Consider the following 109,953-nt stretch of genomic DNA (forward strand, 5'->3'; position numbering starts at 1 on the left):
CGCGGTGAGCGAACGGCCTCTTCTTTCGTTGACACACCCGGGCCGCCGCCCCGATAGCCAGCCAAATCTTTTCTCGATCTGGTCCGGGGTCCAGGACCGCCGAAGGCGGCCGGCGAAGCCGGCGCCCGAAGGGCGTCCTTGACGCCGGTCCAGATCGAGAAGACCCTCAAAGAAGGGTCGGCGGCCCACCCCAACCCCGAAGAACACCCCCACCGCAAACCCGACACCCGCTAGATTCCCCCGCGTGGCCCACTGGAAGACCATGGACGAGATCCTGGCGGCAAGAACAAGGTTCGAAAGCGCGATAGCAGGCTGGACACCACCAGCTGCCCACGGAGTAGGCCTGGTCCCATCGACCACCACCCCGGCTCCAGAACATTTTCCCCTGGTCAACGCCTACGGCCACCGCCTCCCAGCGGTCGTGATGGCGACGGTCGTCGGACACACGACCGGCACCGCGGCGTACAGACTCTCCCGGGAAGAGCTCGAGCAGGCGATCGAGCTGATCTCCCCGGCCGAGGCCTACACCGACTACGACCACCCCAACCTGTGGAGCTGGCGCGACAAGCTCCTGCCGGCGCTGACAGAGGATCCCGACGCCGAGGTGATCGCGGTCTTCATCGGTGACGAGCCGGAAACAGACCGAGATCCGGCGATCGACGCGTTCCGGGCGGCGTTTCCGGACCACGCCGTCGCGATCGCCGCCGCGACGGCGGGGGCGGCGGTGGTCAGGGACATGTACGGCACCGACCTGAGCCACTTCGACAAGTCTCCGACGGACTTCGCGACCGAGGCGGACCTCGCCTCGGAGAAGGCGATCCGGGAGACGATCGCGACGTACCGGCCCGATGATGCCTTCGAGGGCGAGGAGACCGGGAGCAGCGGGGACAGCCAGCGGCGGTGGCTGGTCGATCCGCTCTGCGGGACCCTCAACTACGCCGCCCAGACCCCGCTCGCCGCCGTGAACGTCGCGCTGGTGACACCCGACGGCGTCCAGGCGGCCGTCTCGGCGGACCCGATCAGCGAGGAGATCTTCTGGACCGACGGCACCGACGCCTGGGTCCGCAAGAGCGGTGGCGACACCGCCCTCTCTCCTACGCCGCGCACGCGACTTGTCGACATCCAGTGCGACGGAATGCTCGACCGGCCGTTCGTCGGCGGGCAGCTCGTCGCGGATCCGCGCCTGCGCGCCGAGTTCGGGCCACGGGTCATGTCTTCGACGCTCGCGGTCGCCTGGGTCGCGGCCGGCCGACGCGCGGCGTACGTCACCGACGGCTACCTCGAGGGCAGCGTCCACTTCACCGCGGGTATCGCGCTGTGTCAGGCCGCCGGCTGCATCGTGACCGACCTCGAGGGCAACAGGCTCCACACCGGCCGCGGCATGATCGCCGCGGCCGACGAGGTCACCCACCGGAAGCTGCTCGACCTCGTACGCCGGCACCTGGAGCAGACCAGCCGAAGCTGACCCGAGACGCTCAGCGCCCCATCAACGCATCCATCGCGACCGCGAGAGCAGCGGCGACCCGGAAGTCGACGCGCGGGTCGTGGACGGTGACGGTGTATTTGTCACGGAAGGCGAAGCGGCGCTCGATCGAGATCAGCGGCCGGCCCTCGGTGGACACATAGTCGAAGTGGACCGGGAGGAAGTCGGTCTCGGAGAAGCGGCGCAGGATGGCGACGAGCTGGTTGCGCTCCTGGCCGGTGCCGGCATAGCCGGGGCCCTCGACGTGGAAGGTCGAGCGCAGCAGGCTCTTGCCGAAGTCCTTGCGGAAGAACCCCAGCGCGGCACCGTTCGGGTCGGTGATGTCGTAGCCGGCGTTGAGATCCATGACCGCACGCGCCTTGAACGCGAAGACGGGCCGCGACTTCGACTCGTCGGCGTAGAACGTCACCTGTTCCTTGAACGCGAGCCGCTTCTGCTGCGCGAAGGCCAGCACCTGCCCTTCCGACCCGTCTGCGTTGGCGGCTTGGGCGACGTACTTGTTGGTGAAGGGTGTGACCTTCTGGCGGAGGAAGAAGCGGGGGACGTGATAGGGCTGCGGCGTCATGCGCGGCAACCTATCGCCCGTCAGCGCCGGCGCGCGACGAGATAGGCCTGCGGCGTCCGCTCCCAGTCCTCTGCGGAGCGCACGACGGTCGCGGTGACCTCGAACCCGGCCTCCTCGAGCAGCGCGCTGGTCGCCTCGACGGGGAGCCGGTAGCCGTCGAAGGTGACGTCGTGCCCGTAGGCGCCGATGTGACGCACGTGTTCGTCACCGACTTGGAACGCAGTCACGAAACGGCCGCCGCGCCGGGTGACCCGGGCGAGCTCGGCGATGACCGCGGGACGCCGCGACGGCGGGGTGTGGATGAGCGAGTACCAGGCCAGGACGCCGGCGAGCTCACCGTCGCGGAGCGGAAGCCGAGCCATGTCCCCCACCTCGAACCTGAGCGTCGGGTGGCGTTCCACGGCCTGCGCGATCATGCCCGTCGAGAGGTCGACCCCGAAGACATCGAGCCCGCGCTCGGCCAGGTAGGCGGTGATCCGCCCCGGGCCGCAGCCGATGTCGCCGACCAGCCCGCCGCCGTCCTTGCGTACGTAGGTGGCGAACGTGTCGAGCACCGCGGCGTCGAACGAGGTCTCCGTCACCGAGGGGTCCACGATCTCGGCATAGGCCTTCGAGACCGTGTCGTAGGCCGCCCGGGTCTCGGTGACGTCGTAGGGCTCGGTCACGGACGCCCTCTCAAACTGTGCTGATGCAGGAAGGCTCCGGTCATCGCCATCACCGACTCGGCCGCGGGGAACGTCTTCCCGTGGCGCCAGAAACCGTGGATCTGCCCCACCGCGCGGAACGCGACCACCTCGACGCCCAGGTCGGCCAGCCGGAGCGCGAAGTCCTCGTTCTCGTCGGTGAGGATGTCGCCCTCGGCGCTGACGATCAACGTCGGCGGCAGGCTGCGAAGCTCCTCGTCGGAGGCCAGGTAGGGGCCGAGATCGGGGTTGCGGAGATCGGCCTCGCTCGCGGCGTACTGCTTCCAGTACCACGCCGCCTCCTCGTTCCAGCCGTCCTCCATCGCGTAGCCCGGGGTGCTCATCGACGGGTCGAGGAACGGGTAGACGAGCACCATCGCGCCGAAGACGCCCGGGTTGCGCAGCGCCGCGACGAGCGCGAGGTTGCCGCCGGCGCTGTCGCCGTGGACGTAGGCCGGCAGCGTGCTCAGCAGCGGGTCGTTGCCCAGCCACTTGACGACCGTGTCGACGTCGTCGGGAGCCGCGGGATAGGGGTCCTCCGGAGGACGACGGTAGTCGACCGACAGCACCCGCAGCCCGGTCCGGTTGGCCAGCCGCCGGCACGCGGCGTCGTGGACCTCGACGTCGTTGAAGACGAACCCGCCGCCGTGCAGGTGGACGATCAGCCCCTCGCGTACGTCCTCGGGGGTGTAGAGCCGGCACGGCACGCCGTCGGCATCGATCCCGGCGACCTCCGCGACCTCTTCCTTGGCCTCGGCGGAGGCCACCTTGCGGGCCTCGGTGCGCTGAGCAGCGACGTCGACCTCCCAGACCGGCGGCGAGGCCTCCTCGGCAGCGATGGCACGGCGGGCGGCGGGGAAGAGTCGAACCATGTCAGAAGATTCCCACACGTATGGCTGTGGTGCATGCTGAGGCGCATGACAGCGGCTGGGGTCCTGGGAACCTCGATCTACATCATCGACCTCGCGGTCAAGATCGTCGCGCTGGGTGTCGTGCCGAAGAACCGGCGGCCGGGAACCGCGATGGCGTGGCTGCTGGCGATCTTCTTCATCCCGGGCCTCGGCCTGGTCGGCTACCTGCTGCTCGGTCAGACCCGGCTGGACCGACGGCGGCACGCCCGTCAGCGGGCTCTCAACGACGAGGTGACCGAGTACGTCCGCAGTCTGCCGAGGGTCCCGCACCCGAAGACGATCTCCCAGGTCGACGCGGCCACGATCGAGCTCAACGAGCGACTCGGTTCGCTGCCTGCCCGGGCCGGGAACCGGGTCGATCTGATCGACGACTACCACGCCTCGATCCAGGCGATGACGGCCGCCGTGGAGAAGGCCGAGACGTACGTGCACGTGCAGTTCTACATCACCGCGTGCGACCACGTCACCGAGCCGTTCTTCGACGCGCTCGACCGAGCCACCTCGCGCGGCGTACGCGTCCGGCTCCTCCTCGACCACCTCGGTTCCCGCGGTATCCCGGCCTGGCGCACGCTCGTGAAGCGGCTCGACGCGTCCGACATCGACTGGCACCCGCTGCTCCCCATCGACCTCCTGCGCGGCCAGATCCGCCGCCCCGACCTCCGCAACCACCGCAAGCTCCTCATCGTCGACGGCCGAGTCGCGTTCACGGGCTCGCAGAACCTCATCGAACCCGGCTACAACAAGCCGAAGAACCACCGCGCCGGCCGGGAGTGGGTCGAGCTGAGCGCACGGATCGAGGGGCCGCTGGTGAGGGCGCTGAACGTCGTGTTCGCCAGCGACTGGGACACCGAGACCGGCGAGCTGCTGCGCTCCGAGCTGGCCGCCCCAGCACCGCCCGCCGGCGACGTGACCGGACAGATCGTCCCCAGCGGGCCGGGTGTCGACGCCGAGAACAACCTGCGCGCCTTCACCCATCTCATGTATGCCGCCAAGAAGCGGATCTCGATCACCAGCCCCTATTTCGTGCCGGACGAGTCGCTGCTGTACGCCGTGACGACGGCCGCTCGCCGCGGTGTCGAGGTCGAGCTCTTCGTCAGCGAAGGCAAGGAGCAGTTCATGGTCTACCACGCCCAGCGCTCCTACTACGAGGCTCTCCTGGAGGCCGGGGTCCGCATCTACCTCTACCCCAAGCCCGCCGTCCTCCACTCCAAGCACTTCAGCATCGACGACGAGGTCGCCGTGCTCGGCTCGAGCAACATGGACATGCGCTCCTTCGCCCTCAACTACGAGGTCTCGTTGATGCTCTTCGACGGCGACCCGGTGGCGCAGCTGCGCAAGGTCGAGGACAGCTACCGGGCCATCTCCCGCGAGCTGCTGCTCGAGGAGTGGCTCGCTCGGCCCAAGATCGCGGCGTACGTCGACAACGTGCTGCGCCTCACCGCCGCGCTGCAATGAGGGTCTCCCCCGTCATCGGGTGAGTCTTCGGGGCGACCCGTCCACCAGGACGTACGCTCCGAACCCATGCACATGAACGCCCGAATCGTCGCTGTGCTCGCCCTCGTCTGCCTCGCTGCCACCGCGTGCGGCAGCAACGACGCCGACTCCGCGGAACAGGCCCCGAGCCCGGCCGCCTCCTCGAGCCCGTCACCGGCCGGGAGCGCCACCGAGACCGGCCAGCCCGCATCTGCCGGCTCGCCCACGGAGAAGGCCACGTGCGAGGGCCGTTACACCGACTACTCGGCTTCGGCGGTCGCCGACGCGTGCTACACCGACACCATCCTCTTCTTCCACGCGTCGTGGTGCCCGGAGTGCCGCGGGTTCGAGGAGGCCATCACGGGCGGCACGGTGCCTGGGGGCGCACAGATCCTGAAGGTCGACTACGACTCCGCGACCGACCTGCGCAAGAAGTACGAGGTGACGATCCAGTCGACCTTCGTGCGCGTCGACCCCTCGGGTGCCCGGGTCAAGCTCTGGTCGGGCTACGGGCAGGACAAGTCGGTCGACGCCATCCTCGAGAACACCCAGTGACCCTGCTGCTCGCCTCGTTCCTCGCCGGGGCGCTCTCGGTGCTCGCCCCGTGCGTGGTGGCGTTCGTGCCAGTGATCCTTTCCCGCGGGACGGGCGAGCGGCGGCCATGGGTCGCGGTGGCCGCGCTCGCTGTCTCGGTCATCGTGTTCAGCGTCGTGCTGAAGTCGACGACCCTGCTGATCGACGTGCCACCCCGGTTCTGGAGCGTCGTCTCCGGCGTGATCGTGGCACTCTTCGGCGTGGTGATGATCTGGCCCCGACTGTGGGACGCGGTGGCGTACCGACTGGGCTTCGGCTCTCGCGCGCAGGAGCGCCTGGCCCGGGCAAGCACTCGCGGCGGCATCGGCGGCGACATCCTCCTCGGTGCGAGCATGGGGCCGGTCTTCAGCGCCTGCAGCCCGACGTACGCGCTGATCGTGGCGGCGATCCTCCCGGCCGAGCCGTTGCGCGGACTCGGCTACCTGATCGCGTACGTCGCCGGCCTGACCCTCCTGCTGGCCGCGGTCATGGTGGGCGGCCGGGCGCTGCTCGCCCGCCTCCGGTGGGCGATCGACCCCGAGGGCGCCTTCCACAAGGTGCTCGGCGTCGTCCTGGTCCTCATCGGCGTCGCGATCGCGACCGGCCTCGACAAGACCCTGCTCACGCTTCTGGTCGACCAGGGCCTCTTCGACTGGCAGGTCGGCTTGGAGGGCCGACTCAGCACCGATCGATGACGGCGTCCCGGGCGGCCCGGAACGACCCGCCGCACAGGTGAGGAACCACCGAGACGCTGTCCATCTCGGAGGCGACGGCGACGTCGGCGGCGTAGCCCTTTGCTGTCAGCTCCCGGCCGCTGGCACAGGCATGGAGCGCGTCCGGGAGGTCGGCGGCGCGGAACGCGTCGCGCGCCACCGCGGCCTCGGGCGAGAGGTCGGCCGGGTCGAGGGCGTCCAGGACCGCGCCGGCGCCCCAGAGGTCCTCGACCGCCGGCCGGAGCGACCCGTCGGGCCAGCGCTCCCCCGACGCGACGACGCCGATGCTCGCACCTGCTGCGCAACGAGGCGCGAGCCACTCCGCGACCGCGGTGCGGTTGCGGAGCGAAGCACCGATCACCGAGGCCCCGCCGCCGGCGAGCATGCTGCTGATCGTCGAGCCGTTGGGCGAGGGCAGGACCAGGCGCCGGACCCCCTCGGCCTCACGCAGCGACGCAGGAGACAGCGATGGCCGCCCCGGCGCCGCGTCCTGCCTCTGGACCGCGAGCACCGCATCCTGCTCGTGGGCGTACGCCATCGCCCGGTCGTCCCGCCACCGGAAGGGGAAGACCTCGATCCCGCGCTCGACCGCGACGGTCAGCGTCGTGGTGAACGACAGCACGTCCACCACGACCGCGATGTCCACCGGCCCGATCACGTCGGCGCCCACCGGCCCCCAGTCGAACCGGACCTGATAGCGGTGCTGACGATGCTCGGGGTCGAAGGTGGCCACGTACAGAGGCTAGTCAGCGGTGGCGGTCGCGGGTCGACTATCGGTTCCGGGGTGGGCGCGGCGCTGTGGCGAGCGAGTGCTCACCGAGGTACCTCGGTGAGCACTCACTGTCTTCACGGAGTTCCACGAAGACAGTGACCGCCGACCGAGTTACCTCGGTGAGCATCCACCCACCCCGCCCGAGTTACCTCGGTAGCGCGTCCAGGATCAGCCGAGAACGGAGGCGATCTTGGGAGCGATCTCGCGCAGGGCGCGGCCGCGGTGGGAGATGGCGTCCTTCTCCTCGACCGACAGCTCGGCGGACGTACGTCCGTCCTCGGTGTCGTCGGCGACGAAGAGCACGTCGTAGCCGAAGCCGCCGGAGCCGCGGACCTCGCGGAGGACGCGGCCGTCCATCCGGCCCTCGACGACGATCTCACCGCCGGACCAGACGAACGCGATCACGCAGGCGAAGTGGGCGCCACGGCGCTCGTCGGGGACGTCGGAGAGCTGGGCGAGCAACAGCTCGTTGTTGCGGGAGTCCGACTTCGGGGGTCCGCCCCAGCGGGCCGAGAGCACGCCCGGCATCCCGTTCAGAGCGTCGACGCAGAGACCCGAGTCGTCCGCGACGGTCGGCAGGCCGGTGGCCTGGAAACCGGCCCTGGCCTTGATCAGCGCATTGCCCTCGAAGTCAGGCGCGTCCTCGACCGGCTCGTCGTAGTGGGTGACGTCGTCGAGGCCGACGACCGAGACGCCGGGCACCAGCGGCGAGAGGATCCGGAACATCTCCGCCAGCTTCTTGGCGTTGCGCGAGGCGACGTGGATGCTGGTCTCGTTCTTGGGCTCAGCCGGCAAGTGCGGCCTCCTGCAGCTTGGTCAGGTCGGCGCAGCCCTTCTCGCCCAGCGCCAGCAGGGCGTCGAGCTCGGCGCGGTCGAAGGCGACACCCTCGGCGGTGCCCTGCACCTCGACGAACTTGCCCTCGCCGGTCATCACGATGTTCATGTCGGTCTCGGCGCGGACGTCCTCCTCGTAGGGCAGGTCGAGCCGCGGCACGCCGTCGATGATCCCGACGGAGATCGCGGCGACGGAGCCGGTCAGCGCGTTCTGGACACCCAGCGAAGCGACGGCGTCGGCCAGCGCGACGTAGGCGCCGGTGATCGCCGCGGTGCGGGTGCCGCCGTCGGCCTGCAGCACGTCGCAGTCGATGTTGATCGTGTTCTCGCCGAGCGCCTTGTAGTCGATGACGGCGCGCAGCGAGCGCCCGACCAGGCGGGAGATCTCGTGCGTACGTCCACCGATCTTGCCCTTCACCGACTCGCGCGAGGAGCGCTCATGGGTGGCAGCGGGGAGCATCGCGTACTCCGCCGTCACCCAGCCCAGCCCGGAGCCCTTGCGCCAGCGCGGCACGCCCTCGGAGGCCGAGGCGGCGCACAGGACGCGGGTCTTGCCGAACTCGATGAGGACGGACCCGGCCGCGTGGTCGAGCCAGTTGCGGGTGATCTTGATGGGGCGCAGCTCGTCGTCGGCGCGCCCGTCAGCTCGTGTGGTCACGGGACCACCCTATGCAACGGTCTCCCGCTCGGGCCCACCGCTGGGTCGCGCCCACGCCCGGCGCACGACCCACGGTCCCAGATCCCGCGCCCGCCGTCCCATCCACGGCACCCCCTCGCCGGCCATCCAGGCCAGGTCCTGCCGCCAGCCGGTCGGCAGCCCGCCGGCCGGCTCCAGCGACGGCGGCTCGAAGGAGAAGCCGTACGTCACCAGCCGCTCCCCGAACGCACGGGCCATCCGCCGGTGGCCGAGCTCGGAGGGATGCAGCCGGTCGGCAGCCCAGAAGCGGCGCTCGTGCAGGTCGGGAACCGCCCCCAGGTCGAGCCGCAGGCCGCCGTAGGAGGCATGGACCTCGTCCCAGATGGCGTTCAGCTCAGCCGTACGCCGCTGGATCGACCGCTTCATCCAGCCGGGCATCGGCCACATCACCGAGTGGTCGTGGAAGCGCGCCGTCAGCAGCAGCGCGCCCTGCCCCGAGAGCGCGTCGGCGCAGGTCATCAGGTCGTTCCTCAGCCGGGTGACGTCCCAGCCGGAGCGCATCACGTCGTTGACACCGACGATCAGCGAGGCCACGTCGGGCCGGTGCGCCACCGCGTCGGCGAGCTGCTGCTCGACCACCACGGTCGACGTCGCCCCGATCACCGCGGTGTTGCAGAAGGAGATGTCGTACGTCTGTCCCAGAGCCTCGGCGAGCAGCCGGGCCCATCCTCGCCAACCCTCGACAGTGGGGTCGCCGAGGCCAACGGTGGCGCTGTCGCCCAGCGCCGCGTATCGCAGGTAGGTGCCCACGGCACACCACGCTGACGGGGGTGGGTGCCGAAGCACCCACCCCCGCGTGTCGTGTCGCGAACAGTCCGATGAACTACTTCAGCTCGGACTTGAGGACGCGCATCGTGCCGAGCACCAGCGGGAGCCCGACCCACAGCGCGATCGAGGTGAACAGCCTGGCGATGCCGAGCGCGCCGTCCTCGACGGTGAGTCCGGCCGCCTGCATCTGGTCAGGAGCGATGAACGGCATCATCGCGACCTGCATCGAGATCCACGGGAAGAGGCTCTGCGCCCAGTCGAAGACGAAGTAGAGCGCGCTGAAGATCGAGGCCTCGAGGATCAGCGTGTAGCCGTAGTAGATGACCAGGGCGGCCGGGGTGTTGAGCAGCAGCATCGCCAGACCGAAGCCCATGAGCAGGTAGAGGATCTGCGTCGCCAGGGTCCAGGCGAGCGCCTCACCGGTCACGTTCCAGGTCGGGTCCGACCCGGCGATCGCCGCGCCGAGAACGGTGCCGAGGGCACCGACGCCGACGGCCACGGCCATGGTCACGACGCCAAGGACGAAGACCGCGAGAAGCTTCGCGAAGACGACCTTGAGCCGGCTGGGCTCGAGGGTGAAGGTGACCATGTGGGTGCGCTGGCCCCACTCCTGGGTCACGATCATGATCGCCAGCACCGGCACCAGCAGGGAGACCGGGAAGGAGAGCGCGCTCATCCAGGTCGTCGCGTCCAGCGCAGCCATGTCGGAGAGCGCGGTGACGAGCAGGATGATCGCCGCGACCAGCGCGATGAGGCCACCGGTGATCATCAGCATGACGCGACCGGCACGGGTGTCGGTCATCTTGCGCCACTCGACCATCACCAGGCGCCCGAACGGCACCTTGGTGGCTGTGGGCAACGGGGTCGACGGCGCTACGGATACGGCGCTCATGCGGAGGCTCCTTCGGCGTGGATCTGGGTGGTGCTCTCGCGCTGGGTCTCGGCGGTGAGCTGCAGGAAGATGTCCTCGAGCCCGGCGCCGCCGTCACGCAGGTCGGTGAGCACGACGTTGGACTCCAGCGCCGCCTTGCCCACCTCGGCCGGCGCCGCGGAGACCCGCATGCCGGTGCCGATCGGCTCGACGCTGTAGCCCTTGGCCTTGAGCGCGACGGTGAGCGCCTCGTTGTCCAGGGAGGTGACCAGCGACTGGCCGGCGCTGCCGTGGCCGGAGAGGATGGTGTCCTTGGTGCCCTCGGCCACGATGCGGCCGTTGCCGATGAGGATCAGCTCGTCGGCGATCTGCTCGACCTCGTGCAGCAGGTGGGAGGAGAGCAGGACGGTGCCGCCACGGTCGGCGTACTCCTTCAGCAGGCCACGCATCCAGCGGATGCCCGCCGGGTCGAGACCGTTGGCCGGCTCGTCCAGGATCAGCACCTTGGGGTCACCGATCAGCGCGTGGGCGATGCCGAGGCGCTGCTTCATGCCCAGGGAGTAGTTCTTGATCCGGCGCTTCGCCTCCGACGGCGTCAGCGAGACCAGCTCGAGCATCTCGTCGACGCGCGACTTGGGCAGGCCCATCGTCATCGCGGCGAGCGTCAGCACCTCGCGGCCGGTGCGGCCGTCGTGCTGGGCGCTGGCGTCGAGCAGCACGCCGACGTGGCGGCCCGGGTTGGGGAGGTCGGCGTAGAGGCTGCCGTTGATCGTTGCCCGCCCCTTGGTGGGGTTGGTCAGTCCGACCATGATGCGCATGGTGGTCGACTTGCCGGCGCCGTTCGGGCCGAGGAAGCCGGTGACTTTGCCGGCCTCGGCGGTGAACGACACGTCGTCGACCGCGGTGAAGGGCCCGTAGACCCTCGTCAGTCCTTCGACTTTGATCATGACGTACATCCTGCCGTGCCACGGACCGGAACGGCATCGGACATACGGATGACCTTCGCCCCGACGAAAGTATGGGGCCGGTCGCGACCGCGGCATCGGGCCCGCCGGGCGCCGGTTCATTAACGTGTACGTCGTGCAGCAACGCTCCCCCGACGACTATCAGCCACGCCTGAGCGGGTGGGGGCATGTCTGGCGCTATCTCGTCGCGCTGGGGATCAGTGCTCTCGGTTTCACGAGCAGCGTCAGCGGGTGGCCCGACTGGCGTTTCGCGCTCGACATCGTCCTGGGCCTCATCAGCCTGGTCCTGGTCTTCTGGCGGCGCCGGTGGCCGGTCGCGATCGCCACGTTCACCACCGTCGCGGCGTCGGTCTCGCTCCTCTCAGCCGGCGCCTCCGCGCTCGCACTCGTCTCCTTGGCCACCCGCCGCCGCTGGCGTGAGATCATCCCGATCTCGCTGCTCAGCCTGGCTTCGGGCATGTTCTGGTTCGCGTTCATGGACACCGCGACGTCCTCGGACGACCCGACCCCGGCCGTCGCCATGTGGGGACTCAACATCGGCGTCAACGTCGCAGTCATCGCCGCTCTGGTCGCCTGGGGCATGTACATCGGCTCGCGCCGCGAGCTGATCGCCACGCTCCGAGTCCGTGCCGAGACCGCCGAGGCCGAGCAGGCTCTGCGCGTCGCCCAGGCCCGCGAGACCGAGCGCCGACGGATCGCCCGCGAGATGCACGATGTGCTCGCCCACCGGATCTCCCACATCTCGATGCAGGCCGGAGCGCTCGCCTACCGCGAGGATCTCTCCGCCGACCAGATCCGGAGCGAGGTCAGCACCATCCGCGACGGCGCCCACCGGGCGCTCGAGGACCTGCGTACGGTGCTCGGCGTGCTGCGTGGCAACGGCGAGGATCCCGAGACCGCGCCCCAGCCGACGTACGCCGATCTCGACCGTCTTGTCGAGGAGGCCCGCGTCGGCGGCATGAACATCACCTTCGAGGACGACGTCGAGGGCTCGCCGCCCGAGGCGGTCGGGAGGTCGATCTACCGGGTCGTGCAGGAGGGCATCACCAATGCCCGCAAGCATGCGCCCGGGGCGGCGCTGCGGGTGTCTCTGCAGGGCTCCGAGGAGCACGGGATCGAGGTCGTGCTGCGCAACCGGCTCGGCTTCGACTCCAACACCCCCGGCTCCGGTCTCGGGCTGATCGGGCTCACCGAGCGGGTCGATCTGGCCGGCGGACGGCTCGCGCACCGCACGGAAAAGGATGTCTTCATCCTCGAAGCGTGGCTACCGTGGGGCCAGTGAACAGCCCAGAGGCCTCCAACAGCCCGGTCAAGATCAAGGTGGGGATCGTCGACGACGACCCCCTCGTGCGCTCAGCCCTCGGGCTGATGCTCGGCGGCCAGGCCGACATCGAGGTCGTCGGCGAAGCGACCGACGGCCAGGAGGCGCTCGCGCTGGTGCGTACGTCCGGCCCTGACGTGGTGCTGATGGACATCCGGATGCCGCGGGTCAACGGCCTGGAGGCGACCCGTCGACTCCTGGCGGAGACCCGGTCGCCGCACGTGATCGTGCTGACCACCTTCGGTGCGGACGAGTACGTCGTCGACGCGCTCGCGGCCGGCGCCGACGGGTTCCTGCTCAAGGACACCCCGCCGCCCGAGATCGTCGCGGCGATCCGTGCGGTCATGGCCGGGGAGCCGATCCTCTCTCCCCGGGCCACCCGCACCCTGATCACCCGGCTCCGGGCCGAGCCGACCGGCGACCGCGCCGCTGCCGCCGCGCGCCGGCTCGAGGCCCTCACCGAGCGCGAGCACGAGGTCGCGCTCGCCGTCGGGCGCGGCCTCAGCAACGCCGAGATCGCCAAGGAGCTCTACCTCTCCATCCCGACCGTGAAGGCGCACGTCTCGCGGCTGTTCGACAAGCTCGGCGCCACCAACCGCGTCCAGATCGCGATCACCGTCCACGACGCCGGGCTGGTCTGAGCGACCGTCACGCGGAACGACTGGATCTCGACCCGCTCGATCTCTTCGCGTTGTGACCCCGCTCGTTCCTCGCGGGGCCACAGGCTCAGACGTTGTAGACAGCGCCCGTCGCCGCCAGCTCGAGCGGCCCTTCGTAGGCCGACCGCGCCTCGCGGAGCGCGTCGGCTGAGTCGTGCCAGGGCGGGACGTGGGTGACGACCAGCTTCTTCACGTGCGCCTTGGTGGCGTACTCCCCCGCATGGACGCCGGTGATGTGCACCCCGGGCGGGTTGTCGACGCCGTCGCGGAAGGCGGCCTCGCAGACGAACAGGTCGGCGTCGGTGGCGATGTCGAGCAGCGCCTCGGTCTCAGCGGTGTCGCCGCTGTAGGCGATGACCTTGCCGTTCGCCTCGATCCGGAGGCCATAGGCATCGACCGGATGCTCCACGGCCGTCGGGATGATCGTGAACGGACCGAGATGGATCGGCCCGGTGTAGGTCGAGAACGCGAACTCCTCACGCATCCCGGGGCGCTTGGGGAGGTCGTAGGCCTTGGCCAGGCGACGACCGGTGCCCTTGGGGCCGTAGACCGGGATCGGCGGCTGCGGGCCGGTCGGGTGCCACTTGCGCAGGACGTAGTAGGAGGTCATGTCGACGCAGTGGTCGGCGTGCAGGTGGGAGATCAGGACGGCGTCGATCAGCAGCGGGTCGACGTAGCGCTGCAGGACGCCGAGTGCGCCGTTGCCCATGTCGAGCACGATCCGCCAGGTCCGCCCCTCCGCATCGTCGGCCTCGACGAGGTAGCAGGAGGCAGGGCTGTCGGGGCCGGGGTAGGAGCCCGAGCACCCGATGACGGTCAGCCGCATCCCGGAGGTCATTCCCGGCCTCCGGTGGTCAGTCCGCCGGCGAACTGTTGGGCGGCCGCGAGCTCGGGGCCGAGGAACCGGGCGCCGATCGCCTTGAACTCGGCGGGGTTGCCGGTGGTGAGGAACGTGTAGGTCGGCTCGCCGGTCTCGCGCATCAGGTCGTGCTCGGCGAGGACACGGTAGACGTCCTTCGCCGACTCCTCGGCACTGCTGACCAGGGTCACGTTGTCGCCCATCACATAAGAGATCACACCAGTCAGGAGCGGATAGTGGGTGCACCCGAGGATCAGCGTGTCGACCCCGGCGCTCGTCAGCGGGTCCAGATACTCGTGCGCGGCGGCGAGGAGCTCGTCGCCGCCGGTGATGCCGGCTTCGACGAAGGGGACGAACTGCGGGCACGCCTGGGTGTGCAGCGAGACGTGGGGCGCGGCGGCGAAAGCGTCGTCGTAGGCCATCGACTCGGCCGTCGCGTGGGTGCAGATGACCCCGATCCGGCCGGTGCGGGAGGCGGCGACGGCGCGTCGGGTCGCCGGCAGGATCACCTCGACGACGGGCAGCGGCTTATAGCGCTCGCGGGCGTCACGCAGCATCGCCGCCGAGGCCGAGTTGCAGGCGATGACGAGGGCTTTCACGCCCTGGTCGACGAGATGGTCGAGGCACTCCAGGGCATACTCGCGCACCTCGGCGATCGGCTTGGGGCCATAGGGGGCGCGGGCGGTGTCGCCGACGTACAGGATCGACTCGTGGGCGAGCTGGTCGATCACCGACCGTGCCACGGTGAGACCGCCGAAGCCCGAGTCGAAGATCCCGATCGGGGCGTCGCGGTCGGGCCGGGCTGAACCCGGCGATGAGGGCGAACCCAGTGACGAGACGGACTGCACGATCGTCAAGGCTAGGCCCAAGGACCGCCTTTTCGCAGTGCTGGGGGTCACTCGAGACATACCCGAGATCCATCTCACGTTCATGAGCAGGGCGATTCGTCGGGGTTAACGTCCGGTTATGACGATTTCGCGGAGCTCGCTGGTGCTGGCCGTCCTGTTCGCCCTGCTGGGCGTCGTCTTCACCGTCGTCGAGCTGCCCGGGCGTCCGGCGGACGCGGCCACCACGAAGCGCGTCGTGGCGATCTCTGTCGACGGGCTGAGCGTGACCGCGATCGAGCGGCTCGGCCCGGGCAACCTGCCGCATCTCTACCGGTTGATGCGCGGCGGTGCCTCGACCCGCGAGGCCCGCAGCGAGTACGAGCAGAACGTCACCCTGCCCAACCACACCTCGATGGTCACCGGCCGCCCGATCACCCGGTCCGCGCACGGCCACGGAGTCACCTGGAACGACGACCGGCGCTGGATGACGGTGCAGGAGGCCGCCGGGCATCCGGTCTCGTCGGTCTTCAGCCAGGTCGAGCGGACCGGCCGGAGCAGCGCCCTGTTCGCCTCGAAGTCGAAGTTCGGCCTCTTCGACCGTTCCTGGCCTTCGATCGACCGGTTCGTGGTCGACGGCGACGCCGACCTGGTCGACCGGGCGGCCGCCGACCTGAGGAAGAACAGGCGCGCCTTCACCTTCGTCCACCTCGGCTCCCCGGACCACTACGGCCACCGCGACGGCGGGATGAGCGCGGCCTATCGCGCCTCGGTGATCCGCACCGATGCCCGCATCGGCAGGCTGCTGAAGGCGATCGACTCCTCGGCGGCGCTGCGCGGATCGACGTACGTCGTCCTGACCGCGGACCACGGCTTCCAGTCCGCCGCCACGAACCACAGCGCCCATCTCTACCCGAACTACCGGATCCCGTTCGTCGTGTGGGGTCCCGGCGTCGCTCGGGGCGCCTCGCTCTACCGGCTCAACCCCGATTACCGAGCACCGGGGACGACCCGGCCGGCGTACGCCGGTGCGCAGCCGATCCGCAACGGCGACCTCGCCAACCTGGCCCTCGACCTGCTCGGCCTGGGCCCGATCCCCGGCAGCACGCTGAACTCGACCCAGTCACTGGACATTCGCTGAGCGTTCGTCCGCAGGGTCATCGGATTCACTTAGGGTGTGCCGGTGCGTCGCCTCTTTCCCCTTGTCTCCGTCGGTGTCTTCATCGCCGTCGTGCTCGTCGTGGCCCTCACCGCGCTCCCCGGACGCAACGGCAGCGACGGAGACGACGGCGGCGACCGTGCGAAGCGTGAGCCCGCGCAGGTCGACCGGAAGGTGCTCGCGATCTCGATCGACGGGTTCAACCCGGACGCGCTGACGAGACTCGGCCCGGCGAAGACACCCCACATCCATCGACTGATCGACGAGGGTGCCTCGACGCTCAACGCCCGCACGGCGTACGAGAAGAACATCACCCTGCCCAACCACACCGGGATGGTCACCGGCGACCCGATCGCCGCCGACGACGGCGGCCACGGGGTCACCTGGAACGTCGGCGACCCGTCGAAGTCGGTCGCGCCCGACGAGGAGTCGATGTTCACCGTCGCCCACGAGGCCGGGCTCAGCACCGGGGTCTTCGTGACCAAGCAGAAGTTCGAGCTGTGGCAGCGGGCCTGGGAGGACGACATCGACCTCTACGTGCCGATCGACGACCACGATCAGCTGGTGCCGGCGGCCGCGAAGGACCTCGCCTCCGAGCAGCGGGACCTCACCTTCGTACATCTCTCGCTCCCGGACGTCGCCGGGCACAAGTCCGGCGGGATGTCGCCGGAGTATCTGGAGGCCGTCGAAGAGTCCGACCGGCAGGTCGGTGAGCTCCTCGACGTCGTCGATGGCGACGCCGGGCTCGCGAAGGACCTGGACGTCATCCTGACCGCCGACCACGGCTTCAAGCCCGGGGTCACCAACCACTCCGAGAAGGTCTACGAGAATTACCGGATCCCGTTCGTCGTGTGGGGTCCCGACGCCGGTGCCGGGAAGGACCTCTACGAGCTCAACACCGACGACTACCGCGACCCGGGCACGGGCCGTCCGAGCTACGAAGGTCCTCAGCCCGTACGCAACGCCGACCTCGGCAACCTGGCCCTGGACCTCCTCGGTCTCGGGCCCATCGAGACCAGCGACATCGGTGAGGACCAGACGCTCGACGTCAGCTGACCCGAGCTTGTCGATACGACCGCAAGGAAACACACCCCTGGGGTACCTTCGCAACGTAACCGTGCGAAGGAGCGTGAATGTCAGTCAGTCGGATCGCTCGAGCTTCCCTCCACCGGGGCCGGCGCACCCAGCGGGTCACGATCGTCGGTGCCGGGATCGGTGGCCTGGCCCTGGCCGTCGAGCTACGCCGCCTCGGCATCGAGGTCGAGGTGTACGAGGCCGCCTCCGACCCGCATCCGACCGGCGACGCCGTGCTGCTCCCGGCCAACGCGACCAGGCTGATCGAGCACCTCGGCCTCGGGCCCGCACTCGAGAAGACTTCGGCGAGGATCGACGGGCTGGTCTGGCGCGACGGCCACACCGGCGCCACGATCGGCCGACTGCTCGCCGACCAGGAAGCGGCTCGCTCGGGCGCGCCCTGCTACGGCATCCGTCACGCCGAGCTGCAGGCGCTCCTGGGCGAGGCGTTCGGCAGCGACGGTCTCCACCTCGGCCACCGCCTCGTCGGGATCACCACGACCGACGACGGCCCGGCTCTCCTCGAGTTCGCCGGCGGAGAGTCGGCCGAGGCCGATCTGGTCATCGGCGCCGACGGCGCCCGCTCGGTGCTGCGGGAGCTCGTCGTCGGCTATGACGACGCCCAGTTCTCCGGCTGCGTGGCGTGGCACGGGATCGTGCCGCGCTCACACCTCACCCTGCTCCCCGACCCGGGCCACCTCCAGTTGTGGATGGGCGCCGACGGCCATCTGATGCACCACCCCATCGGTGATGGCGACCATGCCTTCCTCCTGGTCAAGCGGCAGATCGGCCCGTGGACACCGGAGTCGTGGTCGTGGTCGTCCGACCCGGACGAGCACATCCATGCCTACGCCGGCTGGCACCCCGCCCTGGTCCAGCTGATCTCCGCGGCGCCGGCCTCGGAGCGCTCGGCGCTCTTCCACCGGCCGCCCCTGACCAGCTGGTCGCACGGCCGTGTCACCCTGCTGGGCGATGCCGCCCATCTGATGGCTCCCCACCACGCTCAGGGCGCCGCCCAGGCGATCGAGGATGCCGTCGTCCTCGCCGGCTGCCTCGCGGCCGACGACGACTGGGACCGCGCCCGGACGACCTACGAGCTTCGCCGCCGCGACCGCGTCCGCCGGATCCAGGTCGCCTCGCTGACCGCCGCGGATGTCCTCCATCTCCCCGACGGACCCCGCGCCCAGGCCCGCAACAAGCGCCTCGGGGCGCCCGGTGCGTACGAGCGTCATCTCGCCTGGATCCACGACCACGACGTGACCGCCCCCGGCCGGCCGTAACCCTGGCGACCGGTCCCGCGTTCACTGGAGGTGAAAGCGTTTCTGGGGCCGACGGTCTCCGTGGCGCTCGGGATCTGGCTGCTGTACGCATCGGCCGTCGCCGTAGCGCTGGTCCAGCTCGTCTCCGCCCCGGAGCCCAGCAGCGCGCCCTCCGACCATCCGCCCGCGTCCGGAAGCCCGGCCGCGCTCATCGAGAAGCACGACTGCTGTAGCGGTGACGCCCCGCTCGACATGGTCGGCAAGGTCCCTGCTCACGCCATCGTCGCCACCGGCGCGACGCCGCGCTACGTCGGTCCTGACCTCACCGGCAAAGCCCTCGAGCAGGTCTTCGCCGGCGAGGACCACGGTCTCGTCGTCTACGCCTTCTGCCGGTGAGCAGCCACCTAGGCGACAGCGTGCAGCTCGAACCTGAGCCCTAACGCGTTGGTCAGGCCCAGAGCTGGCCCTCGAGGCCTTCCTCGGCCTCGTCGATGGTGCCTTCGTACGCCCCGGTGGAGAGGTATTTCCAACCGCCGTCGGCGACGACGAAGGCGATGTCGGCCTTCTCGCCGGCCTTGAGGGACTTGGCGGCCTGGGCGAGGGCGGCGTGGAGGATCGCGCCGGTGGAGATGCCGGCGAAGATGCCTTCGAGCTCGAGGAGCTCACGCACCCGCCTGACCGCATCGCGCGGTCCCACCGAGAAGCGGGCGTCGATGAGGGAGGCGTCGTAGAGCTCGGGGACGAAGCCCTCGTCGAGGTTGCGCAGGCCGTAGACGAGCTCGCCGTAGCGCGGCTCGGCCGCGACGATGCGTACCTCCGGCTTGGCGGCGCGGAAGTAGCGGCCGACGCCCATGAGCGTGCCGGTGGTGCCGAGCCCGGCGACGAAGTGGGTGATCGAGGGGAGGTCGGCGAGCAGCTCGGGGCCGGTGCCCTCCTCGTGCGCGAGCGCGTTGGCGGCGTTGCCGTACTGGTAGAGCATCTCCCAGTCGGGGTGCTCGGCGGCGAGGCGCTTGGCGACCCGGACGGCCTCGTTGGAGCCGCCGGCGGCGGGCGAGGAGACGATCTCGGCGCCCCACATCCGCAGCAGCTGGCGCCGCTCCTCGGAGGTGTTCTCGGGCATCACGCACACGATCCGGTAGCCCTTGAGCTTGGCCGCCATCGCCAGCGAGATGCCGGTGTTGCCGGAGGTCGGCTCCAGGATCGTGCAGCCCGGGCGGAGCCTGCCGTCCTTCTCGGCCTCCTCGACCATGCGAAGAGCCGGGCGGTCCTTGATCGAGCCGGTCGGGTTCCGGTCCTCGAGCTTGGCCCACAGACGTACGTCGGGCGAGGGCGAGAGGCGGGGCAGGCCCACCAGTGGAGTGCCACCGACCGACGCCAGCAGGTTGTCGTAGCGCATGAGGTCAATGGTCGCATCAACCGATCGGCTGATGCCCACTCGCGCCGATCGCCCGATCCGTGAGACCGCGCCCTCGACCACGCTGAAGGTATGCATCAGGAGCGAGAACCAGCGGTCGTCGTGGACCGCCTGCGCAAGACCTACGGCGACAAGGTGGCGGTCGACGGGATCAGCCTCAGCGTCCACCAGGGCGAGATCTTCGGCATCCTCGGACCCAACGGTGCCGGCAAGAGCACGACCGTCGAGTCGATCGCCGGGCTGCGAGTCGGCGACCGGGGTTCGATCCGGGTCCACGGCATCGACCCGTGGACGGATCGGGCAGCGGTGACGGAGGTGCTCGGCGTCCAGCTCCAGGAGGCGAAGCTGCAGCCGCGGATCACCGTCCAGGAGGCGCTGGAGCTGTGGAGCGCCTTCTACCCCGACCCGGAACCGTGGGCGGCGCTCGCCGAGCGGCTCGGGCTCGGCGACCACCTGCGCCAGCAGTTCGAGAACCTCTCCGGCGGTCAGCAGCAGCGGCTCTCGATCGCGCTGGCGCTGATCGGTCGACCGCGGGTCGTCGTGCTCGACGAGCTCACCACCGGCCTGGACCCGCGGGCACGGCGGGAGGTATGGGACCTGGTGCGCGACGTACGCGACCGGGGCGTGACCGTCATCCTGGTCACGCACTCGATGGAGGAGGCGCAGACGCTTTGCGACCGGATCGCGATCGTCGACTCCGGCCGGATCCGCGCCCTGGACACCCCGGCAGGCCTCATCGACTCCGCCTCCGCCGCGACGATCACCACCTTCGAGACCTCCGTCCCGATCGACCTGGCCTCCCTGCGCGAGCTCGACGGCGTGACCGCGGCGCGCAGCGAGCACGGCACCGTCACCGTCGAGGGCGCCGACGGGGTCGCGCTCGCAGTCATCGATGCACTGCGTGCGCAAGGAGCGGCGCCGCAGCGCCTCCGGGTCGCCGCGGGGACGCTCGATGCCGCCTATCTCGACCTCACCGAAGCCGACGCCGAGACCGAGACTGACACCGATCAGGAGACCGTACGATGACCAGCCCGACAGCCGCCGTGATCCGGACCGAGACCATCCTCTTCGCCCGCGAGCGGCTCGCGCTCTTCTGGATCGTCCTGTTCCCCAGCCTGCTGCTCGTGGCGCTGGGGTTGGTGCCGAGCTTCCGCGAGCACAACCCTGACTTCGGCGGCAGGAGGCTGATCGACCTCTACGTCCCGGTCACCGTCCTGCTCTCGATGATCATGGCCGCGATCATGACGATGCCGGCGACGCTGACCAGCTATCGGGAGAGCGGCGTCCTGCGCAGACTGGGCACCACGCCCGCCAGGCCCGCGTCGATCCTGCTCGGCCAGGTCCTGGTCCACGCTGCGGCTGTCGCCGCCTCCTCGGTGATCGTGATCGTGATCGGCTGGGTGCTCTTCGATACGCCGCTGCCGGGCTCGCTGGTCGGCTACGCCGTCGCGTACGTCCTGGCTCTGGCCGTCTCGCTCGGCATCGGGACCGCGATCACGGCGGTCTCCCCGAACGCGAAGGCCGGACAGGTCGTCGGGATGGTGGTGTTCTTCCCGAGCATGTTCACGGCCGGGGTGTACTTCCCGGTCGAGGTCTTCGGCGGCACGGTGCGCGACATCATCTCCTTCACGCCCTACGGCGCCGCCTCCAATGCGCTCAACGACGCCACCAGCGGCACGTTCCCCCAGCTGATGGACCTGGCGGTGATGGGCGGATGGGCGGTCGTCCTCTACCTGATTGCCGTGCGCACCTTCCGCTGGGAATGAGAGGGTCCCCCTATGACCTCGGCCGTCGAGCACGAGCAGCGCTGGGAGCGCATCCTGCGCCTGCTGCCCTTCGCGCTGCTCGTGCTCGCCACCGTGCTCAGCGTCGCAACCATGCCGGAGATGGGGCCCGACGCGCTCGGTTGGCGGGTGGTCTTCGGAGTGCTGGTCGCGGTGACCGCCGTATGGATCTGGCGATGGATGTATGTTTACGGCCGCCCACATCCGGTCGGCTACATCGGTCGCACCCTGCTGGCCGCGGCACTCACCATCATCCATCCGCTCTTCTGCATCTTCGCCTGGATCGGATTCCTGGACGCCTTCGAGTCCTTCCGCGGCCGCGGGAGATGGGTCGCGATGGCGGCCACCTCGCTGATCATGGCCATCGGCCAGACCGGTGGACCGCCGCCCTACGACAGCCCGTGGCAGAACGTCGCCCTGCCTGTGCTCTTCGTCGTCAACTTCGGGCTCGCCACCCTGATGGCCCGCTACAGCATGCACCTCGACGCCGTCAGCCAGGAGCGGGCCGACACGATCACCCGGCTGGAGCACGCCCTTGCCGAGAACGCTCGCCTCCAGGAGCGGCTTCTCGCGCAGTCCCGGGAGACCGGCGTACGCGACGAGCGTGAGCGCCTCGCCCGCGAGATCCACGACACCATCGCGCAGTCGCTCGCCGGCGTCGTGGCCCAGCTCCAGGCTGCCGAAGGCTCGGCGGACGCCGACGACGTACGCCGCCGGGTGGCCCGTGCCACCGAGATGGCGCGCACTGCGCTCGTCGAGGCTCGGCGATCGGTCCAGGACCTCTCCCCTGCCGAGCTGACCGACGTGAGCCTCGCCGACGCCGTGGCGACGCTGGTCGCCAGCTGGCGCGAGGATCACGGCATCGAGGCCTCCTTCGTCGTCGTCGGAGACCCCACGGGACTGCACTCCGAGGTCGAGGCCACGTTGCTCCGGATCACCCAAGAGGCTCTCGCCAACGTCGCCAAGCACGCCGACGCATCGCGGGTCGGCGTCACGCTCACCTTCGACGAGGCCGAGGTCATCCTCGACGTACGCGACGACGGCTCCGGCTTCGACCCCACGGCTCCGCGCCGCTCCGGCTCGTTCGGTCTCGGCGTGATGCGCGACCGCGCCGAACGCCTGGCCGGCGTCTTCACCCTCGAGGCCTCCCCCGGCACGGGCACCGCCGTCTCCGCCCGCATCCCCGCCATCGCCCGGGGCGCCGCATGACCCGAGAAGTCGATTCTCGACGCCGAGGCGTCGAGCTCTGACAACCGAGACTCTGACAACCGAGACGAACAGAGGAGCACCGTGATCAGGATCGTGGTCGCCGACGACCATCCCGTCGTACGCGACGGGGTTGCCGCCGCGCTCCAGGCCGAGAGCGGCTTCGAGGTCGTCGGCCAGGCCGGCGACGGTTCCGAGGCCCTGGCGCTGACCGCCCAGCTGAACCCCGACGTGCTCGTCCTCGACCTCCGCATGCCCGGCACCGGTGGCGTCCAGGTGATCGAGGCATTGCGCGCTCGGGAGGCCCGGGTCGGGGTCCTCGTCCTGACCACGTTCGACACCGACACCGACGTCGTGGCCGCGATCGAGGCCGGCGCGACCGGCTATCTCCTCAAGGACGCCCCGACCGCGGAGCTCGTCGCCGCGGTCCGCGCGACCGCCGCCGGCGAGACCGTCCTCTCTCCCGCGGTCGCGACCCGGCTGGCCTCCAGACTCCGCACGCCGGGCCCCTCGGCCACTCTCAGCCAGCGCGAGCGCGAGGTGCTCACCCTGGTCGCCCGCGGCACCACCAACCGCGCGATCGCGGCGTCGCTCTTCGTCAGCGAGGCGACGGTCAAGACCCACCTGGGCCACATCTTCGACAAGCTCGGGGTCACAGACAGAGCAGCCGCGGTCGCACGAGCGTACGACCGCGGCATTCTGGGGTGAACCGCTGTCCGCAGACCGAGGCACCTCGGCGAGCAGTCACTCCCTTCACGGAACTCCGCGCGGGGAGTGAGCGCTCACCGAGTTACCTCGGTGAGCATCCGCGCCTCAGCAGCCGCCGGCGACCGCGGGAAGCACGACGACCTGGTCGCCGTCCTTGAGCTCGGCGTCGAGACCGCCGATGAAGCGTACGTCCTCGTCGTTGATGTAGACGTTGACGAAGCGGCGCAGATCGCCGTTGTCGATGAGGCGCTCCTTGATGCCGGAGTGGTTCGCCTCGAGGTCGTCGATGAGCGCGCTCAGGGTCTTGCCCTCGGCGCTGACTGCCTTCTCACCGGCGGTGTAGGTGCGGAGGATGGTCGGGATCTTGACCTCGATGGCCATGGGTTCGTTCTCCTAGATGTAGGTGGTGCGCGTCACGACAACGTCGGGACGATGCTGATTTCTTCCTCGGTGACGTTGCCGTCGACGATCCGGAACGACCGGAACTCGACCGGGCCGTCGTCATTGCCGTGCTCTCGGGTGCTGACCAGCACGTAGTGAGCGTTCGGCTCCATCGCGAGGCCGATGTCGGTGCGCGAGGGGTAGGCCTCGGTGGCCGTGTGGGAGTGGTAGACGATCACCGGCTCCTCGTCGTTCGCGTCCATCTCCTTGTAGAGCTGGAGCAGATCGGTCGAGTCGAACTCGTAGAAGGTCGGCGAGCCCGCGGCGTTGATCATCTCGATGAACCGCTCGGGCCGGTCGGAGCCCTCGGGCCCCGCGACGATCCCGCACGCCTCGTCGGGATGGTCGCGCTTCGCGTGGGCGACGATCGCGTCGTACGTCGCCTGGTCGATGGTCAGCACAGGATCAGCCTAGGCGGGCTGAGCGGCGATGACGTACGTGACCGGGTGCCGGACACGGTCACGGCACCCTGCCGCGATGGTGTAGTCAGGACGCTGCCCACAGGGCGTCGACGATGGTCTCCTGCAGGATCCCGACCCACTGGTAGATCCCGTAGACCTGGCCCGCGGGGTCATCCTCGGGCAGCGAGTCCCAGAAGTCCTCGTCACCCTCCTCGACGCCGAGCCGGGTCGCGAGCGCGAGCCGGATGTCGGTGAAGGAACGCATCCACGCCTCGGCGTCGGCGATCGAGAGCTCGACGTCGATGACCAGACCGTCCTCGTCGAGCTCGGGCGGGAGCCCGGCCTCCTCGAGCGCGTCGATGATCGTCGAGGCCGCGCGCGCCTTGCCGTCACGCAGCCCGCCCTCGGTGAACCGCCGGAACTCGCCGGCCGCCTCCTCGTCGTCGCCGTAGGCACTCGGGAAAAGCCGCTTCAGCACCGGGTCCTCGGGCTCGGTGGTCGGACCCGAGAAGTCGAGCAGCGCCTCCAGCGGATCGTCGCTCTCGGCCGGCGCGGCGACCTCGTTGCGCAGCAGCTCGACGAGCTGAGATGCCAGCGAGCGGAGCAGGTCGGCCTCGAACCCGGAGAAGGTCGCGATGATCTGCTTGCTGCGGCGGTGGTAGCTGAACCCGCCCATCAGTCCTGCTTCTCCAGGGTCGCCCAGAGCCCGTATTCGTGCATCGCCTGCACGTCACGCTCCATCTCCTCGCGCGACCCGGAGGAGACGGCCGACTTGCCGTCGTTGTGCACCTCCATCATCAGCTTCTCCGACTTCTTCTTGGAGTAGCCGAAGTACTTCTGGAAGACGAAGGTGACGTACGACATCAGGTTGACCGGGTCGTTCCAGACGATGGTCACCCATGGTGTCGACGGGGCGACGAGGTCATCGACCTCCGGCTCGTCGAGCTCCACAGGGCTAGGCGCGCTCATACAACCCATCGTGCCACGATGTGCCCGTGGACTCGACAGCGGACTCGACCGCGCTCCTGACAGATCACTACGAGCTGACCATGCTCCAGGCCGCCCTGAAGGCGGGCACCGCGGAACGCCGCGCCGTCTTCGAGCTGTTCCCCCGCCGCCTGACCGGCGGGCGGCGCTACGGCGTAGTGGCCGGGGTCGGCCGGGCGCTCGACGCCATCGAGGCGTTCCGCTTCGACTCCGAGCAGCTGGCCGTCCTGGAGGGCGTCGTCGACGGCCCCACCTTGGAATGGCTGGCCGGCTACCGGTTCACCGGCGACGTCTGGGGGTACGCCGAGGGCGAGACCTTCTTCCCGCACTCGCCGCTGCTCGTGGTCGAGGCCAGCTTCGCCGAGGCGGTCGTCCTGGAGACGGTGCTGCTCTCGATCTACAACCACGACTCGGCCATCGCCACCGCGGCCTCCCGGATGACGATGGCGGCCGGCGAGCGCCCGTGCATCGAGATGGGCTCGCGGCGCACCCACGAGTCGGCGGCGATCGCCGCCGCCCGGGCGGCCTACGTGGCCGGCTTCACCGCGACCTCCAACCTCGCCGCGCGCGCCCGCTTCGGCGTACCCACCACCGGCACGTCCGCCCACGCCTTCACCCTCCTGCACGACACCGAGGAACAGGCCTTCCGCGCGCAGGTCGCCTCGCTCGGCAAGGGCACCACGCTGCTGGTCGACACCTACGACATCGCCGAGGCGGTGGCGAAGGCGGTCGAGATCGCCGGGCCCGAGCTCGGCGCGGTGCGGATCGACTCCGGCGACCTGGGGCTCCTCGCCCATGACGTACGCCGCCAGCTCGACGACCTCGGCGCCACCGAGACGAAGATCATCGTCACCAGCGACCTGGACGAGTACGCCATCGCCGGCCTCGCGGCCGCCCCGGTCGACGGCTACGGCGTCGGCACCCAGCTGGTCACCGGCTCCGGGCACCCGACCGCCGGCTTCGTCTACAAGCTGGTCGCCCGCGAGGGCGCCACCGGTGAGCTGGAGCCGGTCGCGAAGAAGAGCGCCGCGAAGACCTCGATCGGTGGCCGGAAATACGCCCTGCGCCGCCGCAACCGCAAGGATGTCGCCGACGCCGAGGTGATCGGCATCGGCACGCCTCCTCAGGGTGACGACAACGACCGTCCCCTCCTCACCCAGCTCGTACGCAAGGGCGAGATCGTCGGTCGCGAGCCCCTCGACGCGGCCCGCGACCGCCACCGGGCCTCCGTCGCCGAGCTCCCCGTCATCGCCCACTCGCTCCTCAAGGGCGATCCCGCGATCCCCACCCAGTTCATCTGATCGCACGCCGCCCGGCCGGATGTTCGTCTAGGTATGCAGATCTACCGTCACACCCCACGTGGAACTCCGCTGGGGATGTGACGGTTCGGCTGCATACCTAGACGAACCGTCACCGTCTACGCTGGCGAGCATGACGCGTGCACTGATCGTGGTCGACGTACAGAACGACTTCTGCGAGGGCGGGTCCCTGCCGGTCGACGGCGGGGCCCGGGTGGCCTACGACATCGGTCAGCTGCTGCGCGAGCGGGCCGCGAGCAAGCAGCCGGAGCCGACGTACGGGCTGGTGGTGGCGACCAAGGACCACCACATCGACCCGGGCGACCACTTCGGCAACCCGCCGGACTACGTGGACTCGTGGCCGGCGCACTGCGTGGTCGGCACCGACGGCGAGGCGTTCCACCCCAACCTGGACCCGGTCACCTTCGACGAGATCTTCCGCAAGGGCGAGTATGCAGCGGCCTACTCCGGCTTCGAGGGCACGGCCACCGGCGGCGCCACGCTGATCGACTGGCTCCGTGCCCACGGTGTCGAGGAGGTCGACGTGTGCGGCCTGGCGACCGACTACTGCGTACGTGCCACCGCGCTCGACGCACGTGCAGCCGGTTTCCGCACCACGCTGCTCTCCGATCTGACCGCCGGAGTGGCAACGGCGAGCACCGCGGCAGCCCTCGAGGAGATGCAGGCAGCCGGAGTAACGGTCTCGTGACAGAAAAGGGAATTTTCTGCAGATAGGAATCCCCTGACGGTCTATTCTCTCTCGAATGGCTCGGATCTCGGCGACAGCCCCACTTCGCGAACCCCACTTCCGGTGGTTCTTCGCATCCCGCTCGATCAACCTGGTCGGCAACTTCATGGCGCCCGTCGCCCTCGCCTTCGCGGTCCTGGAGGTGAGCGACGCCCCGATCGCGATCGGGGCCGTCCTCGCCGCGCGCACGATCCCGATGGTCGTCTTCATGCTGATCGGCGGCGTGCTCGCCGACCGGATGGGCCGCGCCCGGATCCTCTTCGCCTCCAACCTGGTCTCCGGCCTGAGCCAGGCGGTCGTGGCCGTGCTTGTCATCGCCGGCGTCGCCGAGCTGTGGCACCTGATCGTCCTCTCTGCCCTCAACGGCATCGTCTCCGCCGCCGGACTGCCCGCTCAGCAGGGGATCATCCCGCTCGTGGTGCCTCGCACCATGCTGCAGGAGGCCAACGTGCTGATGTCGCTGACCCGGGCGGTCATCGCGGTCGCCGGGCCCGGCACTGCCGGCCTGCTCGTCCTCAGCGTCGGCGCAGGCTGGGCCCTCGCGCTCGACGCGGCCACCTGGATCATCGCGGCGGTGCTGCTCCTGCCGGTCAAGCTCACCGGCACGGTCGCCAAGGCATCGGTCATCGGCGACCTGCGCACGGGATGGGACTACTTCCGCTCGACGACCTGGCTGTGGCTCTGCGTCGCCGCCGCGACCCTGCTCAACGCACTCTACGAGGGCGGGCTGCTCACCCTCGGCCCGCAGCGGGCCGAGGGGTCGTCGCTCGGGGCCGGTGGCTGGGGCCTGATCCTGACCTTCCAGGGGATCGGGGTGCTCGTCGCGACGATCGTGCTGATGAAGATCCGGCTCGAACGGCCGCTGTTCTTCGGCATGATCGGCATGGCCCTGTTCGGCCTGCCGATCGCCGCGCTCGGATTCTCCACCGACCTGGCGGTGCTGCTGCCCGCGGCCGCCCTCTCCGGCGCCGGAGTCCAGGTCTTCAGCCTCGGCTGGCAGCTGTCCATGCAGGAGCACGTGCCCACCGACCTGCTCTCCCGGGCCTCCTCCTACGACCAGCTCGGGACCTACATCGCCATCCCCGTCGGCCAGCTGGCGATGGGGCCGCTGGCCGCTGCCTACGGGATCGAGAACATGCTCGCCATCGCCGGCATCGCCTTCGTGGTGATCTCGCTGGCGACGCTGCTGAGTCCGGCCGTACGCCGCCTGAACCGGGTGGTCGTCCCGGAGCCGGAGCCCAACGGAGCCCCGGCTCACTGAGCTAGTAGTGGCGCGTCCCGGAAGTTCCTGGGCGCTTCGCGCCGCCATGGCACGCACCTGGCCGCGTTGGCGCCGCTCGGAAGACGCCGGTATGACGTCGCGACGCCGCCTTGCCATGCACACACCCTGACGACGCCAACCGTTCAGGAACTTCCACGACGCACCACTAGCCCCAGCGGTCTGCGAGGGTGCGGATCACGTTGAGGTTGCGGTTGGTGCTGATCGCGATGTGTCGCTCCACGACGGCGTTGGTGATCTTCGTCTGGTGGAAGTTCTCGGTGAGCAGGTGCACGGCGCGGCCGATGACGTAGACGCGCTCGCCCTCCCCTGCTCGTGCCGCCAGGGCCTCCCGGGAGCCGGAGTCGCTGTGCTCCTTGCACAGGAACACGAACTGTCTGCCCTCGTGCCCCGCACCGACCGCCGCGGCGTCGTTGGCGATCACCTTCAGCTCGGCCGGCGTGACGCAGATCGTCGGCACCTCGAAGAAGCGGTCGGACGCGAAGGCCTCCTCCAGGATCGTCTCCATCTCGACCCGGTCACCGACCGGGTGGTCGAACCGTACGTTGCCCGTGTTGATGTAGGTCTCGACGTTCGTTCCGCCGGCCCTCACGACCGCGGCGATGATCGCCTGCTTCGGGAACTTCCGGGTCGCGCCGAGGTTGATGGCGCGCAGGAACGCGATCCAGGTATGCCGCTCCGATGTCATTCTCAGATAGTCTCCACCCGTCCGCCGCGCCGCAACCCCGACCATGGATTCCGATCGATGCCTTCTCAGCAGCTGCTCACCTCGGCAGCCCCGACCGCCTCGGGCTCCGCTTCGACGACCCTGGAGCTCTCCAGCGATCTCGTCGTCTACGCGGCGCGCCTCATGCGCCTGGTCCGCCGCGCGCTCGACCTCCCGGCCAGCGTCCGGGTCCTCACCATCCTCGACGCGATCGGTCCGCTCGGCATCACCGACCTGGCCCGCGCCGACGGCTGCTCGCAGCCCACGATGTCGGCCCAGATCGCCCAGCTGGTCGAGACCGGCCTGGTCACCAAGGAGCCCAACCCCGCCGATGCCCGGGCGAGCCTGGTGGCCCTCACCGACGCCGGCCGCGCCGACCTGGCCGACGTACGCGAGCGCATCTCGCACCTCATCGCCGAGCGGCTGGAGTCGCACCACCGCACCCGGGCCGACCTCGAGGCCGCCGTCTCCGTGCTGCGCGACCTGGTCGAGGGCGAGTCCCTCGCCTAAGCAGAGGTCGTCGCAGCGACCGCGGCCGCGATCACGGCCGGATCGGTCACCCAGTGACCGCCGTCGTCGGCCACGCCCAGCGCCACCCGGTCGGTCGTGACGACCCGTCGCTTGGCGGAGAGATGCACGCCCTCGACACCGAGCGCGGCGAGCGTCGCGATCGCGTCGATCGTGACCCCGCCCCCGGCCAGCACGTCTGGGCCTCCCACCGCGACCATCTCGGCGATCGTCGCGCTCCCCGCCGCCGCGGTCTGCGCACCACCCGAGGTCAGGACCCGGTCGACCACGCCTCCCAGCGCCCGGACGGCCGCGACCGGGTCGGCGCTGAGGTCGATCGCCCGGTGGAACGTCACCGTCGCCTCGTACGCAGCGGCGGCATCCGCCAGCTCCCGGACCAGGTCCACGTCGGGCTCACCGTGCGGGGTGAGAGCACCGACCACGATCCCGTCGGCGCCGGCCTCCAGGACGGTCTCGACCTCGCGCTGCAGGAGGTAGCGCTCCTCGAGCGAGTAGCCGAACCCGCCCGGCCGCGGCCGGACGAGCACGTGAACGCCCTGCCAGCCGTCGGCGGCATCGACGCCGCCGACCTCGTCGAGGACTGCATCGACCAGTCCCTGGGACGGGGTGACACCGCCGACCTCGAGCGCGGCGCAGAGCTCGACCCGGGTCGCGCCGGCTGCTCGCGCGGCGCGAACTCCGTCGACCGAGGTCACCGCGATCTCGACAGCCGTCTTCCGCCGTCCGGCCGAGATCACGCCGAACCCCGGGCCGCCCAGTCACGCAGGGTGTCGATCCGCTCGCGCAGCTGCTCGGCGTTGGCGACCGCCGCCGGCGGGCCGCCGCACTCCTTGCGGAGCCGGTTGTGGGTGACGCCGTGGGGTGTCTTGGTGCGGTGGTGCCAGGCGGCGACCAGGCCGTTGAGCTCGCGTCGGAGCACGGCGAGCTGCTCGTGGGCCGCGACCGCGGCGACCGGCTCGTCGGCAGCCACCGGGGCAGAGCCCGCGGCCGACTTCTGCTTCCTCGCCCGGTCGCTCTGCCGCTGCTGGAGCAGGGTCTTCATCTGGTCGGCGTCGAGGAGCCCTGGGATGCCGAGGAAGTCCATCTCCTCCTCGGAGCCCACATGCACCTCGCCGGAGTGACCGAACTCGCCACCGTCGAAGAGCACCCGGTCGAAGCGCGCCTCCGAGCCCATGGCCTCCCAGGCTCCGAGCTCCTCCTCCGAGGCGCCTTCCTCGGCGTTGGCCGCTGCCATCAGCGCGTCCTCGGCGGCGAAGATGTCGTCCTCGCTGGTGACCTTCTTGCCGAGCACGTGGTCACGCTGCAGCTCGAGCTCGGAGGCGAAGCCGAGCAGGTTGGGGACCGACGGCAGGAACACGGAGGCGGTCTCGCCCCGGGTGCGGGCACGTACGAAGCGGCCGACCGCCTGCGCGAAGAAGAGCGGTGTGGAGGTGGTGGTCGCGTAGACCCCGACCGCCAGCCGGGGCACGTCGACGCCCTCGGAGACCATCCGGACCGCGACCATCCAACGGTCGTCGGACTCGGAGAACTTCGCGATCTTCTTCGAGCCGGCCTTCTCGTCGGAGAGCACGACGGTGGCACTCTGCCCGGTGATGCTCTTCAAGGTCTTGGCGTAGGAGCGTGCCGAGTCCTGATCGGTGGCGATGACCAGGCCGCCCGCGTCCGGTACGTGGCGGCGCACCTCGGTCAAGCGCTTGTCGGCGGCGGCCAGCACCGACGGGATCCAGGATCCGTTCGGGTCGAGCGCGGTCCGCAGCGCCTGCGAGGTCAGGTCCTTGGTCAGCGGCTCGCCGAGGTGGGCGGCGATCTCGTCACCGGCACGGGTGCGCCACTGCATCTGTCCCGAGTAGGCCATGAAGAGCACCGGGCGGACGACGTGGTCGCGCAGAGCCTCGGCGTAGCCGTAGGTGTAGTCGGCCGCCGAGCGCGGGATGCCGTCCTCGCCGGGCGCGTAGGTCACGAACGGGATCGGGTTGGTGTCGGAGCGGAAGGGTGTACCGGTCAGCGCCAGCCGTCTCGCGGCCGGCTCGAAGGCCTCGCGGATCCCGTCTCCCCAGGACAGCGCGTCGCCGGCGTGGTGCACCTCGTCGAGGATGACCAGCGTCTTGAACCGCTCCGTGCGGATCCGCATCGCGAGCGGGTTGACCGCCACCCCCGCGTACGTCACAGCGATCCCGACGTAGTCGGCCGAGGTCTTGCCCTGGCCCGCGGAGTAGGTCGGGTCGATCGGGATGCCGGCCCGCGCCGCCGCCTCGGCCCACTGGACCTTGAGGTGCTCGGTGGGCGCGACGATGGTGACCCGATCCACCAAGCGGCGCCCGAGCAGCTCGGCAGCGACCGTCAGCGCGAAGGTCGTCTTCCCAGCACCAGGGGTCGCGACGGCGAGGAAGTCACGGGGATGGTCGGTGAGATAGGCGTTCAGCGCCTCCTGCTGCCAAGCACGAAGCTTGGGCGCAGTGCCCCAGGCAGCCTTGTTCGGCCACGCGGGTGTGAGAGCGCCGGGAAGGTCGGCGCCGCTCACTCGTCGTCGCCCTCGCCACCGCCCGGCGGCATCCCCTCGAAGATCTCTTTGCAGTCGGGGCAGACCGGGAACTTGGACCCGTCGCGGCTCGGCACCCACACCTTGCCGCACAGCGCGACCACGGGAGTGCCCATGACCATCGCCTCGGTCAGCTTGTCCTTCTCCACGTAGTGGGAGTAGCGGTCGTGGTCACCCTCCTCGGTGGGGACGTCCTGCTCGCGGATGTCCTCCCGTTCCTTGACGGCTTCTTTCGTGCCGAATCCCAGGATGCCCATGCGGACAACCTTACTAGGGTGCTTCAGTTGAGGCCGGGGTCGGGAGGGCGCGTGGCGTGGAAAGCCAGCTCACCGGGCTGACGCCGGAGCACCGCGGCCCACATCGAGCTCACGTCGTCATGGAAGGCGTCATAGGGCTCGCTGTCGACGACGAACCAGGAACCCTCTTCCACCTCACCCTGGAGCTGAGCCGCGCCCCAGCCGGCATAGCCGGCGAAGATCCGCAGCCGCGAGAGCGTGCCGTCGACCAGCTCGACGGGGGTGTCGAGATCGAGCAGCCCGAGGCGCCCGACCACCGGGCGAAAGCCCAGCGGCGGGTCGTCGGAGTCCACCAGGAGCGCGACCGCGATCGCAGAGTCCTTGCTCACCGGGCCGCCTTGGAAGAGGACATCGGGGTCGGCGACGGAGGTCGCCCACGGATGCAGCACCTCGTCGACCGGCACCGGCGAGGGCCGGTTCAGCACGACACCCAGGGCACCGTCGTCGTTGACCTCGATCAGCAGCACCACGGTGTCGACGAAGCTGGGGTCACGAAGCTCCGGGGTGGCAACCAGCAGCCGCCCGGCGCGTACGTCGTTCCGCTCGGTCATGACGCCATGATCGCATCACCCGGGTCACATCGACCGCAACATCGATTCCGGACCGGGGACGAGCCTCAGGCGGCCGGCGAACGGACCGACCGGAACCTGTCGACGAGGCCGGCGAAGGGCCCGCGTTCGGGGACCGCGACGGCCGGTTCGTACTCGGCGCGGGCACGCAGTTCGATCATCGAGCCGATCTGGACGCACTCGGCGTCGGCGAATGCTCCCTTGCCCGCCATGACGGCGAGGGTGAGGTGCTCCTTGGCCTGCGCCTTGGCCAGCGCGACAGCCATCGCCTCATCGACCGGAAGCGCCTGGTAGCGGTCGAGGACCGCCCGGATTCCGGGCAGATCGTCGGCGGCACCGTGCCAGGCCTGCACGACGGCGGCTTCGAGGTCCATGGGCTGACTGGCGAGCTCGGTCTCGATGCGGCCGGACAGGCGGGTGTGCCAGCGCAGCTGCAGGGCGGCGAGCAGGTCGAGCTCGTCGGTGAAGGTCTCGGTGACGCCGGGAAGATCCATGGGCAGCAGGCCGTCTCGACGCTCGTCGACGGCGGCGACCACGCTGCGGAGGATCTCCCCGCGCCGGTGGTGGCTGGTCCAGCTCATGTGTCGGCTCCTTGCGGATGGTGGACACTCACATACCGTGAGTACGTACCTACAGTATTGGACGTACCAACGGTATGGCCAATACCTGGGACGGTGATTCCGAACACGGCCGTTAGAGTGGGCGGGTGGCAAAGTCGTCCGTGAGCAAGCTCGTCCCCAAGGTTCCCCCGCTGCCGTCCGTGCCGGGGATGTCCCGGAGGCAGCAGTTCTCCGCCTCGACCAAGAAGTCGCTCGTCGAGGTCGCCGAGAAGCTCTTCACCGAGCACGGCTACGCGAGCACCTCCCTGGACGCCATCGTGGCCGGAGCGGAGGTCACCAAGGGCGCGCTCTACCACCACTTCAGCGGCAAGCAGGCGCTCTACGAGGTCGTCTTCGAGAAGGTCGAGGCCGCCACTGCGCAGAGCATCGACGCCGCCATGCGCGAGGCGAAGGACCCCTGGGAGCAGGCGCGCGCCGGCCTGCGTACGTTCCTGGAGGCCGTCCAGCAGCCCACCTACCGCCGGATCGTCGTGCAGGAGGGCCCTGCGGTCCTCGGCTACCAGCGCTACCGCGAGCAGGAGGAGCGCTCCACGTTCACCGTCGTCGAGGACATCGTCGCCGCGGTCCTGCGCGCCGGCGACCGCACCGTCGACGACGAGATGGTCGCCACCTTCGCCCGGCTCTTCTTCGGGGCCATGTCGGCCGCCGGCGAGTCCGTCACCGAGGCCAGCAACCCCGAGGACGCCGCCGAGCGGATCGAATTGGCCGTGACCTACCTGCTCACCGGGGTCCAGACCCTGGCGCAGCAGGGCGTCAAGGTCGAGGACATGCGCTGAGAGATGGCGCGGGCGGGGCCGCCCGCGCCATCTCTGCGCTACTTGACCGTCACGCCGCCGGGCTCGACCTGGCCGTTGCCCTGGGGGATCAGGTCCAGCCACACCTTGCCCGGCGGGACCTCGATCGCGGCACCGTTCGCGTCGGTGAACGTGACCGCGCCCTTCTCGCCCTTCTTCACCCAGGTCGCCTCGACGATCTGGCCGTCACGCAGGATCCACGCCTTGCCTCGGCCGGTGAAGTGGGAGACCGGCACGATCGCGCCGCCCGGATCCTTGTAGGGCGCGATGGTGGTCCTCGTCTGGGCGACGAGGACGGTGTCGGCGAGGAACTGGCCGCTCTTGCCCATGTAGTTGTTCTTCAGACGGTACTTGCCGCCCCGGAAGACCCAGTTGTCGGTGCGAGCCTGGGAGAACTTCACGTCGACGGCCTTGGCGGGCTTGCCACCAGCCAGCTTCGTGGTCGCGTCGCCCCACGGCATGAAGTCGGCGGGCCGCTTCGCGGCGCCTTCCTTGGCGGCCGCCCTGCCGGCCTTCACCACCTTGGCAACGACGCTGTGCAGGTAGTCGTGGGGCTTGCTGGTGTCACGTACGACGTAGGGCGTGGACATGTCGATCCACTCCACGTCGTGCTTCTTCAGCTGGGCGTAGGTGTAGGGCGCGGCACCGCTGGTCATGATCTTGGCATCGATCGGGGCGGCGATGCCGGCGTCGGTCGCCCGCATCGAGCGGACCGGCCCGGCTTCCTTCGGGAGCTGGGAGTAGTAGGCCACGGCCAACCGCGTCACGCCGCCCTCGACCAGCTCCTGGACGACCATGTCCGCCTTGGCGAGCCCGTATTGCGGGGCGCTGGCCGCGGTGTTGTCGATCTTGACGATGTAGGCGGGGTGCTTGCGCGCAGCGGTCTGGCCCTCGGGGAGCTCCGCACCGGTCAGCGGCTCGTGGTCGGGCTCAGCCGGCGCCGACGGCGACGGCTTCGTCTCCTTCGGCTTCTCCTCCGAGGAGCCACAGCCGGTCAGGACCAGTCCGGCGGCGGCGAGCGTCGCCGTCGCTCGCAGCAGGAACCCCGGGCGGGACGTGCGCATCATCGATCTCCATCTGCATCGGCCTGCATCGGCTCATCTACCTTGACGAGTGTCAGACGGTAATCGTTGCATCCAACAGCGGCTCGCCCGGGGTTCCTCCTATGACCAGATCAGGCGACCGTCGCGCCGCCGTCGACGTAGAGGGTCTGACCGGTGATGTAGGAGGCCTCGTCGCTGGCCAGGAAAGCCGCGGCCGCGGCGATGTCGGCGGGCTCGCCGACACGCTTCACCGGGTTGGCGTCGGCGGAGAGCTTGCGGAACTCGTCGACGTCGAGACCGAGGCGAGCGGCGGTCTGGTCGGTCATCTCGGTGGCGATGAACCCCGGCGCGATGGCGTTCACGTTGACGCCGAACGGGCCCAGTTCGAGCGCGAGGGTGCGGGTGAAGCCCTGCACACCGGCCTTCGCCGCGGAGTAGTTGGCCTGGCCGCGGTTGCCGGTGGCCGAGGTGGAGGAGACATTGATGATCTTGCCGTACTTCTGCTTCACGAAGACCGCCTGCGCCGCCTTCGACATCAGGAAGTGGCCCTTGAGGTGGACGTTCATGACCAAGTCCCAGTCGTCCTCGGTCATCTTGAAGAGCAGGTTGTCGCGGGTGATCCCGGCGTTGTTCATCAGGATGTGCAGGCCGCCGAGCTCCTCGACGACGCGGGCGACAGCGGCCTCGGTGTCCTCAGCCTTCGCGACGTTGGCGCCGATGCCGACCGACGTGGCACCGTCCACCAGCGGCAGCTTGGCGGCCGCCTCAGCAGCGGCGGCCTCGTCGAGGTCGATGATCGCGACCGAGGCACCCTCCTCGGCGAAACGCGTGGCGACTCCGAAACCGATCCCGCGCGCTGCACCGGTGATGACTGCGACGCGTCCGTCGAAACGACCCATGACTCAAACTCCTTTGGTTGTGACGAGGCCCACGAACACGTGCGGCCCCCGCCGACTGTAGCGAGGGCCGTACGTGATGTCGCGAGGTGTCTACTGATTGGTAGGTTCTACCGGTTCGCCACCCAGGCGTCGCGCGTGGACACACCCAGGTCGGGGTGGTCGGTGAAGAACGCGTCGACACCGGCGTCGAGGTAGGGCCCGACCTCGCAGGCCAGGTCGCCGATCGCGATCGGGTCGGTGCCGATGCGGCACTCGGCGGGCAGGTTCTTGTTCTCGGCGCGCATGGTCCAGATGACGGTCGGCAGCCCGGCACGCTCGGCACGGTCGGCGAGGTCGGTGGGCTCACCGAGGGTGCCGTCCGCGTCGCGCGGGATGAAGTAGTACTTGTAGGGCGCCACCTGGTCGGCGTACTTCCGGATGCTGCGCAGGCCCTTGTCGGTGACCAGGAAGTCGTTGGTCACCCCGGTCCCGGCGACGACCTGGTCGTACGGAGCCCCGCCGAAGTCGATCAGCTGCACCAGCTGGGTGCCGATCATCCGATTGAGGTCCTTGAGGTTGCTGACCTCGAACGACTGGATCACCGCCGCAGCGCGCTTGCCGCCGAGGCCGTGGCTCTTCAGGCTCTTCACGAGCGGCTCCTCCAGCGAGAGGCCGATGGAGTCGAAGTACGTCGGGTGCTTCGTCTCCGGGGCCACGCCGATCGTACGTCCGGTCTCGGCCTCCTTGGCATCGACCAGGTCGAGCACCTCGTCGAGGGTCGGCACCTGGTAGTGACCGTTGTAGGCGGTGTTGGCAGGGCGGTCGCCCGGGATGCGCTCCACGGCGCGCAGCGTCTTCAGCTCGGCGAGGGTGAAGTCCTCGGTGAACCAGCCGGTCAGCGCCTTGCCGTCGATCGTCTTGGTCGTCTTCCGGTCCGCGAACTCGGGGCGGGTGGCGACATCGGTGGTGCCGGAGATCTCGTTCTCGTGACGGGCGACGAGCACGCCGTCCTTGGTCGAGACCACGTCGGGCTCGATGTAGTCGGCACCCTGCTCGATGGCCAGGTCGTAGGCCGCGAGGGTGTGCTCCGGCCGGTAGCCCGAGGCGCCACGGTGACCGAAGACGATCGGCTCGGCGACCGTGTGCTTGCCCGCCTGGACGGCGGAGGTGGCGGACGTGGCGGTGGCCGCCGTGGAGGCAGGGGTCGAGACCAGGACTGTCCCGGCGGCGAGCGCCGCAGCGGCGGCCACCGTGAGACTACGCAGGCGAGTGGGGTTCGGCGTGTTCATGGCGTGATCACACTAGCCCTGGAAGTCCCTGGGCCCGGTGTGTGGTGAACGCCGCGTGACGATCTGTCGAAGCCCGTCGTCCCGCGATCACGTCCTGCAGCACGTCGGGCTTGTTGGTGATGATCCCGTCGACGCCGCGGTCCAGGACGGCACTCATCGTGGCGGCGTCGTCGACCGTCCAGGAGTGGATCTCCATCCCCAGGGCGTGTACGCGGGCGACGTAGCCGGCGTCGAACGAGCCGTGGTGGGGATTGATCTGGTCGGCCCAGGTGTAGCTGTCCAGGTCGGCGTACGCGGGGGTGCCCAGCAGGCCGACCGGCACCTCGGGCTGGACGCTCTTGTAGGTCTTCATGGACCCGAAGTCGAAGCTCTGCACGACCAGCCGGTTCGCGGCGACCGCGGAACGTACGTAGCCGGGGAAGGCGTCGAACTCGGCCGCGACCTTCTTCTCGATGCCCGGGTAGAGCCCGGGCGACTTGAGCTCCATCAGGATCCCGGACCGCGAGGGCCGCACCTGCTCGACCATCTCCCTCAGCGTGGGCACCGGCTCGCCGGCGTACTCCTCACCGAACCACGATCCGGCGTCCAGGGTCTTGATCTCGGCGAGCGTGAAGTCCTTGACCCGCCATGGCGAGCGGCCGGGGAAGCGCTGCTCGACGTCGGTCGTACGCGACAAGGTCGTGTCGTGCATCAGCACAAGCTCGCCGTCCTCGGTGGCCTGCACGTCCGACTCGATCCAGTCTGCTCCCTGCTCGATGCCCACCCTGAACGCGGCGAGCGTGTTCTCCGGGGCGTACGCGCTCGCCCCGCGGTGCGCGGTCACGGTGATGTGGTCGGCCCGATGGGCCTCGACGGCGTTGACCGCCACCGGGACGAGCATCGTGCCTGCGGCCAGCGCCACGCCGGCCAGGGTTGAGGTGAAGGTCTTGGACGCGACGGACGTCAGCGACATTGCGCACTCCCGGGATCAGTGGACAACAACTGACCCCGAGTGAATCGGCCCTCCCCGACCTCGCCCCGACGACTCGATGGCCGAAGCCGTACGCCTCGGTGAACTCGGCCCGGCTCAGCCCAGCACGGCACGCAGCCGGTCGGCGTACTCCTTCTGCTCGCCGGCGGCGTACTTGTGGCGGGGCCAGAAGAAGCCCTTGAGACCGTCGCCGCGGGTGCGCGGGACGACGTGGAGGTGGAGGTGTGGGACGGACTGGCTGACCACGTTGTTGATCGCGACGAAGCTGCCCTGGGCTCCGAGACCCTCGACGACGGCGGCGGCCAATCGTTGACCGTTCGCGACGAAGCGTCCGTGCAGGTCGGGAGGGAGATCGAGCAACGTCTCGAGGTGCTGCCGGGGCACCATCAGGATGTGCCCCTTCTGCACCGGCCGGTGGTCGAGGAAGGCCAGGAACAGGTCGTCCTCGAAGACCACCTCGGCCTCCAGGTCGCCGGCGACCACGTCGCAGAACACACACGTCACGACACACACCTCACGATTCATCACCCCAGGCCAGCGTCGCGACCACGAGGTCGACGGTCGGCAGGGCCAGGTCGGCGAGATCGGGGTGCGGGAAGGAGTAGATCAGGCGCGACTCGTAGAGCCGGTCGGGCGAGGCGATCCACCGCTCCCCCACCGTGGTCGTCTCGGCCTGCAGCGGATGCCGCACCATCCCGAACGGCGCCGGCCGGCTCAGCGCGACCGCGAGGCCGGACGGGCGCCGCCCGACCCGCTGCAGCCAGTAGGCCAGGAACGCCGCGCCCTGCTCGGCGGCCGCGTCCTTCGCGGCGACCATCCACTGAGCCCACTCGGGCTGCTCGCTCTTGGACCGCTGCACCTTCGGCAGGACCTTGTCGGTCAGGTCGGCGAGCTGATAGTCGCGTACGTCATCGTCGGACATGTCGACGACGTACCACTCCTGCCCCTTCGGCAGCCGCAGGTCGACGTGCGGTTTCGGACCGAGCGCCTTGAGCACGTCCTTGATGCCCGCCCGGAAGCGGTTCGGCCCGGCCGGGTCGAAGGTGACGTACGCGATCTCCTCGAGGTTGGCGGTGAGGAACTCACGCAGGCCGTCGCCGCTGCGCAGCTGGGCCCGGCGGCGGGTGTCGTCGGCGAGGAACGTCTCCAGTGCCTCCTGAGAGGAGAAGAGCATCGCCTCGTACGGTGGCCGGTTGCCGCGGTCCCCCGGGAACACCCGGATCCGGGCCTCGTCGAGCTGGGGAACGACAACCTGACCGCTACGCAGCGCGGCACCGACCGCGTCGGCGTCGGCGTCGGCGAGCGCCACCTCCAGCGCGCGGTTGCGGTAGCCGTCGGGATCCATTCCCCGAGGTTAAACCCCGTTTGCCGCCGCTAATGGCACGACACGGCCTCGGCACCGCACGGCATGATCTGCCGGGCAGCGACCCGGCCGCTGACCGGAGCGTCGAAGTGGTGCAGGTCGCCCGAGCCGTACGTCCACCGCATTCCGTTGTTGCGCATCGCCCGGACGACGCCGTGGCTGGTGCTGCGCCAGGCCACTCGCGGGTGGGAGCGCGAGGGCCACCACCTGTTGGGCACGTAGCCGTCGCGCGACCGGTAAGGGTTCTCCCAGGGGTTGACGTCGAGGGAGCGACCGTAGGAATGCGGCGAGCGCACACCCGGGCGGCCGACGACGTTGCGACAGTTGAAGGCCGAGGTGTTGTCGGCGTCCATGGACGCGTAGTCGTTGCCGCCGCGCAGCGTCTTGGAGTAGCCGAACCGGTCGACGCGATACATCCGTCGGATCGGGTAGCGGCCGGCGTACATCGCGGTCAGGGCGTTCTTCATGCGGCCGACCGAGTCGCGGTGGGCGATGATCTCGCCGCGTCGGCGGTAGCCGGAGTAGTCCCAGTAGTTGATGCGCAGCAGCCGTAGGTTGGCCCGCCCCACCGGGCAGCCGCTGTGCCACGAGACGCCGACCATCGAGCGCCACACCCCGTCGGGGATGGTGGTGACGACGCCGTTGGCACCGCTCCCGGTGGCGCGCGGCTGGACCGGCGGGTTGCGTCTCGGTTTCGGGGCGGCGCTGGGCAGCCGCACCGGGGCCACCGGCGGGACGTTGTCGAGCCGGTAGTAGTTGCTCCACGCCGCGTTCACCCCGACGACGGCACTCGAGTTGGCTCGCCAGATGGTGTCGTAGCGGGGACGTACGCTGACACTGGCGCGGCCCTCGGCGTTGGTCGTCACCGTCGTGTGGAGAGCGTAGCCATCGGCCCCCGCCGTCTTGGTGTAGAGCTTGACCCGGCTGCCAGGGACCGGCCGGCCACCAGGCGTGCGGAGGGTGATCGTGATCGTCGAGCTCCGCTCGTCGACCACCGTCCCGGGGCCGGAGAGCCGTAGGACACCGTCGACCGCCGCCGACGCAGGCACGCTCCACAGGAGCGTGACAACACATGCCAGAACAACCCCGACCCAGGCGAATCTACCCATCCCCATGAACCGAGTGTGGGGTGACCTAGGACACCCCGCCAGTCCAATTCGGTGTATCCGGGCCTGTTCGAGATCTCGCCACCGAGATCTCGAACAGGCCTCCAGTCATGCCGTGGCTGCTGCCCCGAGCCTCGCGGGAGTGTCATCGTCGCAGGTCGCAAAGAAGTTTCCGACCTCGTCGACCATGTGGCTGAACGATTCCGCTGCGAAGAGCACCGGCTGGTAGTGGGTGATGTCGTAGTCGATCGTCGCCATCTGGGCGAAGTCGATCGGGCGCACCTCCACCTCCCGCATCTCCTCGATCTCGCCGTAGGAGGAGAGCAGCCCCGCTCCGTACGCCTTGATCTCGCCGTCCTCGTGGAGCACCCCGAACTCGATGGTGAACCAGAAGACGTCGGCGACGACCTGGAGCGCCTCTCGGGTCTGGACCCGGCGCGCGGCCGCGCCGGCGAGACGCTTGACCTCGGCGACCTGCGGGTCGGCGAGCAGGTTCCCGTGACCGATCACCTCGTGGATGATGTCGGGCTCCGGGGTGTAGAGCGGCACCGCGTGATGACGCAGATACTGCGTCGAGTGGAACTGCCCGTCGGCCAGGCTCCCGTAGAACTCCTCCAGCGGGACGATCCCCGCGGCCGGAACGTATTCGAACCCGGTCAGCGGCTTGAGCCCCGCTGAGACCTCGTCGAGCTGTGGCACCCGATCGGTCGGGAGATTGAGGGCCTCGACCGCGGCGAGATAGTTGCGGCAGGCGTATTTCGCGTGCAGCGGCGCGATCTCGCGGCACACCGTCCGCCAGATCTCGTTCTCCGTCTCGGTGTAGTCGATCCGGGGGACGGTGTCTCCCGGCTTCCAACCCAGCGCCGCGGCAGCGATCTCGCTCCGTCGTGCCCGGTAGTCCTGGTCTGCGAACCCGGGGTGGTTGTCCCCCAGGTGCACCTCGACCTGCCCGTCCTCGCCCACGGTGACGGGCGAGTAGAGCTGTCCTTCCTCGAACATCCTTACCTCCATGTGACGTACGCCTCACCACCCTATCGCGCACGCAAGAGAAGTCATTTCGCCAGGGAGATGAACGACCGGAAGTCTTACGTCGACGGACGTGACGGGCGCCTAGGAGTCTTCGGGCAGGGTCGTCAACATGAGCGCGAACGCCGCCAGCGACTTGCCGTCGACGAGTTCGCCATCACGAATCATCTGCATGACATCGTCGCGCCCGAACCACGCAGATCGCATGTCCTGCTCTTCTGGATCTCGCTGATGAGCGGTCTGCGTAAGATCCGTAGCCAACACGACGGTGCACCGCTGAGTCATCGTGCTCGGCGTGATCTCCACCCGGCCCAGCACGCTCATGCAACCGGCCAGCAGGCCCGCCTCCTCGCGAAGTTCTCGCCCTGCCGTGTCCACGACGTCCGCGTCGACGCTCGCATCGATGTTCCCCGACGGAAACTCCCAGCGGCGCGCAGCCACTGGGTGCCGGTACTGCTCTACCAGGTAGAAGCCTTGGGCATCGACCGGAATCACCAGGACGATGTCACCGCTCTCGACGAGCGTGTAGGTGCCTATCGATCCGTCGTCGCGGCGTACGGTGTCCTCTCGCACCGCAAGCCATCGGTCGGCATAGACCTGCCTGCTTCCAAGCGCGCGCATACCGTGCAGTCTGCCCGGGCGTCGGATCCCAGTGCTTCGGAATGACGGAAGGCGCGAAGGCAACCATGCCGCAGGACGTGAACGAGCCAGCAAGCGGCCACAGAACCGGCCAGAGGTGCCCCGACACGCCGAGATGCCGGCGTGTCGGGGCACCCCTCCGGCCCATCCGTGGCCTCCCGGCGCACAGGTCAACCACGGGCGAGCCAAGGACGTGCCAGGGCGTCCCGCGAGACGAAGCGGCAACACCAGCCGCGCGGCACCAAGGGGGTGCGGGGGATCTCCCCCGCCGCGACGCGGCCGTCTCAGCCACGCGCCCACCTCATGGGGGTGCGGGTGGCGAAGCCCCCGCCTCCGCGCGAAGCGCGGACAAATGACGAGAGCGACGTGGCTCGCGCTTTCCGCGAGCACACGCCGCCCTCGATCGAGTGGAGCTGCGGGGAATCGAACCCCGGTCCTCGAGCGCCGTGCCAGGTCTTCTCCGGGTGCAGTCTGTGGGTGGCGTTCTCTCATCCCCGGGGCTCGACACAGACACGTCCCCGACAGGCTCATCCGACTAGTTGTCCCTCATGCCCCGTCGGCATGTGCATGAGGTGAGTCTCCTAGATGACGCCTGGGTCCGAGCCGGAGACGGATACTCGGTCAGACGCTTCGATCACCGCGTCAGGCGGCGAGAGCGAAGGAACTGCGCTTAGAGTCGGCAGTTATTGGTTTCCAGCGATCGTTTACGAGATGACGCTGGCTCCTCGACCCGCTTCCCCTGGGAGCAACGTCCCAAGTCGAAACCGATCAGCCCCTTTTGAGTTGTCAATGCCTGCAACCAGGCAACGGCACAACACTACAGGGCTCCACGGACATTCCCCACTCGGTTTATCTTCCTCGAGACCCAGGGTAGAATGGTAGACAACGACGATGGTAGAAAGGTGTAAGCATGAGCCTCAACATCAAGAGCGACCGCGTCCACGCGCTCGCCCGCGAGGCCGCACGCATCACCGGCAAGACTCAGACCGGAGTCATCGAGGAGGCACTGGTGACACTCCTTCAGAAGTACGGCGCCGACCCCACAGAGACCGAACGTGAGCGACGTATCGCACGCATGCTCGAGATCGGTGATCGCTGGGCACACCGACCGGACATCGGCTTCTCCGACAGCGTCGTAGAGGTCGAGGATCTCTACGACCCGGAGACCGGGCTGCCCGCATGATCGTCGACTCGTCAGCACTCATCGCCGTGCTCCGCGGCGAACCTGACCGCAAGCTCTACATCGAGAAGCTGGCGGACGGCGGGCGCATGTCCGTCACCAACTGGGTGGAGGCCTCGATCGTCGCCGAGAGCCGCGGGGCCGCCGCCGATCTCGACGCTCTCGTGTCAGAGGCGTCTATCGAACTGGTGCCGGTCTCGATCGAGCAAGCGCGTGCAGCGCGCTCGGCGTATCGGCGCTTCGGCAAGGGCCGCGGCTCCCCAGCCCAACTGAACTTCGGCGACTGCTTCGCTTACGCCCTGACGATCACCGAGGACGACGCACTCCTGTTCAAGGGCGACGACTTCACCCACACTGACGTCATCCCCGCCCTGCCAACGCCGTCGATGCCGTAAGTCCGAAGGCACGACTTCGCTCGTCAGCCCGGCCGCCTTCGGCGGCGGGACTTCCTCGCTCGGCACGAGGGCACGAGCAAGCTCGGCCCTCGGCCTCGCTCGTCAGCCCTTCATGCCCTTGAGCTTGCGGCCGACCTCGACCTCGGCCTCCCGCTTGGCCGTGCGCTCGGCGATGGTGTTGCGCTTGTCCCAGGACTTCTTGCCCTTGGCGACGCCGATCTCGACCTTGGCGCGACCGTTGAGGAAGTAGAGCGCGAGCGGGACGACGGTGAGGCCCTTCTCGGAGACCTTGCGCTCGATCTTGTCGATCTCGGCACGGTGCAGGAGCAGCTTGCGCTTGCGACGGGCGGCGTGGTTGGTCCAGGTGCCGTTGAGGTATTCGGGGATGTGGATCCCGTGGATCCAGGCCTCGCCACGGTCGATGTCGACGAAGCCGTCGACCAGCGACGCGCGCCCCTCACGCAGCGACTTCACCTCGGTGCCCTGCAGGACCATGCCGGCCTCGTAGGTGTCCTCGATGTGATAGTCGTGTCGCGCCTTCTTGTTCTGCGCGATCATCTTGCGCCCCTGCTCCTTCGCCATTCCCCCATTCTCTCAGGCACAGGGTCGTGACCGCGAAACGTTTAGGCGTCGGCCGCGGCGAGTTCAGCCGAGCAGCGGCATCGGGTCGACCGGGGTCCCGTCACGCAGGACCGTGAAGTGCAGGTGGCACCCGGTGGACCAGCCGGTGGTCCCCGCGTACGCCACGGTCTCGCCCCGCCCGACAGAACCCGAACGCTTCGCGTAGCTCGAGATGTGGTTGTAGACGGCCGTGTAGGAGGCCCCGTTGACCTTGCCGAGATACAGGTGCAGGCGGTTTCCCCACACGCTGGAGTAGGAGGTCGAGATGATCTGCCCCGAGTCGATCGCGACCAGCGGGCGCCCGCACGGCGCGTGGAAGTCGGTGCCGTTGTGCAGCGAGACGTAGCCGTAGATCGGGTGCTTGCGGATCCCGTAGGGCGAGGTGACGTAGGTGTCAGCCACCGGCATCGTGAAGAGCCCGCCGACCGATCCGACGTTGCGATCGGACCCGGAACCCGCCGAGGCGAGCGACCGGATCTTGGTACGCAGCGCAGCCTCCTCGGCCTCGAGCTGGCGCAGCTCGGCGGCATCGGCCGCCCTCGCCGCCTCGGCGGATCGTTTCGCGGTCGCCGCCTGATCCGCCAGCGTGGACATCTCGGCATGGGCCGCCGCGGCCTGGTCGCGGAGCGAGTCGACCTCGACGACCAGCTCACCGGCCTTCTTCTCCTTGGCCGCGATCGCGTCGGTGGCCTCCTGCACCTCGCCTTCGCGGACGACCAGCATCGTCTCGGTCGCCTCCATCCGCTGGAGGGTTGCGTCCTGGCCGGCGGATGCCGCGTCGACGTACGTCTGCTGGCGCATCAGGTCTTCGAGGGAGCCTCCGGAGAGCAGCGCCGCGGCCTGCGCGAGCTGCGGGTCTCCCCCGGTGAACCGGGTCAGGATCGCGTCGCGCATCTGTTCGCGCTGCGCCTTCACCTCGGCCTGCCCGTCGGCGAGCTGCCGCTTCGCCTCGGCGAGCAGCTTCTTCTGCTCGGCGAGCTCGGCCTCGAGCGCGGCGTGGGCGGCCTGCGCCTCGACGAGCCGGCCGTTGAGCTCGTCGAGCCGGGTCTGCGCCTGGTCGAGCTTCTTCTGCGCTGCGGCGTACGTCGCCGACGCCTTCCGCAGGCCGGCACTGGAATGCTCGAGCTCCTCCGCGGCGGCCTTCTGGTCCTGCTGGACCTCGCGCTGCTCCTGCTCGAGCCGGTCGCGCTCGTCCGCAGAGGAGGGAAGGGTGGGCGAGAAGAGCACGGCAGCCACCACGGCGCAGCTGAGCGCAGCGGCGAGCGAGCCGGCACGGGGGAAGACGTGCACGGCTCGACCCTAGGTGAGCGCCGTCAGACCTTGATGTATTTGCGGGTGAGCAGGAGTGTCGGGACGAGGGTGAGCAGGATGCCGAGGAGCGCCACGATCGCGAAGGAGCTGAAGAACTCCTCCCAGCCGACCCACTGGGTCACCGCGGTCGAGGAGAGTCGCTGCTCGACACCGAAGTGCATCACCGCTGCCAGCGCGATCCCGGACAGCCCGATGCCGACCAGAGCCACCACGAGCGACTCGAGCAGGAACGGCAGCGCGATGTAGAGGGTCGAGGCACCGACCAGGCGCATGATCCCGATCTCACGACGGCGAGCGAAGGCGGCCAGGCGGATGGTGTTGGCGACCAGCAGCAGCGCCGCGATGATCAGCACGATCGCGCCGACCAGGGCCGCACTCTGCAGCCCGTCGACAGCAGCCAGGATGGGCCCGGTCACCTCGTGGACGTCGCCGACGTGGTCGATCCCGTCCAGGCCGGCGACCGCCTCGATGATCTCGGCGGAGTGGTGCGGGTCGGTCATCGTGACCCAGTAGGACTCCCACATGTCCTCGGCCCTGACCACCGGGTCGGGCCCGCTGACACCTTCGACGTCGAGAGCCTGCAGCCGCTCGTAGGCCTGCTCCTGGCTCTCCTCCTCGACCTTGTCGACGTACCTGTTGTCCTCGAGGGCGTCGGTGATGACCTTCTTCTGGCTGTCGTCGACGGCGCCGGCGCACTGCGGGTTGCGGTCGTTGGCGCCGTTGCACATGTAGAAGGTGATCTGCAGCTCGTCGCCCCAGACCTCCTCGGTCAGCTGGGCCTGCTCACGCAGCAGCAGGCCGACACCGGCCAGGGTGAGCGAGACGAGCAGGGTCAGGGCCACCGCGACGTGCATGGACAGGTTGCGGCGGAGCCCCTGGCGGAGCTCGGTGAATACGTAGCGCAGCTGCATGGCGGGTAGAGGAAACTTTCTCTAGTCGTAGAGCCTGGTCGGGTGAGAGCGTCACTCAGGACTGAAGCCTCAGAATTGGGCTCCGTAGCCGCCCTGGACCTGGTCGCGTACGAGGTGGCCGTGCTCGAGCTCGATGACGCGCTTGCGCATCTGGTCGACCATCTGAACGTCGTGGGTCGCCATCACGATGGTGGTGCCGGACCGGTTGATGCGGTCGAGCAGGCGCATGATGCCGACGGTGTTGCCGGGGTCGAGGTTTCCGGTCGGCTCGTCGGCGATCAGGATCATCGGTCGGTTGATGAAGGCGCGGGCGACAGCCACCCGCTGCTGCTCACCGCCGGAGAGCTCGTCGGGCATCCGGTCGCCCTTGCCGTCGAGGCCGACCAGCTCGAGCGTCTCCGGGACGCGCTGACGGATCTCGCGGTTGGAGTGACCGGTCACCTGCATCGCGAAGGCGACGTTCTCGGCGACGGTCTTGTTGGCCAGGAGGCGGAAGTCCTGGAAGATCGTGCCGACCTGGCGGCGCAGCCGCGGGACCTTCCAGCCGGCCAGCCGGTTGATCTCCTTGCCGGCGACGTAGACCCGGCCCGTGGTCGGCCGCTGCTCACGCAGCATCAGCTTCAGCGCCGTCGACTTCCCCGAGCCGGACTGGCCCACGAGGAAGACGAACTCCCCCTTCTGGATGTCGATCGACAGGCTGTTGAGGGCGGGTCGTGCCTGCCCTGGGTAGGCCTTGCTGACCTTCTCGAAGCGGATCACCGCACCGAGGGTAGTGCAACGGTGGTGGGCTCAGCACTTCGGCTCGGAGATACCTGCCCCTGTACTGTGGCTGGGTGCGCTCTGCAGTCCGGATCCTCATCGGTGCCGTAGTCCTCACCGCGATCGCGGTCGGGGTCGGCGTGCTCACCCTGAAAGACGACGAGCCGGAGACGCCCGAGGTGAAGGGCGACCTGAGCACGGCTGACACCACCACGATGCACGTACGCCGCGGAGCGTTCTGCGAGCGCGTCCCGACCGAGGACGCGACCGAGGCCCTGGGCGGCGCCGCGACCGAGAAGAAGGCCTACAACGACGGTGACCAGACCGTGATCTCGAGCGGCGTCACCGACGTCGCCCAGGAGTACGGATGCATCTGGACCGGCCCGGAGGACTCGGCCACCTCGGCCCGCGCCTGGGTCTTCGCCCCGCCGGTCACCCTGGACTGGGCGACCCAGATGACCAAGAGCGTGCCCAAGGGCTGCAAGGCCGCGTCGAGCCCTGCCTACGGGAAGCCGTCGGTCGCTCTCACCTGTGTCGATGCGAAGAAGCAGCCGACGGTGATCCTGCGCGGCCTCTTCGGTGACGCCTGGCTCTCCTGCCAGCTCACCGGCAAGGCCGGTGAGGCCGCCGCGACGGTCCAGAAGCGCGCCTCCCGCTGGTGCCTGGTGACCGCGACCGCTGCCTCTTCCTGAGACGTACTTGCTCCACCTAAAGTCTAGTGCTTTAATCGACTTAGTCGCTCGGGACGGGTACGCCCCTCATCGAGCGGCGCGCGCCGCCGCGGGCACTGAGTCAGAGCAGAGCCGGCTGGCGATAGCGGGTGGGGTCCTTAGGGATGGGGATCCCACCCGCGACGCGGATAGCGTCGCGTCCAGCGCCCGCGACGCGAGCCAGGAGAGCACGGCGTCGGCGAACTCCTGAGGCCGGTTCCGGTGCACGAAGTGGCCGACGTCGAAGCGAACCAGCTCGGCGTCCGGGATGCGGTGAGCGACCTTCTCGAGGTCTGCCGGCGGGATGTGGCTGTTGCCGCCGCCGGCCACGATCAGCGTCGGCATGGGCAGCAGCTCGAGCTGCTCCCACATCCACGCGTCGTAGGTCGTCGCCTCGACCAGCAGGGAGGCGATGCACTCCCAGTCGTGCGGCATCGGCCTGGCCGCAGGCCCGGGGCGAGGCAGACGGCGCGCCCGCGGCGCGGGCGGCACCACGTCCTCGATGACGAGCCGGGAGACCAGGTCAGGCCGGTGCATCGCCACCAGCAGGGCGACGTTGCCGCCGGTCGAGTGCCCGACGACCACCGCGCCCGAGATCTCCAGCGCGTCCATCGCGACGATGATGTCGTCGGCGATGAGCCGGTGGGAATACTCCGAGGCCCAGTCCGAGTCCCCGTGCCCACGCAGGTCGAAGGCATGGACCCGGTGCCCGGCCGCGAACTGCGGCACGACCTCCTGCCACCTCTTCGCACTGCCTCCGAGCTCGTGCAACAGCACCATCGGCACCCCGTCCTCGGGACCGTAGGCGTCGAAGACGTACGCCGCCCCGCGGCCCGGGAGTGGAAGCCTGGTGCGCGTCCGCGCAACCATCAGGTCAGTTCTGTTCGGCCTTCTCGGCGCCACGGCGCCACCGGATGCCGGCCTCGAGGAACCCGTCGATGTCGCCGTCGAAGACCGCCTGCGGGTTGCCGACCTCGTAGGTCGTCCGCAGGTCCTTGACGATCTGGTAAGGGTTGAGGACGTAGTTGCGCATCTGGTCGCCCCAGGAGGCGGCGACGTCGCCCTTGAGCTCCTTGAGCTGTGCCTCCTCCTCGGCCTTCTTCAGCGCGAGCAGCTTGGCCTTGAGGACGATCATCGCGGCGGCCTTGTTCTGCAGCTGCGACTTCTCGTTCTGGCAGGAGACCACGGTGCCGGTGGGGATGTGGGTCAGCCGGACCGCCGAGTCGGTCGTGTTGACCGACTGACCACCGGGGCCCGAGGAGCGGTAGACGTCGACCTTGATGTCGTTCTCGTCGATCTCGATCTCGTCGGTCTGCTCGAGCACGGGCACGACCTCGACCGCGGCGAAAGAGGTCTGGCGGCGGCCCTGGTTGTCGAACGGGCTGATCCGCACCAGGCGGTGGGTGCCGGCCTCGACGGAGAGAGTGCCGTAGGCGTAGGGAGCGTGGATCGCGAAGGTGGCGGACTTGAGCCCGGCCTCCTCGGCGTAGGAGGTGTCGAAGACCTCGACCGGGTACTTGTTGCGCTCGGCCCAGCGGACGTACATCCGCATCAGCATCTCGGCGAAGTCGGCGGCATCGACGCCACCGGCGCCGGAGCGGATCGTGACCAGGGCCTCGCGGGAGTCGTACTCCCCCGAGAGCAGGGTGCGGATCTCCAGGCTCTCGACGGCCTTCTTGATCCGGCCGAGCTCGGCCTCGGACTCGGCGAGCGTGTCGGCGTCGCCCTCCTCCTGAGCCATCTCGACCATCAGGCCGAGGTCCTCGATGCGGGTGCTGAGCTCGGTGAACTTGTTGAGCTCGCCCTGCAGCAGGGAGAGGCGTCCGGTGACCCGGGTGGCGTTGTCCTGGTCGTCCCAGAGGTCGGGCGCGGCGACCTGCTCGCCGAGGTCGGCGATCTCCTTGCGCATCGCGTCCAGGTCCAGCACCTGGCCGATGGTCTGCATCGTTGCCTGGAGCTGCTTGATCTCGGTGTCGAATTCGGGGCCTGCCACGTCTTACAGGTTACTTGACCAGTGGTTCGCCGCTCGATTCGCCGACCCCACTGCCCCGCCTCATCCCCGCAGTGCTCGGGCGCCGCCTCGGAAATATGCGCTCGCCCTCCGGCATGGGGAACCGGAGGGCGAGCACCAGGGGGATACATGTGGGGGTGAGCCCGCCGAGACGGGCCCCGAGAGATTCTCAGGCAGCGCGATGGGTCGAGCCGGCGAACCAGCCGTCCCAGGCAGCCTCCTCACGAACGGCCGCGCCCGGCTTGGGCGCGTGCAGCATGATCGCCTGGCCGTTCTCCCAGCGCAGGAAGATACCCACGTGGTAGACGGGGCTTCCCCAGAACATCAGGTCGCCGCGCTGGATCTGGTCGTTCGGGACGGTCGGCAGCGCAGCCGCCTGGTCCCGCGAGACCCGGGGCAGCTCGATGCCGGCAGCACCGAAGGCGTACTGCGTCAGGCCGGAGCAGTCGAACGAGCTCGGACCGGTGGCACCCCAGACGTACGGGTCCCCGATCTGCTGCGAGGCGACGCTGATCGCCCGATCGATCTTGCCCTGCTGGCTGGCGGCGTAGGCCTTCGCCTCCGCCTCGGCCTTCTTCTTCGCTTCCGCGGCCTTCTTGGCCGCGATCGCTGCCTTGCGCTTCGCCTCGGCGGCCTTGCGAGCTGCCTCGGCCTTGCGCTGCTGCATCTCGACAGCCCTCTCGAGCTGCTGGATGTCGGTGAGCATCGTGGCCGGGGTGGCCGAGGCCTCCAGCGTCGGAGCCTCCACTACCTTGGCCGACTCGACGGTCTCCTGGGACACCGGAGCCGCGTTCGCGGCGGGCATCGCCACCAGGGCACCGGCGGCGATGCCGCTGGCCAGGGTGATCCGACCGACGAGCTTCCCGTGGCTGCTGATGGATCCTGCGATCGTCCGAGCGATCGAGACGTTCGGCGCTCGGAACGGGCGCGGACTGCCTCGATGGGCAGGACTGGATACGGACTTGGACATGCGTGAGTTCCTTCCCACGCCTGCGAGGTGAGCTGTCGGGTTCGGGCTAGAAGGTTGCCCGGCCATCGATCGATGGCTTCACCCCGAGCGACCGTCCGAGTTAGTCGCGGGAATCTTGGGTCCCCCGCTCCTGTCCCATACGTACTGCTGAGTGTGAGGGGTAAGGGGGTTCAGTAGTTGGGGCCGGCTTCCGGAGGGACAGGATTCGGCGTGAACCGGGGCCGGTCGTGCGTTCTGCACGGCTCAACCAAGGTGACATGACAACTCAAGCGGATCCAATCCGGAAAGTCCGATTCTGGAGCACAATCCGCGTGATCACGCGTGGTTTTGCCCTCGTTTGTGAGTCATCTCACCCACGAACGGCCGTATGACGGCGGGTTGAACGTGGAGTTACTCCCCGGCTTCCAGCCGACTGTGCCTACTCTCCGGCTTCCAGCCGGAACCCGACCCCGCGGACCGCGACGACCTTCTCCTGCACTCCGGCCGCCTCGAGCTTCTGGCGCAGACGTCCGACGGTCACGTCGAGAGTCTTGGTCGAGCCGTACCAGTTCTCGTCCCAGACCTCGGCCATCAGCCGGTCCCGGGAGACGACCTTGTCGCGGGAGGCGGCCAGGACGGCCAGGAGCGCGAACTCCTTGCCGGTCAGCGTCACCTCGCGCTCGCCGGCGTAGACCCGGTGGGCCGCGACGTCGATGCGCAGCGCGTCGTCGTCGGCGCCGGGCTCGACCGGACCCGAGCGACGCAGGAGCGCGCGGACCCGGGCCTGGAGGACAGCCAGCGCGAACGGCTTGGCCAGGTAGTCGTCAGCGCCGGCGTCGAGCCCGACCACCAGGTCGATCTCGGCGTCACGGGCGGTGAGGATCATGATCCCGCCCTCGTAGCCGTTGTCCCGCGCCGCCTTGCAGACCTCGAGCCCGTCCATGTCGGGAAGGCCCAGGTCGAGCAGCACCAGCTCGGCCTCGTAGGGAGGCGCCAGCAGCTCCAGCGCCTTCTTGCCGGAGTCGACCCAGGTGACGTCGTAGCCCTCTCGCTGGAGCGTGCGCACCAGGGGAGCAGCGATGTCCTCTTGGTCTTCTACGACAAGCACGGAGTTCGACATGAAGAGAACAATAGTTACAGCCCCGTAGCGCTTGTGAAGAGATCCCCCCAATCAGATAAGCGCGTGATCACATCGTTAGGTCCGAGCTGGTCGATAGCGAGCGGATCCTCGGCCCCTTCCGCTACCTCGTCCCAGGTGACCGGGGCCGCGACCTTCGGGATCTCCTTGCCTCGCAGCGAGTAGGGACAGATCGTCGTCTTCGAGCCGGAGTTCTGTGACCAGTCCAAGAAAACCTTGCCTGACCTGCGACTCTTCGTCATCGTCGCGGTCACCTTGGTCGGGTTCGCCTTCTGGAGGCTCTCGGCGATCTCCTTGGCCAGCGCTGTCGCGACCTCGGGCTCGACGGGCTCCGGCAGCGCGGCGTACAGATGCAGGCCCTTGCTGCCGCTGAGCACCGGCGTCGCGGAGAGGTCACGGGCACCCAGCGCCTCGCGCACCAGCAGAGCCACCTGGCAGCACTCCTGGAGACCGGCCGGCTCGCCGGGATCGAGGTCGATCACGATCCGGTTCGCGCCCGCGGGGGTGCCGTCCGGGTCGACCGTCCACTGATGGACGTGCAGCTCCAGCGCGGAGAGGTTGGCCGCCCAGGTGAGCGCGGCGAGGCTGTCGAGGATGGGGAAGGTCAGCGTCCCTTCCCTGTGGTCCTCCGTCCGCGATCCGGTGGTCGGGACGGTGACCGTGCGCACCCAGCTCGGTGTGCCTGCCGGTGCGTTCTTCTCGAAGAACGACATGTCACCGATGCCGTGCGGCCACCGGATCCTCGTGACCGCGCGGTCCTGGAGCTGCGGCAGGAGCGCCGGAGCGACCTGGGCGTAGTAGTTGAGCACCTCGCCCTTCGTCATGCCGGTGCGGGGATAGAGCACCTTGCTGAGGCTGGTCAGGGTCAGGACCCTGCCGTCGACCTCGACACGTACCTCTTCTCGTTCGACCATCACAGATCCTTCGGCTCGATGTCCTCGCGGATGCCGATGAAGCTCGGCTGTCGCAGCCTGCCCTTGTAGCTCGACGCCGCGACCGGGCTGCCGTGGGTCTCCACCTCGACGACGAGGAGCGGCTCGACCCAGTGGGTGCCCTTCGCGTCCACGGTCGGCACTCCCCCGTCCGGGTCGACATCCGGGCCGGCGAACGGGCTCCTACCGGTCTCGCGCAGCAGCTCCCCGAGTCGCTGCGCCCGCTTCCCGGTGATGCCGCTGCCGACGCGCCCGCGGTAGATCAGCCCGTCTGGTGTCGGCTGCCCGACGAGCAGTGCGCCCAGACGCTCGGTGCCGCCCGCGGTGCCCACCTCGGGCCGCCAGCCGCCGACGACGAGCGAGGCCCGGTAGCGGTGAGGCAGCTTCACCCACTCCTTGCTCCGCTCACCGGGCCGGTAGCGACTGGTGCGCCGCTTCGACACGATCCCCTCCAGCCCCTGGTCGCGGGTCACGTCGTGGAGCATCCGGCCGTCGTCGTACGTCGGGGGCACCTGCCAGCTCGACAGCTCACCGCTCTCGTAGAGACCCTCCAGGATCTGGCGCCGTTCGGTCCACGGCTTCTCGATGAGCACCTGCCCGTCGAGCCGGAGAAGGTCGAAGACCATGTATGTCGCAGGGATCCGCTCCGCGAACCGCGCCGCCCGGCGGACGTCGCGGTTGTGCATCCGGTCCATCAGCACCCGGAAGTCGGGCAGGCCGGCCTCGTTGAGCGCGATCACCTCACCATCGACGACGATGTCGCGCATCGGACCGGCCGCGATCTCGGGCCAGGCAGGGGTGGCGTCGTTGCCGTTGCGCGTGGCGAGCCGGGTCTGCGTACGTCCTTGCTCCGATTCTCCGACGAGCCGGATGCCGTCCCACTTGACCTCGTGGACCCACTCATCCCCCGGGGGGACGTGGGCGCCGGGCGTGGCGAGCATGGGCCGCATGCGTCCATCTTGCCTCCGCGCGGGCGGTGCGCCCGGTAGATCGGCACGATCCTCACGGCCAGTCGACGTCCACCCGGCACGCCTTCGGGGCATGCGGGAGCGTCAGCACCGCGTCGTACACCCACCCTTCGCTGGTCAGGTCCAGACGGACCAGATCGTCGCCGGACCCTCTGAGTAGAACGGCTTCCATCCGGCTCGGCATGTAGGCATCGCCCTCGACGAATCCCTCCGACTCGACGCGCCACCCCAACGCCTCGATGCGATCCACCAGAAAGGCGAACTCCGAACGCGCGACCTTTCCAGGCCCGTGCTTCGCGGCTACGGGGTCATAGGGGCCATCCCAGTAGATGCCTGCATTCGGTTGATCGACCGTCTCGGACGAATCGTCAAAGAGGCAACCGCCAACCCCGGCTTCCGGGCTGAGCGTGGTACCCGGCGGGCCCTCGATCGCCATCACCTCGTCCGCCCAGGGCTCCAGGTCCTGCATCACCTGCTGCTCTACGGCGGTGTCGACCGTGAACACCCGCGGTGCGATCGCCCAGGAGATCGGGACCGCGATCCCGACCGCCAGGGCGACGAAGACGAGGACCGACCCGATGCTGATGAGCACGATGGTCCGGGCACGGAACTCCACGGGCGGCCTCTTTCTTCGAACCGACACAGGACGCGAGAGGTGACTTTCGCACACGTGTGCCGAAATGACGGCAGTTCTGGGGAAACGACAGGTCAGATTCACCCATGTGTGCGGTTCTTACTCACGCGCGTGGTGGCTCTGTCGTGGGCGAATGGGGTACCGGTATCGGAGGATCCGACAGATACTGGGGTCGTTGTTGCCGTTGCGGAGGGAGTTCAGCATGCGTGCGATCTGGAAGGGCGCGGTGTCGTTCGGGCTGGTCAGCGTGCCCGTGAAGCTCTACTCGGCGACGGAGTCCCACGACGTCTCCTTCCGCCAGGTGCACCAGGCCGACGGTGGCCGGATCCGCTACCAGCGGATCTGCTCGATCGACGGCGAAGAGGTGCCCTACTCCGAGATCGCGAAGGGCTACGAGACCGAGGACGGCGAGATGGTCGTGCTCACCGACGACGACTTCGCCAACCTGCCGACGACCTCCTCGCGCGAGATCGCGGTGGAGAAGTTCGTGCCCTCCGAGCAGATCGACCCGATGCTCTTCGAGAAGAGCTACTACTTGGAGCCCGAGAACACCGGGGTCAAGCCCTACGCTCTCCTGCGTCAGGCTCTGCGCGAGGCGGACCGGGTCGCGCTGGTGACCGTCGCCCTGCGGCAGCGGACCACGGTCGCCGCGCTGCGAGTGCGGGAGACCGACAACGGCGATGTCATCGTGCTGCAGACGATGATGTGGCCCGACGAGATCCGGGTGCCCGACTTCAAGGTCGAGGCCGGTGAGATCAAGGACTCCGAGATCAAGATGGCCAACATGCTGGTCGAGACGCTCGCGGGCGACTTCAACCCCGAGGAGTTCTCCGACGACTACGCCGACGCCGTCGAGGAGATGGTGAAGGCCAAGATCGAGGGCGGCGAGGTCGAGCGGACCCCCACCTCCACCAAGACCTCCGGCGAGGTCGTCGACCTGCTCGCCGCCCTGCAGCGCTCGGTCGCTGCCGCGAAGAAGTCGCGCGGCGAGGCCAGCGACGATGAAGCGAGTCCCGAGGAGGCCGAGAAGGCCGAGGAGAAGAAGCCGAAGAAGTCGAAGGCGTCGTAGGCGACCGGAGCGAGGAAGGCGACACGGGCCGAAATCTCTGGTGTGGGCGTGTCGAAAGCGGCAGGCTCTCCTCGACGCGTAGGCGACGACGCGCAACGGACGCGTCGCCGACCCGCAAGGAGAAGCAGATGCGCTACATGATGTTCGTGAAGATGGACCCCAACGCCGGGCGGCCGCCGGGGGCGTTGATCGAGGCCGTGGAGGCGGAGATCAAGCAGCAGTACGCCGACGGCATCCTGCTCGATGCCGATGGGCTCGGTCCCGGGCTGGAGATCCGGCTGACCGCCGGGGAAGTGACCCACATCGACGGACCCTTCGCCGAGGCGAAGGAGGTCGCGGGCGGGTTCTCCTTGTTCGAGGTCCGCTCCCACGACGAGGCCGCCGAGCTCGGTCGCCGGATGATCCAGCTCCACGAGGAGCTCTGGCCCGGCCAGGACGTGGCCGTGGAGATGCGGCCGTTGGTCGGTCCGCCGACCGAATGAGCCCGTCCCCCGAAGACGCGATCGTCGCGGTCTGGCGCAACGAGTCCGTACGCCTCCTCGCCGGCCTGGCGCGGATGACCCACGATCTCGACCTGGCCGAGGACCTCGCCCAGGATGCCCTCGTCGCGGCGCTGGAGCAGTGGCCGCGCGAGGGCATCCCTCGCAACCCCGGGGCGTGGTTGATGTCGATCGCGAAGCGGCGCGCGATCGACGGGTTCCGCCGTGACGAGGTGCTGCGCCGCAAGGTCGCCCTGCTGGGCCACGAACTGGAGGAGGGTGAGATGCCGGACCTGGCTGCCGCTGTCGACCACATCGACGACGATGTGCTGCGGCTGATGTTCCTCTCGTGCCATCCGGCGCTGGCACCGGACTCCCGTACGGTGCTGACGCTGCGGCTGGTCGGCGGGCTGACGACCGCCGAGATCGCGCGGGCCTACTTCGCCAAGGAGTCAGCCGTCGGCCAGCGGATCTCGCGCGCGAAGCGCACCTTGGCCGAGGTCGGGGCGTCGTTCGAGCTCCCGGTCGGCGAGGAGCGGGCGGCGCGGCTGCGCGAGGTGATGCAGACGATCTACCTGGTCTTCAACGAGGGTTATGCGGCGACGGCGGGACCGACGTGGACCCGGCCCGAGCTGTGCCTGGAGGGGATGCGGCTGGCCCGGATGCTGGCCGCGCTCGCCCCGGCCGACCCCGAGGCGCAGGCGTTGCAGGGGCTGCTGGAGATCCAGGGGTCGCGGCTCGCCGCGCGGGCCGACGCCGAGGGTCACCCGGTGCTCCTCGAGGACCAGGACCGGAGTCGCTGGGACCAGCTGCTGCTGCGCCGTGGCCTCGCCGCGGTCGACCGGGCGACGACGCTGGCCTCCTCCGGCACCCCCGGCGGGAGCTATCTGGTGCAGGCGATGATCGCCGCCTGCCACGGCCGCGCCCGCCGGGCCGAGGACACCGACTGGGCCGAGATCGCCCGCCTCTACGACGTACTCGCCTCGGCTGCACCCGGCGCCGTGATCGAGGTCAACCGTGCCGTGGCGCACGGGCGCGCCTTCGGGCCCGATGCCGGCCTGGCGATCCTGGCGGCCCTCCCCGAGGGGGCGCTGCCGGGATCACATCTGCCTGCCGGCGTACGTGGTGATCTGCTGCAGCGTGCAGGGCGGCTCGTCGAGGCCGCAGATGCCTTCGACGAGGCAGCCTCGCTGACCTCCAACGCCGGGGAGCAGGAGCTTCTCGAGAAACGTGCGGCCGCGTGTCGAAGCGACGGGATCTCGTCCGACGCGTAAGTATCGACGGGCCTCGACAGGCTCGACCACCGCTGGATCAGGAATGAGCACACGCATGACGACAACCACCACCTCCGCCGACGGTTCGACGATCGCCTACGACGTCACCGGGACCGGCCCGGCGCTCGTCCTGGTCGACGGGGCGATGTGCTACCGCGGCTTCGGGCCGTCGCAGGACCTGGCCGACGCGCTCTCGGACCGGTTCACGGTCTACCGCTACGACCGCCGCGGGCGGGGCGACAGCACCATCGCCAAGCCCGCCGCCGCCGGGACGATGGAGGCGGTCGAGCAGGAGGTCGCCGACCTGGGCGCGGTGATCGAGGCGGCCGGTGGTCACGCCCATCTGCTGGGCCTGAGCTCCGGGGCCTTCCTCGCCCTCGAGGGCGCGCGGGCCGGGCTCCCGATCGACAAGATCGTCTCCTACGAGGCACCGCTCATCCTCGACGACACCCACCGCCCCAACGACGCCGACCTGGCGCAGCAGGTCGAGGAGCTGATCGAGAAGGGCAAACGGGCCGCCGCGATCGAGCGGTTCATGCGCGTGGTCGGGATGCCGTGGATCGCGATCAAGATCATGCGCCTGACCCCGGCCTTCAAGAAGCTCACTCCGGTCGCCCACACGCTGACCTACGACCTCGGCATGTGCGTGCCGTTCCAGCAGGGTCGGGCGCTGCCGAACGGCTACTACGAGAACGTCGCCGTTCCGGTGCTGTCGATGGCGGGCAGCAAGAGCCCGACCTACATGACCAACGCTCAGCAGGCGATCGCCGCGGCCGTCCCACAAGGGCGCTACGTCGTGCTCGACGGGCAGGACCACATGGTGAAGGCGGAGGCTCTGGCGCCGGTCGCCACCGAGTTCCTGACCGCCTGATCGCTGCTGCGAGGCGCCGCCTATCCTGGCGCCATGGCGCAGCTCTGGGACATCTCCCCACCGGTCCACGCTTCCTCGCCGGTCTTCCCCGGTGACCACGCGACCGAGGTCGGCTGGACGTTCCGGATCGGCCCCGACTGCCCGGTCAACGTCGCCGAGATCTCGGTGTCGGCGCACGTCGGCGCGCACGCGGACGCGCCGCTGCACTTCACCGACGACGGCACCCCGGCCGGCGAGATGGCGCTGGAGCCGTTCCTCGGCCGGTGCCGGGTCATCGACGTGACCGCAGTGCGCCCCCTGGTCACCGCCGACGACATCGATGCCACCGACCTGCCGCCGCGCGTGCTGTTCCGGACGTACGCCACCCAGCCGACGACCTGGGACGACTCGTTCTGCGCGCTGGACCCCGCCCTGATCGACCTCCTGGCCGCGAACGGGGTGCGGCTGGTCGGCACCGACGCGGCGAGCCTGGACCCGTCCACCTCCAAGGACCTCCCGGCCCACTTCGCGACCCACCGTCACGACGTACGCATCTTGGAGAACCTGCTGCTCGACGAGGTTCCCGCAGGCGACTACGAGCTGATCGCCCTCCCCCTCAAGCTCACCACCGCCGACGCCGCGCCCGTGCGGGCCGTGCTCAGGGCGCTCCCCACCCAGGAAGGTGCCGAATGAACCGCGACGACGCCGTCGCTCTCGACCAGGCCGACCCGCTGTCCCCGCTACGGGACCTGTTCGACCTGCCCGAAGGGACGATCTATCTCGACGGCAACTCGCTGGGGGCGCTCCCCCGTGCCACCGCCGGCCGGGTTGCCGAGGTGGTCACCCAGGAGTGGGGACAGGGGCTGATCGAGTCCTGGAACACCGCCTCCTGGATCACCCTGCCCCAGCGCGTCGGCGACAAGATCGCCCGGATCGTCGGCGCCGGCGAGGGTGAGGTGGTCGTCGCCGACTCGACCTCGCTCAACGTCTACAAGGTGCTCGCCTCGGCGCTCTCGATCGCTGCTCAGGACTCCCCCGAGCGCCGGGTCGTGGTCAGCGAGCGCAGCAACTTCCCGACCGACCTCTACATCGCCTCCTCGCTGTGCCGCGACCGCGGCTACGAGCTGGTGCTGGTCGACTCCCCCTCCGAGATCGAGGGGTTGCTGGACCGGACCGCGGTGCTGATGCTGACCGAGGTCAACTACCGCACCGGCTACCTGCACTCGATGGCATCGGTGACGGCGCTCGCGCACGAGCACGGCGTGCTCACCGTCTGGGACCTGTGCCACTCGGCCGGGGCCGTGCCGGTCGACCTCCGCGGTGCCGACGCCGACTTCGCGATCGGCTGCGGCTACAAGTTCCTCAACGGCGGCCCTGGTGCGCCGGCGTTCCTGTGGGTCAACCCGCGACACGTCGACCGCTTCTCGCAGCCGCTGTCGGGCTGGATGGGCCACGCGGCGCCGTTCGAGATGTCGCCGGGCTACCGGCCGGCGGAGGGCGTCTCGCGCTACCTGTCCGGCACCCCGGCCGTCATCGGCATCTCTGCCCTGGAGTGCGGCGTCGACACGCTGCTCGCGGCCGAGCCTCACGGCGGGCTGCCGGCTCTCCGGGAGAAGTCGCTCGCGCTGACCCGCCTCTTCGCCGACCTGGTCGCGTCCCGGCTCCCCGGTTTCACGATCGAGTCGCCGCTGGAAGACGCACAGCGGGGCAGCCAGCTGTCGCTGAGCATCGGTGACGACGGGGCGTACGCGATCGTGCAGGCGCTCATCGAGCGCGGAGTGGTCGGCGACTTCCGGGCAGGCTCGCCGGACATCCTGCGCTTCGGCGTGACCCCGCTCTACACCCGCTACGTCGACGTCTGGGACGCCGTCGACCACCTGGTCTCGGTGATGGACAACGACGAATGGCGCGCGGAGCGCTTCTGGACCCGAGGAGCAGTGACATGAGCAGCACGCAGGACCTTCCGATGGACTACTCCGACTACCTCCACCTGCCGGAGGTGCTCGGCGCCCAGCACCCGCTCTCGGGCGACCACAACGAGATGCTGTTCATCGTGCAGCACCAGGCGATGGAGCTGTGGATGCGGCTGGCGCTGCACGAGCTCACCGAGGCGCAGCGACTGCTCGCCGAGGACGCGGTGCGCCCGGCGTTCAAGGGGCTGGCGCGGGTCTCGCGGATCATGGAGCAGCTGGTGCACGCCTGGGACGTGCTCTCGACGCTGACCCCGACCGAATACGACAAGTTCCGCCCGTTCCTCGCCACCGGCTCGGGCTTCCAGTCGTGGCAGTACCGGTGCATCGAGTTCGCCCTCGGAAACAAGGCGGCCTACACGCTGCGGGTCCACGAGGGACGGCCGCACGAGCAGGACGTGCTGGCCGCATACGGACGGCCTTCCCTCTACGACGAGTCGCTGCGGCTGCTGGCCCGACGTGGCTTCGACATCCCCGCCGACCATCTCGAGCGGGACTGGAAGCAGGAGTACGCCGCCTCCGACGCCGTCGAGGCCGCCTGGCGCGAGGTCTACCGCGACCCGGAGAAGCACTGGGATCTCTACGAGCTCGGTGAGGAGCTCACCGACCTCGAGACCGCCTTCCGGGTCTGGCGGTTCCGGCACGTGACCACCGTCGAGCGGATCATCGGCTTCAAGCCCGGCACCGGCGGGACCTCCGGGGTCTCCTACTTGCGCAAGCAGCTCGACATCATCCTGTTCCCCGAGCTGTGGGCGATGCGCACGGGTCTGTGACGGGCGGATGTTCACCGAGGTAACTCGGCGAGCGCGCACCTCCTTCGTGGAACTCCATGAAGGCAGTGACTGCTGGCCGAGGTAACTCGGTCAGCATCCCGCCAGCACTCAGCGGTCGAGCTTGCCCCGGAGCCGTTCGGCGAGACGTACGGAAGCCTCGATCTCGACCTTGCGGATCGAGACGGACTCGATGTTGATGCCGAACGGCACCCCGAGCTGACGGCAGAACGACATCAGCTCGAGAGCCGTCGCCTCGGCCTGCTCGAGCGAGGCGTCGAGGGTGTCGGTGGCGTGGCGCAGCTCGTTCTCGATCCAGCGCGGGACGTCGACGCCGAGCCAGCGCAGGAACTCCAGCGTCTTCATCGAGCCGCACACGGAGAAGGTGAACACGATCGGCACCGGCGCCAGACCGCGGGTCTCGCACTCGTAGCGATAGTCGGAGACGAGGTTCTTGGCGGCGTTGACGTCATAGACGACCTGGGTCACGAAGTAGGAGCAGCCTGCCTCCTGCTTCGCGATCAGGCGAAGGTGCTCATCGCCCTTGGCGGTGTGACGCTCGGGGATCGCGACCGCTCCGAGGAGCAGGTCCGGGTTGGTCTCGCGACGGATCTCCTGGGCACGCCGCAGACTGGTGGCGACCCGCTTCTCACCCGAGGAGGCACCGACGAAGACCGACAGCGCCTTGGCCGGGTCCTGGGTCTTGACCCAGTCCCGCAGCGCTGCCTCCTCATACTTCCCGGTGGCGCGGTAGACGACGGCCGGCACGTCGAGGTCAGGGAGGTTGCGCTCGAGGAACTCGGCAGGATCGAGGGTGCGTACGAAGGGGAACGGCCGTTCCTCGGGGTTGCGGTCGGACTCGTCGTCGATGTCGTAGAGGATCAGTCCGTCGACATCGAGCGGCCTGATCCTCTCGAGCGTGACCTCCGCGATCTGCTGGACCCTCTCGGGGTCCGTCGTCACCCTCGGAGGGGTGACGGCGAAGAGCAGAATCTCACCGGCCCGGTCACTGATGCGCTGCTGCAGATCCACGACGTCAACGCTAGCCGAGCAGTGCCGACCCGGCGCGTCTGTCCCACCCCAGAGCGCCGAGTCGGCCCGTCTTGACCGAAAATGAGGCCGAGTCGGCCCGTCAAGACGGGCCGACTCGGCAGCGGTCAGTAGACGCTGGGGCCGGAGGCAGGGGCGTCGTACGCCTCGGTGTCCGGCTTGATCTTGAACAGCTCGGCACGGCGCTTGATCGTCTCGGCACGGGCCAGGCGGGGCTTGTCGCTGCCGTCGCGGATCACGCGGCCGCCCTCCTCGAACTTCTGCAGGAACTCGTAGGCCCAGGTCACGTCCGACGGGGACGGGCTGAACGACTCGTTGATGACCGACGGCTGCTCGATGTCGAGGCAGAGCTTGCCGGTCATACCCATCGCGACGCCGTCGGCGGACTGCTCCCGCAGGAGCGGGTGGCTGCTGCCGACGGTGGGGCCGTCGATCGGGCCGGACAGGTTGCCGATCCGTGAGGCCAGGACCAGCTTGGTGCGCGGGTAGGCCATCGCGAGCGGGTCGTTCTCCGCACCGGTGTCGCGGCGGTAGTCACCGGAGCCGAACGCGAGCCGGTAGGCGCCGCGAGCCCGGGCGATCGTGGCGGCGTCCTCGATCCCGAGCGCGGACTCGAGCAGCGGGATGACGGGGGTCTTGCCGCCCAGGCGCTGGAAGGTGTCGGTCACCTGGTCGGGCGACTCGGTCTTCGCGAGCATCACACCGGCGAGCGTCTCGATCCCGGCCAGCGCCGCGATGTCCTCGCTCCAGTCATCGGTGGTCCAGTCGTTGATGCGTACCCAGGCGCGTCCGCCACCCTTGAGCCAGCCGGTCACGTTCTCGCGGGCCTGCGACTTCAGCGAGGTGTCGATCGCGTCCTCCATGTCGAGGATGATCTGGTCGGCTCGGCTGAGCTGCGCGTCGTCGAAGATCTCCGTACGCATCGCGGAGACGAGCAGCCAGGACCTGGCGTTGTGCCCCTCGACTCGGTTGGCTTCGCGCACCTCGCGCTTCTCGGCGATCTGGGTCGTGCTCATCGTTCGCGTATCTCCCTACTGGCGACCTGGGTGGGCGCCCTTGGACGGTAAACCAACGCGCCGGTGACTCGCGAGTAGGAAGGCTCGGGGCCGCGACAGGTGAGACCTAACCCACATCCAGGTCCGGCATCGGCTGGATCAGCTGGTAGACCGAGTAGAGCTCCAGCTCGCCGTCGGCGGACTCGCGACCGGCGTCGCGGTAGCGGGCGACGACCTCGTTCAGGTCACGCTGCAGCCGACCGGCGTCGTCCTTGGTCAGTCTCAGGGACGACTCCGACACGATGCGCTTGCCCTTCTCGCCGTCCGCGACGACCTGGAAGGCCTGGTCGACAAGGTGGTGGCCCCATGCGACCGAGCTGCGCTGGAACACCGAGTAGGCAGCCTCACCCCCGGGCTGCTCGACGATCTCCTTGGGACTCACGGTGATGTCGTCGTCGACGAGACGCCAGACGCGGTCGCGCTTGTCCCGGCCCGCGTCGGGGGCGACCTCGACCAGCCCGTACTTCGCCAGCTGGCGCAGGTGGAAGCTCGCCTGGTTGGCCGGGATGCCGGTGCGCTTCGCGATGTCCGCGGCACGGAGCGAGCCCGCTGCGGACAGCTCGTGCAGGACGCGGTTCCGTGTCGGGTGGGCGATCGCACGCAGGATCCGCGGGTCGTCGTACGTGGTCATGGAGCCACCCTAGCCGAATCCCGCACGATCTAGTGCGCAAGAACTATTGCGCAATATATGTTGCGCATCATATGGTGCGGATATGCCCTCCTACCGCACCCTCGCCCGCAACCATGACTTCACCGCCCTGTGGGTCGGTGCCACCGTCGCCGAGCTCGGGACACGGGTGAGCGTCTTCGCGATGCCGCTGGTCGCGTACCTCATGACCGACTCCGCCTTCTGGGCAGCCATCGCCGAGGCGGCCTACCTGATCGGCATGGTCGGCATGCTGCTGCCGGCAGGCGTGATCGCCGACCGTCGCCATCGGCTGCGGATCATGCGATTCGCCCACGGGTCCGGGACGGTGCTGTACGCATCGCTCGCGGTCGCCGGGGTGGCCGGGATGCTCACCCTCCCCCATCTGCTTCTGGTCGGGTTCCTCGCCGGGGTTCTCAACGGGCTCTTCGTCCCCGCCGAGAGCTCAGCGATCAGATCGGTCGTCACCGCCGAGGAACTGCCCACGGCCCTGTCCCAGCAGCAGGCGCGCCAGCACGTCGCGGCCCTGCTCGGCGGGCCTCTGGGTGGCGTCCTGCTCGGCTTGTCCCGCTGGGCCCCGTTCGCCGGGAACGCCCTCGCGTACGCAACCGGCTGGCTGCTCCTCGCCCGGGTCCGTGCCGACCTGTCGGCCCCGGCCTCGGCACCGGACCGCAAGCAGCCACTGGCCGATCTCGTCGCCGGGCTGTCCTACAGCTGGCGCCAGCCCTTCCTGCGTACGCTGCTCCTCTTCAGTCCCGCCGTCAACCTCGCCATCAACGCCCTCTTCTTCCTCGCCCTGCTGCGGCTGGTCGAAGCCGGCTTCCCGGCGTGGCAGATCGGGCTCGCCGAGGCGGCGATCGGCGGGTGCGGCATCCTCGGCGCCCTGGTCGCACCCTGGCTGATCGAGCGGGTCCCGACCGGATGGCTCACGATCCTCGTCGCCTGGAGCTTCGTGCCGCTCTCGATCCCGCTGGCGTTCTACACGCACCCGGCGGTGATGGCCCTGGCCGCGTCGGTCGGCCTCTTCCTCAACCCGGCCGGCAACGCCGGCATCGCCGCGTACCGGATGGCGACCGTCCCGCCGGAGCTCATCGGGCGCGTCCAGTCGTCGGCCCAGTTCGTCTCGATGCTCACCATCCCGCTCGCTCCCGCGCTCGCCGGTTCGCTGCTCGCCGTCGCCGACGGCACCACCGCCGTCCTGGCGGTCTCGGGGCTGATCGCAGCAGCCGCGCTCATCCCGACGCTCGCCCGGTCGGTGCGATCGATCCCGCGCCCCGCCGAGTGGCGTCTATCAGAGGCAAACGAGGACAAGCTGGATCAGACGCGCGCTTCGCTGCGCCCCGAGCCGACTCCGCTCGGATAGTCTGCCCGAGTCCCCCAACGCAACGTTTCGCTCATCGAAGCAGAGGATCCCCGCCCATGTTCACACGGGTCTTGTCGGCGTTGGCACTTCTCACCGCAGCACTCACCGCGGCACTCGTCCCCGGGCCGGCTCATGCCGTGACCGACTCCTGGGCCGCGTGGGCGCCGGTCTCGGGGACGTCCAACGACTACTCGACGACGATGACCCCGCAGTCGCAGGGGTTCCCGCAGGCCCAGATGGCCAGCGACTCCCGCGCCAACGTCGCCCTCCCCAGCGGCGCGAGCACCTTCCTCGACGCAGCCACGCCACCAGGAGCGAAATACGGATCGAGCCGCGGGTCCGCCTACATCAACCTGCGCCCGCAGGCCGACACGCCCACCAGCCCCTCGACCACGACCTACACCTTCGACGACCCGACCCCCGACACCGGCTGGGCGTTCGTCCTCGGCGACATCGACTCCGACCAGGTCCAGGTCCGGGCGACCGACGAGGACGGCGACACCGTCACGGCCCCGGAGATCTCGTCGTGGTTCCAGGGGTCGTTCAACTACGCCGGCGGCGCCGACCAGCCGGCCTGGAACCCGGCCACCTCCACGCTCGTCGGCAACCCCACCGCGACCGACACCAACGGCGCCAGCGGTTGGTACGAGCCCGACATCCGACTGACCAGCCTGACCTTCGTCTTCACCCGTCGCGCCGGATTCCCCGTCTACCAGACCTGGTTCGCGAGCCGGGCGCGGCCGATCGGCGGCACGGTCACCGACGTGTCGTCCACCGGGTCCTGCCCGGTCGCCGACTCGGTGCTCACCCTCGTATCCCCCTACGGCGAGACGCTGGCGACCACGAGCCCCGCTCCCGACGGCACCTACTCCTTCGGCGAGTACGCCACCCAGGACGGTTACACCGTCCGGCTCACCCAGCCCGACGGCTGCGCGACGGTCGGACAGACCGAGGCGATCGTCAGCAACCGCGGCAACGACGGCGACCCTGCCTCCCGAGCCGACTTCGACGTACGGCAGGTGATCCCGCACCCCATCAGCGGCACCGTACGCGACGACGCCGGCGCTCCGGTCCCGGGCGCGACCGTGACCCTGACCCGTCCCGACGGGACCACCGCGACGACGACCACCGGGACCGACGGCGGCTATCTCTTCGACGACAACGTCGCCGGCCCGGGCTACTCGGTGACCCTGACCGTCCCCGACGGCTACACCGCGGGCCCCGACGGTACGACCCGCTCCGACATCACCATCGACGATGCCCCGGTCACGGACCAGGACTTCACGGTGAACCAGCTCGCCGGCGTCTCGGGCACGGTGACCGGCGGCGGCAACGGTCTCGGTGGCGTCCAGGTGCGCCTGGTCCCGGCCGGTGGCGGCGAGCCCATCACGACCGTCACCGACGGCGACGGCAACTACCTGCTCGATGGCGTGCCGCCGGGCGACTACACCGCAGAGATCGATGCTCCCGAGGGTTACTCCGGCGCCACGTCGCGACCGGTGACGGTGGCCGCTGCCGACGTGACCGGGGTCGACTTCGACCTCACTCGTCCCGGGACGATCGTAGGGCGGGTCACCGACGCCTCGACCGGAGAGCCGGTCGCCGGTGTCACCGTGACCGTCGACGGTCCGGACGGCCCGGTCACCGCCACCACCGACGGCGCGGGCGGCTACGTCGTCGAGGACCTTCCCGCCGGCGACTACACGATCACCGTCACCGCGCCCGACGGGATGCGCGTGGTCGGCGACGCGTCCCGCACGGTCACCATCACCACGGCCGGCGAGGTGCGCGGCGGTCAGGACTTCCGGGTCGGGGAGGTCACGTCACCGACCCCGTCCCCGACCCCGACACCCGAGCCGACGCCCGAGCCGAGCCCCACCGACGTACCCACGGCCGGAGACGAGAATCCGTCGGCGGCCCCGAACCCGGGACCGCCGACGGAGACCTCACCTCAGAGCTCGCTGCCCGCGACCGGCGGCCCGTCGTGGATGTTCGCCGCGCTCGGTGTCTCGCTCATGCTCGCGGGCACCGTGCTCACCGTGACCGCTCGTCGAGCCGCCCGAAGGCGTGGTTGATCTCTTCGTTGACCACCGAGGTCGCCCAGATCTCCCGCCGCAGCGGGTGGTCCAGGATGGCCTCGGGGAAACGCTCGCGGATCGCGGTCGGGAAGTACGCCACCAAGCGCTGTGTCTTCTCCGGGTCCTCGGCCGGGTCGGGAAGGCCCTCGGCGACCAGCTCGCGTCGACGCTCGATCTTGGTCCAGGCGAGCACGACGGCCAGCTCGGGAGCGGAGAGCCCCTCCCCCGCCTCGAGGCGACGGGCCACCTCCGTCGAGGACGGAAGTCCCTCCACCTCACGGTCGAGGAGGCCGTCGGTGACCCACTCGGCGATCTGACGCTCGTGCGCCTCCAGCAGCTGCGGCGCCGAGGCCACCGCGCGGGTGAGGGTCACGTTGTGGGCCTCGTTGTCGGCGAGCACCAGCGCGGCGACCTCGTCGGTCATCTCCTCGAGGAGCTCGTCACGCTCGGCGAGCGTGAGCGACCCGGCGCGTACCTCACGGTCCAGCAGGATCTTGAGGTTCACCTCGTGGTCGGAGGTGTCGACACCGGCGGAGTTGTCGATCGCGTCGGTGTTGATCAGACCGCCCTTCCGGGCGAACTCGACACGGCCGGCCTGGGTGATGCCCAGGTTGCCGCCCTCCCCGACGACCCGCACCCGCAGCTCGGCGGCATCCACCCGGACACCGTCGTTGGCGTGGTCACCGGCGTCGGCGTCGGTCTCGCTGGACGCCTTGACGTACGTCCCGATCCCGCCGTTCCACAGCAGGTCGACCGGCGCGCGCAGGATCGCGCTGATCAGCTCCTGCGGAGTCAGCCGCTTGACGTCGGTCGCCAGACCGAGCGCCTGCCGCACCTCGGGGCTGATCGGCACCCACTTCAGCTGCCGCGACCACACGCCGCCACCTGCTGAGATCAGCGAGGTGTCGTAGGACTCCCACGTCGACCGGGGCATCTCGAAGAGCCGCTTGCGCTCCTGGAAGCCGGTCGCCGCGTCGGGCGTCGGGTCGATGAAGATGTGCCGGTGGTCGAAGGCGGCTACCAACCGGATGCGGTCCGAGCGCAGCATGCCGTTGCCGAAGACGTCACCGGACATGTCGCCGACGCCGACTGCGGTGATCTCGTCGACCTGCGGGTCGATGCCGAGCCGCTTGAAGTGGTGCTGCACCGAGACCCAGGCGCCACGCGAGGTGATGCCCATGGCCTTGTGGTCGTAGCCGGCCGAGCCTCCGGAGGCGAACGCGTCGCCGAGCCAGAAGTCGTACTCCGCCGCGACCGAGTTGGCCAGGTCGGAGAACGTCGCGGTGCCCTTGTCGGCGGCGACGACCAGGTAGGAGTCGTCGTCGTCGTGGCGCACCACATCGGCCGGCGGCACGACACGGCCGTCCACCCGGTTGTCGGTGACGTCGAGGAGGCCGCGCAGGAACGTGACGTACGCATCCGGACCGGCCACGCCCTTGGGGACGAAGCCACCCTTCGCGCCACCCGGCACGATCACGGTGTTCTTGACCTGCTGCGCCTTCGCCAGACCGAGCACCTCGGTGCGGAAGTCGTCGCGCCGGTCGCTCCACCGCAGCCCGCCACGGGCCACGGCGTCGAAGCGCAGGTGCACGCCCTCGACGTCGGGCGAGTAGACGAAGATCTCGTAGGCCGGCCGCGGCAGCGGCAGGTCGGGCACCTGCTGCGGGTCGAACTTGAACGAGAGGTAGCTCCGCCCGCGGTAGTAGTTCGTCCGCGTGGTCGCGAGGATCGTGGAGACATAGCTGCGCAGGATCCGGTCCTGGTCGAGGCTCGCGACGTCATCGAGAGCCTCGATGATCGCCTCGGCCCGCTTCGCCTCGTCGCGGGTCGCGAGCGAGGGGTCGAACCGGGTCTCGAACAGCTCCACGATCTGCCGGGCGATGCCCGGGTTGGCGCACAGTGCGCCCGCGATCGTCGCGAACGAGTTGGGCGTGCCGGCCTGGCGCAGGTAGCGGCCGTAGGCGCGCAGCATCGTGATCTGGTGGTGGTCGAGACCGGCCAGGACCAGGGAGTTCAGCCGGTCGACCTCGCTGCGCCCGGACCAGGCCTGGTGAAGCGCGTCGACCAGCTGGGCGGGCGCACAGGCAGGAGTGCCGGCGTAGGTGAGGCCGAAGTCGTAGATGAACCACTCCTCCGAGCCGGACCTCCCGACACCCTCCAGGTCGTAGGGCCGCTCGTCGGTGACCTCGAAGCCGAACGAGGACAGGATCGGAAGCATCAGGGACAGCGAGAGCGGGCCACCGGTGCGGTAGATCTTGATCCGGAACCCGTCGGCGATCTCCGGGTCCTTGTAGAAGGAGAAGTCGACGGCCTCGCCCTGGTGGGAGAGCAGCTCCAGGCGGGTCAGGTCGGCGGCGCCGGTGTCGGCGTCGAAGTCCTCCTTGTAGGCCTCCGGGAACGCGTCGAGCAGGTGCGAGAGCCGGGCCGCGCCGTCCTCGCCCGTGTGGGCGATGACCGCGCTGACGAGGTCGTCGCGCCAGCTCCGGGCGGCCTTACGCAACCGCGACTCGAGACTGTCGACCAGTCCCGGGGTGTCCAGGGCCTTGCCGAGCGACTCGGTGGTGCCGTGTACGACGAAGTGCACCCGCGCCGTGGTCGACTCGCTGATGCGTACGGTGAACTCCAGGTCGGTGCCGCCGAGGGCGTCGAGGAGCACCTTCGAGAACCGCTCCCGGACCGTGGTGTTGTAGCGGTCACGCGGCAGCGAGACGAGCACCGAGACGTAGCGGCCGTAGGTGTCGGGCCGGACCGCCACCCGCAGGATGCGGCGCTCGATCGCCCCCAGCGCGGCCTCGGCGAGGTCCATCAGCTCCTCGGTGGAGGCGTGGAAGAGCTCTTCGCGCGGGTAGGTCTCCATCGCGTCGAGCATCGCCTTGCCGGTGTGGCTGCGGGCGTCGTAGCCGGTGTGGTCGAGGACCGCGGCGACCTTGCCGCGTACGACCGGGATCCGGGTCACCGACTGTCGGGCCGCCTTCGTGGTGAAGAGACCGAGGAAGCGGTGCTCCCCGATCACCTCGCCGGCGCCGTTGAAGATCTTGATGCCGACGTGGTCGAGGTAGGCGGGCTCCCCGACGGTCGAGCGAGAGTTGGCCTTGGCCAGGACGAGCATCACCTTGTCGCGGGCGTGGGCGGCGACCTTGGGCGGCATCTTGCCGTGGTCGGGGGCCTGCGGCGGGTCGGCGCGCAGGATGCCCAGGCCGGTGCCGGAGAGTCCGCGCAGGTAGTCGCCGTCAAGGCGGTATTCGCGGTAGCCGGTCAGCAGGAAGTGGTCCTCGGCCAGCCAGGCCAGCAGCTCGGCGGCCTCGGCGGCCTCCTCGCGCGGCACACTGTTGGGCGGTGTGTAGCGCAGCCCGGCCGCGATCTCCGCCAGCCGGCGGTGCAGCCTCGGCTCGTCCTCGACGACCTCGCGTACGTCCTCGAGGACCCCCTCCAGACCCGAGACGATCTCCTTGGCGGCGTCGGGCGCGAGGCGGTCGATCTCGATGTGCATCCAGGACTCGCGGATGTCGCCCTCGTTCACCCCCTCGAGCGCTCCGGTCACGTCACGGGCGACGTCGATGACGGGGTGGACGACCAGATGGACGTCGAGGCCGCGGCGGTAGAGCTCGGTCTTGACCGAGTCCACGAGGTAGGGCATGTCGTCGACGACGATCTCGACGACGCTGCGGCCTCCGGCGGACCAACCGTCTGCGGCGGTGGTCGGGGTGAGGATACGCACGGCGGCGGTGCCCTGCGGGCGGTTCGCGGCCAGCGTCAGATGCGATCCCACCGCGCCGGCGAGATCAGCCTCGCTGCGGCCGGTGAGCTCCTCAGGTGCTACGTGGCGGAAGTAGGTGGTGCTCGGCAGTCGGTTCTGCAGGACCTTCTGCGGAGCTTGGACAGTAGTGATATGCGTCTCCGTTGACACACCTGTCACGGTATCCCGCGATCGCTCGGTGTAGGCAGTCGGATCCGAAGGAATCGCCGATGCGAGTCATAGGCTCACGACTGCCGGCCGGCCCGGCGGTTAAGAACATACTAAGAGAATGTGTCGGTTGTCTCGGCCCCATCACTGGTGACTCTGGCCCGGCTAGGCGTCATGATGTGTGGTCATGAGCAAAGAACTGCGGGTTGAGATGGCCTATGACGCCCCGATCGCAGCCGTCTCCGGGATGCTCGCCGACGCTGCGTTCCGCGAACAGGTCTGCGACGCCCAGCATGCACGGTCCAAGAGCGTGGCGATCACCGGGTCGACAGTGAGCATCCGCTACGAGCAGGCCGTCAGCGGGGTTCCCGGGTTCGCGAAGAAGTTCGTCGGCGACACCATCGAGGTGCACCAGGACGAGATCTGGTCGGCCGACTTCACCGCCGGCGACCTCAAGCTCACCCTCCCCGGCAAGCCCGGTTCCCTGACCGGCACCGCTCGGCTTGCCGAGAACGGCACGCAGACCATCGAGACAGTCACCCTGACCGCTACCGTGAATGTCCCTCTGGTCAGCGGAAAGCTGGAAGACCTCATCCTCTCGATCTTCAAGAAGGGGCTCGAGAAGGAGCACCAGGTAGGCACCCGCTGGCTCGCCGGCTGAGCCACCTCACCCACGCCCCAACCCGCAGAAGAGCCCCAAAGGATTCGGCAATGACGACGACCCTCCAGCACGAGCTCGTCTACGACGCCCGCATGGGCGAGGTGTCCGCGATGCTCGCCGATCCCGGCTTCCGCGAGCAGGTCGCCGACGCCCAGGGCGCGCTCCGCCGCCGGGTGACCATCGGCGGCGCGCCGCGCGAGGTCCGGATCGACCGAGTGCAGTCGACCGTCGGCGTACCTTCCTTCGCGAAGCGCATCGTCAGCGGTGACCTCACCGTCCACCAGAGCGAGGTCTGGTCCTCGGACACCGTCGCGGTCGTCGACATCACCGTCCCCGGCGGCCTCGCCACGCTCCGGGGCAACATCTCGCTCTCCGAGTCCGACGGGCGCACCACCGAGAGCGTGCGGCTGAACATCAAGGTGCCGGTCCCGCTGGTCGGGGCCAAGCTCGAGGAGTACGTCGAGGAGCTGATGCTCAAGGCCTTCGACCTCGAGCAGGCGGTCGGCGTGGCGTACCTCTCCCGCTGAAGAATTCACGGAACCGGTGCAACCAGGCTGAAGAGTCAACCGTCCCCCTAGGTGCCGGGCAGAACATTGCCGGCCATCAGGTCTCGGATCAGGAGGGATTCGGGCCGTTCTGGAGGGGACATCTCGATGGTAAGACCTCGTACTCGCGCGCGGCATCTGGTCACGGCCGGCATCGGGCTGGCGACAGCCGCCCTCGTCGTCACCACGACGGTGACGATGAACTCAGGACCCGCGAGCGGCACCACCGGCAAGGGAACGCTCAAGCTCGTCGCCGCCTCCGACACCGTCGAGGTGGAGGCCTGGGAAGGGACGGCGTACGTCCAGCCGTCCGTCTGGTTGGCCGCCTATGACGCCGCCTTCGAGTTCCGTGCGCGCCACGCGGCCTACGACGAGCCGGTCAAGGTCACCAAGACCGTCATCCGTGGCAAGAAGCGCACCACCACGACCGCGCCCGCCGCGATCGTCGATGGGATGAAAGGCTTCAAGGACGGCCTCCGGGTCACCCTGAAGAACAAGTCCGGCAAGGTGATCCTCGACGACACCCGTCCGCTGTGCCCGGGCGGCTACGACCGGCAGCGGGTGCAGACCGACGGCGCCACCGGTCCGGTCTACCCCGAGTTCTGCGGGGGCAACTGGTTCACCAAGGGCGTCCTGTACGGGATCGAGCGCGGGATGGCGGTCCCGACCGTCTCCGACCTCGAGTTCGCGACCAAGGGCGAGACCAGGCTCACCATGACGATGAGCGTCAGCAAGCCGGTCGCCGACTTCCTCGGGCTGCCGAAGGCCAGCCGCACGGCCAAGCAGGACCTGGTCATCGTCGACGGTTGTCCCGAAGGTGGCTGTGAGGGCGAGGGCGGCGAGATGGGCATGATGGCGGCCCACGCGGCCGATGACGACCAGGGTGCTCGCACGGTGGTGCCACGAGAGCTGCTGGAGGGCGGCGAGAACGGCCGCGGCCGGCTCCCGCTGGGTGGTCCGCTCGGCTCCATCAAGCCGGGCAAGCCCGCGAAGGACACCCTGCCCGACCTCGTCTCCGTGCCCGCCTGGCAGATCTCCACCGACGTCGACGAGCAGGGCATCGACCGCCTCAACTTCGCCGCCAACGAGTGGAACGCCGGGCCGGCGCCGATGATCGTCGAGGGCTTCCGCCGCGGCACCACTCCGGTGATGGACGCCTACCAGATGTTCTACCGCGACGGTGAGCAGGTCGGGGTGAAGCGCACCGGCACCATGGAGTTCCACGAGGCGCCCGAGCACAACCACTGGCACTTCCTCGACTTCGCGAAATACGAGCTGGTCGATGCCAAGGACAAGCTCGTCACGACCAGCGGCAAGCAGTCGTGGTGCCTGGTGCCCACCGACCCGGTGGACCTGACCGTGCCCGGAGCGACGCTGCGGCCGGGTCAGACCGGCCTGGAGTCGGCCTGCGGCGAGAAGTCCGCGCTCTGGCTGCGGGAGAGCATGCCCGCGGGCTGGGGTGACACCTACAACCAGTCCCAGACCCAGGCCTTCGACCTGAGCAAGGTCAAGAACGGGACGTACCGGATCAAGGTCACCGTCAACCCCGACGGCAACCTCTACGAGCGGACGCGGTCGAACAACGTCAGCTACCGCACCGTGATCATCGGCGGGAAGGCCGGCGCCCGCACCGTCAAGGTCCCGCCCTACCAGGGCGTCGACACCGAGACCTGGTGGGGCGAGGAGGAGTGACCTAGGCCTGGATCAGGTCGGGGATCTCCTGGGTGGCGAACCAGCCCAGATCCTCGTCGGGGTCCGCGTCGGCCGGGCGATCTGCCAGGTCGGCGTGGACCGCGGCGACCAGCTTGAGCGGGACGACCTGGCTCTCCAGATGATGGGCGAGCGCGTCGGGCGCGTCGACGACGACCACGACCCGGCGCCCGGGGCCGGCCAAGAGCGCCGCCGAGTCGTCGGCGGCGCTCATCAGCGCTGCGTACTCGGCCTCTTCGCTGTCGTCGGGGGCGGCATAGCCGTCGGCTGTCCCGGGCAGCTCGCCCGCGGCGTACCAGTCAGCGAGCAGCGCGAGCGTGGCGGGTACGTAGATGCGGGTCACGGCCTCATTCTCCCGCGTTCTTGACGACGCGCAGACCTCGGGGCGCCCGGAAGCGCCGTCCCGAGGCGGTGTCGAGCAGCTCGTCGAGGGCCTCGCTGATGCACTGGCCGACCAGGGACGCGTCGGGCACCAGGTCGCGGTCGGCGGTGATCGCGAAGAAGACCTGGCCGTCGTAGGAGGTCACCCCGATCGCGAGGGCGTGCCCCTCGGCCAGCGGGTGGATGGGATACGAGGCCACCAACCGGGAGCCGGCCGCGTACCGCGGCTCTTGCGGCCCCGGCACGTTGCACACCGAGAGCAGGTAGTCGTGCTCGCTCTCGGCGGCGACCCGGGAGCCGACCACGTGGAAGGTCGCCGGGGCGAAGCCACTGATCCCCGCCAGCCGCTGCGCGCTGACCGTGCGGGCGTTGGCCTTGTGCTGCTCGAACGAGTAGGAGACCTGATGGAGACGGACCACCGGCGACGGCTCCGCGACCGGGAGCACCACGAAGTGGGGCGCCACCGCGGAGCCGAGCTGGGTCGGGTCGAGCTCCTCGTCGATCACCGAGACCGGTACCAGCGCCGGCACCTGGCGTACGCCGGCGAGCGATGCCTGGCGTGTCATCAACCAGGCGCGGAGGCCACCGGTGACGGCAGCCAGGATGACGTCGTTGACGGTGCCGCCGTGGGTGTCCCGGATGCGGCGGAAGTCGGCCAGGTCGGCCTGCAGCGTCACCACCAGCCGCTGCTGGGAGAGGGTCCCGTTGAGCGGTGTCGGTCGCTCCGGAGCCCGGCGGGTGAGCAACCGGGCGATGCCTGCTCCCGCGTTCTGCAGGTCCTTGGCCACACCGGTGACGCGCCCCAGGGCGGCACCGCCCAGACTGCGCGCGGTGTCGGTCAGGCCGCTGACCGAGGTGAGCGCATCGACGACCGCGCCCGCGACCAGGCGCGCGCCCGACTGCGGCTCCGGCGGCTCCCACAGGTCAGGCACGACCGGTCCGACCTCGGGTTTGTCGTCGAGCAGGAGCTGGACGAGGTCGACCGTCTCGGCGCCGTCCACCAGCGCCTGGTGGGTCTTGGTGACCAGCGCGATCCGGTCCCCGGCCAGCCCCTCGATGACATACAGCTCCCACAGTGGCCGGGAGCGGTCCAGGGGCCGGGAGACGATCCGGCCGGCCAGGTCGAGCAGCTGCTCCATCGAGCCCGGGCGGGGCAGCGCGGAGCGGCGTACGTGATAGGTGAGGTCGAAGCGGTCGTCGTCGGCCCAGACCGGATAGGCGATCCGGCCAGGCACGACGCGGACCCGTTGCCGGTAGCGCGGCACGAAGGCCAGCCGGTCCTCGACGTGCTGGAGGAAGGCACCGTAGTCGAACCCCTCGGCCTTCGGGTCCCCCGACTGCCTCGAGCTCCGCTTGGGCTCGATGAGCTCGATGCTCGCCACCTGGTGCGGCACCGACAGCGTCTCCCCGTCCAGGAAGGCCACGTCGCGTGCCCCGAGCCGATCACTCATGCCGCCACCAACGCTCGCTCATTCCGCCACCTCCGTAGCGCAAACGCCATCGTACGGACGTGGCCGCCTGAGGCCTGTTGGTCGCTCGCCGGCGCTCGCTCATACCCTCTCAGCCCCCTCTTTGGTTCATGTGCGATTGTGGCAGACGCCAGCTTGAACTTAGCCCACGAAACGGGGGAGCAATGCGCCTCACGGCCCGGATCATCGCGGTCGTGGCAGCAATCTGCGGGATCGCGTCCGTCGCGACTGCCTGCGGAAACGACGTCGCCACCGAGCCCAGCAACGACAGCAACCCGGTGGTCGTCCAGATCAACTTCTCCGGTGACTCGGTCGACCCCCACGGCACCAAGATCGAGGTGCCCGTCGGGCACAGCGTCGAGCTCGACGTGACCGCCGACGCTGCCGGCGAGGTCCACGTGCACTCCGACCCGGAGCAGTCCGCCGCCTACGGCGTGGGCACCACGCGGATCAGCCTGGGCGCGTTCGAGATCCCTGGTCAGTACGAGGTGGAGTCTCACACCCTCGGCAAGACCATCGTCACCCTCGAAGTCCAGTGATCCTCACCCACGGCGTGGGCGGTCGCCAAGACCTCCCACTGCCTCTCGAGTACGTCATCGCGGGCGCCGTCCTCGCCCTCCTCGCCTCCTTCGCGCTGCTGGTGGTGACCACCAAACGTGCCGCGGCAGGCGAGGTCGTGGGAGTCCGTAACGCACGCGGCTGGCCCGTGCCCCGCCTCGGGCGTGTCGTCGACTCCCCCGCCTGGACTGCGCTGTGGCGCGTCGTCGGGATGCTGATCTTCGCCTACTTCGTGCTGGTCGCCTTCGCCGGCTCCGACAACGCCAACAACCCCATCTTCGGGATGACGTACGTCTGGCTCTGGGTCGGCCTCGTCCCGTTCTCGCTCGTCTTCGGACGGGTCTACAAGGCGATCAGCCCGGCCCGTACGATCGTCGCCGGACTGACCTGGCTCCGCGGCACCGGCAGCCCGCCGCTCCGCTTCCCGGCGCGTCTGGGCTACTGGCCCGCGTCGCTCACGCTGCTCGCGTTCGCCTGGATGGAGCTGGTCTACCCGGAGAACAACTACCTGGGTCCCCTACGCCTCTGGCTGGCCGTCTACCTGGCCGTGATGATCCTGGGCGGGGCCCTGTTCGGCGAGGAGTTCCTGGAGCGCTGCGACCCGTTCGAGGTCTACTCGTCCCTGATGGCCCGCCTGTCGGTCTGGGGTCGTACGTCGGGCGGCAACCTTGTGCTGCGGACCCCGCTGGGCAACCTCGACACCCTGCGCCCGGCGCCGGGCCTGGTCGCCGTCGTCTCGGTGCTCTTCGGCACGATCGTCTACGACTCCTACCGGGAGTCGCCGCAGTGGCTCCAGATCGTGCAGAACCCGGAGATCTCCGGAGCCACCGCCTACCTGATCAACAACATCGCTCTCATCGCGCTGCCGCTCCTCGTCGCCGGTTTCTACTGTGCGGGGACGATGATGACTGGCGTCGGAGACGTCCCGCGCCGTGCCCTGCCTGCCGAGCTGGCGCCCTCGCTGGTGCCGATCATCGCTGGCTACGTCGTGGCCCACTATCTCAGCTATTTCTGGGAGAGCGGGTTGGCCACCTTGCGCAACGCATCGGACCCGATGGGGGTCGGAGCGGACTGGTTCGGGACGGCGGACATGCCGGTCTCCTACTTCTTCGCCTACCACGGCACGCTCCTGGCCGTCATCAAGGTGACGGCGGTGATCGTGGGGCACGTGCTCGGCGTCTGGTCCGCCCATATCCGGGCGCTCCAGGTGCTTCCGAAGGAGCATCTGGTGATCGGTCAGGTGCCGCTGCTGATCACCATGGTCGGCTTCACCGTCGGCGGGTTGTATCTGCTGTTCGCTGCTTAGGGCACCTCTGCTTCACGATTCACCTACCTCGGATCCACAAAGCAGCGCAACGCCGCCTAATGCGGACTAACAGGTTGGCGCCCTGGTTTACGCCCGCTTGCAGAGTCTGGGAGACTGATACTTATGTCTGGTACCCCCCGCTTCCTGACTCTTGCCGACGTCGCCGAGGTCCTCAACACCTCGAGCGCACAGGTCTATGCCCTTGTCCGCCGTGGTGAGCTCCCCGCCATCAAGATCGGCGGGCGCGGCCAGTGGCGCGTCGAGGCCAGCGTCCTCGAGAAGTTCATCGATGACATGTACTCGCAGACCAAGGCCTTCGTGGCCGACCACCCGTTCGTCGAGGCAGAAGGCGCTTCCCCCGCGCCGGCTGTCACGCCGGACGCTTCTTGAGTCACAGCAACAACATCCCCCACAACTAAACCTTCCCCACAACAACGCGAAGAGCTGCCGGGCATTGCGCCCAGCAGCTCTTCGCGTCTGTCGACCTGGATCAGGCGAGGTTCTCGGTCTGCGCCTCCAGCTTGATCTTGAGCTCGTGGCGGGCACCGTTGCGCATCACGGTGAACTCGACGGTCTCCCCCGGCTGGTGGGCACGGATGGCGACGATCATGCCGATGCCGTCGGTGACGGTGACGTCGCCCACCTTGGTGACGCGATCGCCGTCCTTGAGCCCGCCCGCGGCGGCCGGCGAACCGGCATCGACCACCGAGATCAGCGCGCCGTTGTGGTCGGCGGCCTGCACGTCGACCGAGGCGCCCACGATCGGATAGGTCGCCTTGCCGGTCTTCAGGATCTGAGCGGCGGTCACCTTGACCTGGTCGATCGGGATGGCGAATCCGACGCCGATGCTGCCGCCTTCGCCGCCCTCCCCGCCACCGGCCGTCGCGATGGCCGAGTTGACCCCGATGACCTGGCCGACGAGGTTCACCAGCGGACCTCCGGAGTTGCCGGGGTTGATCGCCGCGTCGGTCTGGACGGCGTTGATGTAGGAGGTGTCGTCCTCGGTCTGCCCGGTGCTCACCGGGCGCTGGAGCGCACTGACGATGCCCGAGGTCACCGTGGAGCTGAGCCCCAGCGGCGACCCGATGGCGACGACTCCCTCCCCGATCCTCAGCCGCGAGGTGCTGCCGAGCGAGGCCGGGTCGAGCTTCTTGACCTCGGGGACGTCGAGGACGGCCAGGTCGTAGACCGCGCTGCGCCCGACCACGTCGGCCTTGTAGCGCCGGCCCTTGTGGTCGACCACCTCGATGCTGCCCTTGGCCTTGGCGGCGTCGGCGACCACGTGGTTGTTGGTCACCACATGACCGTTGCGGTCGAAGACGAACCCGGAGCCGGTCGCGGCGTCCTCGACGCCCTGGTATTCGGCGAAGATCTGGACCGTCGAGGGCAGCAGCGTCGCGGCCACCTTCACGATGTTGGCGTCGTCGCCGTCCAGGGGCGCGTCGGTCTCGATCGAGCCCGGCTCGAGCCCACCGCCGGCCAGGCTCGACATGTCGTCCTGGTCCTCGAGCACCCCACCCGCGTAACCACCCAGCACACCGAGCAGGAAGGCGACCGCGGCCGCGAGCGCCCAGACCGGGCCGGGAACACGCCGACGCGGCGCGGAACCAGACGGAGCGACCGGCATCGGCGGCGCCGGCGGGCCGTCGAACCCGGGCAGGGACGCGCCTGGCGGTGGCGGCGTCGAGGGCGGCAGCGGAGCGGTGGGCGGGGGCGGGGCGACCGCAGGTCCCGGCATCCCCGGCAGCGGCACCTCCGCCGTGTCGCGCTCATCGTCGACCAGGTCGTCGGGGGACGGCGTCTGCCCGGCCGGGGGCACGTCGGGCGCGGCGGTAGGCGGCGCCCAACGGGAGATCGGCCGCGACTGGTCCTCTGGTGGTTCCTGCGTCACGACACCCATTCTTCCCACTCGCCCCAACAATGGGCAGCCCGGGTCTCGTGTCGCGTCGTCCGGCGGTCGCTCAGCGGCGTACGTGCGCGACGACGGGGGCGCTCGGGGCGCCTGGAACCTGGGTGACCGCGGTGACCGGAAGGTTCCGGGGCACCGGCGCATCGGCGGGCGCGGCAGTGAAGGCGAACATGCTGAACACCGCGGCGCCGACGGCACCGCCGCCAGCCGCGACCATCACCAACGTACGCCTCATCGAGCGCGGGTCGGAGAAGCTGTCGTCGAAGTCGTCTGCCCACACCGAGGCGGCAAGGACACCTCCACGCAGAGAGCCCTTCAGATCGGCAGGGGCCGAGACGCCAGGGTCGACGCTGAGCCCGGCCAAGCGCCGCTTCAGCCAGCCCTCTCGCTCCACCAACCGACGGCAGGCGCAGCACTCGTGCACGTGCGCCCACGCGCGCTCCTCCTCCGCGGCGTCGAGCTGGCCGTCGAGAAGAGCGCTGGTCCGCGCACCGAGGTGGTTCCCCAACAAGCTCATGAAGCCCCGCCCCACAACACCTTGGGCCCGGAGTGGCGCAACCGCCCGCCGCGCGGCGCACGGTGGGCGAGAGCGTCACGGAGCATCGCCCGGCCGCGGTGGATACGCGAACGGACGGTGCCGAGCTTGGCACCGAGGATCTCGGAGATCTCCTCGTAGGAGAGCCCCTCCACGTCACAGAGCACGACCGCGGCCCGGAAGTCGGGGGGCAGCGTGGCCAGCGCGCGCTCGATGTCGTCGTCGAAGCGCTGGTCGGTGTAGGCCGCGTCGGGCGTCGGGCCGCTGCTCGTCAGGCGCGAGGCGCGCTCGTCGGAGAGGGCGTCGAAGCGGATCCGCTGCTTGCGACGGGCCTGGTCGAGGAAGAGGTTGGTGGTGATCCGGTGCAGCCAGCCCTCGAAGGTGCCGGGGCTGTAGGTGTCGAGAGAGCGGAAGACCCGCACGAAGACCTCCTGGGTGAGGTCCTCGGCGTCGTGGCGGTTGCCGGTGAGGCGGTAAGCGAGCCGGTAGACCCGGTCGGAGTGCTTCTCCACGATCTCGTCCCACGTCGGCACGGCCGACTCCGAGGTCGGGGGCGTGGTCGTGGGCTCCGCGGTCATGGTGCTCCTGTCTGCTGTGGTGCTGCTTGACCAGCTGATCGCTGACATCTCCTACGGTAGATCGCCTGGGAACAGAAGGGCTGAGAGTTGCCTGTGAGGCTCCTATTTTTCCTCGTCCTGTGACCTTCTAACGCGCAAGTTGGATCTGGCGTTCCCGCACCGTTGAGCGAAACAGGTTAGGTTTTGGGGTGTGACCAGCCCTGTCTCGACCGCAAGTTGGACCTACGCCGACGAGTACGTCGCGGAGGACGACCTCCTCGCCGCCGCCCGCTCCCGGGCCGAGGAGGTCGGCGTCGCCCCGATCGGGCCGGGCGGCGGCGCAGCGCTCCGCTTCCTCGCCTCCGTCCTCGACGCGAAGAACGTCGTCGAGGTCGGCACCGGCACCGGCGTCTCCGGTCTGTGGCTGCTGCGAGGCATGCGCCCCGACGGGGTCCTGACCACCGTCGACATCGAGACCGAGCACCAGCGCCTCGCCCGGCAGAGCTTCACCGAGGCCGGTTTCGGCCAGCGGCAGGCGCGCTGCATCGCCGGCGCCGCCCTCGACGTGCTCCCCCGGCTCACCGACAACCACTACGACATCGTCTTCGTCGACGGTGACAAGACCGAATACTCGGCCTACCTCGAGGAAGCGCTGCGCCTGCTCCGCCCCGGCGGTGTCGTCGCCTTCGACAACGCGCTATGGCACGACCGCGTGGCCGACCCGTCCGTGCGCGACGAGGAGACCGCCACCATTCGCGAGCTCAACCAGCAGGTCGCCGACCACGACGGCCTCATCCCGCTGCTCCTGCCTGTTGGCGACGGTCTCCTGCTGGCGCGCAAGTCCTAGGGGCACCTGCTCGCACGGGGCATCTTCGAGTCAGGAGCGGGGTGCACGAGTGGATGCCCCCGCGTGAGGACGCGTGGTATGCCGAGGCCGGGAAGTAGCCGGCGTTCACGCCGACCATGTCACCACCCAGCGGCGCCAACAGAATCACCTCACCTGGCAGCACCGGCCTCCGCTCGCGTGCGATGGCGACGCCGTGCACGAGGATCAGGAAGCGCGCCCACATGCCCACCGGCCGCACTGTCGGTGTCGACTCGGTGAGGACTTGTGCCCTGCATCATGAAGGTGCCGAGGCGTCACCCCCGTCGGTCGAGTGGTCACGTACGTGCCATCTCGGCCGGCGTAGGTGACGCCTCGGCCTGCGGGAGTGACTTCTCGTCAGCGGACGCCGGCCAGCGGGTCGTCGCCAGCCAGCCAGGAGAGGAGGACCCGGGCACCGAAGCCGGTGGGACCGGGGGTGAGCTCGTGGACATCGGCGTACGCGTCGCCGCAGGCGATGTCGATGTGGGCCCACGGGATGCCGCCGGTGAAGTGCTGCAGGAAGAGCGCGGCAGTGAGGGCGCCGGGCCCGCCGGGGGCGTTGTCGGCGTCGGCGACCTTCGAGGCGAGCTTCTCCTCGTAGTCCGCAACCAGCGGCATCCGCCACAGCGTCTCACCGGAGACCTCGGAGGCCTCGGCGAGCAGTCCGGCCAGGGCGTCGTCGTCGGCGAAGAAGCCGGCCATCGTCTGCCCGAGAGCGACGCGCATCGCACCGGTCAGGGTGGCCACGTCGACCAGGGCGGCGGGCTTGATCTTGTCCGCGGCGTACGCCATCGCGTCACCCAGCACCAGACGGCCCTCCGCGTCGGTGTTGGTGACCTCGGAGGTGCGGCCGCCGTAGTGGGTGATCACATCGCCGGGACGCAGCGCCGAACCCGAGATCGCGTTCTCGGCGGCGGCGATGAGGCCGACCACCTTGACCGGGCAGCCGACCTCGGCCAGCGCGGTCATCACCGCCAGCACCACCGCGCCACCGGTCATGTCGCGCTTCATCGTGACCATGCCGTCGCCGGGCTTGATGTTGAGCCCACCGGTGTCGAACGTGATGCCCTTGCCGACCAGCACGACGGTGGGAGTCTTCTTCGACGAGCCCAGTCGCCCGGACCTGCGGGGCGTGTAGTCGAGCCGGATCAGCCTCGGCGGGGTCGCCGACCCCTGACCGACCCCGACGATGCCGCCGAAACCGTCGGCAGCGAGCTGGTCCTCGTCCCAGACGGTGACCTTCAGGCCAGTCTCGGCGGCCAGCGACGTCGCCTGCTCGGCGAGCCAGGCAGGATTCTTGAGATTGCTCGGAACCGAGGCGAAGAATCGCGCGCGCCACCCGGCGCGCGCGATCGCCTGAGCCCGGTCCAACGCTGCCGCCTGGTCATCCCCCAGGTCGGCCAGGGTGATCGTCTCCACCGGCGTCCACGGCGCACCCTCGGAGCGCCAGTGGAAGAGGAAGGACCCCAGCGTCGCGCCGGCCACGAACGGCTCCAGCCCGACCTCGGGATCGACTGCCGGGATGGTCGTGACCACCTCTGACCGGTCCCGCACGGCGCGGGCCAGCGCGGCCCCCGCCCGGCGGAAGTCGTCGCGCCGCTGCGCGCCGACGCCGATCAGGAGGATCTGTCGCAGGGGGCCGGAGCCGGTGACGGGGTAGGTCGTCACCTCGCCGGCGCTGCCCGTGGCACCTTCGAACTCGAGGTGACCCAGGAGGTCGTATCGGTCGCCCAGGTCAGCGGCCCCGGGACCGATGACCAGCTCGTCCTCGTCCGGGATGACCGGGAGCGCGATGATCTCAGCATCGTTGCTCTCCGGACCGAGCGGGCTGAGCGTGAAGGTGGGCGGTCCGACCTGAGACGGCAGCACCTGCGACGGCAGCGTTGTGGTCATCTACGCGTTCAGCCCAAGACCTTTGATCTCTTCGCCGAGCGCGGCGGCCTCCTCGGCGTTCAGCTCGACGACCAACCGGCCACCACCCTCGAGCGGGACGCGCATCACGATGCCCCGACCTTCCTTGGTGACCTCCAGCGGACCGTCTCCCGTCCGCGGCTTCATCGCCGCCATGCGGCACCTTCTTCCGTGTCTCGCGTGTCGGCGCTCACCTGCCGGATGGCCTCGGAGCGCGCATTGCACATCCATTATCCCTCATCAGGTCAGCAGACCTGACGGCAAGGTGGGAGTTTCGGCGGGTTGACCTGCCGTCGAACCTGTCAGATGACCGACGTTCCGTAGGCCCAGGTCAGCCAGATCGCGAGGATCACCATCGTGAGGTGCACCACTATCGCCGCTCCGGTGGCCTCGAAGAAGGCCCCGCCGGACTCACGACGGTCGCCGCGTGCCGACTCGCCGTAGGCGTCGTCGTAACGCTCGTCATACCCGCGGTCGTACGCCTCGTCGCGACGTCCGGAGCCTGCTGACGGGTAGTCGTAGTCCTGTGGGTACGCCTGGTCGTAGCCACGGTCGTCGGCCCGGTCGTAGGTCCGGTCGTAGTCCGGGTCGTAGTCCTGGTCGTAACCCCGGTCACGACCGTGGTCACGGCCCTGGTCGTAGTCCGCGTAGGCAGGCTCGGCGCGATGTCCTGAGCTTGTCGAAGGGTAGCCCTGCTCCTGCTGACGCCTGCGCGGCTGCGGCCGCGGTGCGCGCGGGGCCTGAGCAGGGGCGTCGGACCAGTCCTCGTCCTGGCGCCGGCTCCGGTCGCGCGGGCCGTAGGAGTCGAAGGAGTAGGGATCGTACGCCTCGGGCTGCTGCTCCGACCGCCGGTCGGGCCGCCGGCTCGGCGCCTGCGGTGCGGGTGCAGGTGCGGGTGCGGGTGCAGGTGCGGGTGCAGCCTGCGGAACCGGGCGGGGCGCGGGACGAGGTGCCGGGCGCGGCGCGCGCGGGGGGCTCTGCTGGGCCTGACCCGGATGGTCCGAGTAGCTGCTGTCGCGACGGTATCGGCGGTCGGCGAACTCGTCGTGGCTGTCGTTGTGGCGGTCGTCGTAGCGACCGTCATAGCCACGGGACCGTCGCTGCGGCGGCTCCTGGCGGCGGCCCCACGGATCCTGGCCGCTCTGGCTCCGCCTCGGCGCGCCCTGGTCCGGCTGAGGCTGCTCGGGCGCGGGCCGCTGCGGGGCCGGCGCCTGAGGAGCGGGTCGCTCCTGCCGGGGCCGCTCCTGACGCGGCCGCTCCTGGCGTGGCCGTGCGGGGGCCGCCGGGGCGGGCGGCTGGGGCGCTGGGTGCTGACGTACGGGCTGCTGGGGCGCCGGCGGCTGCGGGGCGGATCGCTGAGCGGGCCGCTGCGGAGCAGGCGGTTGCGGGACGGACGGTTGCGGTGCGGACGGGCGCTGCGGCGCGGGCGGTGCCTGACGTCCGGCCACACGGCGACCCAACTGCTCGTCCCGAGCCGGCGCGGGTGCGGGTGCCGGGGCGGGTGCGGGTGGCACCGGCGCAGGCGAGGGACCACGCTCGACAGGAGGCATCACGGCAGTCTCCTCGACACCAGCTGCCGCCCGTCGGGGTTCAGGCCGGCGAGCAGCGGGGCGTCCCGGCGCAGCGACGGGCTGGGACGCAGGTCGCGCAACGGCCTGCGGCACCGGCTGAGGAACCGGCTGAGGAACCGGCCGTGGTGCCGGCGGCGGAACAGGCTGCGAGGCCGACCGAGACGGGTCGGAGTAGCCAGCCTGGTCGTCGTAGTCGGCATAGCCGTCATAACCGGTGCTGGCATAGCCGGGCTCGTCGTAGCCGTAACCGTCCTCCGCGGCGTACTCCTCGTCGTAGCCCTCGTAGCCGTCATAGCCGTCGTCGTAGCCGTAGTCGTCGTGACCGGCGCGTTGCTCCTTGAGCCGACGGACGAGCAGGTAGAGGCCCGCGATGGCTGCGAGCCAGATTCCGAAGAGCCCGACGACACCTGGGATGTCGCCGCCGAGGAAGAAGGAGGGCGGCGAGACCAGGAAGAGGGCCCAGACCAGCAGGCCGGCGGCGCCGGCGTACAGGTGGATCTTCTGGGGCACGCCTTCCCGCTGCGGTTGCAGGAGATGTGGCTTGAGATAGGTGAGCGCGACGATCACCGCGACCAGGGCGGTGACGGCGTAGACGAGTACGGCAGCGAAACTCACGGCAGCGATTCTGTCCTAGACGTCGGGTGAGCCCGAATCGGGCTCGGGCGGGTGTGATGTGTGTCCCCCGACTCCGACCTCGGCACCAGCATCCTGGGCCTCGGTCGACTCACGCCATTCTGCCTCCTCGGCGAGGCGGGCGATGAGTGCGTCCACCTCGTCCATCCGGTAGCCACGCAAGGTCACGGAGAAACGTACGCGGCGCAGGTCTGCCGCCTCCAGGACACGGTCGCGGGGCACCAGGGCGTCGGGCCGGTCGCCGTACTCCTCCCCCATCGGTGCGCCTGCCCCGGCGGCGACGAGCGCGACTCCTCCGAGAACCAGCACGATCAGTGCCGCGAAGATCCAACCCATCGGTCAGTCACGCGCCTTCAACATCAGCTCGACCGCCTCGTCCACGTCGTCGGTGAGGGTGATCATGTCGAGGTCGCTCTGCTTGATGCGGCCGTCCGCGAGCATCGTCTCGCGCATCCAGTCGAGGAGACCCTGCCAGTGCTCGACCCCCATCAGGACGATCGGGAACTGGGTGATCTTCTTCGTCTGGGACAGCGTCATCGCCTCGAAGAGCTCGTCCATGGTGCCGAGACCGCCGGGCATGACGACGTAGCCCTGGGAGTACTTCACGAACATCATCTTCCGCACGAAGAAGTAGCGGAAGTTGAGCCCGAACCCGACATAGTCGTTGAGCCTGGCCTCGAAGGGCAGCTCGATGCCGAGGCCGATCGACTCGCCGCCGGCCTCGAGGGCACCCTTGTTGGCCGCCTCCATGGTGCCGGGGCCACCGCCGGTGATCACCGCGAAGCCGGCCTCGGCCAGGCCGCGACCGACGGCCTCGGCCTGGGCGTAGGTCGGGTGGTCCTGCGGCGTGCGCGCCGATCCGAAGACACTGATCGCCGGGCCGATCTCGGAGAGGTCGTTGAACCCCTCGACGAACTCGGCCTGGATCTTCATGACCCGCCACGGGTCGGTGTGGACCCAGTCGCCGTGGCCGGAGCTGTCCAGCAAGCGCTGGTCGGTCGTGCTGCCGGCGGGGCGCCCCTTGGTGGGGCGTGGGCCGGAGCCGCTGCGTCGGGTCATGCGGTCAACCAATCACGAAGGGCCTGCTCGCACGCGGTGATCTCGGAGATCCGCACGTGCTCGTCGGCCTTGTGGGCGAACATCGGGTCACCTGGACCATAGTTGACCGCCGGTATGCCGAGGACGGTGAATCGCGCCACATCGGTCCACCCGAACTTGGGCCCGACCTCGCCACCGACCGCGTCGATGAAGGCCTTGGCCGAGGGGCGGTCCAGCCCGGGCAGCGCGCCAGGGGCCGAGTCGGTCAGGGTGACGTCGTAGCCCTCGAAGAAGTCGGTCACGAAGGCGAGCGCCTCCTCCTCGGAGCGGTCCGGGGCGAAGCGGTAGTTGACCGTCACCACGCACTCGTCGGGGATCACGTTGCCGGCCACTCCACCCGAGACGAAGACCGCGTTGAGGCCTTCGTGATATTCGAGGCCGTCGATGACGGGCTTGCGCGGGACGTACGCCTCCAGTCGGCGCAGCACCTCGCCGGCCTTGTGGATCGCGTTGACGCCGCGCCAGGAGCGGGCACTGTGGGAGCGCTCGCCGGTGGTGCGCACCTCGACCCGAAGCGTGCCCTGGCAGCCGGCCTCGACGCCGGCATTGGAGGGCTCCATCAGGATCGCGAAGTCGCCCGCGAGCAGGTCGGGCTCGCTGGCCGCCAGCTTGCCGAGGCCGTTGTGGACGGCCTCGATCTCCTCGGCGTCGTAGAGGACGTACGTCACGTCGCGGTTGGGCGCGTCCAGGGTGGCGGCGAGCTTGAGGATGACCGCGTCACCGGACTTCATGTCGCAGGCGCCGAGGCCGTGCAGGATGCCGGTGGCCTCGTCGAGGCGGCTCGGGAAGTTGCCGTTGACCGGCACGGTGTCGAGATGACCCGCGATGACCACGCGCTCGGGGAGGCCGAGGTCGGTGCGCGCCACGATGGAGTTGCCGCGACGCTCGACGACGAGGTGGTCGTACGCAGCCAGCGCCCGCTCCACCGCGTCCGCCAGCTCGAGCTCGTCGAGACTCACCGACTCGATGTCCATCAGCTGTCGGGTCAGCGTCACCACGTCGGTCGTCAGGTCGATGGCGGGAGTATCAGGACTGGTCGTCACAGACGTAAGTCAACCAGCCCTCCCTGAGGGCTCGACGCCTGCATCCCGGACATCCGCCCCCGAGGTCGACGTACAGGCTACATTTCGTAGTTAACAACTCGACTTAATAGATAGAGGGGTGTCGATGACCGCCGTGCGACACGTCCGTCTCTTCGACGAATCCGCCCCGCTGCACCTGTCCAGCGGCCGCACACTGACGCCGGTCGACGTCGCCTACGCCACCTACGGTGAGCTGGCAGCCACCCGCGACAACGTCGTGTTCATCGCCCACGCTCTCACCGGCGACGCCGAGGCCACGCACTGGTGGCCGACGATGGTCGGCCCAGGGAGACCGGTCGACACCGACCGCTTCTTCGTGGTCTGCGCCAACCTCCTCGGCGGCTGCCGAGGCACCACCGGGCCGTCCTCGACCGATCCGGCCACCGGCCGCGCCTGGGGGCTCGACTTCCCGCTGATCTCGGTCGCCGACCTGGTCACCGTCCACCGCCGGCTGCTGGCCCACCTCGGCATCGAGAAGCTCCGCGCCGCCGTCGGCGGGTCGCTCGGGGGCATGCAGGTCCTGCAGTGGGCCGCCGACGCGCCTGGCCAGATCGAGCGGGCGGTCCTGGTGGCTGCTTCCGCCCGCCTGAGCACCCAGAACATCGCGCTGTCGAACATCGCGCGGCAGGCGATCCTGCGCGACCCCGACTTCCGCGGCGGCCGCTACCCGGACGACGGGGTCGTCCCCGCGAACGGGCTCTCGGTGGCGCGGATGCTCGGCCACGTCACGTACGTCTCCGAGCCCGGGCTGGAGGCGAAGTTCGGCCGCTCGCGGCGCGACGGTTCGGCACCCGGGTTCGGGATCGACTTCGAGGTCGAGAGCTATCTCGATCATCAGGCACGCACGTTCGTCGACCGCTTCGACGCGCTCTCCTACCTCTATCTCTCCCGGCTCCTCGACTACTTCGACCCGTTCGCCTCCCCCGAGTTCGCGGAGCGGATCCGGGACACCAGGTTCCAGGTCATCTCCTTCGACTCCGACTGGCGCTTCGCGACCTCCCACTCGGTCCTGATCGAGAAGCAGCTGCGCCGGGCCGGCATCGATGTGGAGCGCCACAAGATCACCTCCTCCTGGGGCCACGACTCGTTCCTGCTCGACCCACCGGGCTATCTCGACCTCGTCGAAAGCTTCCTCAACGATCGAACTGGAGTTGGTTCATGACCGACCACACGTACGGCTTCAACACCCGTGCCATCCATGCCGGCAACATCCCCGACGCCGCCCAGGGCGCCCGGGCGCTGCCGATCTACCAGTCGGCGTCGTTCGTCTTCGACGACACCGCCGACGCAGCCGCGCGCTTCGCGCTGCAGAAGTACGGCAACATCTACACCCGCGTCGGCAACCCGACCGTCGCGGCGTTCGAGGAGCGTCTGGCCTCCTTGGAAGGTGGCATCGGGGCGGTCGCCACCGCCTCGGGTCTCTCCGCCGAGTTCGTCACCTTCGCCTCCCTGGCCGGCGCCGGCGACCACATCGTCGCCTCCGCCCAGCTCTACGGCGGCTCGGTCACCCAGCTCGACGTCACCCTGCGCCGCTTCGGCGTCTCCACGACCTTCGTGAGCTCGACCGACCCAGAGGCGTACGCAGCCGCCATCCGTCCCGAGACCAAGCTGATCTTCGCCGAGACCGTCGCCAACCCCTCGGGCGACATCGCGGATCTGGAAGGGCTGGCCGACATCGCGCACGCCCACGGAGTGCCGCTGGTCGTCGACTCGACGATCCCGACGCCGTATCTGTCCCGGCCGATCGAGTGGGGCGCCGACATCGTCGTGCACTCGGCGACCAAGTTCCTCGGCGGACACGGGACCACGCTGGGCGGCGTGGTGGTCGAGTCGGGTCGCTTCGAGTACTCACCCGAGCGGTTCCCGCTCTTCCACGAGCCGGTCGAGCACTACGGCGGCCTGTCGTGGTGGGGCAACTTCGGCGAGTACGCCTTCCTCACCCGACTGCGCGCCGAGCACCTGCGCAACGTCGGCGCCACCCTGTCGCCCCAGTCGGCATGGCAGCTCGCTCTCGGGGTCGAGACGCTGTCGCTGCGGGTCCAGCGCCACGTCGAGAACGCGCGGATCGTCGCCGAGTGGCTCCACGCCGACGACCGGGTCGAGAACGTACGCTGGGCCGGCCTGCCCTCCCACCCGCACCATGCGCGAGCCCAGAAGTATCTGCCCAAGGGGCCTGGCAGCGTCTTCTCCTTCGACGTCCGAGGCGGTCGAGCCGCCGGCGAGCGGTTCATCGAGTCCGTCGAGCTCGCCAGCCATCTGGCCAACATCGGTGACGCCAAGACCCTGGTGATCCACCCCGCCTCCACCACCCACCGCCAGCTCAGCGAGGCACGGCTGGCCGAGGCCGGCGTCACGCCCGGGCTGGTGCGGATCAGCGTCGGCATCGAGGACGCCGACGACATCGTCTTCGACCTCGACCAGGCGCTCACCGCCGCTACGAAGGAGCCATGATGACCACCACGATCACGCAGATCCCCCACGAGCCGACCGCGCGCGAGCGCCAGCGACTGCTCCGGGCAGCCGAGTCGATCGCGATCGTCGGCTTCTCTCCCAACACGGCCCGGTCGAGCTACTACGTCGCCACCTACCTCGCCCAGGACACCGACTACCGGCTCTACTTCATCAACCCGAACGCCGCGGGCCGCGAGGTGCTCGGGCAGCCGGTCTACGCGAGCCTGGCGGACCTCCCGGAGACCCCCGACATCGTCGACGTCTTCCGGCGGGCGAGCGACCTGCCCGCTGTCGTCGACGAGGTGGTCGCGCTGGGCTCGCCGATCGTGTGGTTCCAGCTCGGGTTGACCAACGACGAGGCCGCGGACGCGGCGCGCGCGGCAGGGCTGAGCGTCGTGCAGAACCGCTGCCTCAAGATCGAGCACGCCCGCTTCCACGGCGGCCTGCACCTGGCCGGGTTCGACACCGGCGTGATCACCTCGCGCCCGATCCGGCGATGAGACTCCTTCTTTAGTCGAGTTAGTTAGTCTATTATCTCGATTAATCCACTCCCTCGACTCCGGAGCGTTCTCATGAGCATCGATTCAACGACACAGCTCAACGATGTCGACCTCGCCGCCGTCGGCAATCTCGTCCAGGCGATCCAGGACGATCCCGCCAAGGCGCACACCACCTGGGCCGCCCACGTGACCTGGAAGGGCGCCTTCGTGTCCGAGGCGAAGATCCGATCCTTCGACCCCGCGCCGTCCGACGAGCCCGCAGGTCTCGGCGGCGGCGACACCGCCCCGAACCCCGTCGAGCAGCTCCTCGGCGCTCTGGGCAACTGCCTCGCCGTCGGCTACGCCGCGAACGCATCGGTCGCCGGGATCGAGCTCGACGACCTGCGCATCGACCTCACGGGCGACATCGACCTCACGGTCTTCCTCGGCCTGGGCGATGGCCACGCCGGCTTCGACGCGATCGACGCCACTGTGACCATCGCGTCCGAGGCGCCCCGCGAGGAGCTCGAGGCGCTCCACGCCAAGGTCCTCGCCAGCTCGCCCGTCGGCCACACGCTTCGCAGCGCGGTCCCGGTCAACGTCTCGCTGGCCTGAGTCGCCACCGCTCCATCCACACCCATCGAAACGAGGAACCACCATGACAGAGACCACCGTCGACAACGGCGTCAACGTCGCCGCCCTGCTCGGCGCACGTGCCGCCCTCCAGGAGACCCCGGAGGCGGCCAAATTCACCTGGCGCGCCACCAACACCTGGGTGAAGGACACCCACTCCAAGAGCAAGGTCGAAGGCTTCTTCGGCCTCGGCGAGGAGCAGGAGACCCAGCGCTCCTTCGAGTCCGACGGCGACCACCCGCCGCAGTTCGCGGCCGACAACCAGGGCCCCACGCCAGTCGAGACCGTCCTGGTCGCACTCGGCGGCTGCCTCACGGCCGGCGTCGCCGCCGTCGCCCAGCAGCGGGGCATCCAGCTCAACTCCGTGACCGCGACCATCGAGGGCGACCACGACATCCGCGGCATCCTCGGCGCCGACGCGGACGTACGCAACGGCTTCACCGGCGTTCGCGTGAACTACTCGATCGACGCCGACGCCTCCCCCGAGGACATCGAGGCGCTGGTCGCGCAGTCCCAGAAGCGTTCGGCCGTCTTCGACATCCTCACCAACCCGACCGCGGTCAGCGTCTCGGTCCCGTGACAACGAGTGTCCCGTCTCGCCGCACGACCGTCGCGGTGATCGGGGCGGGGCACAGCGGCCTCGCAGTGAGCCACCGTCTCAGCGCCGAAGGGATCGACCATGTCGTCCTCGAGCGCGGGCAGGTCGCTCACTCGTGGCGGACCCAGCGCTGGGACTCGCTTCGACTGCTCACCCCGAGCTGGATGAACCGGCTGCCCGGACTGGACGCCCCGCCGCTCGGCCCCGCCGAGGCCGAGGAGTTCCTCACCGCGGCGCAGGTCGCTGCACTGGTCGCCCACTATGCCGACGTGATCGCGGCACCCGTGCACGAGAACGTCGATGTCCACCACATCTCCCCGGACCCGGACGGCTTTCTGGTCGAGACCTCCGCGGGCCCGTGGTCAGCGGAGCACGTCGTTCTCGCCACCGGTTCCGTACGCGGGGTGGTGCCCGCGCTGGCCGCCGAGCTGCCACGGGGCGTGCCCTCGGTGCACGCCGTCGACTACCGGCGTCCCTCGCAGCTCCCGACCGGCGGCGTGCTGGTCGTCGGGGCGGCTGCCAGCGGCGTACAGATCGCGGCGGAGCTGCAGGCATCGGGCCGCCCGGTCACCCTTGCCGTGGGCGAGCACGTCCGGGTGCCGCGCCGCTACCACGGCCGTGACATCTTCGCCTGGATCGAGGAGGCCGGGATCCTCGACGAGCGCTGGGACGAGCTCGACGACATCACCCGCGCGCGACGGCTCTCCTCCTTCCAGCTCGTCGGCGGCACGTCCTCGCTCGACCTCAACACACTGCAGGAGCTGGGCGTCCGCGTGGTCGGCAAGCTGGCCGGGCTCCGCGACGGCACCGCGCTCTTCTCGGGCTCGCTGGCCAACATGGCGGCCCTCGCCGACCTCAAGGCCAACCGGCTGCTGAACAGCATCGACCAGACCTTCGGTGGCGCCGGTGAACGACTCGAGCCCACGCGCGTACCCGAGCCGTTGCTGTCTCTCTCGCTGACCTCCGGCGAGATCGGCTCGGTCGTCTGGGCGACCGGCATCAAACCCGACCACGGGTTCCTCGACGCCGACGTCTTCGATCACAAGGGCGCGATCCGCCACGACGGCGGCGTCACCGACCTGCCCGGTCTCTACGTCACCGGGCTCCCGGTGCTGCGACGTCGCCGCTCGACCTACATCGACGGCGCCCGCGAGGACTCCGCCGACCTGGTCGCACACCTCTCCGAGCGCCTGGCAACCCCCACCCGCCGCACCGCAGGCTGACCCGAACGCCGAGTCGGCGCAACTGTCCCGAATTCTCCCGCCGAGTCGGCGCAACTGTCCCGGATCCCCACGCCGAGTCGGCGCAACTGTCCCGGATCCCCACGCCGAGTCGGCGCAATTGCCCCAGCGCCTGGGACTGACGCGCCGACTCGACTCCCATCCGCGGGACTGACGCGCCGACTCGACTCCCATCCGCGGGACCGACGCGCCGACTCGACACGCCACAGCGGGACAGACGAGCCGACTCGGCTATCGGTTGACGTGCGCGAGGACACCGTCGATGATCCGGGCCAGGCCGTAGTCGAGCTCGCGCGCCGGGTCGGTGGCCGCCTGATAGGCCTCGCCGGCGGCGGTGCCGACCCGACCGGCGAGTGGATAGTGGCTGCCCGCCATGACCTCGTTCAGCGTGTCGTAGTTGGCGGCCCACCATTCCGCCTCGGTCATCCCGGTGACCTCCTCCGCGCGGCGCTTCATCAGCTCGCTGCGCGCGATGCTGCCGGCGAAGCCGACCAGCACGGCGACCGTCTGGTCCATCTCCAGGTCGGTCAGCCCGAGACCGTCGACGGCCTGCAGCTGCCACTCGTAGCGGTCGCTCATGTTGGGCCCCAGCCAGGGGCGTACGTCCTGCACCTCGAGCAGCCACGGGTGGGCCCGGAGCTCGTCGTGCTGGAGATGGGCGACCAGCGCGAGACGCTTCCGCGTGTCGTCGGGAAGGTCGGGCAGCACGGTCCGGCCGGTCACCTGGTCGGCCATGAGCACCAGCAGGGCGTCGCGGTTGGGCACATAGGAGTAGAGCGTCATCGTGCCCAGACCGAAGCGCTGGGCAATGGCGCGCATCGTCACCGCGGCCAGACCCTCGGCGTCGGCCAGGTCGATCGCGGCGTCGACGACCTCGTCGACACTCACCTTCTGCTTCGGACCCCGCTTCGCCTTCGGCTCTTCGCGCACCTCGATCCGATGACGCCAGAGCAGGCGAAGGGACGGATCTGGCTGGTCAGGCTGATCTGGCTGGTCCGGCACGTGGCTCATCGTAACCTCCTCCGAAAAAATTTCGTACATCGTACGGAACAAATGCTACAGTCGCTCCGTTGTCATCTTCGTACAGCGTACGAAATTGGAGGAATGCGCATGCCGAACGATGCGAACTCGCCGCTCTCCGCGGCGTCAGGGAAGCCGGTGCCGCCGCGCTGGCTCAAGCCGATGAACAAGGTCTTCATGGCCCTGTCCCGGACCGGGATCGGGATGAGGGAGCTGCCGGTGCTCACCGTGCCGGGGCGGACCAGCGGCAAGCCCCGCAGCACCCCGCTGTCGGTGCTGGACCTGAACGATCAGCGCTACCTTCTCGAGGGCTTCCCAGGGGCCGACTGGGCGCGCAACGTACGTGCCGCGGGCGGCCGCGGCAGTCTCCGGATCGGGAAGCGGATCGAGGACGTGCAGCTGGTCGAGGTGGACGGCGAGGAGGCCCTGAGCGTGCTCCGGGTGTGGCCGGAAAGGATGTCCGACGGGGCCAAGATCATGCTCGACGCCGGCGTCGTCACCGACCTGACCCCCGAGGCCTTCGAGGCCGTCGCCGGGCGTTGCGGCGTGTTCCGGATCGAGGTGGCCCGATGACCCCGACTCCCCTCTCCGCGCGTGGCGTGCGCAAGCGCTTCCGCGACACCCAGGCGCTCGACGGCCTCGACCTCGAGGTCGCCACCGGCACGGTGCACGCCCTGCTGGGACCCAACGGCGCCGGCAAGTCGACCGCGGTGAACGTCTTCGCGACCCTCACCCGCCCCGACGCCGGGGAGGTGCTCGTCGGCGGCCACGACGTCGTACGCCACCCCTCCCGGGTCCGTTCCACGATCGGCCTGGTCGGGCAGAGCGCCGCTCTCGACGAGGCCCTCCACGGCCGCGAGAACCTGGTCATGTTCGGTCGTCTGCACGGCTTGCCGAAAGCCGATGCCGTACGCCGCGCCGCCGAGCTCCTCGACGCCTTCGGTCTCGTCGAGGCCGGTGACCGGAAGGTCTCGGGCTACTCCGGCGGCATGCGTCGGCGTCTCGACATCGCCGCGGGTCTGGTCACCCGACCGCGGATCCTCTTCCTCGACGAGCCGACCACCGGGCTGGACCCGCGCGGCCGCCACGAGGTGTGGGAGATGGTGCGACGGGTCGTCACCGACGGGACGACGGTCCTGCTGACCACGCAGTACCTGGACGAGGCCGACCAGCTCGCCGACATGGTCACGGTGCTCGGTGCGGGCAGGGTGATCGCCGAAGGCACACCGTCGTCCTTGAAGAGCGACCTCGGTGGCGACCGGGTGATCATCACCGCGACCGAGCCCGCCGATCTCACCCGGATGGCAGGTGCTCTCGGCGCCGCGGCCACCGTCGACCCCGACCGGCTCGAGGTCACCGTCGAAGCCGGCGCAGCCGGGGGCGGCGCCGCGGTCGTGGAGGTCGTACGCACCCTCGACGCCGCCGGCATCGCGGTCGACGACGTGCTGCTGCGCAGACCGACCCTGGACGAGGTATTCCTCCACCTGACCGCCCCCGATACCGAGCACCAGCACGAAGGAGCCGCCCGATGACCGCCCTCTCCTCCACTCTGCGACAGACCGTGACCCAGACCGTGACACAGACCTGGGTGATCACGCTCCGCGACCTCAAGCACTGGCAGCGCGAGCCGTGGGGGCCGGTGTTCGGGATCCTGTTCTCGATCATGATGCTGCTGATCTTCGGCTACCTGTTCGGCGGCGCGATCGAGATGCCGGGCGGCGGGACGTACCTGCCCTATCTCCTGCCCGGCGTGCTGGCACTGACGATGATGTTCGGCATCGACGGCACCATGGCCGTCGTCACCGAGGACACCAAGCGCGGGGTCACCAACAGGTTCCGCTCGCTGCCGATGAGCAGCCTGGCGGTGCCTCTGGGCCGGGCGGTCGCCGATCTGGGGAACTCGGCGGTCCAGCTCGCGGTCCTGATGCTCGGCGGGCTCTTGATCGGGTGGCGGATCCAGGGTTCGTTCCTGGAGGCGGCGGCCGCGGTCGGTCTCCTGCTGTGGCTGCGGCTGGCGATGCTGTGGCTGGGCATCTACCTGGGCCTGGCCCTGCGGATGGAGGGTGCGCTGATGATCGTGCAGGTGCTGGTGTGGCCGCTGGGATTCTGCTCGAGCCTGTTCGTCTCGCCCGAGACGATGCCGGGGTGGCTCGGATTCCTGGCCGCCTGGAACCCGGTCTCGGCGACGGCCACCGCCTGCCGCGACCTCTTCGGCAACCCGACCGGGATCACGTCCGGGATGCTCGCCGACCACGCGACGCTGCTCGCGCTGGCCTGGCCGGCGGTCCTGCTGGCGATCTTCGTCCCGCTGTCCACCCGCGCGTTCCGGCGCCTGGGCTGAAAAAAGTTCTGGAGAACCTGTCGGATCGGCTCGTGGTCGTTCGTGGAGTGGGTGAGAAGCGGCCCGAACGGGCCGCGCCACACCTTCTGGAACGAGAGGCACCATCATGAGCACCAGCACCTTCACCCAGGCCAGCACCTCCCCCGTTCGGTTCGCGTCGCGGATGCCGGTCTGGCTCGTCAGCACCGCCGCCGTCCTGGTCGGCGCCCTGGTCACGGGCGTGTACGAGGTCGCCGCCCGCGCCACCGGGGTGCCGTTCGACGTCGCACTCCCCGGGACCGGCGTCGAGCCCGCGGCCATCCCCGCGACCGGGCTGGCCTGGGCCGTGGCCGAGCTCGGCCTGATCGGCATCATCATCGCCGTCTGCCTCGCCCGCTTCGCCAAGCGCCCGCGCTCGACCTGGAAGCGCACCGCCTGGACCCTGACGGCGCTCTCGATGGTGCCGAGCCTGGTCGCCGTCACCGACTCCTACGCCACCAACATCATGCTGGTGGGCTCCCACCTGGTCGCCGCGGTGGTGATCGTCCCCGTCATCGCCGCCCGGCTGGCCGAGCGCAACCCGCGTCGGGGGTGAGACCGGCCCCGCCCGGGGGTAGTCCGGGAGCGAACTGCCTATTACTCGCGGGTATATGGGCAGTTCGCTCCCGGACTACCCCGCTTTTCGCGCCACGATCAGCTCGCCGACACCGGGCATGGGCGACGTCTCGACCGTGAACCCGGCGGCCGCCAGGTCCGCGAGCAGCGCCGGCCGGGGATGGGTGCGGTAGTACATGACGAACTTCGGCCGCCACACCGCGTTGCGCACCCGCATCGCCAGGTCGAAGCCGGTCAACATCCAGTACGCCGGATGCGTCGGCCGTGGTGCCGTGCTCGTCGGCAGCGCGAAGATCCCGCCCGGCCGCAGCGCCCGGTGGATGCCGTCGAAGAGCGGCCGCCGCTCCTCGGGCAGAAAGTGCCCCAGCGCCCCGAAGCTCACCACCAGGTCGTACGCAGCATCGAACGGCAGCGCGCGAGCATCGGCTCGCACCAGATCGGCCTCCGGGTGCGCCTCCCGCGCCTGAGCCAACATCCCCTCGCTGAAGTCGACGCCTGCGGGCGCTACGTCCGTCACCTCTGCCAGCACCCCGAGCCCCGCACCGGTACCCGTGCACACGTCCAGCCCCCGCTCGAACGGCCCGTGCTCCCGCAGCGCGGCGGTCGTTGCCGCGAGCATCCAGTCCGGCGTACGGAACGGGGTCGCGTCGAACTTCGGCGCCAGCAGGTCATAGCCCCGCTCCACCGACGACAGCGCCTGCACGGCGAGCTCCTTGAGCGTGGGCCCCTGCACGCCACCAACCTAGCCCGACCTAGGAGGGCTGGAGCCGACATCCGGCTCCAGCCCTCCTAGGTTGTGGTGCGATCAGATCTTGGCGACCGCGATCTGGGCCTTCTCCCCGTCGCCGAGGTCGACCGGGTTGCCGTCGAGAGAGTCGACCACGTCGTACGTCGTGGCGAGGGTCTCGCGGGCGATGAGCTCGGCGTGGGTGGTGGCTGCCTCACGTACGGTCGGCGAGCCGGCGACCGAGAGGGTGATGCGGTCCTCGACGTTGAGGCCGGAATCCTTGCGGGCCTGCTGGACCGCACGGACCAGGTCACGGGCGAGACCCTCGGCGGCCAGCTCGGGGGTGACGACCGTGTCGAGGACGATGAAGCCCCCGGGCAGCATGGTCACCGCGATGTCGTCGGAGGCGGAGCCGGCGACGGTCTCGAGCGTGTATTCGCCCTCGACCAGCGCCAAGCCACCGGCGACGACCTCACCGGAGTCGGACGCCGACCAGTCACCGGACTTGGAGCCCTTGATGGCCTTCTGGACGTCCTTGCCCAGGCGGGGGCCTGCGGCGCGGGCGTTGACGGTGAGCTTCTGCTCGATGCCGTAGGTGCCGGCCTCCTCCGAGTCGGCCGCGAGCAGCCGGACCGACTTGACGTTGACCTCGTCGGCGACGATCTCCTCGAAGCCGGCGATGTCGGCGCCGACCACGGTCAGCCCGCCCAGCGGGAGACGGTTGCGGAGCTTGCGTGCCTTGCGCAGCGCGGAGGTCGAGGAGCAGACCGCGCGGACCGCGTCCATCCGGGCGACCAGGTCGTCGTCGGCAGGCAGGTCCTCGACGACCGGGTAGTCGGTCAGGTGCACCGAGCGGCCACCGGTCAGACCGCGCCAGATCTCCTCGGTGGTCAGCGGCAGCAGCGGTGCGATCAGGCGGGTCACCGTCTCCAGCACCGTGTAGAGGGTGTCGAAGGCGGCCTTGTCCTCGTTCCAGAACCGCTCGCGGCTGCGCCGGATGTACCAGTTCGTGAGGACGTCGATGAACCGCTGCGTCGCCTCGCACGCCTCGGCGACGTAGTAGTCGTCCATCGCGGTGGTCATCTCGGCGACGTAGTCGCGGAGCTTGGCCAGGACGTAGCGGTCCAGCGGGTCGGTGGACGCCGTCGAGCCGGTGGTCTCCAGGTCCGCCGCGTTGGCGTAGAGCTGGAAGAAGTACCAGCTGTTCCACAGCGGGATCATCACCTGGCGTACGGAGTCCCGGATGCCCTGCTCGGTGACGACCAGGTTGCCGCCACGGAGGATCGGCGAGGACATCAGGAACCAGCGCATCGCGTCGGCGCCGTCGCGGTCGAAGACCTCGTTGACGTCGGGGTAGTTGCGCAGGGACTTCGACATCTTCTGGCCGTCCGAGCCCAGCACGATGCCGTGGCTGATGCAGGACTGGAACGCCGGCCGGTCGAAGAGCGCGGTCGCCAGGATGTGCAGGGTGTAGAACCAGCCGCGGGTCTGCCCGATGTATTCCACGATGAAGTCGCCCGGGAAGTGGTGGGCGAACCACTCCTCGTTCTCGAACGGGACATGGTTCTGAGCGAACGACATCGACCCGGAGTCGAACCACACGTCGAGGACGTCGGAGACGCGGCGCATCATCGACGTGCCGGTCGGGTCGTCCGGGTTGGGACGGACCAGGTCGTCGACGTACGGCCGGTGCAGGTCGGGGTTGCCGTCCTTGTTACGCGGCAGGGTGCCGAAGTCGCGCTCCAGCTCCGCGAAGGAGCCGTAGACGTCGAGGCGCGGGTAGGCCGGGTCGTCGGACTTCCACACCGGCACCGGGGAGCCCCAGAAGCGGTTGCGGGTGATCGACCAGTCGCGGGCGTTCTCCAGCCACTTGCCGAACTGCCCGTCCTGGATGTGCTCAGGGACCCAGCGGATCTGCTGGTTGAGCTCGAGCATCCGGTCCTTGATCTTGGTGACCTCGACGAACCAGCTGCTCACACCCTTGTAGATGAGCGGCTGACGGCAGCGCCAGCAGTGCGGGTAGGAGTGGTTGTAGGACTCGCGGCGCAGCAGGATCGTGCCCGCGGTCACCGATCCCCCGGCCTCGCCACGGGTGACTGCCTTGAGGTGGTCGATGATCTGCAGGTTGGCGTCGAAGACCTGGACACCGGCGTAGTCGACGACCGGCGCGGTGAACTTGCCGTCCTTGCCGACCGGCATGACCGCCTCGATGTTCTCGCGGTCGGTCACCTCCTTGTCGACCTCACCGAACGCACCGGCGGTGTGGACGACCCCGGTGCCGTCCGTGGTGGTGACGGCGTCGTCGGCGGCGACGACACGGAACGCGTTGGCGTGGCCGGCGTAGTAGGAGAACGGCGGGGTGTAGCTTCGGCCGAGCAGCTCGGCGCCCTTGTAACGCCCCAGCACCGTCGCCTCGTCGGCGTCGGGGAAGAGCTCCTTCTTGTACGCCGCGAGGCGGGCTTCCGCGAGGACGTACTTGGCCGTCTTGTCGGTGCCCGGGACCGGGCCCTCGACGACGACGTAGTCGATGTCGGAGCCCACCATCACGGCGAGGTTGGACGGCAGGGTCCAGGGCGTGGTCGTCCATATCAGGATGTGGGCACCGTCGAGGACCTCGTCCTCGCCGGTCGCGTCGAGCGCGTAACCGACGGTCACCGCCGGGTCCTGGCGGTCCTTGTAGACGTCGTCGTCCATCCGCAGCTCGTGGTTGGACAGCGGGGTCTCGTCCTGCCAGCAGTAGGGCAGGACGCGGAAGCCCTCGTAGACCAGGCCCTTGTCGTAGAGCGTCTTGAAGGCCCAGATCACCGACTCCATGTAGTCGGGGTTGAGGGTCTTGTAGTCGTTGTCGAAGTCCACCCAGCGTGCCTGACGGGTGACGTAGTCGCGCCACTCGCCGGTGTATTTCAGCACCGAGGCACGGCTGGCCGCGTTGAACTTGTCGATGCCCATCTCGACGATCTCGTCGGTCGTCTTCAGGCCGAGCTGGCGCATCGCCTCGAGCTCCGCGGGCAGGCCGTGGGTGTCCCACCCGAAGCGCCGCTCGACGCGCTTGCCGCGCATCGTCTGGTAGCGCGGGACGATGTCCTTGACGTAGCCGGTCAGCAGGTGGCCGTAGTGCGGCAGACCGTTGGCGAACGGCGGGCCGTCGTAGAAGACGAACTCGTTCTCGCCGTTCTCACCGGCGTCACGGTTGTCGATGCTCGCCTGGAAGGTCCCGTCCTTCTTCCAGTAGTCGAGAATCTGCGTCTCGATCTCCGGGAAGCGTGGGCTGGCCGGGACTGTGGCTGAGTTGACCTTCGGATAGGCCATCGACGCATCTCCTGCTGGGTGGTAGTGGGTTGTCTTCACCACAGGGACGATCTTTCGACCGCGGTACCACCCTGCTTGTCCTTCCGGACCACTTCGTTACGGCTGTGACGGGCCACTCCCGCCGGGTTCTACTTGCCTTCGATCTGGCTGAGGGCTTTCTTCCCGGGGCTCGCCGCTGATGACGGCTCGAACGCCTGTAAGGAAGAGAGTACGCCGCCCCGCACCCGCCGCGCGAACCCGATTCACACAGCGCGCCACATCCGCACGTGCGGACCGATCTCCGGGTCGTCCCACGGCTCACCGATCACCTGGAACCCGGCGCGCTCGTAGAACCTCGCCGCCGGCGTACGCGCGTTGCACCAGACCAGCCCGCCGCCCCGGCTTGCGACATGGTCGAGCGCCGCCTGCAGCACCTGGGCACCGACGCCCTTCCCACGCCACCCGTCCGCCGTCGCCATCCCTCGGATCCGCCACCCCTTCCCGGGGTGATCGGGCAGGTCAGGGCAGGCTTCCGGGAAGAGCCCGACGCACCCGATCATGACGCCGTCCGCGCCCAGGGCCGCGTACGTGGCGACCTCGGGACCATCGTCCCCCGGCACCCGCGCCGCCTCCGGCGGCCCGCCGTTACGCAGCACTTTCGCCCGCAACGGATACGTCTCTTCGACCGCCACTCGGCGCACCGTGATCACGCCGCAATCATGCATTCCACGCTCAGGCCTCCGCACCAATCGCACGTTGGGCCCGAACTCCGGGTCCTCCCACGGCGCGCCGACCTGCTGGAACCCCGCCCGCAGGAACAGTGGAGCGCCGGCGGGGGTCGCGTTGCACCAGACGGTCCCGCCGCCCTGGTTGTCCGCATGTGCCAGAGCTGCGGCGAGTACGGCCGTGCCGACTCCACGTCCGCGCCACTCCACGGCGGTCGCCAGTCGACGGATCCGCCACAAGCCATCCGCGGGAAACACGCCGACACACCCGACCACGGTGCCATCGGCGTCCTTGGCCGCGAAGGTCGCCACGTCCGGGTGGTCGTCGCCTGCAACCTTCGCGGTCTCGGGCGACGCACCGCCGTGGAGGACCAGTGCTCGGAGCGGGTAGGTCTCCGCGGCCGAGACACGGGCGACGATGAATGCGCTCGGAGATCCCACGCCGTGACGGTAGCGGGATGGGAGGCGTCTGGTGTGGCGATCGGGCGACGACCGAGGCAGCACCCTGGCAGGATGCGCGCATGAGTCTGATTCGTTACGAGTTCGCCGACGGCTGTGCGCGCATCACGATGACCAACCCGGAGCGGGGCAACGTCTTCTCCCCCGAGGCCGGGGACGAGCTGCTGGCGGCGATCCTGCGGGCCAAGGCGGACTCGGCGCGGGTGATCGTGCTCGCGGCGGAGGGGAAGTACTTCTCGGTCGGTGGAGATCTCGCCGGGTTTGCGGCGGCCGACGATCTGGGGCCGTACATCCTCGAGCTCGCCGAGGGCGCGAACCGGATGATCACCGAGCTCGTACGCTGCGACGCGATCGTGGTCAGCGCTGTCCAGGGCACGGCGGCGGGCGTCGGGTTCCCACTGTCGGCGGCAGCCGACATCGTGATCGCCGCCGACAAGGCGAAGTTCAGCCTCGCCTACGCCAAGGTCGGGCTGTCGGTCGACGGCGGCGGATCGCTCCTCGTCCACACCCTCGGCCTGCACCGGGTGCTGCGGCTGACCCTGCTGGGCGACATGCTCTCCGCCAGCGAAGCGCTCGAGGCCGGGCTGGTCGCCCGCGTCGTACCGGCCGAGGAGCTCGACGCGACCGTCGACGAGGTGGTCGCGACCCTGCTGTCGGGATCTCCCGAGGCACTGGCCCGCACCAAGCACCTGATCCGTGACGTCGCCGAGCCGAACCCCGAGTCGGCACTGCGGCGCGAGGCCGAGTCGATCTCGGCGCTCGGCGGCTCTGCGTCCGGGCGCGAGGGCATCAACGCGTTCCTGGAGAAGCGGCCGCCGAGCTTCACCGGCTGAATTCATTGGCCGAAAGGCGCCGGTTCGAGCAGGGTAGGCCCATGAGCAGCGATCAGCGGCAGGTGGGCTTCGACGGTATCTGGCTTCCGGGAAGCGAGGACCCACGCGCCCAGCAGGACGCACAGCCCGTCGGCGAGCTGGCGATCTACCGGGACTACCTGCGCCACTACCGGCTCACCCTCGAGCTCAAGTGCCAGGACCTCGGCCCCGAGGATCTGGCGAGGCAGAGCGTCCCACCGAGCGACCTGAGCCTGCTCGGGCTGGTCCGGCACATGGCCCGGGTCGAGCATCACTGGTTCCGCCGTGTGCTCGAGGGCAACCTCGACGTCCCGCGGCTCGACTCGGACGACCCCACCGGCGGCTTCCACAAGGTGGCTCCCACCCAGGAGTCGGTCGACGAGGCGTTCGCGAGCTGGCGAGAGCAGATCGCCGCGGCCGACGAGTGGCTCGACTCCGTCGACGAGGCCACGCTCGGGGAGACCCGCGACCAGGGCCGCGACGACGAGTCGACCAGCGTCCGCGACGTGCTGGTCCACATGATCGAGGAGTACGCCCGGCACGCCGGTCACGCCGATCTGCTCCGAGAGTGCATCGACGGGCGTACCGGGCAGTAGACCACCGGCCTGCACAGCGGTGTCTTCCTGAGACTAGGCTGAGAGCGCGGTCACAACGACCGTCTACGCGCTCGATCAGAGGGAGACCATGTCGACGTCGACCACCCGCCCCGCAGATCCGGGGCCACGCTCCGGGGCCAACGTGAGGTCCATCGCCGTCTGGACCGTCGTCGCCGTGATCGGCGCGGTCTGCTGGGCGGTGCTCGCCCTCGCCCGAGGCGAGGAGGTCTCGGCGCTGTGGATCCTGTTCGCCGCGCTGGCCTCCTACGCCATCGCCTACCGGTTCTACTCCAAGTTCATCGCCAAGAAGGTGCTGGAGGTCGACGACACCCGCGCGACCCCGGCCGAGCGGCTGCACAACGGGCGTGACTTCGACGTCACCGACCGCCGGGTGCTGTTCGGCCACCACTTCGCGGCGATCGCCGGGGCGGGCCCGCTGGTCGGGCCGGTCCTGGCCGCGCAGATGGGCTACCTTCCCGGCACGATCTGGATCATCGTCGGCGTCATCTTCGCCGGTGCGGTCCAGGACATGATCGTGCTGTTCCTGTCGATGCGTCGCGACGGCAAGTCGCTGGGCCAGATGGTCCGCGAGGAGATCGGCACCGTCGCCGGCATCGCCGCACTGATCGCCGTCTTCGCGATCATGATCATCATCCTGGCGGTGCTGGCGCTCGTCGTCGTCAACGCCCTGGCCGAGTCGCCGTGGGGCGTCTTCTCGATCGGTCTCACCATCCCGATCGCGCTCTTCATGGGCTTCTACCTCCGCTACCTGCGTCCCGGCCGCGTCCTCGAGGTCACCGCCATCGGCGTCGTACTCCTCCTGCTGGCCATCGCCGGCGGCACCTGGGTCGAGGAGATGGGCCTGGCCAACATGCTCACCCTCGAGAAGGAGACGCTGGTCATCGCGCTGGCGATCTACGGCTTCGTCGCCTCGATCCTGCCGGTGTGGATGCTGCTCACCCCGCGTGACTACCTCTCGACCTTCATGAAGATCGGCGTGATCGTGCTGCTGGCCTTCGGCATGATCCTGGCGGCGCCGACGCTGGCCAACCCGGCGGTGTCCGAGTTCGCCACCAGCGGCGAGGGCCCGGTCTTCGCGGGCAAGCTGTTCCCGTTCCTCTTCATCACGATCGCCTGTGGGGCGCTCTCCGGTTTCCATGCCCTGATCTCGTCCGGGACGACGCCGAAGATGATCGCCAAGGAGTCCCACGTTCGCATGATCGGCTACGGCGGCATGCTGATGGAGTCGTTCGTCGCGATCTCCGCGCTCATCGCCGCGAGCGTGATCGACCAGGGCATCTACTTCGCGATGAACGCCTCTGCCGGCGCTACCGGCGGCACCCCGGAGACCGCCGCCGCCTTCGTCAACGGGCTCGGCTTCTCGATCACCCCGGCCGACCTCCAGGCAGCTGCCGACAGCGTCGAGGAGACGATCATCTCGCGCACCGGCGGCGCGCCCACCCTGGCGTTCGGCATCTCGCTGATCTTCACCGACGCGTTCGGTGGCGGGCTGGCCGCGTTCTGGTACCACTTCGCGATCATGTTCGAGGCGCTGTTCATCCTGACCGCCGTCGACGCCGGCACCCGGGTCGGCCGCTTCATGTTGCAGGACACCATCGGCAACATCTGGCCGCGCTACGCCGACGTCTCCTGGCGCCCGGCCACCTGGTCGGCCTCGGCGCTGGTGGTGCTGGCCTGGGCTTACATGCTCTGGATCGGTGTCGGTGACCCGCTCGGCGGGATCAACCAGCTCTTCCCGCTCTTCGGCATCGCCAACCAGCTGCTCGCCGCGATCGCGCTCGCCCTGGCGACCGCCCTGCTGATCAAGCACGGCAAGCTGAAGTGGGCGTGGGTGCCGGGCGTCCCGCTGGTCTGGGACCTCGTGGTCACCATGACCGCGTCCTGGCAGAAGGTGTTCAGCGACAACCCGGCCATCGGCTACTTCGCCCAGGCCTCGGCCGCACGGGACGCGAAGGAGGCAGGTGAGCTCTACGGCGTGGCGAAGACGCCCGCCGACGTCGACCAGATCATCTACAACTCCACCCAGTCCGGCATCCTGCAGGCGGCGTTCGCGCTGCTGGTGATCGTCGTGGTCGCCGGCGCGGCCGTCACCGTCGTCAAGACGCTGCGCGCCGGCGGCTCGCTGCCAACCACCGAGGTGCCGAAGGTCGAGTCGAAGATCGTCGCGCCCGCCGACTTCTTCGCCACCAAGGAGGAGAAGGAAGCCGTACGCGAGTGGGAAGCCTCCCAGAAGACGTCGGTCTGATGAGTCGTCTCTCCGATCGCTTCTCCGGCGCCTGGCGGCTGCTCCGCCAGGCGACCGGAGAGGCGAAGTGGGACGACTACGTCGCCCGGTGCGAGCGTGAGGGCGTCGAGCCGATGAGCCGGCGTGCGTTCGAGCGTCACCGGGCCGACGAGAAGGAGCACAACCCGCAGGCGCGGTGCTGCTAGAGCACGTCTAGCGGGGGTTGTCGTCGGCGAAGGCGGCGTCGAGCCAGGCGTACACCTGCGAGTCACCTCGGGTGACGAGCAGGACGACCTGCTTCTCGGCGTCGCTGACAGGCTTGCCGCTGATCCAGCTCCGGACGATGTCGGACGCGGCGCGGCGTACGACCTCGACGCCTTTGGCCATCGCCCACTCCGGTGCCGGGTGGCCCTTGCTGGTCGCCACGCCGGGGATCTCCAGGGTCCAGGTCTCATCCTCGGCCTGGATCAGCCGGGGCGTCGGCGGCGCACTCTTCTTGCTCACTCGTCCATGGTCGCACGCGGGCCGGTCGCGATACGGGACGAGTGGGGTCGGCCCATTAGACTGCGGCCCGTGACGAATGCAGCTTGGGGCTTCGGCCTCGTGACGTACGCCGCCGACAACTCTGTGCTCGATGTGTGGTTCCCCGCGCCGCAGCTGGGCACTCGGCCCGCCGACGCGACCGCGCCGGCCGAGCTGACCGCGCTCGAAGGCGCCGACGAGGTGCGTCAGGTCACCAAGCGGGTCGCGCTCGTGGAGGTCAAGGACCTCGACACCGCGCCCGAGTCCACCGAGGACGTCTGGCTGCGGCTCCACCTCCTGTCCCACCGGCTCGTGCAGCCGCACGGGCAGAACCTCGACGGCATCTTCGGTCTCCTCACCAACGTCGTGTGGACCAGCGCCGGCCCGTGCGCGGTCGAGGGCTTCGAGCTCACCCGCGCACGCCTGCGCGCCGCCGGTCAGCACGTGACCGTCTACGGCGTGGACAAGTTCCCGCGGATGGTCGACTACGTCGTCCCGAGCGGCGTCCGCATCGGCGACGCCGACCGCGTCCGCCTCGGCGCCCATCTGGCCGCCGGCACCACCGTGATGCACGAGGGCTTCGTCAACTTCAACGCCGGCACCCTCGGCGCCTCGATGGTCGAGGGCCGGATCTCTGGCGGCGTCGTCGTCGGTGACGGCTCCGACGTCGGCGGCGGCGCCTCGATCATGGGCACCCTCTCCGGTGGCGGCAAGGCGGTCATCTCCATCGGCCAGCGCTGCCTGCTCGGCGCCAACTCCGGCATCGGCATCTCGCTGGGCGACGACGCCGTGGTCGAGGCCGGGTGCTACGTGACGTACGGGACCAAGGTGACGCTGCAGGACGGCACCGTGAAGAAGGCCGGCGAGCTCTCCGGGGCCTCCAACATCCTGTTCCGCCGCAACTCGGTCAGCGGCGCCATCGAGGCAGTTCCGTGGAAGGGCGAGGGCATCGAGCTCAACGCTGCCCTCCACGCCAACTGACCCGGCCCGAAGAGCAGAGTGCTGCGTTGAAGAAGCTCGTCATCACCCTGGTGGTGTTCAGCATTGTCGCCGGCGGCATCTACTGGGTCGTCCAGGCTGCGACAGACAAGCTGGACTCGATCCTGCCCGACCTGCAGCACTGCACGGCGGTCGCCGGTGAGCACGAGGCACGCTTCGACCCCGAGCAGATGGGGAACGCGGCGGTGATCACCGCGCTCGGCCTCAAGCGGGGCCTGCCCGCGCGGGCGGCGACGATCGCGATCGCGACCGCCATCCAGGAGTCGAAGCTCTACAACATCAGCCACGGCGACCGCGACTCCCTCGGTCTCTTCCAGCAGCGTCCGTCGATGGGCTGGGGCACCGAGGAGCAGGTCCAGGACCCGGTCTACGCCACCAACAAGTTCTACGACGCGCTGGTGAAGATCGACGGCTACGAGGACATGGTGATCACCGAGGCCGCGCAGGAGGTGCAGCGCTCGGCCTACCCCGAGGCCTACGCCGACCACGAGGGCGAGGGCCGCGCCATCGCCTCCGCGATCAGCGGCTACTCCCCTGCGGCGCTGACCTGCCGGATCGACGAGCCCGAGGCCGGCTCCGGCAAGCCCCAGGCGACCAAGACCGAGATCAACCAGCTGCTCGGCGGTATGGTCGGCCGGGCTCGGGTGGAGGGCTCGACGGTGGTGATCCCGGTCGAGTCCGGCGAGACCGGCCAGCGCGGCGGCTGGACCGCCGCGCACTACACGCTCGCCCGGGCCAGCGAGTTCGGTGCCACCTCCATCGCCTACGACGGACGCACCTGGACCGCCGGGGACGACGAGGAGTGGGCCAAGACCCCCGAGGTCGGCAACGACCGGATCATCGTCACCCTCGCCTGACTGTGAGGATTCACAGCGCAGCCTGATGATGCTGGGCTGTGGGCAGGCAACTGCGGGTGTGACCCTTCGCCTGACTGGCTTCGTGCCTTTGACGGGACTTGTCCGCTCGTGGTTGCCGGCCCCGGCCCGGTCGGAGCAGCTGGCCTGATCAGGAGCTTGACCGACCGGTGTTCGCGCACCGGTCGTGTCTCATCACAGTCCTGCCGAATCTCCGCCCCGGACCGGAACCACATCCGCTCCCAGGCAAGGAGAGAACGCATGACCAGTGTGACCGATCTACGCGACGTGGTCGATGTTGTCATCGGCGTCGACACGCACGTCCACACCCACTCCGCCGCTGCGGTCGACGCCCGGACCGGCGGCGTGCTCGACGAGATCACCGTCGAGGCCACCGCTGATGGCTACGCCCAGCTC

At 69.4% G+C, this 109,953-nt stretch carries 117 protein-coding genes, 1 other RNA gene and 1 riboswitch (1 of these 119 only partly in view); of the genes, 55 read left to right on the plus strand and 63 right to left on the minus strand.

Annotation, left to right across the window (positions count from 1 at the left end; translation table 11 throughout):
- The first annotated feature begins 244 nt into the window (after positions 1-244).
- Positions 245-1,465, plus strand: coding sequence for an inositol monophosphatase family protein (locus WBG06_RS16945; protein ID WP_336738082.1), 1,221 nt, complete (start codon positions 245-247; stop codon positions 1,463-1,465).
- Between the two features lie 10 nt (positions 1,466-1,475).
- On the opposite strand, the gene WBG06_RS16950 is transcribed toward WBG06_RS16945, so the two are convergent.
- The 3 genes from WBG06_RS16950 to WBG06_RS16960 are packed head-to-tail and all read right to left on the minus strand — an operon-like array spanning position 1,476 to position 3,603.
- Positions 1,476-2,048, minus strand: coding sequence for a hypothetical protein (locus WBG06_RS16950; protein WP_336738083.1), 573 nt, complete (start codon positions 2,046-2,048; stop codon positions 1,476-1,478).
- A gap of 20 nt (positions 2,049-2,068) precedes the next feature.
- Positions 2,069-2,713 (minus strand): class I SAM-dependent methyltransferase, encoded by a 645-nt coding sequence (locus tag WBG06_RS16955; RefSeq protein ID WP_336738084.1) that lies wholly within the window; start codon positions 2,711-2,713, stop codon positions 2,069-2,071.
- Complete coding sequence (locus tag WBG06_RS16960) at positions 2,710-3,603, minus strand: alpha/beta hydrolase (RefSeq protein ID WP_336738085.1); 894 nt, start codon at positions 3,601-3,603, stop codon at positions 2,710-2,712. Before WBG06_RS16960 ends, WBG06_RS16955 begins: the two co-directional genes overlap by 4 nt.
- 45 nt (positions 3,604-3,648) lie before the next feature.
- On the opposite strand from WBG06_RS16960, the gene cls reads away from it, so the two are divergent.
- The 3 genes from cls (at position 3,649) to WBG06_RS16975 (ending at position 6,383) form a co-directional block, all read left to right on the plus strand.
- Positions 3,649-5,097: a cardiolipin synthase gene (gene cls / locus WBG06_RS16965; protein ID WP_336738086.1), complete on the plus strand. Its 1,449-nt coding sequence runs from the start codon at positions 3,649-3,651 to the stop codon at positions 5,095-5,097.
- Between the two features lie 72 nt (positions 5,098-5,169).
- Positions 5,170-5,670 carry a thioredoxin family protein gene (locus tag WBG06_RS16970; RefSeq protein ID WP_336738087.1) on the plus strand — a complete coding sequence of 167 codons (501 nt, stop codon included), beginning with the start codon at positions 5,170-5,172 and terminating at the stop codon, positions 5,668-5,670.
- Complete coding sequence (locus tag WBG06_RS16975) at positions 5,667-6,383, plus strand: urease accessory protein UreH domain-containing protein (RefSeq protein ID WP_336738088.1); 717 nt, start codon at positions 5,667-5,669, stop codon at positions 6,381-6,383. Before WBG06_RS16970 ends, WBG06_RS16975 begins: the two co-directional genes overlap by 4 nt.
- On the opposite strand, the gene WBG06_RS16980 is transcribed toward WBG06_RS16975, so the two are convergent.
- The 6 genes from WBG06_RS16980 to WBG06_RS17005 all read right to left on the minus strand — a co-directional run bounded on the left by WBG06_RS16980 (position 6,367) and on the right by WBG06_RS17005 (position 11,290).
- Positions 6,367-7,134, minus strand: coding sequence for a 2-phosphosulfolactate phosphatase (locus WBG06_RS16980; RefSeq protein ID WP_336738089.1), 768 nt, complete (start codon positions 7,132-7,134; stop codon positions 6,367-6,369). The two genes, WBG06_RS16975 and WBG06_RS16980, sit on opposite strands and share 17 nt — an antisense overlap.
- A gap of 207 nt (positions 7,135-7,341) precedes the next feature.
- The gene (rdgB, locus tag WBG06_RS16985) at positions 7,342-7,968 is read right to left on the minus strand and encodes an RdgB/HAM1 family non-canonical purine NTP pyrophosphatase (RefSeq protein WP_336738090.1); all 627 of its coding nucleotides are present in this window, start codon (positions 7,966-7,968) and stop codon (positions 7,342-7,344) included.
- Complete coding sequence (rph, locus tag WBG06_RS16990) at positions 7,958-8,665, minus strand: ribonuclease PH (protein ID WP_336738091.1); 708 nt, start codon at positions 8,663-8,665, stop codon at positions 7,958-7,960. Before rph ends, rdgB begins: the two co-directional genes overlap by 11 nt.
- Positions 8,666-8,674: 9 nt before the next feature.
- Positions 8,675-9,454, minus strand: coding sequence for an SGNH/GDSL hydrolase family protein (locus WBG06_RS16995; RefSeq protein WP_336738092.1), 780 nt, complete (start codon positions 9,452-9,454; stop codon positions 8,675-8,677).
- 73 nt (positions 9,455-9,527) lie between these two features.
- Positions 9,528-10,364, minus strand: coding sequence for an ABC transporter permease (locus WBG06_RS17000; RefSeq protein WP_336738093.1), 837 nt, complete (start codon positions 10,362-10,364; stop codon positions 9,528-9,530).
- Positions 10,361-11,290 (minus strand): ABC transporter ATP-binding protein, encoded by a 930-nt coding sequence (locus tag WBG06_RS17005; protein ID WP_336738094.1) that lies wholly within the window; start codon positions 11,288-11,290, stop codon positions 10,361-10,363. The genes WBG06_RS17000 and WBG06_RS17005 overlap by 4 nt, the downstream gene beginning before the upstream one ends.
- A gap of 133 nt (positions 11,291-11,423) precedes the next feature.
- Here WBG06_RS17005 and WBG06_RS17010 point away from each other — a divergent pair, with 133 nt between their 5' ends.
- A complete protein-coding gene (locus WBG06_RS17010) occupies positions 11,424-12,590 on the plus strand; it encodes a sensor histidine kinase (RefSeq protein ID WP_336738095.1) in 1,167 nt (388 codons plus the stop codon).
- 86 nt (positions 12,591-12,676) lie between these two features.
- Positions 12,677-13,270 carry a response regulator gene (locus WBG06_RS17015; RefSeq protein WP_442945477.1) on the plus strand — a complete coding sequence of 198 codons (594 nt, stop codon included), beginning with the start codon at positions 12,677-12,679 and terminating at the stop codon, positions 13,268-13,270.
- Positions 13,271-13,355: 85 nt separating this feature from the next.
- On the opposite strand, the gene WBG06_RS17020 is transcribed toward WBG06_RS17015, so the two are convergent.
- Both WBG06_RS17020 and murI read right to left on the minus strand, forming a co-directional pair.
- Positions 13,356-14,126 (minus strand): MBL fold metallo-hydrolase, encoded by a 771-nt coding sequence (locus WBG06_RS17020; protein ID WP_336738098.1) that lies wholly within the window; start codon positions 14,124-14,126, stop codon positions 13,356-13,358.
- Positions 14,123-14,995, minus strand: a complete 873-nt coding sequence (gene murI, locus WBG06_RS17025; protein ID WP_336738099.1) for a glutamate racemase — start codon at positions 14,993-14,995, stop codon at positions 14,123-14,125. The genes WBG06_RS17020 and murI overlap by 4 nt, the downstream gene beginning before the upstream one ends.
- 118 nt (positions 14,996-15,113) lie before the next feature.
- On the opposite strand from murI, the gene WBG06_RS17030 reads away from it, so the two are divergent.
- From WBG06_RS17030 to WBG06_RS17045, 4 genes are all read left to right on the plus strand, one after another.
- A complete protein-coding gene (locus WBG06_RS17030) occupies positions 15,114-16,112 on the plus strand; it encodes an alkaline phosphatase family protein (RefSeq protein WP_336738101.1) in 999 nt (332 codons plus the stop codon).
- Between the two features lie 42 nt (positions 16,113-16,154).
- A complete protein-coding gene (locus WBG06_RS17035) occupies positions 16,155-17,186 on the plus strand; it encodes an alkaline phosphatase family protein (RefSeq protein ID WP_336738102.1) in 1,032 nt (343 codons plus the stop codon).
- A 77-nt stretch (positions 17,187-17,263) separates the two neighbouring features.
- Complete coding sequence (locus WBG06_RS17040) at positions 17,264-18,484, plus strand: FAD-dependent monooxygenase (protein WP_336738103.1); 1,221 nt, start codon at positions 17,264-17,266, stop codon at positions 18,482-18,484.
- A gap of 30 nt (positions 18,485-18,514) precedes the next feature.
- Entirely contained in the window at positions 18,515-18,859 is a 345-nt protein-coding gene (locus WBG06_RS17045) for a hypothetical protein (RefSeq protein ID WP_336738104.1), read from the plus strand.
- A 52-nt stretch (positions 18,860-18,911) separates the two neighbouring features.
- Here WBG06_RS17045 and WBG06_RS17050 read toward each other — a convergent pair whose 3' ends face one another.
- Complete coding sequence (locus WBG06_RS17050) at positions 18,912-19,859, minus strand: PLP-dependent cysteine synthase family protein (protein WP_336738105.1); 948 nt, start codon at positions 19,857-19,859, stop codon at positions 18,912-18,914.
- 90 nt (positions 19,860-19,949) lie between these two features.
- On the opposite strand from WBG06_RS17050, the gene WBG06_RS17055 reads away from it, so the two are divergent.
- The 4 genes from WBG06_RS17055 to WBG06_RS17070 all read left to right on the plus strand — a co-directional run bounded on the left by WBG06_RS17055 (position 19,950) and on the right by WBG06_RS17070 (position 23,575).
- The gene (locus tag WBG06_RS17055; RefSeq protein WP_336738106.1) at positions 19,950-20,903 is read left to right on the plus strand and encodes an ABC transporter ATP-binding protein; all 954 of its coding nucleotides are present in this window, start codon (positions 19,950-19,952) and stop codon (positions 20,901-20,903) included.
- Positions 20,900-21,643: an ABC transporter permease gene (locus WBG06_RS17060; protein ID WP_336738108.1), complete on the plus strand. Its 744-nt coding sequence runs from the start codon at positions 20,900-20,902 to the stop codon at positions 21,641-21,643. The genes WBG06_RS17055 and WBG06_RS17060 overlap by 4 nt, the downstream gene beginning before the upstream one ends.
- A gap of 12 nt (positions 21,644-21,655) precedes the next feature.
- Entirely contained in the window at positions 21,656-22,870 is a 1,215-nt protein-coding gene (locus tag WBG06_RS17065; RefSeq protein ID WP_336738109.1) for a sensor histidine kinase, read from the plus strand.
- A gap of 81 nt (positions 22,871-22,951) precedes the next feature.
- Positions 22,952-23,575, plus strand: a complete 624-nt coding sequence (locus WBG06_RS17070) for a response regulator transcription factor (protein ID WP_336738110.1) — start codon at positions 22,952-22,954, stop codon at positions 23,573-23,575.
- A gap of 105 nt (positions 23,576-23,680) precedes the next feature.
- Here the strand turns inward: WBG06_RS17070 and WBG06_RS17075 are convergent, their stop codons facing one another.
- The 4 genes from WBG06_RS17075 to clpS all read right to left on the minus strand — a co-directional run bounded on the left by WBG06_RS17075 (position 23,681) and on the right by clpS (position 25,386).
- Positions 23,681-23,956: a MoaD family protein gene (locus WBG06_RS17075; RefSeq protein WP_008358635.1), complete on the minus strand. Its 276-nt coding sequence runs from the start codon at positions 23,954-23,956 to the stop codon at positions 23,681-23,683.
- A 32-nt stretch (positions 23,957-23,988) separates the two neighbouring features.
- The gene (locus tag WBG06_RS17080) at positions 23,989-24,417 is read right to left on the minus strand and encodes a M67 family metallopeptidase (protein WP_336738117.1); all 429 of its coding nucleotides are present in this window, start codon (positions 24,415-24,417) and stop codon (positions 23,989-23,991) included.
- Positions 24,418-24,502: 85 nt separating this feature from the next.
- Positions 24,503-25,093, minus strand: coding sequence for a DUF2017 domain-containing protein (locus tag WBG06_RS17085; RefSeq protein WP_336738118.1), 591 nt, complete (start codon positions 25,091-25,093; stop codon positions 24,503-24,505).
- Complete coding sequence (gene clpS / locus WBG06_RS17090) at positions 25,093-25,386, minus strand: ATP-dependent Clp protease adapter ClpS (protein WP_336738120.1); 294 nt, start codon at positions 25,384-25,386, stop codon at positions 25,093-25,095. The genes WBG06_RS17085 and clpS overlap by 1 nt, the downstream gene beginning before the upstream one ends.
- A gap of 26 nt (positions 25,387-25,412) precedes the next feature.
- On the opposite strand from clpS, the gene WBG06_RS17095 reads away from it, so the two are divergent.
- The 3 genes from WBG06_RS17095 (at position 25,413) to WBG06_RS17105 (ending at position 28,711) form a co-directional block, all read left to right on the plus strand.
- Positions 25,413-26,705 carry a nicotinate phosphoribosyltransferase gene (locus WBG06_RS17095; RefSeq protein ID WP_336738122.1) on the plus strand — a complete coding sequence of 431 codons (1,293 nt, stop codon included), beginning with the start codon at positions 25,413-25,415 and terminating at the stop codon, positions 26,703-26,705.
- A 121-nt stretch (positions 26,706-26,826) separates the two neighbouring features.
- Complete coding sequence (locus WBG06_RS17100; protein ID WP_442945478.1) at positions 26,827-27,411, plus strand: nicotinamidase; 585 nt, start codon at positions 26,827-26,829, stop codon at positions 27,409-27,411.
- Positions 27,412-27,466: 55 nt separating this feature from the next.
- A complete protein-coding gene (locus WBG06_RS17105) occupies positions 27,467-28,711 on the plus strand; it encodes an MFS transporter (RefSeq protein ID WP_336738124.1) in 1,245 nt (414 codons plus the stop codon).
- A 166-nt stretch (positions 28,712-28,877) separates the two neighbouring features.
- Here the strand turns inward: WBG06_RS17105 and WBG06_RS17110 are convergent, their stop codons facing one another.
- Positions 28,878-29,417: a DUF1697 domain-containing protein gene (locus WBG06_RS17110; protein WP_336738125.1), complete on the minus strand. Its 540-nt coding sequence runs from the start codon at positions 29,415-29,417 to the stop codon at positions 28,878-28,880.
- A 57-nt stretch (positions 29,418-29,474) separates the two neighbouring features.
- On the opposite strand from WBG06_RS17110, the gene WBG06_RS17115 reads away from it, so the two are divergent.
- Entirely contained in the window at positions 29,475-29,945 is a 471-nt protein-coding gene (locus WBG06_RS17115) for a MarR family winged helix-turn-helix transcriptional regulator (protein ID WP_336738127.1), read from the plus strand.
- Here the strand turns inward: WBG06_RS17115 and WBG06_RS17120 are convergent.
- From WBG06_RS17120 to WBG06_RS17140, 5 genes are all read right to left on the minus strand, one after another.
- Complete coding sequence (locus WBG06_RS17120) at positions 29,942-30,700, minus strand: copper homeostasis protein CutC (RefSeq protein WP_336738128.1); 759 nt, start codon at positions 30,698-30,700, stop codon at positions 29,942-29,944. The genes WBG06_RS17115 and WBG06_RS17120 overlap by 4 nt on opposite strands.
- Positions 30,697-32,484, minus strand: coding sequence for a DEAD/DEAH box helicase (locus WBG06_RS17125; protein WP_336738129.1), 1,788 nt, complete (start codon positions 32,482-32,484; stop codon positions 30,697-30,699). The genes WBG06_RS17120 and WBG06_RS17125 overlap by 4 nt, the downstream gene beginning before the upstream one ends.
- The gene (locus WBG06_RS17130; RefSeq protein WP_091049166.1) at positions 32,481-32,759 is read right to left on the minus strand and encodes a DUF3039 domain-containing protein; all 279 of its coding nucleotides are present in this window, start codon (positions 32,757-32,759) and stop codon (positions 32,481-32,483) included. Before WBG06_RS17130 ends, WBG06_RS17125 begins: the two co-directional genes overlap by 4 nt.
- A gap of 23 nt (positions 32,760-32,782) precedes the next feature.
- Positions 32,783-33,349 (minus strand): YqgE/AlgH family protein, encoded by a 567-nt coding sequence (locus tag WBG06_RS17135; protein WP_336738132.1) that lies wholly within the window; start codon positions 33,347-33,349, stop codon positions 32,783-32,785.
- A gap of 65 nt (positions 33,350-33,414) precedes the next feature.
- Positions 33,415-33,948, minus strand: a complete 534-nt coding sequence (locus WBG06_RS17140) for a hypothetical protein (protein ID WP_336738133.1) — start codon at positions 33,946-33,948, stop codon at positions 33,415-33,417.
- A 125-nt stretch (positions 33,949-34,073) separates the two neighbouring features.
- On the opposite strand from WBG06_RS17140, the gene WBG06_RS17145 reads away from it, so the two are divergent.
- Positions 34,074-34,763 carry a TetR/AcrR family transcriptional regulator gene (locus tag WBG06_RS17145; protein ID WP_336738134.1) on the plus strand — a complete coding sequence of 230 codons (690 nt, stop codon included), beginning with the start codon at positions 34,074-34,076 and terminating at the stop codon, positions 34,761-34,763.
- A gap of 38 nt (positions 34,764-34,801) precedes the next feature.
- Here the strand turns inward: WBG06_RS17145 and WBG06_RS17150 are convergent, their stop codons facing one another.
- From WBG06_RS17150 to ssrA, 10 genes are all read right to left on the minus strand, one after another.
- Positions 34,802-35,845, minus strand: a complete 1,044-nt coding sequence (locus WBG06_RS17150; protein ID WP_336738135.1) for a DUF3048 domain-containing protein — start codon at positions 35,843-35,845, stop codon at positions 34,802-34,804.
- Between the two features lie 110 nt (positions 35,846-35,955).
- Complete coding sequence (locus WBG06_RS17155) at positions 35,956-36,723, minus strand: SDR family NAD(P)-dependent oxidoreductase (RefSeq protein WP_336738136.1); 768 nt, start codon at positions 36,721-36,723, stop codon at positions 35,956-35,958.
- A gap of 107 nt (positions 36,724-36,830) precedes the next feature.
- Positions 36,831-37,991: a glycerophosphodiester phosphodiesterase gene (locus WBG06_RS17160; protein ID WP_336738137.1), complete on the minus strand. Its 1,161-nt coding sequence runs from the start codon at positions 37,989-37,991 to the stop codon at positions 36,831-36,833.
- 7 nt (positions 37,992-37,998) lie between these two features.
- Positions 37,999-38,943, minus strand: coding sequence for a glycerophosphodiester phosphodiesterase (locus tag WBG06_RS17165; RefSeq protein ID WP_336738138.1), 945 nt, complete (start codon positions 38,941-38,943; stop codon positions 37,999-38,001).
- 114 nt (positions 38,944-39,057) lie between these two features.
- Entirely contained in the window at positions 39,058-39,465 is a 408-nt protein-coding gene (locus WBG06_RS17170; protein WP_336738139.1) for an HIT family protein, read from the minus strand.
- Positions 39,466-39,475: 10 nt separating this feature from the next.
- Positions 39,476-40,306: a hypothetical protein gene (locus WBG06_RS17175; RefSeq protein ID WP_336738140.1), complete on the minus strand. Its 831-nt coding sequence runs from the start codon at positions 40,304-40,306 to the stop codon at positions 39,476-39,478.
- A gap of 29 nt (positions 40,307-40,335) precedes the next feature.
- Positions 40,336-41,373, minus strand: coding sequence for a M15 family metallopeptidase (locus WBG06_RS17180; protein WP_336738141.1), 1,038 nt, complete (start codon positions 41,371-41,373; stop codon positions 40,336-40,338).
- Positions 41,374-41,538: 165 nt separating this feature from the next.
- The gene (locus tag WBG06_RS17185) at positions 41,539-42,429 is read right to left on the minus strand and encodes a phenylalanine 4-monooxygenase (protein WP_336738142.1); all 891 of its coding nucleotides are present in this window, start codon (positions 42,427-42,429) and stop codon (positions 41,539-41,541) included.
- Positions 42,430-42,540: 111 nt separating this feature from the next.
- Entirely contained in the window at positions 42,541-43,077 is a 537-nt protein-coding gene (locus tag WBG06_RS17190) for an NUDIX hydrolase (RefSeq protein ID WP_336738143.1), read from the minus strand.
- Between the two features lie 423 nt (positions 43,078-43,500).
- Positions 43,501-43,871, minus strand: a transfer-messenger RNA (tmRNA) gene (ssrA, locus tag WBG06_RS17195).
- Between the two features lie 134 nt (positions 43,872-44,005).
- Between ssrA and WBG06_RS17200 the strand changes: the two genes are divergently transcribed.
- Positions 44,006-44,278 carry a type II toxin-antitoxin system VapB family antitoxin gene (locus WBG06_RS17200; protein ID WP_336738144.1) on the plus strand — a complete coding sequence of 91 codons (273 nt, stop codon included), beginning with the start codon at positions 44,006-44,008 and terminating at the stop codon, positions 44,276-44,278.
- Positions 44,275-44,670 (plus strand): type II toxin-antitoxin system VapC family toxin, encoded by a 396-nt coding sequence (locus WBG06_RS17205; RefSeq protein ID WP_336738145.1) that lies wholly within the window; start codon positions 44,275-44,277, stop codon positions 44,668-44,670. Before WBG06_RS17200 ends, WBG06_RS17205 begins: the two co-directional genes overlap by 4 nt.
- 102 nt (positions 44,671-44,772) lie before the next feature.
- On the opposite strand, the gene smpB is transcribed toward WBG06_RS17205, so the two are convergent.
- The 4 genes from smpB to ftsE form a co-directional block, all read right to left on the minus strand.
- Positions 44,773-45,252, minus strand: a complete 480-nt coding sequence (gene smpB / locus WBG06_RS17210) for an SsrA-binding protein SmpB (RefSeq protein WP_336738146.1) — start codon at positions 45,250-45,252, stop codon at positions 44,773-44,775.
- 63 nt (positions 45,253-45,315) lie between these two features.
- Positions 45,316-46,581 (minus strand): peptidoglycan DD-metalloendopeptidase family protein, encoded by a 1,266-nt coding sequence (locus tag WBG06_RS17215; protein ID WP_336738147.1) that lies wholly within the window; start codon positions 46,579-46,581, stop codon positions 45,316-45,318.
- Positions 46,582-46,604: 23 nt separating this feature from the next.
- A complete protein-coding gene (gene ftsX, locus WBG06_RS17220) occupies positions 46,605-47,513 on the minus strand; it encodes a permease-like cell division protein FtsX (RefSeq protein WP_336738148.1) in 909 nt (302 codons plus the stop codon).
- 69 nt (positions 47,514-47,582) lie between these two features.
- Complete coding sequence (ftsE, locus tag WBG06_RS17225; RefSeq protein WP_045548285.1) at positions 47,583-48,272, minus strand: cell division ATP-binding protein FtsE; 690 nt, start codon at positions 48,270-48,272, stop codon at positions 47,583-47,585.
- Positions 48,273-48,346: 74 nt separating this feature from the next.
- On the opposite strand from ftsE, the gene WBG06_RS17230 reads away from it, so the two are divergent.
- Positions 48,347-48,964, plus strand: coding sequence for a hypothetical protein (locus tag WBG06_RS17230; protein WP_336738149.1), 618 nt, complete (start codon positions 48,347-48,349; stop codon positions 48,962-48,964).
- A gap of 66 nt (positions 48,965-49,030) precedes the next feature.
- Here WBG06_RS17230 and WBG06_RS17235 read toward each other — a convergent pair whose 3' ends face one another.
- The 7 genes from WBG06_RS17235 to WBG06_RS17265 all read right to left on the minus strand — a co-directional run bounded on the left by WBG06_RS17235 (position 49,031) and on the right by WBG06_RS17265 (position 55,596).
- Complete coding sequence (locus WBG06_RS17235) at positions 49,031-49,852, minus strand: alpha/beta fold hydrolase (RefSeq protein WP_336738150.1); 822 nt, start codon at positions 49,850-49,852, stop codon at positions 49,031-49,033.
- Positions 49,853-49,856: 4 nt separating this feature from the next.
- Positions 49,857-50,975: a peptide chain release factor 2 gene (prfB, locus tag WBG06_RS17240; protein ID WP_336738151.1), complete on the minus strand. Its 1,119-nt coding sequence runs from the start codon at positions 50,973-50,975 to the stop codon at positions 49,857-49,859.
- A gap of 187 nt (positions 50,976-51,162) precedes the next feature.
- Entirely contained in the window at positions 51,163-51,963 is an 801-nt protein-coding gene (locus tag WBG06_RS17245) for a C40 family peptidase (protein ID WP_336738152.1), read from the minus strand.
- A 2-nt stretch (positions 51,964-51,965) separates the two neighbouring features.
- Positions 51,966-52,140: riboswitch (cyclic di-AMP (ydaO/yuaA leader) on the minus strand.
- Positions 52,141-52,381: 241 nt separating this feature from the next.
- Complete coding sequence (locus WBG06_RS17250; protein WP_040755281.1) at positions 52,382-53,062, minus strand: response regulator transcription factor; 681 nt, start codon at positions 53,060-53,062, stop codon at positions 52,382-52,384.
- 14 nt (positions 53,063-53,076) lie between these two features.
- Positions 53,077-53,994 (minus strand): non-homologous end-joining DNA ligase, encoded by a 918-nt coding sequence (gene ligD, locus WBG06_RS17255; protein WP_336738153.1) that lies wholly within the window; start codon positions 53,992-53,994, stop codon positions 53,077-53,079.
- Positions 53,994-54,962 carry an ATP-dependent DNA ligase gene (locus WBG06_RS17260; RefSeq protein ID WP_336738154.1) on the minus strand — a complete coding sequence of 323 codons (969 nt, stop codon included), beginning with the start codon at positions 54,960-54,962 and terminating at the stop codon, positions 53,994-53,996. Before WBG06_RS17260 ends, ligD begins: the two co-directional genes overlap by 1 nt.
- Positions 54,963-55,014: 52 nt before the next feature.
- Positions 55,015-55,596, minus strand: coding sequence for a hypothetical protein (locus tag WBG06_RS17265; RefSeq protein ID WP_336738155.1), 582 nt, complete (start codon positions 55,594-55,596; stop codon positions 55,015-55,017).
- A 220-nt stretch (positions 55,597-55,816) separates the two neighbouring features.
- Between WBG06_RS17265 and ku the strand changes: the two genes are divergently transcribed.
- From ku to kynA, 7 genes are all read left to right on the plus strand, one after another.
- Complete coding sequence (gene ku, locus WBG06_RS17270) at positions 55,817-56,683, plus strand: non-homologous end joining protein Ku (protein ID WP_336738156.1); 867 nt, start codon at positions 55,817-55,819, stop codon at positions 56,681-56,683.
- A gap of 128 nt (positions 56,684-56,811) precedes the next feature.
- A complete protein-coding gene (locus WBG06_RS17275) occupies positions 56,812-57,165 on the plus strand; it encodes a YciI family protein (protein WP_336738157.1) in 354 nt (117 codons plus the stop codon).
- Complete coding sequence (locus WBG06_RS17280) at positions 57,162-58,436, plus strand: RNA polymerase sigma factor (RefSeq protein WP_336738158.1); 1,275 nt, start codon at positions 57,162-57,164, stop codon at positions 58,434-58,436. The genes WBG06_RS17275 and WBG06_RS17280 overlap by 4 nt, the downstream gene beginning before the upstream one ends.
- Positions 58,437-58,491: 55 nt before the next feature.
- Complete coding sequence (locus tag WBG06_RS17285; RefSeq protein WP_336738159.1) at positions 58,492-59,307, plus strand: alpha/beta fold hydrolase; 816 nt, start codon at positions 58,492-58,494, stop codon at positions 59,305-59,307.
- Positions 59,308-59,340: 33 nt separating this feature from the next.
- Complete coding sequence (gene kynB, locus WBG06_RS17290; protein WP_336738160.1) at positions 59,341-59,979, plus strand: arylformamidase; 639 nt, start codon at positions 59,341-59,343, stop codon at positions 59,977-59,979.
- Complete coding sequence (gene kynU, locus WBG06_RS17295) at positions 59,976-61,232, plus strand: kynureninase (RefSeq protein WP_336738161.1); 1,257 nt, start codon at positions 59,976-59,978, stop codon at positions 61,230-61,232. Before kynB ends, kynU begins: the two co-directional genes overlap by 4 nt.
- Positions 61,229-62,029, plus strand: a complete 801-nt coding sequence (gene kynA / locus WBG06_RS17300; RefSeq protein ID WP_336738162.1) for a tryptophan 2,3-dioxygenase — start codon at positions 61,229-61,231, stop codon at positions 62,027-62,029. The genes kynU and kynA overlap by 4 nt, the downstream gene beginning before the upstream one ends.
- A gap of 108 nt (positions 62,030-62,137) precedes the next feature.
- Here the strand turns inward: kynA and WBG06_RS17305 are convergent, their stop codons facing one another.
- The 3 genes from WBG06_RS17305 to WBG06_RS17315 all read right to left on the minus strand — a co-directional run bounded on the left by WBG06_RS17305 (position 62,138) and on the right by WBG06_RS17315 (position 64,762).
- Entirely contained in the window at positions 62,138-63,058 is a 921-nt protein-coding gene (locus WBG06_RS17305; protein WP_336738163.1) for a methylenetetrahydrofolate reductase, read from the minus strand.
- A gap of 125 nt (positions 63,059-63,183) precedes the next feature.
- Positions 63,184-64,092, minus strand: coding sequence for an HpcH/HpaI aldolase/citrate lyase family protein (locus WBG06_RS17310; RefSeq protein ID WP_336738164.1), 909 nt, complete (start codon positions 64,090-64,092; stop codon positions 63,184-63,186).
- 106 nt (positions 64,093-64,198) lie between these two features.
- A complete protein-coding gene (locus WBG06_RS17315) occupies positions 64,199-64,762 on the minus strand; it encodes an ArsR/SmtB family transcription factor (RefSeq protein WP_336738165.1) in 564 nt (187 codons plus the stop codon).
- 82 nt (positions 64,763-64,844) lie between these two features.
- On the opposite strand from WBG06_RS17315, the gene WBG06_RS17320 reads away from it, so the two are divergent.
- Both WBG06_RS17320 and WBG06_RS17325 read left to right on the plus strand, forming a co-directional pair.
- Complete coding sequence (locus tag WBG06_RS17320) at positions 64,845-66,140, plus strand: MFS transporter (RefSeq protein ID WP_336738166.1); 1,296 nt, start codon at positions 64,845-64,847, stop codon at positions 66,138-66,140.
- A 56-nt stretch (positions 66,141-66,196) separates the two neighbouring features.
- The gene (locus WBG06_RS17325) at positions 66,197-68,215 is read left to right on the plus strand and encodes an MSCRAMM family protein (RefSeq protein ID WP_336738167.1); all 2,019 of its coding nucleotides are present in this window, start codon (positions 66,197-66,199) and stop codon (positions 68,213-68,215) included.
- Here the strand turns inward: WBG06_RS17325 and WBG06_RS17330 are convergent.
- Complete coding sequence (locus WBG06_RS17330) at positions 68,175-72,125, minus strand: NAD-glutamate dehydrogenase (protein ID WP_336738168.1); 3,951 nt, start codon at positions 72,123-72,125, stop codon at positions 68,175-68,177. The two genes, WBG06_RS17325 and WBG06_RS17330, sit on opposite strands and share 41 nt — an antisense overlap.
- A 184-nt stretch (positions 72,126-72,309) precedes the next feature.
- On the opposite strand from WBG06_RS17330, the gene WBG06_RS17335 reads away from it, so the two are divergent.
- The 3 genes from WBG06_RS17335 to WBG06_RS17345 all read left to right on the plus strand — a co-directional run bounded on the left by WBG06_RS17335 (position 72,310) and on the right by WBG06_RS17345 (position 75,020).
- Positions 72,310-72,783 carry a DUF2505 domain-containing protein gene (locus WBG06_RS17335; protein WP_336738169.1) on the plus strand — a complete coding sequence of 158 codons (474 nt, stop codon included), beginning with the start codon at positions 72,310-72,312 and terminating at the stop codon, positions 72,781-72,783.
- Between the two features lie 50 nt (positions 72,784-72,833).
- A complete protein-coding gene (locus tag WBG06_RS17340; RefSeq protein WP_336738170.1) occupies positions 72,834-73,310 on the plus strand; it encodes a DUF2505 domain-containing protein in 477 nt (158 codons plus the stop codon).
- 126 nt (positions 73,311-73,436) lie between these two features.
- Entirely contained in the window at positions 73,437-75,020 is a 1,584-nt protein-coding gene (locus WBG06_RS17345) for a lysyl oxidase family protein (protein WP_336738172.1), read from the plus strand.
- A 1-nt stretch (position 75,021) separates the two neighbouring features.
- Here WBG06_RS17345 and WBG06_RS17350 read toward each other — a convergent pair whose 3' ends face one another.
- Both WBG06_RS17350 and WBG06_RS17355 read right to left on the minus strand, forming a co-directional pair.
- Positions 75,022-75,381: a DUF6912 family protein gene (locus tag WBG06_RS17350; RefSeq protein WP_336738173.1), complete on the minus strand. Its 360-nt coding sequence runs from the start codon at positions 75,379-75,381 to the stop codon at positions 75,022-75,024.
- Positions 75,382-75,385: 4 nt separating this feature from the next.
- Positions 75,386-76,870, minus strand: a complete 1,485-nt coding sequence (locus WBG06_RS17355) for a wax ester/triacylglycerol synthase family O-acyltransferase (protein WP_336738174.1) — start codon at positions 76,868-76,870, stop codon at positions 75,386-75,388.
- A gap of 182 nt (positions 76,871-77,052) precedes the next feature.
- On the opposite strand from WBG06_RS17355, the gene WBG06_RS17360 reads away from it, so the two are divergent.
- From WBG06_RS17360 to WBG06_RS17370, 3 genes are all read left to right on the plus strand, one after another.
- Positions 77,053-77,427, plus strand: a complete 375-nt coding sequence (locus WBG06_RS17360) for a hypothetical protein (RefSeq protein WP_336738175.1) — start codon at positions 77,053-77,055, stop codon at positions 77,425-77,427.
- Positions 77,424-78,752: a hypothetical protein gene (locus WBG06_RS17365; protein WP_336738176.1), complete on the plus strand. Its 1,329-nt coding sequence runs from the start codon at positions 77,424-77,426 to the stop codon at positions 78,750-78,752. Before WBG06_RS17360 ends, WBG06_RS17365 begins: the two co-directional genes overlap by 4 nt.
- Positions 78,753-78,875: 123 nt before the next feature.
- Positions 78,876-79,142 carry a helix-turn-helix domain-containing protein gene (locus WBG06_RS17370; protein ID WP_336738177.1) on the plus strand — a complete coding sequence of 89 codons (267 nt, stop codon included), beginning with the start codon at positions 78,876-78,878 and terminating at the stop codon, positions 79,140-79,142.
- Positions 79,143-79,242: 100 nt separating this feature from the next.
- Here the strand turns inward: WBG06_RS17370 and WBG06_RS17375 are convergent, their stop codons facing one another.
- From WBG06_RS17375 to sigE, 3 genes are all read right to left on the minus strand, one after another.
- Positions 79,243-80,643: a S1C family serine protease gene (locus tag WBG06_RS17375; protein WP_336738178.1), complete on the minus strand. Its 1,401-nt coding sequence runs from the start codon at positions 80,641-80,643 to the stop codon at positions 79,243-79,245.
- Between the two features lie 70 nt (positions 80,644-80,713).
- The gene (locus tag WBG06_RS17380) at positions 80,714-81,178 is read right to left on the minus strand and encodes a hypothetical protein (protein ID WP_336738179.1); all 465 of its coding nucleotides are present in this window, start codon (positions 81,176-81,178) and stop codon (positions 80,714-80,716) included.
- Positions 81,175-81,774 (minus strand): RNA polymerase sigma factor SigE, encoded by a 600-nt coding sequence (sigE, locus tag WBG06_RS17385; RefSeq protein ID WP_336738180.1) that lies wholly within the window; start codon positions 81,772-81,774, stop codon positions 81,175-81,177. Before sigE ends, WBG06_RS17380 begins: the two co-directional genes overlap by 4 nt.
- 190 nt (positions 81,775-81,964) lie before the next feature.
- On the opposite strand from sigE, the gene WBG06_RS17390 reads away from it, so the two are divergent.
- Positions 81,965-82,600, plus strand: a complete 636-nt coding sequence (locus WBG06_RS17390; protein WP_336738181.1) for an O-methyltransferase — start codon at positions 81,965-81,967, stop codon at positions 82,598-82,600.
- Between the two features lie 375 nt (positions 82,601-82,975).
- Here WBG06_RS17390 and WBG06_RS17395 read toward each other — a convergent pair whose 3' ends face one another.
- The 6 genes from WBG06_RS17395 to dapE all read right to left on the minus strand — a co-directional run bounded on the left by WBG06_RS17395 (position 82,976) and on the right by dapE (position 88,874).
- Complete coding sequence (locus WBG06_RS17395; RefSeq protein WP_336738182.1) at positions 82,976-84,511, minus strand: leucyl aminopeptidase family protein; 1,536 nt, start codon at positions 84,509-84,511, stop codon at positions 82,976-82,978.
- Positions 84,512-84,685, minus strand: coding sequence for a DUF3117 domain-containing protein (locus tag WBG06_RS17400; RefSeq protein ID WP_008358749.1), 174 nt, complete (start codon positions 84,683-84,685; stop codon positions 84,512-84,514).
- A gap of 146 nt (positions 84,686-84,831) precedes the next feature.
- A complete protein-coding gene (locus tag WBG06_RS17405; protein ID WP_336738183.1) occupies positions 84,832-86,715 on the minus strand; it encodes a hypothetical protein in 1,884 nt (627 codons plus the stop codon).
- 15 nt (positions 86,716-86,730) lie between these two features.
- The gene (locus WBG06_RS17410; RefSeq protein ID WP_336738185.1) at positions 86,731-87,069 is read right to left on the minus strand and encodes a DivIVA domain-containing protein; all 339 of its coding nucleotides are present in this window, start codon (positions 87,067-87,069) and stop codon (positions 86,731-86,733) included.
- A gap of 3 nt (positions 87,070-87,072) precedes the next feature.
- Positions 87,073-87,792 (minus strand): TIGR00730 family Rossman fold protein, encoded by a 720-nt coding sequence (locus WBG06_RS17415; protein ID WP_336738186.1) that lies wholly within the window; start codon positions 87,790-87,792, stop codon positions 87,073-87,075.
- Positions 87,789-88,874, minus strand: a complete 1,086-nt coding sequence (gene dapE / locus WBG06_RS17420; protein ID WP_336738187.1) for a succinyl-diaminopimelate desuccinylase — start codon at positions 88,872-88,874, stop codon at positions 87,789-87,791. The genes WBG06_RS17415 and dapE overlap by 4 nt, the downstream gene beginning before the upstream one ends.
- 124 nt (positions 88,875-88,998) lie before the next feature.
- On the opposite strand from dapE, the gene metX reads away from it, so the two are divergent.
- The 6 genes from metX to WBG06_RS17450 all read left to right on the plus strand — a co-directional run bounded on the left by metX (position 88,999) and on the right by WBG06_RS17450 (position 94,297).
- Positions 88,999-90,075: a homoserine O-acetyltransferase MetX gene (gene metX / locus WBG06_RS17425; RefSeq protein ID WP_336738188.1), complete on the plus strand. Its 1,077-nt coding sequence runs from the start codon at positions 88,999-89,001 to the stop codon at positions 90,073-90,075.
- On the plus strand, positions 90,072-91,364 hold the full coding sequence (locus tag WBG06_RS17430; protein WP_336738189.1) for an O-acetylhomoserine aminocarboxypropyltransferase/cysteine synthase family protein: 1,293 nt from the start codon (positions 90,072-90,074) through the stop codon (positions 91,362-91,364). The genes metX and WBG06_RS17430 overlap by 4 nt, the downstream gene beginning before the upstream one ends.
- Complete coding sequence (locus WBG06_RS17435) at positions 91,364-91,864, plus strand: CoA-binding protein (protein WP_336738190.1); 501 nt, start codon at positions 91,364-91,366, stop codon at positions 91,862-91,864. The genes WBG06_RS17430 and WBG06_RS17435 overlap by 1 nt, the downstream gene beginning before the upstream one ends.
- 72 nt (positions 91,865-91,936) lie before the next feature.
- Complete coding sequence (locus WBG06_RS17440; RefSeq protein ID WP_336738191.1) at positions 91,937-92,458, plus strand: OsmC family protein; 522 nt, start codon at positions 91,937-91,939, stop codon at positions 92,456-92,458.
- Positions 92,459-92,501: 43 nt separating this feature from the next.
- Positions 92,502-93,056 carry an OsmC family protein gene (locus WBG06_RS17445; protein ID WP_336738192.1) on the plus strand — a complete coding sequence of 185 codons (555 nt, stop codon included), beginning with the start codon at positions 92,502-92,504 and terminating at the stop codon, positions 93,054-93,056.
- Positions 93,053-94,297 (plus strand): NAD(P)-binding domain-containing protein, encoded by a 1,245-nt coding sequence (locus tag WBG06_RS17450; protein ID WP_336738193.1) that lies wholly within the window; start codon positions 93,053-93,055, stop codon positions 94,295-94,297. The genes WBG06_RS17445 and WBG06_RS17450 overlap by 4 nt, the downstream gene beginning before the upstream one ends.
- Before the next feature lie 249 nt (positions 94,298-94,546).
- On the opposite strand, the gene WBG06_RS17455 is transcribed toward WBG06_RS17450, so the two are convergent.
- Positions 94,547-95,326: a TetR/AcrR family transcriptional regulator gene (locus WBG06_RS17455; RefSeq protein ID WP_336738194.1), complete on the minus strand. Its 780-nt coding sequence runs from the start codon at positions 95,324-95,326 to the stop codon at positions 94,547-94,549.
- A 99-nt stretch (positions 95,327-95,425) separates the two neighbouring features.
- Here WBG06_RS17455 and WBG06_RS17460 point away from each other — a divergent pair, with 99 nt between their 5' ends.
- From WBG06_RS17460 to WBG06_RS17475, 4 genes are all read left to right on the plus strand, one after another.
- Entirely contained in the window at positions 95,426-95,908 is a 483-nt protein-coding gene (locus WBG06_RS17460; protein WP_336738195.1) for a nitroreductase/quinone reductase family protein, read from the plus strand.
- Entirely contained in the window at positions 95,905-96,867 is a 963-nt protein-coding gene (locus WBG06_RS17465) for an ATP-binding cassette domain-containing protein (RefSeq protein ID WP_336738196.1), read from the plus strand. The genes WBG06_RS17460 and WBG06_RS17465 overlap by 4 nt, the downstream gene beginning before the upstream one ends.
- Positions 96,864-97,676, plus strand: coding sequence for an ABC transporter permease (locus WBG06_RS17470; RefSeq protein ID WP_336738197.1), 813 nt, complete (start codon positions 96,864-96,866; stop codon positions 97,674-97,676). Before WBG06_RS17465 ends, WBG06_RS17470 begins: the two co-directional genes overlap by 4 nt.
- 106 nt (positions 97,677-97,782) lie before the next feature.
- Complete coding sequence (locus WBG06_RS17475) at positions 97,783-98,250, plus strand: DUF6069 family protein (protein WP_336738198.1); 468 nt, start codon at positions 97,783-97,785, stop codon at positions 98,248-98,250.
- Between the two features lie 75 nt (positions 98,251-98,325).
- Here the strand turns inward: WBG06_RS17475 and WBG06_RS17480 are convergent, their stop codons facing one another.
- The 3 genes from WBG06_RS17480 to WBG06_RS17490 all read right to left on the minus strand — a co-directional run bounded on the left by WBG06_RS17480 (position 98,326) and on the right by WBG06_RS17490 (position 103,451).
- Positions 98,326-99,003 carry a class I SAM-dependent methyltransferase gene (locus WBG06_RS17480; protein WP_336738199.1) on the minus strand — a complete coding sequence of 226 codons (678 nt, stop codon included), beginning with the start codon at positions 99,001-99,003 and terminating at the stop codon, positions 98,326-98,328.
- Positions 99,004-99,075: 72 nt separating this feature from the next.
- Complete coding sequence (ileS, locus tag WBG06_RS17485) at positions 99,076-102,306, minus strand: isoleucine--tRNA ligase (RefSeq protein WP_336738200.1); 3,231 nt, start codon at positions 102,304-102,306, stop codon at positions 99,076-99,078.
- Positions 102,307-102,548: 242 nt separating this feature from the next.
- Positions 102,549-103,451, minus strand: coding sequence for a GNAT family N-acetyltransferase (locus tag WBG06_RS17490; protein WP_336738201.1), 903 nt, complete (start codon positions 103,449-103,451; stop codon positions 102,549-102,551).
- A gap of 80 nt (positions 103,452-103,531) precedes the next feature.
- Here WBG06_RS17490 and WBG06_RS17495 point away from each other — a divergent pair, with 80 nt between their 5' ends.
- The 4 genes from WBG06_RS17495 (at position 103,532) to WBG06_RS17510 (ending at position 107,367) form a co-directional block, all read left to right on the plus strand.
- The gene (locus WBG06_RS17495; RefSeq protein ID WP_336738202.1) at positions 103,532-104,302 is read left to right on the plus strand and encodes an enoyl-CoA hydratase/isomerase family protein; all 771 of its coding nucleotides are present in this window, start codon (positions 103,532-103,534) and stop codon (positions 104,300-104,302) included.
- Positions 104,303-104,343: 41 nt separating this feature from the next.
- Positions 104,344-104,916, plus strand: a complete 573-nt coding sequence (locus tag WBG06_RS17500; protein WP_336738203.1) for a DinB family protein — start codon at positions 104,344-104,346, stop codon at positions 104,914-104,916.
- A gap of 88 nt (positions 104,917-105,004) precedes the next feature.
- Positions 105,005-107,182 (plus strand): carbon starvation CstA family protein, encoded by a 2,178-nt coding sequence (locus WBG06_RS17505; protein ID WP_336738204.1) that lies wholly within the window; start codon positions 105,005-105,007, stop codon positions 107,180-107,182.
- Positions 107,182-107,367, plus strand: a complete 186-nt coding sequence (locus WBG06_RS17510) for a YbdD/YjiX family protein (RefSeq protein WP_336738205.1) — start codon at positions 107,182-107,184, stop codon at positions 107,365-107,367. The genes WBG06_RS17505 and WBG06_RS17510 overlap by 1 nt, the downstream gene beginning before the upstream one ends.
- A 7-nt stretch (positions 107,368-107,374) precedes the next feature.
- Here the strand turns inward: WBG06_RS17510 and WBG06_RS17515 are convergent, their stop codons facing one another.
- The gene (locus WBG06_RS17515) at positions 107,375-107,665 is read right to left on the minus strand and encodes a hypothetical protein (RefSeq protein WP_336738207.1); all 291 of its coding nucleotides are present in this window, start codon (positions 107,663-107,665) and stop codon (positions 107,375-107,377) included.
- A 69-nt stretch (positions 107,666-107,734) separates the two neighbouring features.
- On the opposite strand from WBG06_RS17515, the gene dapD reads away from it, so the two are divergent.
- The 3 genes from dapD to WBG06_RS17530 all read left to right on the plus strand — a co-directional run.
- Entirely contained in the window at positions 107,735-108,664 is a 930-nt protein-coding gene (gene dapD / locus WBG06_RS17520; RefSeq protein WP_336738208.1) for a 2,3,4,5-tetrahydropyridine-2,6-dicarboxylate N-succinyltransferase, read from the plus strand.
- Positions 108,665-108,690: 26 nt separating this feature from the next.
- Positions 108,691-109,539 (plus strand): hypothetical protein, encoded by an 849-nt coding sequence (locus WBG06_RS17525; RefSeq protein ID WP_336738209.1) that lies wholly within the window; start codon positions 108,691-108,693, stop codon positions 109,537-109,539.
- 258 nt (positions 109,540-109,797) lie between these two features.
- A protein-coding gene (locus WBG06_RS17530) for an IS110 family transposase (protein ID WP_336738210.1) crosses the window boundary here: on the plus strand, positions 109,798-109,953 show its start. Its footprint extends 906 nt past the window's final position; the window shows 156 of its 1,062 coding nt (coding positions 1-156); the start codon lies at positions 109,798-109,800; its stop codon lies beyond the right edge, outside the window.

Source organism: Nocardioides sp. CCNWLW239, from assembly GCF_037137035.1.
Taxonomy (GTDB): Bacteria; Actinomycetota; Actinomycetes; order Propionibacteriales; family Nocardioidaceae; genus Nocardioides.

Excerpts from the sequence above, each read along its gene's own strand:
- WBG06_RS17440 (WP_336738191.1), top strand. The coding sequence starts at position 91,937 with ATGAGCATCGATTCAACGACACAGCTCAACGATGTCGACCTCGCCGCC.
- WBG06_RS16960 (WP_336738085.1), bottom strand. The coding sequence starts at position 3,603 with ATGGTTCGACTCTTCCCCGCCGCCCGCCGTGCCATCGCTGCCGAGGAG.
- WBG06_RS17060 (WP_336738108.1), top strand. The coding sequence starts at position 20,900 with ATGACCAGCCCGACAGCCGCCGTGATCCGGACCGAGACCATCCTCTTC.
- WBG06_RS17190 (WP_336738143.1), bottom strand. The coding sequence starts at position 43,077 with ATGCGCGCGCTTGGAAGCAGGCAGGTCTATGCCGACCGATGGCTTGCG.
- WBG06_RS17130 (WP_091049166.1), bottom strand. The coding sequence starts at position 32,759 with ATGGGCATCCTGGGATTCGGCACGAAAGAAGCCGTCAAGGAACGGGAG.
- WBG06_RS17465 (WP_336738196.1), top strand. The coding sequence starts at position 95,905 with ATGACCCCGACTCCCCTCTCCGCGCGTGGCGTGCGCAAGCGCTTCCGC.
- WBG06_RS17065 (WP_336738109.1), top strand. The coding sequence starts at position 21,656 with ATGACCTCGGCCGTCGAGCACGAGCAGCGCTGGGAGCGCATCCTGCGC.
- WBG06_RS17460 (WP_336738195.1), top strand. The coding sequence starts at position 95,426 with ATGCCGAACGATGCGAACTCGCCGCTCTCCGCGGCGTCAGGGAAGCCG.
- WBG06_RS17430 (WP_336738189.1), top strand. The coding sequence starts at position 90,072 with ATGACCGACCACACGTACGGCTTCAACACCCGTGCCATCCATGCCGGC.
- sigE (WP_336738180.1), bottom strand. The coding sequence starts at position 81,774 with ATGACCGCGGAGCCCACGACCACGCCCCCGACCTCGGAGTCGGCCGTG.
- WBG06_RS17325 (WP_336738167.1), top strand. The coding sequence starts at position 66,197 with ATGTTCACACGGGTCTTGTCGGCGTTGGCACTTCTCACCGCAGCACTC.
- WBG06_RS17200 (WP_336738144.1), top strand. The coding sequence starts at position 44,006 with ATGAGCCTCAACATCAAGAGCGACCGCGTCCACGCGCTCGCCCGCGAG.
- WBG06_RS16950 (WP_336738083.1), bottom strand. The coding sequence starts at position 2,048 with ATGACGCCGCAGCCCTATCACGTCCCCCGCTTCTTCCTCCGCCAGAAG.
- ligD (WP_336738153.1), bottom strand. The coding sequence starts at position 53,994 with ATGGTCGAACGAGAAGAGGTACGTGTCGAGGTCGACGGCAGGGTCCTG.
- WBG06_RS17165 (WP_336738138.1), bottom strand. The coding sequence starts at position 38,943 with ATGTCGCTGACGTCCGTCGCGTCCAAGACCTTCACCTCAACCCTGGCC.
- cls (WP_336738086.1), top strand. The coding sequence starts at position 3,649 with ATGACAGCGGCTGGGGTCCTGGGAACCTCGATCTACATCATCGACCTC.
- WBG06_RS17020 (WP_336738098.1), bottom strand. The coding sequence starts at position 14,126 with ATGACCTCCGGGATGCGGCTGACCGTCATCGGGTGCTCGGGCTCCTAC.
- WBG06_RS17395 (WP_336738182.1), bottom strand. The coding sequence starts at position 84,511 with ATGACCACAACGCTGCCGTCGCAGGTGCTGCCGTCTCAGGTCGGACCG.
- ileS (WP_336738200.1), bottom strand. The coding sequence starts at position 102,306 with ATGGCCTATCCGAAGGTCAACTCAGCCACAGTCCCGGCCAGCCCACGC.
- WBG06_RS17055 (WP_336738106.1), top strand. The coding sequence starts at position 19,950 with ATGCATCAGGAGCGAGAACCAGCGGTCGTCGTGGACCGCCTGCGCAAG.
- WBG06_RS17005 (WP_336738094.1), bottom strand. The coding sequence starts at position 11,290 with ATGATCAAAGTCGAAGGACTGACGAGGGTCTACGGGCCCTTCACCGCG.
- WBG06_RS17000 (WP_336738093.1), bottom strand. The coding sequence starts at position 10,364 with ATGAGCGCCGTATCCGTAGCGCCGTCGACCCCGTTGCCCACAGCCACC.
- WBG06_RS17115 (WP_336738127.1), top strand. The coding sequence starts at position 29,475 with ATGCCTTCTCAGCAGCTGCTCACCTCGGCAGCCCCGACCGCCTCGGGC.
- WBG06_RS17135 (WP_336738132.1), bottom strand. The coding sequence starts at position 33,349 with ATGACCGAGCGGAACGACGTACGCGCCGGGCGGCTGCTGGTTGCCACC.
- WBG06_RS17370 (WP_336738177.1), top strand. The coding sequence starts at position 78,876 with ATGTCTGGTACCCCCCGCTTCCTGACTCTTGCCGACGTCGCCGAGGTC.
- WBG06_RS17360 (WP_336738175.1), top strand. The coding sequence starts at position 77,053 with ATGCGCCTCACGGCCCGGATCATCGCGGTCGTGGCAGCAATCTGCGGG.
- WBG06_RS17040 (WP_336738103.1), top strand. The coding sequence starts at position 17,264 with ATGTCAGTCAGTCGGATCGCTCGAGCTTCCCTCCACCGGGGCCGGCGC.
- WBG06_RS17160 (WP_336738137.1), bottom strand. The coding sequence starts at position 37,991 with ATGAACACGCCGAACCCCACTCGCCTGCGTAGTCTCACGGTGGCCGCC.
- WBG06_RS17245 (WP_336738152.1), bottom strand. The coding sequence starts at position 51,963 with ATGTCCAAGTCCGTATCCAGTCCTGCCCATCGAGGCAGTCCGCGCCCG.
- WBG06_RS17380 (WP_336738179.1), bottom strand. The coding sequence starts at position 81,178 with ATGAGCTTGTTGGGGAACCACCTCGGTGCGCGGACCAGCGCTCTTCTC.
- WBG06_RS17410 (WP_336738185.1), bottom strand. The coding sequence starts at position 87,069 with ATGGGTTGGATCTTCGCGGCACTGATCGTGCTGGTTCTCGGAGGAGTC.
- WBG06_RS17455 (WP_336738194.1), bottom strand. The coding sequence starts at position 95,326 with ATGAGCCACGTGCCGGACCAGCCAGATCAGCCTGACCAGCCAGATCCG.
- kynB (WP_336738160.1), top strand. The coding sequence starts at position 59,341 with ATGGCGCAGCTCTGGGACATCTCCCCACCGGTCCACGCTTCCTCGCCG.
- WBG06_RS17475 (WP_336738198.1), top strand. The coding sequence starts at position 97,783 with ATGAGCACCAGCACCTTCACCCAGGCCAGCACCTCCCCCGTTCGGTTC.
- WBG06_RS17250 (WP_040755281.1), bottom strand. The coding sequence starts at position 53,062 with ATGTCGAACTCCGTGCTTGTCGTAGAAGACCAAGAGGACATCGCTGCT.
- WBG06_RS17085 (WP_336738118.1), bottom strand. The coding sequence starts at position 25,093 with ATGGGCGGGTTCAGCTACCACCGCCGCAGCAAGCAGATCATCGCGACC.
- WBG06_RS17320 (WP_336738166.1), top strand. The coding sequence starts at position 64,845 with ATGCCCTCCTACCGCACCCTCGCCCGCAACCATGACTTCACCGCCCTG.
- WBG06_RS16970 (WP_336738087.1), top strand. The coding sequence starts at position 5,170 with ATGAACGCCCGAATCGTCGCTGTGCTCGCCCTCGTCTGCCTCGCTGCC.
- kynU (WP_336738161.1), top strand. The coding sequence starts at position 59,976 with ATGAACCGCGACGACGCCGTCGCTCTCGACCAGGCCGACCCGCTGTCC.
- WBG06_RS17150 (WP_336738135.1), bottom strand. The coding sequence starts at position 35,845 with ATGCGCACGTCCCGCCCGGGGTTCCTGCTGCGAGCGACGGCGACGCTC.
- WBG06_RS17140 (WP_336738133.1), bottom strand. The coding sequence starts at position 33,948 with ATGAGCTGGACCAGCCACCACCGGCGCGGGGAGATCCTCCGCAGCGTG.
- WBG06_RS17175 (WP_336738140.1), bottom strand. The coding sequence starts at position 40,306 with ATGGATCCCGACGGCTACCGCAACCGCGCGCTGGAGGTGGCGCTCGCC.
- WBG06_RS17505 (WP_336738204.1), top strand. The coding sequence starts at position 105,005 with ATGTCGACGTCGACCACCCGCCCCGCAGATCCGGGGCCACGCTCCGGG.
- smpB (WP_336738146.1), bottom strand. The coding sequence starts at position 45,252 with ATGGCGAAGGAGCAGGGGCGCAAGATGATCGCGCAGAACAAGAAGGCG.
- ftsX (WP_336738148.1), bottom strand. The coding sequence starts at position 47,513 with ATGCAGCTGCGCTACGTATTCACCGAGCTCCGCCAGGGGCTCCGCCGC.
- WBG06_RS17315 (WP_336738165.1), bottom strand. The coding sequence starts at position 64,762 with ATGACCACGTACGACGACCCGCGGATCCTGCGTGCGATCGCCCACCCG.
- metX (WP_336738188.1), top strand. The coding sequence starts at position 88,999 with ATGACCGCCGTGCGACACGTCCGTCTCTTCGACGAATCCGCCCCGCTG.
- WBG06_RS17400 (WP_008358749.1), bottom strand. The coding sequence starts at position 84,685 with ATGGCGGCGATGAAGCCGCGGACGGGAGACGGTCCGCTGGAGGTCACC.
- WBG06_RS17235 (WP_336738150.1), bottom strand. The coding sequence starts at position 49,852 with ATGGTTGCGCGGACGCGCACCAGGCTTCCACTCCCGGGCCGCGGGGCG.
- WBG06_RS17050 (WP_336738105.1), bottom strand. The coding sequence starts at position 19,859 with ATGCGCTACGACAACCTGCTGGCGTCGGTCGGTGGCACTCCACTGGTG.
- WBG06_RS17510 (WP_336738205.1), top strand. The coding sequence starts at position 107,182 with ATGAGTCGTCTCTCCGATCGCTTCTCCGGCGCCTGGCGGCTGCTCCGC.
- WBG06_RS17445 (WP_336738192.1), top strand. The coding sequence starts at position 92,502 with ATGACAGAGACCACCGTCGACAACGGCGTCAACGTCGCCGCCCTGCTC.
- WBG06_RS17495 (WP_336738202.1), top strand. The coding sequence starts at position 103,532 with ATGAGTCTGATTCGTTACGAGTTCGCCGACGGCTGTGCGCGCATCACG.
- WBG06_RS17335 (WP_336738169.1), top strand. The coding sequence starts at position 72,310 with ATGAGCAAAGAACTGCGGGTTGAGATGGCCTATGACGCCCCGATCGCA.
- WBG06_RS17340 (WP_336738170.1), top strand. The coding sequence starts at position 72,834 with ATGACGACGACCCTCCAGCACGAGCTCGTCTACGACGCCCGCATGGGC.
- WBG06_RS17280 (WP_336738158.1), top strand. The coding sequence starts at position 57,162 with ATGAGCCCGTCCCCCGAAGACGCGATCGTCGCGGTCTGGCGCAACGAG.
- WBG06_RS17470 (WP_336738197.1), top strand. The coding sequence starts at position 96,864 with ATGACCGCCCTCTCCTCCACTCTGCGACAGACCGTGACCCAGACCGTG.
- WBG06_RS17435 (WP_336738190.1), top strand. The coding sequence starts at position 91,364 with ATGACCACCACGATCACGCAGATCCCCCACGAGCCGACCGCGCGCGAG.
- WBG06_RS17155 (WP_336738136.1), bottom strand. The coding sequence starts at position 36,723 with ATGGGTCGTTTCGACGGACGCGTCGCAGTCATCACCGGTGCAGCGCGC.
- WBG06_RS17110 (WP_336738125.1), bottom strand. The coding sequence starts at position 29,417 with ATGACATCGGAGCGGCATACCTGGATCGCGTTCCTGCGCGCCATCAAC.
- WBG06_RS17285 (WP_336738159.1), top strand. The coding sequence starts at position 58,492 with ATGACGACAACCACCACCTCCGCCGACGGTTCGACGATCGCCTACGAC.
- clpS (WP_336738120.1), bottom strand. The coding sequence starts at position 25,386 with ATGAGCGCGCCTAGCCCTGTGGAGCTCGACGAGCCGGAGGTCGATGAC.
- ku (WP_336738156.1), top strand. The coding sequence starts at position 55,817 with ATGCGTGCGATCTGGAAGGGCGCGGTGTCGTTCGGGCTGGTCAGCGTG.
- WBG06_RS17075 (WP_008358635.1), bottom strand. The coding sequence starts at position 23,956 with ATGGCCATCGAGGTCAAGATCCCGACCATCCTCCGCACCTACACCGCC.
- WBG06_RS17310 (WP_336738164.1), bottom strand. The coding sequence starts at position 64,092 with ATGAGCACGACCCAGATCGCCGAGAAGCGCGAGGTGCGCGAAGCCAAC.
- kynA (WP_336738162.1), top strand. The coding sequence starts at position 61,229 with ATGAGCAGCACGCAGGACCTTCCGATGGACTACTCCGACTACCTCCAC.
- WBG06_RS17260 (WP_336738154.1), bottom strand. The coding sequence starts at position 54,962 with ATGCGGCCCATGCTCGCCACGCCCGGCGCCCACGTCCCCCCGGGGGAT.
- WBG06_RS17105 (WP_336738124.1), top strand. The coding sequence starts at position 27,467 with ATGGCTCGGATCTCGGCGACAGCCCCACTTCGCGAACCCCACTTCCGG.
- WBG06_RS17185 (WP_336738142.1), bottom strand. The coding sequence starts at position 42,429 with ATGTTCGAGGAAGGACAGCTCTACTCGCCCGTCACCGTGGGCGAGGAC.
- WBG06_RS17355 (WP_336738174.1), bottom strand. The coding sequence starts at position 76,870 with ATGAGTGATCGGCTCGGGGCACGCGACGTGGCCTTCCTGGACGGGGAG.
- WBG06_RS17275 (WP_336738157.1), top strand. The coding sequence starts at position 56,812 with ATGCGCTACATGATGTTCGTGAAGATGGACCCCAACGCCGGGCGGCCG.
- WBG06_RS17415 (WP_336738186.1), bottom strand. The coding sequence starts at position 87,792 with ATGACCCGACGCAGCGGCTCCGGCCCACGCCCCACCAAGGGGCGCCCC.
- WBG06_RS17500 (WP_336738203.1), top strand. The coding sequence starts at position 104,344 with ATGAGCAGCGATCAGCGGCAGGTGGGCTTCGACGGTATCTGGCTTCCG.
- WBG06_RS17205 (WP_336738145.1), top strand. The coding sequence starts at position 44,275 with ATGATCGTCGACTCGTCAGCACTCATCGCCGTGCTCCGCGGCGAACCT.
- WBG06_RS17345 (WP_336738172.1), top strand. The coding sequence starts at position 73,437 with ATGGTAAGACCTCGTACTCGCGCGCGGCATCTGGTCACGGCCGGCATC.
- WBG06_RS17015 (WP_442945477.1), top strand. The coding sequence starts at position 12,677 with ATGCTCGGCGGCCAGGCCGACATCGAGGTCGTCGGCGAAGCGACCGAC.
- WBG06_RS17030 (WP_336738101.1), top strand. The coding sequence starts at position 15,114 with ATGACGATTTCGCGGAGCTCGCTGGTGCTGGCCGTCCTGTTCGCCCTG.